Origin of the sequence: Lentzea terrae (genome assembly GCF_003265345.1) — a bacterium.
GTDB classification, from domain to species: Bacteria; Actinomycetota; Actinomycetes; order Mycobacteriales; family Pseudonocardiaceae; genus Lentzea; species Lentzea terrae.
In genome coordinates this window covers 57,451-168,794 of the sequence record NZ_QFWW01000035.1, presented here as the reverse complement: position 1 = coordinate 168,794, position 111,344 = coordinate 57,451, and the positions used below count along the sequence as shown (strand labels likewise).

Here is a 111,344-nt window from a genome sequence, read left to right as displayed (position 1 = left end):
GTCTGGAGGTGCTGACCGAGGTCGTCAGCACGCTCGATGCCGCCGACACGACCACCCGCACGGCGATCCTGGCGAGCATCGGCGAGGTCCTGGCCGCGGTGAACCGGGCCCGGGCCACTGTGGACGGTCGCAGGGCCCAGCTCGCGAACGCCGAGGGCAGAGCCGAGTTCGCCGCCGAGTTCGCGCTGCTCGGCCAGGCCATCACCGGCGCGCTGTCGGTCGCCGACACCCCGCAGCGCTGCGACGACCAGCTCGGCCGGTTGCTGCTGCAGCTCGAGAACCTGGAGTCGCGGTTCGGCGAGTTCGACGACTTCCTGGCGCAGATCGGGGCCAAGCGCACGGACGTCTACGAGGCGTTCTCCGCGCGCAAGCAGACGTTGCTCGACGAACGGGCGCGCAAAGCCGACCGGCTGGTGCAGTCGGCCGAACGCGTGCTCGGTACGATCCGCCGTCGCCTCGGGAAGCTCACCTCGACCGACGAGATCAACACGTACTTCGCCGGCGATCCCATGGTCGCCAAGGTCCGCAACGTCGCGGCCGAGCTGCGCGAGCTCGGTGACGTGCGGGCGGACGAGCTCGACGCGAGTCTGCGCGATGCCCGGCAAGAGGGAGGCCGGGCACTGCGCGACCGGGCCGATCTGTACGACGGCGCGTCGATCGTGCTCGGTCGTCACCGCTTCCCGGTGACGACCGAGCCGATGAACCTCACCCTGGTGCCGCGCGACGGCCGGTTGTTCTACGCGGTCACCGGTACCGACTACCGCAGCGAGGTCTCGGGCTTCGAGCACACACGTCAGTTCTGGGACCAGTTGCTGGTTTCCGAGACCCAGGACGTCTACCGGTCGGAGCACCTCGCCGGCTGCCTGCTCGCGGAGGGCCGCGACGACGTGGCCAACGCGGCCGCGGAACGCTACGACGAGGGCTACGAGAAGGGCGTCCACGACCACGACGCCGCGAAGATTCTCGCTGTCCTGCAACGACTTCACGCCGGTGCCGGGCTGCTGAGGTACCCGCCCGCCACGCGCGCCGCAGCCCAGATCTTCTGGTCCGAGCAGTCGGCGGACCAACGTGAGGTGTGGACGCGCAAGGCCGAGTCGCTGGCCCGCGCCCGCACGATCTTCGGTGGTACGCACGGCATTCCGGAGCTGACCGAGCAGTTCGGCATCGACGGCCTGGCTGCGGAGTACCTGTTCGAGGAACTCGCCTGCGAGCCCAAGGGATTCGTCACCAGCAAGGCCGCCCGCACGGTGATCGACAGGTTCCGCGCGGTCGTCACCGAGGAGCTGCACGACCGCGACCTGATCGAGGCGTGGCTGAACGCGTTCCTCGGCGACGAGACCTGCCCCGAGCTCCCCGAGGTGGTCGCGGTCCTGCTCACCGACCTGCCCCGGTACGACTCCAGCGCCGCGCTGACCGAGTCGGTCACCGGTCTGCTCGGCACACACCCGCGCGTCAGCAACCAGTCCATGGAGCTCCGCCTGGACGAGACCCTGACCAGGCTGCGGAACTTCCGCGCGGAGCAGGTCCCGGCGTTCCGGGCGTACCAGCGCCAGCGCGACGAGCTGCTCGCCGAGGAACGCCGGCGGCTCAGGCTCGACGACTACCGCCCCGCGGTGCTGAACACGTTCGTGCGCAACAGGTTGCTGAACGAGGTCTACCTGCCGTTGATCGGCGACAACCTCGCGAAGCAGCTCAACGACGGCACGGGCCTGCTGATGCTGATCTCCCCGCCCGGCTACGGCAAGACGACGCTGATGGAGTACGTCGCGAACCGCCTGGGCATGGTGTTCGTCAAGGTCAACGGCCCGGCGCTGGGCAGCGGCGTCACCTCGCTCGACCCGGAGGAGGCACCAAATGCCACCGCACGCCAGGAGGTCGAGCGGATCAACTTCGCGTTCGCCCTGGGCAGCAACGTTCTGCTGCACCTCGACGACATCCAGCACACATCACCTGAGCTGCTGCAGAAGTTCATCTCGCTGTGCGACGCACAACGACGCGTTGACGGCGTCTGGGACGGCGAGACACGCACGTTCGACCTGCGGGGCAAGCGGTTCGCCGTGTCGATGGCGGGCAACCCGTACACCGAGACGGGCCGTGCCTTCAGGGTTCCGGACATGCTCGCGAACCGCGCGGACGTGTGGAACCTCGGCGACGTGCTGTCCGGTCGCGACGCCCTGTTTGCGTTGAGCTACCTGGAGAACGCGTCCGGCTCCAACCCGACCCTGGGCGGCGTCGACGTGGAACCGTTGGTGCGCCTGGCGAACGGCGAGAGCATCAGGCACGAGTACGAAACCGTCGAGCTCGACCGGATGCTGTCCGTGGTCCGCAAGCTGCAACGGATCCAGGAGGTCGTGCTCAAGGTCAACCAGGAGTACATCGCGTCGGCGGCGAGCGGCGGGGAGTTCCTGTTGCAGGGCAGCTACCGCAACATGAACCGGATGGCGGCGAGGATCGTCCCGGCGATGAACGACGCCGAGGTCGAGGCGTTGATCGACGACCACTACCTCGGTGAGGCCCAGCTGCTCGGCACCAGAGCGGAGGCGAACCTGCGCCAACTGGCCGAACTCAAGGGCTAGTCGCAGTCGAAGTCGAGCTCGTCGAGCTCACGGCCGTTGCGGTCGCGCACGTCGACCAGGTCCAGTTGGTGGTCCTCCACGTACTGGCACAGCTCTTTCGGCGTGAGCGGCCACGGCAGGCAGCGTTCGATCTCGTCGCCGTCGAAGTACTTGTAGTCGCAGCGCAGGAAGTCGAGGAGGCCGCGCGGCTTGGACGCCGTCGTGGGCACCGACGACGTGGTCGGCGCCGGCGACTGACGCGGCAGGGGCCGGGCAGGTACCGGTGGCGGCGGCGGGGAGGTGGTGAGCACCACCGGACCGACAGCGGAAACGGTCGTTTCGGCGGTGGCGGTGACGGTCTCGGGTGCCGGTGGTGGCGGCGCCACCAGGCGGATGTCCACCGGTTTGTCCGGAGGGGCCGCGAAGAACGCCGCCACCAGGGCAGCACCCATCACCGCCACCGCGGCAGCCAAGTAGCCGCGGCGTCTGACACCAGTCATCGCTTTCGCTCCCCAGGTTCCGCCTGCCCGGTAGCCGCCGTCCGCGTGAAATCGTTGCTCCCGCTAACGGTGTTACGGGCGGACCCGAGAATCACCCCGTCCTGTCCGGTCCCGCCCCGGTCAGCGTGATGCGCAGCACCACCCGCTGCTCACGTTCCATCGCCGCACGGTAGTCGTTCCAGTCGGGGTGCTCGCCGGAGATCGTCCGGTAGTACTGGACCAGCAGGTCCATGGCGTCCGGCAACGGCACGACCGTCGCGGTGCCGTTGATCTGGATCCACCGCCCGAAGAAGCTGTCCGGCAGCACGCACAGCGAGACGGCCGGATCGCGCTGGACTTGCTTGGTCTTGTAGGCCGTAGCTCGCGTGGAGACGAGCACATCACCGTTGTCGTCCAACGCGACGAGCACCGGCGACATGGCCGGCGTGCCGTCCGACTTGAGTGCGCAGAACACCGCGCGGTGTTGGCTGCGGAGCACTTCCCGTGCCTGGTCCAGGTCCATGGCCATCATCTTCGCGAGACGAGACGATGTCCGCATGCTCGAACCGAACGACCCGAACTCCGTGAGCTGGCAGATGTACGCCGACCCGATGATGTGGGTCGCCGGCATCTCGAGCCTCTACCTGCAGGCCCTGCACCCGAAAGCGGTCGCGGGCGTCGTGCAGAACTCCAACTTCAAGACCGACCCGTTCGGACGGCTGCGGCGCACGGCGGACTTCGTCGGACTCGGCGTCTACGGCACCGACGAGGCGATCGAAGCGGCCGCGGCGCGGGTGCGAGCCACCCACCGCGGCCTGCGCGGGGTGGTCGACGGCAGGACGTTCCGGGTCGACGAGCCGGAGTTGCTGCTCTGGGTGCATTGCTCCGAGGTCTACAGCTTCGAGACGGTTCTCAACCGCGCCGGTTATGAGTTAACGGACCGGCAAAAGGACCGGTATTACGCAGAGCAACGGTTCGCCGCGACGCTCGTGGGCCTGCACGCGGACGAAGTGCCGGGGTCGCGCAGAGAAATGGAGGAGTACTTCGAGACCGTCCGGCCGATCCTGCGCAGGACCGCCGACTCCGAGTTGATCTACGACTTCCTGCACGGACCGGCCACTCAGGGTGTTCTGCGCCACGCCATGCCCGTCTACAAAGTGCTGGTCGGCCACCTCGCGTACTCGGTGCTGCCCGATTGGGCAATAGATCTGCACGGCCATGCGCCGTATCGGAACGCGACCCTTCGGCTGCGGATGTTGCGCCGGACGGCTCTGCTGATCCCACCTGGGCTGCGCCGACTGGTCCCACCAGGGCACATCCGCAGGGCGATCGCGCGGGAGGGCCGGAGTGTGACACCCAGTAGGGCCCGGCTGCCCTAGTTGTCATACATCACAGTTGATCATCGCGGCAGGTCCGTAGCATTGCGCACGAATCTCGAACAACCCTTCGGAAGGCCTGTTGTGATCCGTCGTGCCGCGCTCCTGACTGCCGTAGCGGTGTTCGCCACCGCCTGTGGGAGCGGTGACACCAGCACAGTCATCGGACGTGCTGACAGCGGCAAGCTGACCATCGGCATCCGCTACGACCAGCCGGGCATGAGCCAGAAGCGCCTGGACGGCCGGTACGTCGGCTTCGACGTGGACGTCGCCAAGTACGTGGCGAACGAGCTCGGGGTGAAGGAAAGCGGTATCACGTTCAAGGAGGCCCGCGGCGCGGCCCGCGAGTCGATGCTCGAGAACGGCGAGGCCGACCTGATCGTCGCCTCCTACTCGATCACCGACGCCCGCAAGCAGAAGGTCGCGTTCGCCGGCCCGTACTTCGAGACCGGCCAGGGCATGCTGGTCCGCTTCACCGAGCAGTCCGTCCAGGGTCCGGAGACCCTGAACGGCCGCAAGCTGTGCTCGGTCAAGGGATCCACGTCCGCGCAGAAGGTGAAGAGCGACTACGCCCAGGGCGTGCAGATCGTCGAGTACGGCCAGTACTCCGACTGCGTGATCGCGCTGATGGCCGGCAACGTCGACGCCGTCACCACCGACGAGGTCATCCTCGCCGGGTTCGCCGCCGAGAACCCCGAGTTGCTCAAGCTCGTCGGCAAGCCGTTCTCCAAGGAGCGCTACGGCATCGGCGTGCCGAAGGGGGACAACAAGTCGCGGGACGCCGTCAACGAGGCCATCGAGAAGATGATTTCGAGCGGTGAGTGGAAGCGGGCCCTCGAACGCAACGTCGGTCCGTCGGGTTACGAGATCCCGCAGCCACCCCAGATCACCGAGAAGGCCTAACCCTTCACGGCGGACTTGGCGGTCCAGGCCGCCCAGTCCAGTGCCCAGTCCCAGTAGTCGCGGTCTTCCGGACCGAGCGTGATCGCGGTACCCACGACCTCGACCGGGTCGCCCGCGATCGTGAGGTCGTAGAAGATCTTCGCCCTGGCCTCGGACAGGTTCGCGCAGCCGTGCGAGACGTTCTCCTTGCCCTGCTTGGGGATCGTCTTGTTGTTCTCGTGCACGAACTCGCCGTTGCCGGAGATCTGCACCGCCCACATGACCTCGACGTTGTACCCGAAGTACTGGCTCACCATCGGCCGCTTGGCCCACTTCGCCATCACCACGTGGGTTCCGGACCGGGTCGTCGACATCGCCTCGTCCGCCTTGCCGTACGACGCCGGGAAGTCGTGCAGCAGCACGCCGTCGCGGTAGATCTCGAACCGGTGCGTCTTCGTGTTGGCCTTGGCCACCAGCGCGCGATCCGCGATCTTGAACTGCACGTGCAGGTCGTTCGACCCGTAGGCGCCGCCCCCGAACGGCACCCCGTACACGTTGACGTCGACGGACACCTCGGTGTTCGGCTTCCAGTACTCGCGCGGGCGCCAGTGCGCCTCGGTGTCGGACAGCCACGCCCACGCGCCCTCGGTGGGCACGGACGTCGTGACGGTCATGGCCTTCTGCACGGAGGCCTTGTCCTGCACCGGCGCGCTGAACGTCATCTTGATCGGCATCGCGATGCCGTAGGTCTCGTGGTCACCGACGTTCGCCGACACGTTCGTGAGGCGCTGCGGCTTGAGCGTGCGGAACGAACCGCTGACGGGCACCTCCGCACCGTCCTGGCCCTTCGCCGAACCGGACCACGTGTAGACCTTGTCGTAGCCCAGGTCCTCGGTGGCGACCCACCGGTCGGCCGTCAGTTCCCCCTTGACGGCCTTGCCCTCGGCGTTGGTCAGTGCGACTGCGGTCAGTGCACCCCCTGTCACTCCGACCTCAAACGGCCCGGCCGGGCTGATCCCTTCACCCGACGCCGGCGTCACGGTGAGTGCCGCCTTGGGCTTCTCGTCAACGACCGGAGCGGTCGGCGCCGACGGTGCGTCGGGCGCGGCACTGCAAGCGGTCAAACCCAGTAGTACAGCCAAGATCAGCGGCCGAATCACGTGCTCTCCCCAAGATCCCCTCGGACAACGCACAAGAGACGCGCAGGGGTACTGACAAGTTGCATGAGAGAACGCGATCACCCACCCGGACCAGCGGGTTTCCTCCTATTGAGGCAGCCGACTGGCCGGTAATGACCTGTAGTGCTATGACGCATCACACGTTAGGCTGACGCACGCAGGCCGTGGTTTCTGTGTTCGTGCTTCACACGCTCGCGGAACGACACGCGGGCGTGCTGCGCGCTCTCACGAGCGCACTGACCGCCCCCGGGACGGCCGGGGTTGCACGGTGCAACCCCAAGCTTTCCTGCGATGGAGGCAGGTACATGGCACAGGGCACTGTCAAGTGGTTCAACTCCGAGAAGGGCTTCGGCTTCATCGCCCAGGACAACGGCGGCGCAGACGTCTTCGTCCACTACTCGGAGATCCAGGGTCAGGGCTTCCGGACCCTGGAGGAGAACCAGCGCGTGGAGTTCGAAGTCGGCCAGGGCACCAAGGGCCCGCAGGCCCAGAACGTCCGTGCGGTCTGATTCGCCGCAAATCTAGTCGCACGTGAGAAGGACCCTCGGCCGGGCTCGGCCGAGGGTCCTTCTTGGTTCACGGGTTTGCTAGTGGCCGCGCTGGCGCGCTTCCCACTCCAGTCGCTGCATGACCCACTCCGTGGCGAGCGCCTGCGGGGAGGTCTGACGCTCCGCGGCGAGCTCCTTGAGCTGCTCGTTGGCCATGAGCTGCAGCCGCAGCTGGTACACCTGCGCGTTGCCGAAGCCCGAGGCGGTCGTCTCGTTGTCCGAGTCGGGGGCCAGCGCTGCCAGGTAAGAGGTCAGCTCCTCGTCGGGCAACGTCTCCTGCGGTTCGTCCGCTGGACGGTGACGGCCGGACTTGGAGCGTCCGAGGGATCCGATAGGCACCGGCACACGATAACGGCTCGGTCACGGAAGCCAAACCCCTGTGACCTGAGTCACCCCAAGGTGTGGTGCCGGTCTACTCACCGTGGGCATGGAGAGGCCCCCGCGCCAGGGGGAGGAACGCGGGGGCCGGAGGGGATCTCCACAGGCGCTGACCGGGGGTGTGTCAGCTGTTTGGATTGTTGCACGCACACAAGCCTGTTGGGGAGAGGTGCCAGCGAGATTCTTAAGTTGCCGATGGACGGAATCCCCGTAGTCGCAAGCTGTTGGTAACAACGAACACGCTGCTGAAAGCCATCGCGGCACCCGCGATCATGGGGTTCAGCAACCCCAGCGCCGCGAGTGGAAGTCCAGCGACGTTGTAGGCGAACGCCCAGAACAGATTCCCCTTGATCGTGCCCAAAGTCTTGCGGGACAACCGAATCGCGTCCGCCGCCACGCGCAGGTCGCCGCGCACGAGCGTCAGGTCGCTCGCCTCGATCGCGACGTCCGTGCCAGTTCCCATGGCCAGCCCCAGATCTGCGGCCGCGAGCGCAGGCGCGTCGTTCACGCCGTCACCGACCATCGCCACAACTCGGCCCTGTGCCTGGAGATTCCGCACCGCGGCGACTTTCTCGGCGGGCAGCACGTCGGCGATCACGTCGTCGATGCCGACCTCCGCAGCCACCGCGGCGGCCACGTCAGCGTTGTCACCGGTGAGCAGCACAGGCCGCAAACCGAGTTCGCGCAACGAACGTATCGCTTGTGCAGACGTGGTTTTCACGACGTCCGCCACGACAACGATTCCGACAACCTTGTCATCAAAGGAAACCGCGACAACGGTTCGAGTCGCGTGTGCAACCAGAGCCTCAGTCAGCTCCATTGGCAGCGAAACGTTCCGCAGTCGCCCGACGACAACGCGTCGACCTTCGACCACTCCGCTGACGCCCACACCGTCCGTGGAAACGAAGTCCGACACCGGCAGGAGGTCGGGCACCTCGCGCACGATCGCCGCGGCGATCGGGTGTTCGGACGCGTTCTCGACGGCCGCCGCGAACCGCAGCACCTCGTCCCGCTCCACGCCGTCCGCGGGGACCACGTCGACGAGCGTCAGTCGGCCGGTGGTGACGGTGCCGGTCTTGTCCAGCACCACGGTGTCCACCCGCCGCGTCGACTCCAGCACCTCCGGACCCTTCACCAGGATCCCGAGCTGGGCGCCGCGGCCGGTGCCCACGAGCAACGCCGTCGGCGTCGCCAGTCCCAGCGCGCATGGACACGCGATCACGAGCACGGCCACCGCCGTCGTCACCGCGAACTCGACCGGCCGCCCGGCGAGCAGCCACGCGCCGAACGCCGCCAGTGCGATCACCACGACGACCGGGACGAACACGGACGACACCCGGTCGGCCAGGCGTTGCACCTCGGCCTTGCCGGTCTGCGCCTGCTCGACGAGCCGCGCCATGTGCGCCAGCTGGGTGTCCGAACCAACAGAAGTCGCGGAAACGACCAACCGGCCACCCGCGTTGACCGTCCCGCCCACGACGGAATCGCCGGCACCGACCTCGACGGGCACCGACTCGCCGGTGACCATCGAGCGGTCCACCGCGGAGCTGCCCTCGACCACTAGGCCATCCGTGGCGATCCGCTCACCCGGACGGACCACGAACCGTTCGCCGACCCGGAGCTGGCCGATGGGTACGCGGGTCTCCACGCCGTCGCGTAGCACCGAGACGTCCTTGGCGCCCAATGCGAGCAGTGACCGCAGGGCCGCACCCGCGCTGCGCTTGGACCGGGCCTCCAGCCAGCGGCCGAGCAGCAGGAACACGGTCACGCCGACCGCGACCTCCAGGTAGATGTCCCCGGAGCCCACCGGCCGCGGCAGCAGGCTGAACTCGTGCCGCATGCCGATCGTCCCGGCCGTGCCGAACACCAGCGCGTAGAGCGACCAGAGGTACGAGACCGTGACGCCCATCGAGACGAGGGTGTCCATCGTGCTGGCGCCGTGCCGTGCGTTGACGGCGGCTGCACGGTGGAACGGCCAGCCGCAGACCCACACGACCACGCTGGCGAGCGCCAGCGACACCCACTGCCAGGTGGGGAACTGCCACGCCGGGACCATCGAGAACGCGATCACCGGCACGCCGAGCACCGCCGCCAGCGCGAAGCGAAGCCCCAGGTCGCCCGAGTCCTCGGCGACCTCGGGCGTGGGCTCCTCCGCGTCGTACCCCGCCGCGCGCACGGTCGAGACCAGGTCGTCGACGCGCAGGTTGTCCGGGAACTGGACGCTGGCCTTCTCGGTCGCGTAGTTCACCGTGGCGGAGACGCCGTCGAGCTTGTTCAGCTTGCGTTCGACGCGCCGCGCACAGGAGGCGCACGTCATGCCGCTGATGCTGAGCTCGACGTGGCGGGGCTCGGTCGTGGTCATCAGGCGACCTGGTACCCGGCCTCGCTGACGGCCGCGACGACCTCGGCGCGGTCCAGCTCGCGGTCGCTGGTCACGGTCACCGCGCCGGTCTCCAGGACGACGTCGACGCCCGTGACGCCGGCGACCTCGCCCAGCTCCTCCTTCACGGAGCTGACGCAGTGACCGCAGGTCATGCCGGTGACGGTGTAGGTGGTGGAGACGGACATCGGGGTCCCTTCCTCTGGGTGCGGGACACCGATCATACCCCCCTGGGGTAAACGGTCTACTGAGGACCGTCAGGTTTCGGCTGGTCCAGGTTCTGGATGTCCGACTCGATCTTGTTGACCAGGTCGTCGAGACCCTCGAGCATCTTGTCGAGCTCGGCCATCCGCGCGCCGAACGACGACTCGATGTCGGCCTCGATCGCGTCCATGTTGATGCCGCTGATGGCCTTCAGGATCTCCTGGGGGTCGACCGCGGGCGGTATCTGTCCGGCGTTTTGGGCCTCTGCATCGGGGGAAGGCTCCGGCGTGGGATCAGTCATCGGTCCATCTTCCCTTGGCGAGATCCCCACCAGACAGGCGCCGCACCTGTACAGAAAGTAACGCTGGGTGGCGGTGGAATCACTCTGCGGGGGGCTGCGGCCGTTGTCCCAGGTCGCTTAGCCTCGCGCCAACCTCAAGTCGGGGAGGGCACTCATGAGCGGGTCGCTGGAAGTACGGAAGTTCCTGTTCACACAAGACGACGGCATGTCGCGTCAGGGCGGGCCGAACGTGCCGGCCCAGCGCAGCGGAGAACCCTCGCGGATCTCCGACGATCAGGTTCACCGGGCGAGGCTCGCCGTCGCACGGAGCGCCCTGGGCACCGAGGACTGCAGGATGCTGCTCGACATGCTGGGCCTGTCACCGGGCGAGGACGGCGGAGCGCCCCCTGTGCAGCGGTGAAGTGATGCGTACGCGAGGGCGGCCCTGACTCCAGACGCGCACCCCCCGGAGCGCGTCTGCAGGACAGGGCCGCATCTCGAAACATACCCACCGGTCTCTTTAGCGGCAACGGCTAACCTTGACCCATGCCCCAGCAGGATCGGGCGTACGCGACACGTGAGGCGATACTCCACGCCGCGGCGGAGGAGTTCGACCGGCTCGGCTACGAGCGCACGTCGCTGACCGCCGTGCTCGCACGTGCCGGGCTGACCAAGGGCGCGTTCTACTTCCACTTCGCTTCCAAGGAAGCGGTCGCCGACGCGTTGATCGAACGGCAGAGCGACCTGTGGGCCCAGGTTCGCGAGACCTGGCGCGCGCGGGGCGTCGACCCGTTGAGCGCTCTGCACGGCATGTTCGCCGAGTCGGCCGACCGGATGGCCGCGGACATCGTGCTGCGTGCGGGCGTACGGCTCGCCGCTGATCGCGAGGTCGGCTATCCGGGCGTGCCCACCACGCACATCATGTGGGAGAAGCTGATCGCGGGTTACGTGGCCGAGGCCGGCGAGCGCGGCGATCTGCGTGCCGGTGTCGATCCCGATGCCGTGGCGCGGACGTTGTGCGGGGCCGCGCTCGGTGCCCGGTTGATCTCGTCGGCGACGACGGCGTGCGCCGACTTCCCGGCTCGGATCCGCGAAGTTCTCGGGCACGTGCTGCCGTGCGTCGCAGCTTCGTCGTGGAAGTTGTCTGGATCACAAAACACCGCTGACGGGCCGGTTGGGCCGTGAGCAGGCATTTGTCGATCTGGTCGATCCTGGCTTCGAGGTGGTTTGGGCAGGTCAGGACGTAAGTGACACCCCCGTTTTGGAGGTGCGCGGACCTATGCCATATGCTTACGATGCTTCCAGAGACCAGCTAGTCCCCATCATCTAGCGGCCTAGGATCCCGCCCTTTCAAGGCGGTCGCGCGGGTTCGAATCCCGTTGGGGGCACGCAGTAACAAGTAGTAGAAGTAGTAAGGTAAGATCTGCAAGAGCAAGGCCCAGTGGCGCAGTTGGTTAGCGCGTCGCCCTGTCACGGCGAAGGTCGCGGGTTCGAGTCCCGTCTGGGTCGCTTTCTTGTTTCATGGCCAGGTAGCTCAGTTGGTACGAGCGACCGCCTGAAAAGCGGTAGGTCGGCGGTTCGACCCCGCCCCTGGCCATCCCTCTTCGAAAGAAGCCCCGCAGCACACGCTGCGGGGCTTCTTTCGTTATCCGGCCCAGTTACGTGCACAGCCTCGCGATCGCCTGGTCGTCGTGGGTTTTGTAGCGGGGCCAACGCTTGTGCTCCGAATCACCGCGCTCGGCTGCCCGGATTTGATCGAGAACTTCGCCCAGCGGCATTTCCGCGAGGTCCTCCCACGCGAAGAGCCCGTACTCGGACACTCCACATGAGACACCGTCGGTGGCGACGATCACTTTCCTGATCTCGGCACGTGGCCAGCTCGCGGTCAGAGCCTGGTGTGCCGCAACGGGTTCGGCCTCGGCGACCCAGTAGCCGCCCGGCTGGTTCTTCCACCTGAGGATGTCCGGGTCCGGTCGCAGATCTTCGAGCCGGGTGTCTTCGAGGACGTGGGTCGTCTGTCCGAACGCGACGACCGGGGTGTCGCACAGGACGAGTGCGTCGATGGTCTCGTCCGTCCACCTGATGATCGCCGCGGTCGCGGACGGGGAGTCGCCCGGCACGAGGTCGTGCTGGTCGACGAGGTTCGTGATGGCTTGAGCCAGCAGGTCCTGGAGCGGATCCGTGTCGTTGATCAGCCTGGCCAGTTCGTCGGCGAGCTGTGTGGCGTACCAGCCGCCGTTCCTGGTCGGTGGCCTGGTTCGTGAAGTGACGCCGTCGAGCACCACGACGGCGTTGGGCAGCACGCGGATCCGATCTTCGGTGACTCGTCCCGGGGCTCCCTGCTCAGCGGTCTCGATCTTCACCCGCTCACCGTACGTGTCAACTTGGGTTGACGACCTCGGCTTGTCAACGTACGTTGACAGCATGACTGAAGCGACGGATCTCGCCACGGCGGCCGGAGACCGCGACCCGAGGGTCGGGTTGCGTGCCGTCAGCGCGCTGCGGCGACTTTTGGAACATCTGGAGGCCGTCCAGGTCCGCAGTGCGCGGGCCCAGGGCTGGTCGTGGCAGGACATCGCGGCGGAGCTAGGGGTGTCGCGCCAGGCGGTGCACAAGAAGCACGGGGGGCGATGATGATCGCGGAACGGTTCACCAAGGAGGCACGCGAGGCCGTGAAGGCCGCGGTGCGTGATGCGGAACGGGTGCACGCCGGCGAGGTGGGCGTGGAGTACCTGCTGCTGGCGTTGCTGGACACGCCGGTGCTGGCGGGGTTCGACCTGCCGCGCGAGGAGCTGGAGCGGGAGTTCCGCGACTACCGGCGCAAGGGCGGGCTGACCAAGGCGGACGCGGAAGCGTTGCGGGGCTTGGGGATCGACGTCGACGCGGTGATCGACTCGGTCGAGCGGTCACTCGGGTCCGGCGTGCTGCGGCCGGGACCGCGCCGGCGGTGGTTCGGCATGCCGTTGGAGCCGGCGTTCAAGAAGGCGCTGGAGAACTCGTTGCGCGAGGCCCGCGACCTCGGCCACAACTACCTCGGCAACGAGCACATCGTGCTGGCGTTGTTGCAGGGCAAGGGAATCGTGGCCGAGGTGCTGACCGAGCGCGGGGTCACCTACGGCGAGATCAGGAAGCGGGCTGCGAGCGCTCGCGCCAGGTGAGCGCGGGCAGGAAGAGCTGGGCGAGCGGGCCGATGCTGACGGCGTAGAGGATCGTGCCGATGCCGACGGTCCCGCCGAGCAGCCAGCCGGTGCCGAGCACCACCAGTTCGATGACGGTCCGGGTGAGGCGCAGGGAAGCGCCCGTGCGGCGGCAGAACCCGGTGACCATGCCGTCGCGCGGGCCCGGTCCGAGCCGTGACCCGACGTACGCGGCGAACGCGACCGCGTTCAGCACGATGCCCAGTGTGAGCAGCACGATCCTCGGCAGAAGTCCTTGTGGTGCGGGGATGAGCGCGAGCGTCACGTCGACGCTGATCGCGATGACCACCACGTTGGCGATGGTGCCGACGCCGGGCTTCTGCTTCAGCGGGATCCACACGAGCAGCACCAGCGCGCCGGTGAGCGCGGTGATCAGGCCGAAGCTCAGGCCGGTGCGTCTGGCCAGGCCCTCGTGGAGCACGTCCCACGGATCGAGGCCGAGCGTCGAGCGGATGTGCATTCCCATGCTCGCGCCGTAGAGCCACAGACCTGCGAAGAGCTGGGAGAGACGACGGATGGGCGCGATCCTCACGGGGACCTGGTGGAGTGCGGTCAATGTGGCCATGTGGCCATACTGGGTCGTGATTGGCCTGGTAATCCATAGCCAATTCCGGATAATTGGCCTCATGCTCCCACCAGGTGGACGTATATCGGGGACTCGGCTCGCCCGGCTGCTCGGGTCGTGGCGACGGGGTGGCGCGCGGCAGGGCTCGGCTGATCTCGCCGCGGCCATGCGGTTGCTGGTCACGGACGGCCGGCTGCCCGTCGGTACCCGGCTGCCGTCCGAGCGCGAGCTCACCGAGGCTCTGCCGGTGAGCCGGACCACGATCACCGCGGCCCTCGACCAGTTGCGGGACGAGGGGGTGGTTGCGTCGCGACGCGGGGCCGGGTCGTGGATCAACGGGCCTGTCGGTGGTGGCGGCGGGATCACCGGCTTCGACGACACGTTGATCGACCTGTCCCGGGCCGCGCCGCCCGCGTTGCCGTCGTTGCGGGCGGCGATGGACGTGGCGATGGTCCAAATGCCGGAGCACCTGGCGTCGCACGGGTACGACGAGCGGGGGTTGTTGCTGCTGCGGCAACGGATCGCGGACCGGTATACCGCGCGTGGCCTGCCCACGTCGCCTGAGCAGATCGTGGTGACGTCGGGGGCGCAGCACGCGTGGGCGTTGGTGCTGCGGCTGTTCGTCGGGCCCGGTGATCGCGTCCTGGTGGAGCAACCGAGCTACCCCAACGCGTTGGAGGCGGTGCGGGCGTCGTTCGGCATCCCCGTGCCGGTGCCGATGCTGAGCTCCGGCTGGGACGTGGACGGGTTCGAGGCCGCCCTGCGGCAGGCAGGCCCCCGGTTGGCCTACCTGATCCCGGAGTTCCAGAACCCGACCGGGCTGCTGATGACGGCCGAGCAGCGGGAAGCGCTTTCCACCGTGCTGCGCAAGGCTCGTACACCGCTGGTCGTCGACGAGACCTTGGCGGAGCTGTCACTGGAGTCCGACGAGATGCCGTTGCCGGTTGCTTCATTTGGCGGGGACTCGGTGGTGACGCTGGGATCCGCGAGCAAGTCGCACTGGGGTGGACTGCGGATCGGCTGGATCAGGGCGTCGCTGGACATCGTGCACAGGTTGCTGTCGGCACGGGCGGCGATCGATCTCGGCACGCCGGTGTTCGAGCAGCTCGTGCTGGCCGCGTTGCTGGAGACGCCGGAAACCGTGCTGCGGCAACGGCGAGCGGAAGCACGGGAGCAAAGGGACGTAACGGTCGCCGCTCTGCGTTCGCACTGTCCACAGTGGAGTTTCGAGGTGCCTGCCGGTGGGCTCGGCGTGTGGTGCACGCTCGACGGCCCGGTGAGCACCCGAATCGCGGTCGTGGCGCAGAACCACGGCCTGCGGCTCGTGCCGGGGCCTCGGTTCGCGGTGCACGGCGGGTGCGAGCAGATGCTCCGAGTGCCGTACACGCAGTCGCCCGAAGTGTTGCGCGAGGCGATCGGCCGTTTGGGTGTGGTGGCTGCATCCGTTGCCGGGACAGGGTTCCCGGCGGATGCCGAACTTTTGGGGCCGGTCGCTTGAGACACGTCGACCCGGTCTCCCGCAGCGGTGGAGACCGGGCCGACGAACTTGCCACCGGGTTGACCTGCGGCGGGGAACGTCCCAGGGATTGACGTCCCCCGTCCGCAGGTTTTCCCGTGCGGTCCGAGAACTGCAGGGGCAGTGCGGCACTCGGACCAGACCCGACCTGCCAGGGCGCGGTTGGCAGGTCAGGAAGTCTGGGTTCCTTGCGTACAACGGGAAATGCGGGAAGGAGTTATGCGCGCGACGGAACGAGACGGTCACAAATCGCGCAGAGGGCAGAGATGTCCCGTCTGACTCAGTCGGGTGACGTGCTCGGCAGGCCGGGAAGGCTGCCTGGTGAACGTCCGTCGCGGCGTTCCTCCACCGACCACGTGGCGGGCGGGAACAGCGAGTTGTGCGACGTCAGAACGGCGAGCACGCCGCGCGCGCCGCCGGAGTTGTCGGAGTGGCCGGACGACGCGGAAGCCGTCGCGACCACGGGTGCCTGCTGCGGCGTGGGCAGCGGGGCGTCCGGTCCGGGGGTGGTCCAGTTGAGGTCGCTCGTTTGGACGGGCTCGGTCTTGACCGGGGCCGGCACGGGCAGATCGGGCAGCAGCGGCACGACCTTCTTGACCGGAACGACCGGCGGTGCGGGCGGCGGAGGCGGAGGTGCCTGAGCGGCGAGCCTCGCAGCCTTGGCGGCGGCACGGGCCCGCATCTTGGCCTGCATGACCTCGGGCGGCGCCTGGTTCGTCACGGTGCCGGAACGCGTGCTGCTCTGCGTGCCGCCGGTGAAATCCAGCACCGGTCCGTCGTCTTCTTCTTCGGGCTCGGGCTCCTGCGGCCGGACGGCGGGAGGCACGACCCGTTGGGCCTGGTGGCGGTCGAGCACGGAGTTCGTGAGCGCCTTGGCCCACCCGGCCGGATCGTCGAACAGCTGGGGAGCTTCGGCGGTGATCTCGACGGCCGGCGGTTCCTCGGGGCTGGCGGACGCTTGGGTCCCGCCCAGCAACCAGGCGGCGGCGGTCAGCCCGCCGAGCGCAGCGGCCCGCAGCAGCAGTGCACCAGCTCCACGGCCTGCCACAGGATCACCACCGTCCACCGTTCAGGTCACCGCCAACGCACAGCGCCGTCGGAGGTCGACGTTGAGCTATGTCTAGCACTGGTGAGTGACTTTGCGAACCAACTCGGCGCAAAACACTCGGAAGGGCGTTCCCGTGCGGCTGTCCGGGTTGCCCTGATCAGGCATGAACACCGTCTGTGTCGTCATCGGATCGAGTGACTTTGCGCCTCGCTCCCCTGTGGACCGTGTCGCGCCGGGGGATGGTGTCCGATGTGGACGCGCCAAAGCAGGTCAACAGCCTCTCTGAGCTGGTCGATCACGCCTCCCGTGCCCTCGGCCCGGTACTCGTGCACGATCCAGCTGGCCCAAACGAGTGTTTGGTCCGTTCGGGCGAACTGATCGTCCTCCCGCCAGACGCATCCACTGTGCGCAAACGCTTGCGAGGCGTCTACTCCCACGAGGAGATCGCTTCCGGCGCCATCCGCATGTACACGAAAGCCGTAGACCGCACCCGCGTGGTCGAGATCGCGCTGGCAGTCGGCGCCACCCCGAACCACGTCCACCTGGCCTGCCCGATCATGATCGGCACCTCCCGCCCGGTGGTCGGCGGCCGCCTGCCCGACCTCCTCGGCGAGGGCACCGTGGCCCTGCTCGACACCCCGCTGGACGACCCGCACGGCTCCCTGGTGGCCGGCGTCCTGCGCCACCACGGCGCCACGGTCCGCCCGTTCCCGGTGCTCACGGCCTCGGGCTTCGGCGACGACCTGACGCTCGCCGCAGCCCTGCGAGCCACCCGCTCCCTGCCGGTCGTGCTGGTCACGTCCGGCACCTATTCGTTCAACGACGAATGTCCGCCGGTGCTGGCCTCGTGCGGCCGCAACGTGGTCGCCGCGGCAGGCAACGGCGCCTCCTCGCGCCCGTGGTGGCCCGCCGCGCTGCCGTCCGTGATCGCTGTCGGCGCCGCGGCCCCGTTCTCGGGACACGGCCCGTGGGTCGACGTCGTCGTCGACGGGGTGGACGTGCCGGCCACGGTGGGTTCTCAGCAGGCGTTGTGCACGGGCACGTCGTTCGCGGCCGCACTGCACGCCGCCACCCTGGTGCCGGTGCCGTAGCAGCTGAACCCCAGGTGCGCCACGGCTCTCGCGGCCGCTGCGGGGTGGCCGATGAGTCGGTGCACCTCCACCATGGCCTCGCTGACCTGTGCGTCCGGCACCGGCAGCACGCTGGCGATCACCGCGCGGGTGCCCGCGTCGAGAAACGCCCTGGCCAGGCCTGACTCGCAGGCCGAGAGCACCACGATCTCCGGCGGGTGCTCGATGCGGGCGATGTCGTAGCCGTAGAGCGGACCGTCCTCCAGTTCGAGGTGCGAGAACAGCGGATTGTCGACGTTGACTTCGCCGTGCGCGGCGATGTGCGCGATTCCGGCGCCGTCGAGCGCTCGAAGTGCTTCTTCCACTGTGGACCCAGCTATCAGCCCTCCGTGCTTTTGGTGCAGGGTGGGCACTTCTTCCTGGCAGACACCCGGTCCACTGATCCACACCCGCTCTCGCATGTCGCGCGGCTCGCGCCAGCAGCTCAGCCTTGGGAGCACGTGCACCTTGGGTCTGAGCGCTGCCCACGGCAGGTCGTGCAGCACTCCGTCCGGAATGACGATCACCTCGTCCACCTCCGGCAGGACATCGGTGACCACCGGCCGGCCCGCTCGAAGTGCGAGCTTGGCCGTCTGGACGAGTTCGGCCGGATCGACCACCACGCGCAGGCGTGCCCGCCCGTTCAGCACGGTGACGGCCGTCATTCGTCCTCTGTGGAGGATGAAGCTGACGAGCGGTAGATCCGGCGCCGCAACGGTTTCGCGAACACCTCGCGGACGGGTGGCGAGCACAAGCCGGCGAACGTCCCGCTCCAGCGCCTCGACCGGACCGCCGAACGCACGTGCGCGACGCAGCGCCGTGAGCGTTTGTGCCAGTTCGGCGTTCGGTGGTGGGAGCGGCGACGCCATTCGGTGCTGCTCCGCCCAATGCAGCACCTCCCGTGCTGTCCGGGCGAGCCCGAGGGCGTGCGCGGTCAGCTCGCGGCGAGGCCAATCGCCGTAGTGCTCTTCCAGAACCCTGAGCCCCGCCCGGCATGCCGCGAGCGCACCACGCCGGTCGGATCTGCGCGCCTGCGCCAGCCAGCCAAGTGCCCGCGTCTGCGCCGGTCCGCGAAACCGGTGCGCCGCAACAGCATCAATCTTTCCGGCAGCGAGCATGAACTCGACGTCCTGGCCACCGAGCTTGAGCGCGGGCTCCGGATCTCCATCGCGCAAGGCGCACCGTGCGCTCAGCGCGGCCAGTTCCGGAACGTGTCGATTGCACCGGCGCAGCAGCTCCAACGCCGGCGTCAGCACCCGTCGTGCTTCCGTGGTGAGCCCGGCCGCCAGCAACGCCTCGGCTCTGTCGACGAGCGCCTCCGGTTTGCTCGTCGAATCGAGTCCGGCCTTCGCGGCTTCCTCGTACAACCGCAACGCCTTGGGCAGATCGCCCGCGAGCATTGCCACGAACCCCCGGTTGTGCAGACACATCGCCGCGCGCCCAGGCTCACCGATGGTGTTGAGCAAAGCCTGCGCCGCAGCGAAGTCCGACTCGGCCGCCGCCAGCTTCGTCGCACCACACCGGGCAATCCCACGCCCGACGAGCGCGTTGGCGAGCCACCGATCGTCCCCGTACCGCCTCAACTCCCGGATGACCGCCGTCAGCTCCGCGATCGCCAGCCGCGGCTCGGCGGACTGACAGAGGTGCAGCCCGCGCAGGCACCGCGCCCGAGCCAGCTCCCGCCCTCGAAGATGTGGCGTGGCGAGGTCCAGGTGCCGCAGGCTTTGCTTGCGGCGGCCCCGATCCAGGTCGATCCACGCCAGCGTGAGGTGGAACCGCGCCTCGCCGGTGAGCCGCAGTCCGCGCTGTGCGAACCGCGCGGCGACGTCGAGGTGGCCGAGTTCGACGTGGGCGACGCTCAGGTCGTGCAGGGCATCGGCCCGCTGCCCGCGAGTACCGCACACCCGGGTGCGGGCGATGGTGGCCTGTGGATCGGCGCTGGCGCTCATGCGACGAACCACCCCGTCGTCAGGCCCAGCTCGGGCACGGTCACGCACACCGGGCCTGGTCTGACGTCGGCGCGGAACCAGCCCTCGGCGTCCGGGCGCAGCGCCAGCACGGAGTCAGGCGTGCGGACCTCGACGGAGACGCCCTTGTCGTCCAGCACCCCGGTCAGCCGGACAGCCGGGTCGAGCTGCAGGTACATCCGACCGGCTCCGACGTGGAAGACGAGCTGCCTGGACGGGCCGCGGACGGGCTCGTCCACGGCCTCCATCGGCTGGAGGCCGGTGGGGCAGGGTGCCTGGACGGGCGGCGGCATGTCGGAAGACAACAGGTCCGCGATGTCGTCGAGCAACGGGTCCCTCATCGCTGGCCCTCCAGCTTCCGCCGCAGCTCAGCCAGGCATCGGCTGCGCGTCGACCCAACGCTCCCCACCTTTATCCCCAGGGCGTCGGCAACCTGTGCATAACTCAGCTCGGGGCTGTGGGCAGCGATGCACAGCAGCCGCTGGCACCGCTCGGTCAAGGTCATCAACGCGGTCCACAGCCGGCGCTGGCGGTCGTTGGTCACGGCGACCTCGTCAGGCGCTGGAAGCGACGACTCCGGCTCCCAGCGATCGAGCGAGACCTCGCGCCCACGAGCGCGGACAACCGCGATCGACTGACGCGTTGCGGTACGGACCAGCCACGCAGCCAGCATCTCGGGTTGTCGCAGCCGGGTGAGATGTTCGGCCAGGCAGAGCCACGTGCACTGGTAGACGTCGGCCGCGTCGGCATAGCTCAGGCGGAACGATCTGGGCACCGACCAAACGAGCCGTGAGTAGCGTTCGACGAGGGCGTCCCAGCCACACGAGCCGGTCCGCCACCCCACGAGAACCTCAGTGTTCGAGTCCATGCCATTTGGAGTCGAACTCGGGCGTCAAGGCTCCACGCCTCACCCGAAAGTGGTTGTCCACAGTTGTGGAGGAACTCATCCACACCTGTGGACAACTACAGCTTGTGGAGGCGCTCCACGGCTTCGTCGATCACCGCGTCCTGCTTGCAGAACGCGAAGCGGATCAGGTGCTGCCAGTCCGCGGGGTGGTCGGTGAACACCTGGACGGGCACCGCGGCGACCCCGATCCGAGCCGGCAGGTCGCGGCACAGCTGAAGCCCGTCCGTGTACCCGAGCGGCCGGACGTCGGCGCAGATGAAGTACGTGCCCTCGGAGGAGCGCACCTCGAAACCGGCCGCCCGCAGCCCCTCGGCCAGACGCGCGCGCTTCGAGGCCAACGAGTCGCGCAACGCCGTGACCCAGTCCAGTTCGGTGGTCAGGGCGTGCGCGACGGCGGGCTGGAACGGCGCCCCGCCGACGAAGGTCATGAACTGCTTGGCCGCACGAACAGCGGACACCAGCTCGGCCGGCCCGCACACCCAGCCGATCTTCCAGCCGGTGCAGTTGAACGTCTTGCCGGCGCCGGAGATCGACAGCGTCCGCGCAGCCATTCCGGGCAGCGAAGCCAGCGGAATGTGCGTCAGGCCGTCGAACACCAGGTGCTCGTAGACCTCGTCGGTGATCGCCAGCAGGTCGTGCTCGACGCACACCGAAGCGATAGCTTGGAGCTCCTCCAAGCGGAACACGGTGCCGGTCGGGTTGTGCGGCGAGTTGACCAGAATGGCCCGCGTCCGCGGCGTGACCGCAGCCCGCAACGCGTCCACGTCCAGAGCGAGCCGGCCCGACTCGTCCTCTCGCAGGCCGACGGAAACCCGAGTAGCCCCGGCCATGGCGACGGAAGCCGCGTACGAGTCGTAGTACGGCTCGATCAGGATCACTTCGTCGCCGGCCTCGACCAGCGCCAGCAACGAGGCCGCGATCGCCTCGGTGGCACCGACCGTCACCAGGATCTCGGTGTCCGGGTCGTACGACAGCCCGTAGCGCGAACGGTGCGCCGCGACCGCGTTCCGCAGCACCGGCATGCCGGGACCCGGCGGGTACTGGTTCACGCCGGACGCGATGGCGGACTGGGCGGCCGTGAGCATCGACGCGGGACCGTCGGTGTCCGGGAAACCCTGACCGAGGTTGACGGCGTCGTGCTGCACGGCCAGCGCCGTCATCTCCGCGAAGATGGTCGACGTGAACGGCTGCAACCGGGGGACTAGCGCTGGTACCCGCACAACGCAGGATCTTCACGGACAATGGCGGTGTGGAGCAACTGACCGCCGCTGACCAGCAGAAGCGCACAGACCTGCGCAAGATGAAGCTCGTCGCGACGAGCTTCCTCGTCGGCGCGACGATCATCTTCTTCGCCACGCACGCGTTCGAGGGCGCGTGGGTCGGTTACGTGCGAGCCGCGGCCGAAGCCGGCATGGTGGGCGCGCTGGCCGACTGGTTCGCCGTCACGGCCCTGTTCCGGCGACCGCTGGGCCTGCCGATCCCGCACACCGCGATCATCCCCACCCGCAAGAACATGTTCGGCAAGACGCTCGGCGACTTCGTGGGCGTCAACTTCCTGAGTCCGGAAGTGGTCCAGGACAAGCTGAAGCGAGCGGGCATCGCGGAACGTGCGGGTGCCTGGATCAAGCACCCGGACAACGCCGAGCGCATCACGAACGAGCTCGCGAACGTCATCAAGGGCGCCATCACGGTGCTCAAGGACGAGGAGGTGCAGGCCGTCCTCGAGCACGCCATCGTCAAGCGGGTCACCGAGAAGCCGTGGGGTCCGCCGCTCGGCAAGCTGCTCAACCAGGTGCTGACGGACGGCGCACACCACAAGCTCGTCGACCTCATGTGCGACCGCGCCTACGAGTGGGTGCGGGACAACTACGACAAGGTCAGCCTGATCGTCACGGACCGCGCGCCCACGTGGTCGCCCAAGTTCGTCGACGCGATGCTCGGCGACAAGGTCTACACCGAGCTGGTCAACTTCGCCTGGGCGGTGAAGACCGACGTCAACCACCCGATGCGGCTCGCGGTCGACCAGTTCCTGCTCGAGTTCTCCACGGACATGCAGGACGACCCGGCCACCATGCAGCGCGCCGAGCAGGTCAAGCAGCAGGTGATCAGCCACCCGGACGTGCAGAAGCTCATCAGCAGCGCGTGGGGCACGGCCAAGAAGATGCTGATCGACGCCGCCGAGGACCCGTCCAGCGAACTGCGCAGGCGCGTCACGCAGGGGCTGATCACGCTCGGCACGAACCTCACGACCGACGAAGATCTGCGCGCCAAGGTCGACGGCTGGCTGGAGCAGGCCGCCGGGTACGTCGTGAGCAACTACCGCGCGGAGATCACCACGCTGATCACGGACACCGTCGAGCGCTGGGACGCGGAGGAGACCTCGCGCAAGATCGAGCTGCAGGTCGGCAGGGACCTGCAGTTCATCCGGATCAACGGCACCGTGGTCGGCGCGCTCGCCGGCCTCGTGATCTACACGGTGGCCAACGCCGTGTTCTGAGCTCGCGTTCGTTTTCGGAACGTGCGGGCCTTCTCGCGGTTGCCGCACACCTGCATCGAGCACCAGGTGCGCGAGCGGTTGCGCGAGCGGTCGAAGAACGCGCGCAGGCAGTCGTCAGCGGGACAGATCTTGAAGCGTTCCCAGGACCCCAGCACCGCGAGCCGGGCGGACGCCGCGAGCACCGCGCCCAGGGCGTCCGAGCTGGACAGCACCGGGACGCCGTCGGTCAGCTCGATGTGGACCACGCCCGCCGTCGTCTGAGGGCCGGACGACCCCTCGATCGACGATCGCAGTGCCGCTCGCGCGGCGCGCGCCTGTGCGATTTCCCCGCTCCGCCCGAGGCCGCGTTCGGTCACCCACGCGCGCCAGGAGGCTTCACTGTCCAGTACGTGTCGAGTGTTCAGGAAGTCGAGCAGCAGCTCGACGTCGTGATCCCAGCCGACAGTCAGACCAGTCACCCCACCACTGTAGGCGCCACGGCGGTTGCCCGTCAGGGCATCTGCTGAATACACCGGGTGTATACATGGTGTGTATAGTCCCTCTCATGTCGATCGGACACGCACTGTTGGGCCTGCTAGAAGGCGGTCCACGGCACGGGTACGACCTGAAGCGCGCGTATGACGAGCGATTCGGTCAGGACCGGCCGTTGCACTACGGGCAGGTGTACTCGACCCTGTCGAGGCTGCTGAAGAACGGTCTGGTGACCGAAGCGGGCGTCGAGGCCGGTGACGGTCCGGAGCGCAAGCGGTACGCGATCACGGACGCCGGGGTCACTGATGTAGAACGCTGGCTCAGCACTCCGGAGAAGCCGGAGCCGTACCTGCAGAACACGCTCTACGCGAAGGTGGTCCTGGCCCTCCTGTCCGGCCGCAGCGCCGTGGAGGTGCTCGACACGCAACGGTCGGCGCACCTCGGCACCATGCGCGAGCTGACCAGGCGCAAGGCCGACGGCGACCTGGCCGACCAGCTCATCTGCGACTTCGCCCTGTTCCACCTCGAAGCCGACCTGCGGTGGCTCGAACTGACCGCCGCCCGTGTCGACCAGCTGGCCGTGGAGGTCAAGCGATGACCCTGTTGAGGGCCGAAGGCCTGGTCAAGTCGTTCGGCAAGACCCACGCGCTCGACGGCGCGGGGATCACGATCCGCGCGGGCGAGGTCGTGGCGGTGATGGGGCCGTCGGGCTCCGGCAAGTCCACCCTGCTGCACTGCCTCGCGGGCATCCTGCCGCCCGACAGCGGCACCGTCCATTACCGGGACCGTGAGCTGACCTCGATGAACGACGGCGACCGCAGCGAGCTGCGGCGCACCGAGTTCGGGTTCGTCTTCCAGTTCGGCCAGCTCGTGCCGGAGCTGACCTGCCTGGAGAACGTCGCGCTGCCGTTGCGGCTGAGCGGCATGAAGCGCAAGGACGCCGAACGCGCCGCGAACGAGTGGCTCGCCCGCCTCGAGGTCGACGGCGTCGCCGACCAGCGGCCCGGCGAGACCTCCGGTGGTCAGGGCCAGCGCGTCGCCGTCGCACGTGCGCTCGTCACCGGTCCGAAGGTGATCTTCGCCGACGAACCGACCGGCGCGCTCGACTCGCTCAACGGTGAACGCGTCATGCACCTGCTCACGACCGCTGCCCGCGAAACGGGTGCCGCCGTCGTGCTCGTGACGCACGAACCGCGCGTCGCCGCCTACTCCGACCGTGAGGTCGTCGTGCGCGACGGCCGTTCGCGGGATGTGGAGTTCGCCCGGTGAACCGCACCATCAGCGACCTCGCCCTGGGCGTCCGGCTGGCCGTCGGGGGCAGCCGGAAGTCCTGGGTGAGGCTCGCGCTCCAAGGTCTCGGCATCGGCATGTGCGTCGCCGTGCTCGTCCTCGCGGCCTCGATCCCCGGCGCCTTCGCGGCCAGGGACGCCAAGGGGAACCTGAGCGAGCCGCAGCCGCAAGGCACCGGCCCCGCGCCTCTGCTGGTCGAGAACGCGTACGTGGCCTACCGCTCGGACTACATCCAGGGCCGCTACCTCAAGGTGCTCAAGGCCGACGCGCCCCGTCCGCCCGGTGTCGAGAAGCTGCCCGGTGATGGCGAGATCGTGCTGTCGCCCGCACTGGCCGAGCTGCTGGCGAGCCCCAAGGGCGAGCTGCTCCGGCCCAGGTTCCCGCAGCGGGTGGTGGGCACCATCGGCCAGGCGGGTCTCACCGGGCCGAAGGACTACACGTTCTACGCGGGCGACGACAGGATCGGCGAGAGCGGCGGTACCAAGGCCTACGGGTTCGGTGTCCACTACGGCGGTGGCGGGATCGCGCCGATCCTGTGGCTGCTCAGCGTGGTCGGAATCGTGGTCCTGCTGTTCCCGGTGCTGGTGTTCGTCGGGGTCGCGGCACGGCTCGCGGCGGCCCAGCGCGACCGCCGGCTGGCGGCGTTGCGGCTGGTCGGCGCGGGGGCGAGCCGGGTGCGGCTGATCGCGTCCGGGGAGGCGCTGGTCGGTGCGCTGGTGGGGCTCGCGGTCGGGTTCGGGATCTTCTACGCGATCCGGCCGTTCGTCGACAAGATCAGCATCGCTCAGCTCGCGATCTTCCCGAGCGACCTCACCCCGTCGCTCGGACTGGTTCTCCTCGTCGTCGTCGCGGTGCCGGTGCTCGCCGTCTTCACATCGCTGTTCGCGATGCGCCGCACGATCATCGAACCGCTCGGCGTGGTGCGGCAGCAGAAGCCGGTGCGCCGCAGGCTGTGGTGGCGGCTCGTCCCCGCGATCGTCGGGGCGGCGCTGCTGGGCAGCCAGATGGGCAAGATCAACGACACGGACCGGCCCGAGCAGTGGCCGGTCGTCATCGGCGTGGTCCTGCTGATGCTCGGCATTCCGGTGTTGCTGCCGTGGCTGGTCGAGCGGGTCGTGTTCCGGATCCGCGGTGGCTCACCCGCACTGCAGCTCGCCGTGCGGAGGCTGCAGCTCGACAGCGGTACGGCTGCCCGTGTCGTCGGTGGCGTGGCCGTGGTCCTCGCGGGCACCGTGACGTTGCAGATGATCCTCGCCGGGGTCGAGCAGGAAGTCGTGTCCAAGGAGAAGAGGCAGGCGAACCTGGCCGTCCTGACCGTCAGCACGGACGAGAACGTGGCGGTTCCAGGCTTGCGTGAAGCGCTGGAGAAGGCCGCGACCGTGCGCTCGGTGCAGGAGATCTCGCGGACCGGCGCCAGCGCCGGAGAGGCGAACTACGTCGGCATCGTCATCGGGCCGTGCGACGCGTTGAAGACGCAGGCGACCATCACGAACTGCGCGGACGGCAAGGCCTACTACGCGCCGGACAGCGGTGGAGGCCGGGCAGTCGAGCCCGGTGCCGAGCTGACCCTCGGCGATCCCCGCAAGGGTGTGCGGTGGAAGGCACCTGCCCAGTGGGAGCCGGCGACCGCCAGGAACGGCGGCTTGTACCTGACGCCTGCCGCGGCGGCCGGCATCCCCGTCGACAACACCTCCCGCGAGTTCATGGCCGAGCTGGACCTCTCGGTGCCGGACGCTGCCGAACACGCGCGCAACGCCATCGCGGCCTACCCGTGGCAGACCTTCACGAGCTTCGCGGGCCAGAACGACATCCCCGAGATGGAGCGGGTGTTCGGCCTGGTGCGCCAGGGGCTCTACGCGGGTACGGCGATCACGTTGCTGCTGGCCGGCGCGTCCATGCTGCTGATGGCGCTGGAGCAGGTGCGGGAACGCCGGCGCCCGCTCGCGGTGCTGGCGGCGAGCGGGGTCCCGCGCGGCACCCTCGCGCGATCGTTGCTGTGGCAGAACGGTGTGCCGCTCGTGCTGTCCACCGCGGTGTCCGTGGCCACCGGCATCGGGCTGGGGGCGCTGTCGATGAAGGTGTCCGACGCTGAAATCGCGTTCGACTGGCCGGGCATCGCGCTCGTCACTGCCGCTTCCGCGGCGCTGGTGCTGGCGGTCACTGCTCTGACGTTGCCTTCGCTGAGAAGGGCGACCGGAGCACTTGGGTTGCGGACCGAGTAGTCACCTCGTGCTCTGCCAGGCGGTCCTGCACCAGTCCGTGCCGGAACTGGTAGCAGGCCCCCGCCCGGCAGAGCACGCCGAGCTTGCGCGCGTCCTCGAGGAAGACCATCAGCTCCCACGGCAGTTTTCCGCGCAGTGCCAGCCAGATCCGCGCGACGGTGAACCACCACCAGCGCAGGTGCAGCACGGCCAGCGCGAACCCGAGCATCAGCCCGGACGCGAGGCCCAGCCCGACCATGCCGGTCTGGCCGGGGCCGAACACCAGGGCCGCCGCCGAGCCGAACACCACGGCCAGCACGAGCGAACCGGTCCACACCGCGATCCGGTCGCGCGCCATCGTCCACTGAGGACTGGAGGCCTGCGAGAGCTCGGAGGCGCTCGACAGCGCGAACCGCAGTGCGACCGCCACGGCGAGGCCGAGCCCGACCACGAGCCCGGCGGAAAGTCCGTACAGCGCACCGAAAACCAGTCCGGCGGCGAGTCCCAGCACGCCGGGCACCAGCAGCAGGCTGCGCCAGATTCCCAGCCGTGGCTTGGCTTTGCGTTCCTGCGAGGCCGTCAACGCTGCCGCGCCGACCCCGATGCCCGCGACCAGACCGGTGATCGGGGCGAGCGACGGCGTGATCGAGTACGCCATCAGCCACGCGACGCCGAACCCGCCGATCGCGCCCAGCACCAGCGCGCCGAGCACCGCGAGCCACGTCTTGCCGACCGACCGGCGCAGCTCCCACCAGGCCAGCTCGCGGATGTCCCGGTCGCGCATCTCGTGCGCGAGGAACTCCAGCCATCTGCGGGCCCGGTCGCGCGGCCAGACCTGCGTGGCACCGGCGTGGTGCGCGAACGCCCGGTTGCCGAACGCCCTGGACACCAGCTCGTCGCAGAGGTGGTCGGAGATCGCCCGCGCGTCCGGGAAGCGGCCGCGGTCGAGCAGTTCGGTCGGCTCCGCCTCGCTGTCCGCGTAGACCATGCTGGCCAGCCACATCGTCAGCGGCGTGGACAACGCGTCGGCGAGCCGGCCGTCCGGTTCCTCGCGCAGCTGGATGAACACCGGCTCCCACCGCGCCGCGCCCACGCTGTCGGCGCTGGCCCGCAGGTAGGCGGCGACCTCGTCCAGGTCCAGCGGGGCCATCTCGACGACGTCCGCGCCGGGCAGCGGACCCGCCAGGTGCACCGCCTGGTCGTACTCGTGGGTGCGGCAGGTCAGCACCAGCGGACGGCTGGCGGGGAAGGCTCTCGCGATGCGGGCGAGAGCGTCCGCGCGTTGGTGCGCGGGGATGTCGTCCAGGCCGTCCAGCACAGGCAGCACGCGGTGCTGCTCGACCAGCAGGTCGCCGGCGTAGCTGCCGTACAGCTCGGTGTTGCGCAACGCCGGATGGTCCTCGTACAGCCTGCGCGTGAGCCACGTGCGGACGTCCTCGACCGCCGGGTTCCACGTCGACAGCGGCAGCAGCACCGGGACCATGCCGCTCTCGTAGCGGTCCAGCAGCCCGCAGGTCAGCAGCATCGCCACCGTCGTCTTGCCGGTGCCGGCCTCGCCGAGGAAGACCATCCTGCGGTTGAGCTGCCGTTCGAACGCGCCCACGACCGCGTCGCTGCGTCCGGGCGGCGCGTCCGGCTCGTCGCTCACGTCCAGCTCAGCGGCGGTCCAGTGCAGGTCGAGCAAGTCCGGGTCGATGAGGCCGCGCGAGCGCACCTCCTCGTTCCACTGCGCCTGCAGGCCGATCGCCAGCGCCCGGCACGCGGCGTCGAGGTGCTCGTCGGTGCTCAGCTCTGCGTTGTGCCTGCGGCGGACCCACGGGTCGAGTAAAGCCAGAAAGCCCAGGAACGCCAACGCGAGGATGATCAGCCACACGTGCGGGTTGATGCCGTGGTCGGTCACGAACAGACCGGCCGCGGTGAGCAACGCGGTCAGCACGCAACCGGCCAGCAGTGCCTGCTGGCGGAATCTGGACATGCGTCGCATCATGACGCACCGCATCCGCCCGGGGTCGATTCAGTGACCCGTGTCGTGACGTTTCAGTTCTGGATCACAGGTGCCACCTGCGCTCGCCCAGCGTCAGGAACTGACCGTCGGGCCCGACCGTGATCCCGAAGTGGTGCCTGCGGGGTTTGCCCAGCTCGTGCCACTCGACGACGGCCTGTTCGGCGAGCTCCCACAGGCGCCGTGGACCGCCCTGGTCGACGTGCGAGCCGTGGTGGTGCACCCAGGAACCGTCCGGATGAGCGAGCCAGTCGTGGCCCGCGACGACGCCGGGCAGAGCAAGGCCGGCGAAGAACTCGAACGGGCTGGCCGGGTCGATCACGGTGTCGAGCGGCAACGTGGTGGTGGTGCGGTCGTACGGGCCGGAGCCCGCGAGCGTCGGCGGGTGGGCGTGCGCGCGCAACGGCATGAAGCGGCCGTCCTCGACGAGCACGCGGCCGTCGCCGGTGCCGTCGCCGTTCGACACGATCCGGACGAGCCCGGCACCGATCGGGCGGTGCAACGTGGTGACCACCAGACCGCCCGGCCTGACCTGCTCCAGCCAGGCGGGCGGGATGGTCGCGACGGAGCAGGCGGCCAGCAAGCGGTCGTACGGTGCGCGCTCCGGATGGCCGAGCGCGCCGTCGCCGGTGACGCAGGTGGGGAAGAACCCGTTGCGGTGCAGGCGTTCCCTGGCTCGTTGCGAGATGTTCGGGTCGACGTCGATCGTGGTCGTGTTGTCCGCACCGACCGCATGGCACAGCAGAGCCGCGTTGTAACCGGTGCCGGTGCCCACCTCCAGCACCTTCTGTCCGGTGTGGACCTCCAGCGCCTCCAGCATGATCGCCATGATCGTGGGCATGCTCGACGAGCAGGTCGGTGTGCCACCGGTCACCGTGTCATCGCCGTCGAACTGGGTAACCCACACACGATCGGCGTAGACGAGTTTCAGCCAGTCGGGGTGCTTCGCGGTGACCCGTTCCCAGTCACCGCTGGGCAGCTGACGGTAGAAGCGCGGCAGGAACTCGTGCCGTGGGACGGCCCGGAAAGCCTTGAGCCACTTGGAATCGTGCAGCACACCATCGCCGAGCAGGTGGTCGGCCAGCTCGGCGCGCAGGGCCCCGGCGTCGTCCATGTCACCCACAACGGTATCCCTGTGGTGGAGCACACGCAGCGATTGCTAGCAGGGTGCTTGCAAGAGTTAGCACCCGTCGCTAACGTAGTTGGTGGCACGAGGAACGGGAGCGGGAACAGTGGACAAGTCCATCGACAAAGCAGTCGCGGACCTCGGCCGCAACATCGGTGAGTACATCCGCGAACAACGCAACAGCGCCAAGATCTCCCTGCGGGAGCTGGCGAAGCAGGCGGGTGTCTCCAACCCATACCTCAGCCAGATCGAGCGAGGACTGCGCAAGCCGTCTGCGGAGATCCTTCAGCAGATCGCCAAGGGGCTGCGCATCTCGGCCGAGGTGCTCTACGTCGAGGCCGGGATCCTCCAGCAGCGCGAAGGCGGTGCGTTGGCGGACGCCATCGTCGCCGCGACCGATCTGACCGAGCGGCAGAAGCAGGTGCTGCTCGATGTTTATGAATCTTTCAGGCGGGAGAACGCCGCCAAGAACAAAGAGGAGTGATCTCCATGCCGAAGCTCACCCAGGACGACGTCCGCAAGACCGCCGAGCAGGCCGCGCACGCCGCGCGTCAGGCCCTGCTCGCCGCCCTCGGCGCCGGTGACCTCGCCGCGAAGGCGGTTGTCGAGGCGCTGAACAAGGCCAAGGAGCGCGCGGAAGAGGCCCAGACCAAGGCTCAGGACCTGCCCGCCGAGCTCAAGGACCTGCGCGAGAAGCTGCAGCCGGTCGAGCTCAAGAAGCTGGTCGACGCCTACACCTCCTCCGCGGTGAACCTGTACACCTACCTCGCAGAGCAGGGCGAGCAGACGCTGGAGCAGATCAAGGCCCAGCCGCAGGTGAAGCAGGCCGTCGAGCAGGTCGAGCACGCCGTCGAGGCCGCGCAGAAGCGCGCCGAGTCCGCCGCCCACGACGCCCGTGAGCTGGCCGACGACGTCCTCGGCAAGGTGACCCGCCGCACCCGCTCGGTCGGCGAGAAGGTCGCCCACGAGGTCGAGGAAGGCGCCGAGAAGCTGGCCGAGGAGATCGTCGAGGTCGGTGGCGAGGCCGCGCACGAGGTCCGCAGCACCACCCGCAAGGCCGCGAACCGCACCGCGCCGCGCAAGCCGGCGACGACGACCCGCAGCACCGGCACCACCGCTGCGGCCAAGAAGCCGACCACGACGAACACCACCAAGTGAGTCGCTGAAATCTGCTGAAGAGGGGAGCGTGCCGACCGGCACGCTCCCCTCTTCGCACGTGTCCACGTAGTCTGGGCGGGTGTTGTTCTTCAGCCTGCCGATCGCGTGGAGCTTCTGGTACCTCGACCAGATCGCGTACCTGTTCGCCGACCTGGTGTTCACGGTCGTCGCACTGTTCGCGTTCTTCCACGCGCTGAGTCAGCGGGTGGACGCGTACACCGCGGCCGAGCGCATGACCAAGCCCGCGTGGCTCGGCATCACCGGTGGTGGGCTGGCCGCGATGCTCCTGTTCGACCCCGGCTCCGTGGGCTCGATCTTCTGGCTGGCCGGCCTCATCGCGGTGCTCGTGTACATGGTGGACGTGCGCCCGAAGCTGATCGAGGTGCAGCGCGGCCCCCGCTGGTGATCACGCACTCCTACGGCGCCGGTTCGCCGGTGACGCTGGTCGCCCACGGACTCGGCGCGACCGCAGGTGAGGCACGGATTCCTGCCTCCGGCCTGCCGGGCACCCGTGTCGTCGTGACGCTGCCGTCGCACGGTGATGCACCGGACGCGCCTGCGGGCTACTGGGACTACGGCCGGATCGCGGCCGATCTGGGCACTGTTTCCGCTGATCACGCCGTTGGTGTCTCACTCGGAGCCGGGGCGTTGGTCCGGTTGCTTTCGCTTGAGCCTGATCGTTTTCAGCGCGTGGCGTTGCTGCTGCCCGCCGTGCTGGACGAGCCGCGGCCTGCGTTCACGTTGCAGCAGCTCTCCGACCTGACGGTGGGGCCACCGGCCTATGTCGCCGAGCGGCGGGCCGCGTTGAGCCGGCTGTCGGCGGCCGCTGAGCAGCTGCCGGGCCAGGTTGCCGTCCCCGACGCCTCGGTGCTCGCGGCCGTGTCGGCCCCGGTGCTGGTCATCGGGGCTGTGGGTGATCCGCTGCACCCGGAGGACGTGGCCAAGGCGACCGCGGCAGCGTTCCCCAACGGCTCGTTGTGGCTGATCGACTCGCCCTCGCCGATGATCACGCACCGCGCCGAGGTGCGCCGCCGATTGGTCGACTTCTTCGCCGGGTAGCCGTTGGGCATGGCTGAACAGAAGAAGATCGCATTCCTGGTCGACACGGAGGGCATCGAGCAGGTCGAGCTCACCGACCCGTGGACGCATGTCGAGAAGGCCGGCGGAGTGCCGCGCCTGCTCGCGCCGAAGCTCGGTGAGGTGCGCGGCTTCAACCACCTCACGCCTGCCGACGCGTTCCCGGTCGACACCACGTACGCCGACGCCAACGCCGACGACTACGACGGCGCGATCATCCCCGGTGGTGTGGCCAACGCGGACTTCCTGCGCATGGACGCCGACGCCGTTCAGCTGGTGAAGGCACTGGTGGCGGCCGGCAAGCCGATCGCGGCGATCTGCCACGGGCCGTGGTTGCTGGTCGAGGCCGACGTGGTGCGCGGCAAGATGCTGACCTCGTTCCCCAGCCTGCAGACCGACATCCGCAACGCGGGCGGTGACTGGGCTGACCAGGAGGTCCGGGTGTGCGACATGAACGGGTGGACGCTCGTGACGTCCCGCAACCCCGATGACCTGCCTGCGTTCAACCGTGAGGCGCTGAAGGTGTTCGGTCTGGACTGACAACGGGGTCTGCAGCCCCCGTGCCAGCTTTTAGAGACGCGTCTGGGCGTAGTGGGTCATCGCGTCACGCACCCACGTGGCCATGTTGTCGCCGTTGACCTCGAAGTTGACCCGGAACTCGTCCGAGTCGACGTAGAGGTTGCCGAGACCGGTGTAGGACTCCCGGTTCGGCGTCCAGCTCAGGCAGATCCAGCGGTAGTGGCGGTCGATGACCTCCTGCGTCTGCGGAGCGTCGATCGCCTTGCCCGCGGTGAACAGCGCACCGAGATCACGGGCGATGTCCTGCCACTGCTGCATGAAGTCGTCCGCGTCGGCACGTGTCCAGTTCTTCATCTTCTGCCTGCTCTCGGCGATGTGCTCCTTGGCACCCTCGCCGTAGCGCTCGACCAGCTCGGCCTCGTAGCGCTCCTGCTTCGACGCGTCGAAGCCGTCGAACAGCTCTTCCAGTTTCACTTCGTCCCCTCCTTCCAGTTCTTTGATCGTTCGCGCGACCGTGCTCGACAGCCGGTCCAGCCGCTGTCGTTCGTCCTGCAGCCACCGGTGGTGGTTGCGCAGGACGGTCAGCTGGTCCGTGCCGTTCAGCACCTCCGCCACCACGTCGAGGCCCAGGCCCAGATCGCGCAGCAACAGGATCTGCTGCAGGCGGTGCACCTGTTCCTTCTCGTAGTAGCGGTAGCCGTTGTCACCGATCCAGGCCGGTGGCAGCAGCCCGATCGAGTCGTAGTGCCGCAGCGTCCTGGACGTCACCTTCGACATCCGGGCCACCTGGGCGATCGACCAGGCCATTCCGGCTCCCCCTTCGCGCTTGGTTCTGAAGGTAAGGGTTGACGTAACGTCAAGGTCAAACCGAGTTTGGCAGGATGGTTCAGGTGTGGACCATCGCTGGATCGCTGGAACCCTTCCCCGTGCTGTCCCGCCTCGACCTGGTGCCCGAACCGGTCGCTTTGGCGCTGAAGACGCTGGACGGCGCTGACCGCGTGGCTGTCGCTCCGATCGACGCCTCGCTGGCGGACACCGCCGAGTTCTGCGCGCACTACGGCTCACCGCTCGAAGCCTCGGCGAACTGCGTGGTCGTCGCGGGCAAGCGCGGCGGCGAGATCCGTTATGCGGCCTGCATGGTGCTGGCGACCATGCGCGCGGACGTGAACGGCGTGATCCGCAAGCGCCTCGACGCGCGCAAGGCGTCGTTCGCGCCGATGGACGAGGCCGTGGCGCTGACGGGCATGGAGTACGGCGGCATCACGCCGATCGGTGTGCCCGCGGACTGGCCGATCCTCGTCTCACCCGAGGTGGCCGCCGCCCCCGAACTGGTCGTGGGCAGCGGCATCCGGGGGAGCAAGATCCTCATCCCGGGCGACGTGCTGATGAAGCTGCCGGGTGCCGAGGTGCTGCCGGACCTGGCGCGCTAGCAGCCGGAGGCGCACAGCCGGGAGATCACCTGGTCCGGATCGAGCTCCCACCTGATCACCCGCGGGTCCGGGCCGGACGACGTGAGGTCGCCGTCGGCGTCGAACAGCACGGCGTTGACCGGACCGGTGTGCCCGGTCAGCGTCGCGACCTGAGCACCGTCGGCCACCTGCCACAAGGTGATCAGACTGTCGTTCGCGGCCGCCGCCACGGTGGTGCCGTCCCGGCTGGCGGTGACCGCCGCGACAGCACCTCGGCCAGTGACGAGTGTGCGCGCCTTGCCATTGCGGCCCCACAACGCGACTTCGCCGCCGGCATCTCCCACCACCAGCAGGTCAGAGCCCGGGACGGCGGCGATCGACTTCACCGCGGGACCGGACTCCCGGACGACCTCGACCTGCTCTCCGGACCACCGCAGCACCCGGCCGTCCGCGCCACCAGAGGCCACGAGATCGCCGAGGAACGCCACGGTGTTCACCGGACCTGAGTGGCCGGACGGCAGCGGACGACCCGGTTCGGCGGAGTTGAGGTCCCACACCACGACTGCGGCGTCCACACCACCGGTCACCGCACGGTCGCCGGACACGACCAAGCTCTTGATCGCGCCACGATGTCCTTGCCACGTGCGCACGACCTGGCCGTCGGTCCGCCACGACGAAAGCACGCCGCGCACGTCCGCGGCCAGGATCTCGTCCGCGTTCCGGAAGGCCAGCGAGGTCACGGGCGAGGGGACGTCGATGCGCCTGATCTGCCTGCCCTCGCGGTTCCACAGCAGGATCATGCGGTCGCGCCCGCCGGTGGCCAGCACCGAACCGTCCGGGGAGAGCGCGATGCCGTCCGGCGGACTGGTGTGGCCGGTCAGGGGTGGCAGCGGCAGGCTCCAGAGGCTCACGGTCTCGTCGCCGCCCGCCGCGAACCAGTTGCCGTCCGGGCTGAGCGCCGCCACGTAGAACGGGTGGGTGCGGGTGATCAACCCGGTCAGCCAGCCACCGTCGGGCACCGTCCACCAGCGGATGCTGCCGTCGTCGCTGGTCGACACGAGCTTGGTGCCGGTCGCGTCGAACTGGACCGAGCGCACGCCGCTGACGTGTCTGCGCAGTCCGGACGTCTTGCCGGTCGCCAGCACCCGCAGCACCACCTGATGGTCGTCTCCGCCAGAGGCGAGTACACGGCCGTCGGGGCTCAGTGTGACCGTGCGGACGTCTGCGTCGTGGTCGGTGAACGTGCGCGTGACGTCGTTCTCCACCACCAGCGTGCCTTTCGCTCCACCGGCGGCGAGCACGGATCCGTTCAACGACAGCGCGTGCACCTCTCCCAGCTCGTGCGCGACCGTCCTCGTGCGAGTCCAGTCATCCGTGCGCCACAAGGAGATCTGGCCGTCGGCGGTGGCGACGGCAGCGGTCGAGCCGCTCGCCCCGAGCACAAGCACCCGTATCTCGGCGTCGAGCGTGACAGTCCGCAACGGCAGGCGCGTTCTCGTGTCCCACAAGACGATTCGCCGGTCGTCGCCCGCGGACACGAGCACGGTGCCGCCGGGCATGAACGCGAGCGCGCGCACGGTGCCGTTGTGCTGCGTCAGAACTGCCGGAGAGGCAACCGACGAAGGCGACCGCAGGAGCACTGAATGGTCATCGCCCGCAGTGGCGAGCAACGAACTGTCGGCACTGAACGCGACTGCGCGAACCGGTCCGCGATGGTCCTTCAACACCGTCCGTGCGGGCTTGTAGGCGGCTGTGCTGAGCAACGCCCCGCGCGCTTCGGCGGTCGCCGACGCGCGGTAGGCGTTCACGGCGAGCTGTGCGGCGGCATCCGGCCACGACGCGCTGAGATCCTGTGCCTGCACGGCGATCTGGCGTGATTCGGCGACCTTCTGCTCCCGCAGGGCGGTGTTGCTCTGCACCACGGCCACCGAGGTCACCACCAGACACGCCACGGTCAACGCGGCCAGCGACTTCACCAGCGTGCGCAACCGGCGGGACTGCCGGTCCGCGGCCTGCCGGGAAGCGTTCTCCTCGTCCACCGCTGCCTGCAGGAACTCCCGCTCCAGCTCGTTGGACGAGGACGGCCACTCGATCCGGCCGGCCAGTTCGCGCATCGCGGCGAGCCGCGCGCCCCGGTAGAGCGCGCCGGGATCGCGGCCGGTCGACTGCCACGCCGTCGCGGCAGTGGTGAAGTCGTGGTGCAGCCGCAACGACTCCCGGTCGTCGTCGATCCACTGGCGCAACCGGGGCCACGCGCGGACAAGCGCTTCGTGCGCGACTTCCACGACGCCGTCCGCGACGACGATCAGCCGTGCGTTCGCGAGGACGTTCACGACGTGCGCGGTGTCGGCCGGTCTGCCCACTGCCAGCACCTCGTCGAGCGGGGCCCGGCGACGCAGGTCGTTCACGTCGTCGTGGGTCTGCACGAGCCTCAGCAGCACCGCGCGTGCGACGGTTCGTCCACGACCGGACAGCTCGGCGTAGGTGCTTTCCGCGGTCGCGGCGACAGCACCCGCGACCCCACCGCTTTCCTGGTAACCGTTGAGCGTGAGGCGGCCACGTTCGCGTCTTCGCCAGGTCTCCAGCAGCGCGTGCGAGAGCAACGGCAGCGCGCCCGACTGGCCGCGCACGTCGGCCATCGCGGCAGCGAGCATCTCCGGCTGCACCTTCAGCCCGGCACGCACGGCCGGTTGTTCGACGGCGGCTCGCAGCTCGTCGTCGGTCATCGGCCCGACCAGCACCTGGGCGTCGCGCAACGCCTCCACCAGCGCGGGCAGCGCGGCACAGTGTCCGAGGAAGTCCGCCCGCACGGCCAGCAGCAGCCGGTGGTCGCCGTCGAGCAGCGCGGTGACGAACGCCTCGCGGTCGACCGCGCTGTCGAAGTGGGTGAACAGCTCCTCGAACTGGTCGATCACGACGAGGTCGGCCTTGCCGCCACGCCAGGTCGTCGGTGTCGCGGTGACCACGGTCCAGTCCGTGAGCCGCGGCAGCACACCCGCGTGGATCAACGACGACTTGCCGGATCCGGACGGTCCGAACACGCCGACGACCGGCTGTCTGCGGATGCGGGCGGTGAGCTCGTCGACGAGGCCCGCGCGGCCGAAGAACCGTTCGGCGTCCCCGATTCCGAACGCCGTCAGCCCGAGGTACGGGGGTGAGTCGTCCTCGCCTTTGGCCGCCTCGCGCCAGCGTCCTTCCCACTCGGCCACGTCGCCGTCGCACGCCTGGACGTACGCGAGAGCGACGGGCAGCGAGGGCAGCTGCTCCCCGGCGGCGGCCTGCGACAGCGCGGTGGCGGAGTAGTGCGCGCGTTGGGCGAGCGTCCGGTAGTTCGGCGAACCCGCCTTCTCCCGCAGTTGCCGCAGTTCCCACGCGAACCGCTGGACAGGACCGGTCTCGGGATCGATCGGCCGCTCTCGTCTGCCCACCCGTGCACCTCGCGATTTGATCCGAGTTGATTGATCAGCACCTGCGCCACTGCCTGATCAACCGAACCCGCCCTAAACCTGTCACCGCAACGACTTGAGCGGTGAGCAGGAGCGATGATGACCAGACGCCGGCGCACAGCACTTCTAGTGGCATTGACGGGTGTGGTGGCTGCGGCGTTGCCCGTCCAGGCCCAGGAGGAGGCGGACGACCTAATCCACAGCCGCCCAACGGGTGCTTTCCCATTGACGCCCGATTGGAGTCTGCAGACCTACGCGGAGAAGCTGCAGACCGCGGTCGGCACCACGACGTCGGTCACCGCGGTGCTGCGTGACGCCAACCGCGAGCTCTCGTCGTGCAACAGCGCGCAGCAGCACTCGTTGCCGGAGAACTACGACCGATCGGACTTCCCGCTGTCGTCCGGGCAGATCCTGCACAGCAGCGACAAGTTCTGCTGGGACCCCGGCGACAGCAAGGTCGCCTACTGGATCCCGCAGGGCATCACCGGGTCGGCCGACGCGGACAAGGACGGCCTCTGGGGCGACAACCGCGTGATGCTCGTCAGCTGGTACTACGACGAGTCGGCGTCGAACAAGGGCGTGCGGATCTCCTTCGTCGACATGAAGAACCGCAAGTACCGGCACGCGCTGCTGGTCGAGCCGACGAAGACGGCGACCCCGGACTACACCGCCGTGCCGATCCACGCCGGCGGGATCGCCTGGTTGAACAACTACCTGTACGTGGCCGACACCAAGGTGGGCCTGCGGGTGTTCGACATGGAACGCATCCTCGAGGTGTCCGACGCGCAGGACAGCATCGGCAAGAGCGGCAGCACCTACTACGCCCACAACTACAAGTACGTGCTGCCTCAGGTCGCCACGTACCGGCAACCCGTGCAGTCGACGAGCAAATGCGATCCCACCGCCACGCGGCTGTGCTTCTCGTCGTTGTCGCTGGACCGCAGCACGGCCCCGGACACGCTCGTCGTCGGCGAGTACCGCGAGGACCGCGACACCAACGCCGCCGTCGACGGCGGTCGCGTGGTCAGGTACCAGGTCGACGCCTCGACCCGGCTGCCCGTGCTGACCGGCGGCAAGGCCGTCCCGTACGACGTGGTGACGATGCCGCGCAGCAACGTCCAGGGCGTCCAGACCTGGAAGGACACCTACTACCTCGGCCGCAGCTCGAGCCGCAGGCACAGCTGGATGTACTCCGGCTCGGTCGGTCGCGGCACGAAGACCAACAGCTGGGCCATCGGCGGCGAGGACCTCTACCACGAGCACGGTCCGAACGAGACCGCCGGAAGGCTCTGGACCGTCGCGGAACACGCCTGGTCCCTCGACCGCAGCACGTTCATCGACCGGCGCGCGATCTTCGCCGTCCCGCTCAGCTCGATCGGCTGAGCCCACTCACGTCCGCCTTGTTCGAGGCGGAAACCCTTACAACTGGAGGAACACGCATGCGCAAGCTGATGCTTGCTCTCTCGATGGCCGTTGTGGCCGTCATGGGTGTCTTGATGCCCGCCGCCGCCTCTGCGGAGACCACGGCGGTGCAGGCGGTGTCGGAGTTCTCCGCGGCCGCGGACGGCGTGGAGTTCGCAGTCGCCGGCACGTTGCCGCCCCGCTCGCAGCTGGAATGTCACTCCGTGCCGGCCGTCGAGATCTGCTACGAGAAGGCCGGCGACCATTGGTGGGTGCAGGACCAGGACAGTGACCACGCGTCGGCCGGTGTCCTGTGGCAGAACTTCCGCAACGGCAGCCTCTACCGCCAGGGCTGGTGCATCACCAGCCTCGGCAAGGGCAAGTGGGGCCAGTGCAACAAGAACTACTACGAGGGCAGCAAGCTGAACGGCTTCCCGTGCATCTGGGACCGCAACAGCAGCAACAGCGAGATCATCTGCGCGCGGGACGGCTGGACGTTCCAGTGAGCCGGTGCCACGCCCCTAGGCCTGGTACTTCACCAGTAGTTCCACCGCCTCGTCGATCTCGTCGGTGACGAGGATCCACTGTTCGGCATCCCGGCCCGCCGCGAGCTTCTGCACCAGCGGCGCGGCCGGGACCTCGTCGGTCCAGAACGCCTTGCCCAGGAACACCATGGGGGCGGCTGGGCCGACGCTGCCGTAGTAGTTCTGCGTGAAGTCCTGGAAGACCTCCTGGACCGTGCCCGCCTTGCCGGGCGTGTAGACGATGCCCCCGGTCGCGACGGTCAGCAGGCCCTCCTCGCGCACCGAGTTCGCGAAGTACTTGGCGTGCAGCTCGCAGGCCGGGTTGGGCGGCTCGTGGCCGTAGAACCAGGTCGGGATGCCGATCGTGCGGGGCTTCGCGAAGCTGGGGACCTCCGGGAACGCCGCGAGCCACCGGCCGATCGACTCGTCGTCGTGGCCGAAGCCCGGCGCCTGCGCGATGGCCTTGAGCACGTCGTGGTCGGCCTCACCGAGCCGGACGCCCAGCGGCACCGCCTCCATCGCACCGGGGCCGCCGCCGGTCAGCACCGTGAAGCCGGCTCTGCCCAGCGCGGCGCCGAGCTGGACGGCGTTGCGGTAGCCGTCCGAGTCGCGGGCCAGCGCGTGGCCGCCCATGACCGCGATCGGTTGCCCGGTCAGCACCTCGTCGAGCGCCTCGGTGATCGAGTGGTCGTGCAGGCGTTCGGCCAGCGCGTGCAGCGGGTCCGGGTGGTGGCCCTGCTGCTTGCTGTGCCGGTAGATCACCGCGTCCGGGGTGTCGGCGTACGACTTGGGGTCGGCCGGGTCGAAGCCCGCGAACAGCTCCTGCGGCGTGTAGAGCGACGACCGGTACACCTCGTACGGCACGTCCGGGATCACCGGGAAGATCAACGCTCCGGCGGCCTCGGCCTGGCGCTGTATCCGTTCGCTGAGTGCGCAGCCGAGCAGCAGCGCCCCGTCCAACGGCACGCGCACGTCCTCGCGCGTCAGGTCCAGCCCGATGATGACGGCTTTGCGCAGGTCAGACTCTGCCCGCAGCTGGTCGAGGTCGGTGATTTCGATCCGCACGAGAAAAAGCCTATGCCTGAGGCGAACCAACTCGCCGTGGAATCCGAATGAGTAGTGGGAACTGAGGTCCGCTCGCCATCCCGACGAGCGGCCGCGGGCCGCGCTGCCCAGGAAAGGTTCCCTGCCATGGCTACCGAACAGCTGACCGGATGCGCCGCCCGTGGCGCCCGAGTGGTGGATCCCCACCGCGTCGAGTACCTGGACTGCGGCGGCTACGGAGTTCCGCTGCTGGGCCACGCCCACCCGGCGGTGGTGCAGGCGGTGGTCGGCCAGGTGCGCCGGCCGTCGTTGCTGGACCGCCTGATGCTCGACCTGGTCACGCCGAACGGGCTCGACCACATCCACACCTTCCCGTCGGCCTCCGAGGCCGCCCAGTTCGCCGTTGCGCTGGCTCAGGCCAACGGCCGTCCGCGAGTGCTGACCACCGGCGACGTCCCGTACGGCGGCATCGACTCGTTGCGCAGCGTCCTGGTCTCCGGGCCGCCCGCCTGCGTGATGGTCGAACCGGTCCGCGGCGTCGCCCTCCCTCCCAACGGCTATCTGCGCGCGATCGCCCAGGTGTGCCGCGAGCACGACGCACTGCTGGTCGTCGACGAAACCCGCACGGGCCTGGGCCGTCTCGGCGTGTGGTGGGGCTCCGACCTCGACGAGGTCACCCCGGACATCCTGCTGGTCGGCGAGGGCCTCTCCGGCGGCGTGCTGCCGATCGCCGCCGTCGTCGCCACCAAGGACGTCGAAGTGCCGCTGTGGCGCGGCCCGGAAGAGGTGTCACCACTGGCTTCGGCCGCCGTCAACGCCTGTCTGCGCGTCACGGCCTCCGAAGGCCTGGTGGAACGGGCTGCGCTGCTGGGTGACGAACTGCTGTACGGGTTCCGAGCCGTCGTGGCGGGCAAGGCCCACGCGACCGGCCGCGGTTTGTTGCTGGGCGTGGAACTGCCGGACAAACGTGCCGCCGACGTCTTCACCGGCGAGCTCCTGCGGGCGCGGGTGCTCGCCGACTTCCGCGGCCGGACGGTGAGCTTCACGCCTCCAGCCGTCATGTCGGCCGCGGACGCCGGATGGCTGGTCGAAGCCGTGGGCAGGGCCGCGGCCAAGATCTAGCCGCTGAGTAGTTCCGTGCATCTTTCCCGGTACCGCCTGCGGGCTTCCGTTCGGTCGAGGTTTGCTCACCCGCGACTGAACGGGGGTACCGGTGTACGGCAATCCGGACGAGCTGGACCGCATCGCTGGCGAGATCGAGAAACGCGCCGAGTCGGTGCGCGCACGCGGCACGGAGATGATCGACCGCGCGCGGGCGATGCAGTGGAAGTCGGTGGCCGCCGACCGGTGCCGCGACACCGTGGAGAGCGACAAGCGCCAAGTTGTTCCAGGCGGCGGAGGGACTGGACGGGGCTGCGGCGGCACTGCGGCGCCACGCCCAGGAGGTCCGCGAGATGATAGCCGCGATCAAGCGGATCGCGGAGACCGTCACCGGCTGGTTCAAGAGCGCGATCGACACCTTCAACCGGGCTGTCGACGCGTTCAACGACGCGGTCAAGGACATCGCGAACGGCGTTGCCGACGCGCTCGGCTTCGCCGGTGGTCAGCTCGAGGAAATTGCCAGGCGTGATTACTGGCGGGGCACCTGGCAACACGTATCCGTGCACGTCGCGGTCTTCTCGGAGGCCAAACCGCAGGTAACAGGTCCGACCGGTCCCGACAACTCCATCAGCCGGAAGCGGATCGAACTCGATGATCCGACCGCGCTGGAGAAGAAGTACGGCCCCCGCCCCGCCAAGAAATGAGCAACGCGATGACGCCCGACCAGTGGCTCGCCGACTTCGAGGCCAAGACGGCCGAGCTCCAGCGCAACGCCGCCGCCTTCCGCCGCAACCTCGAATCGGCGGGCACGACCATGACGACCGAGGACAAGTCGGTCACCGTCACGGTCGCCCCGAACGGTGCGCTGCTCGACCTGAAGATCGAGGGCAACGCCGAGCTGGCCGGCAAGATCCTCGCTCTCACCAGGTCCGCTCGCGAAGGGGCGGCGACGAACGTGGTCGGCGAGTTCCGGCAGGTCGTCGGCGGCCATGCGGGCGAGCTGGACACCGACGTGTCGGTGCTGGCCCCGCCCGCGCCCGAGCAGCAGCAGAAGCCCGCCCAGCCGGAAGAGGACTTCAGCGAGAAGACCGTCTACCGCAAGGAGAGCTGGTGATCTAGAAGATCACCGTCTGGTTGCCGTGCACCAGCACCCGGTCCTCCAGGTGCCACCGCAGCCCGCGCGCCAGCACGACCTTCTCGATGTCCCGCCCCTTGCGCACCATGTCCGCGACCGAGTCGCCGTGGTCCACCCGCAGCACGTCCTGCTCGATGATCGGCCCCGCATCGAGGTCGGCCGTCACGTAGTGGCACGTGGCGCCGACCAGCTTCACGCCGCGCCGGTGCGCCTGGTGGTACGGCCGGGCGCCGATGAACGACGGCAGGAAGCTGTGGTGGATGTTGATCGTCCGGCCGGTCCAGGCCGCGCACAGCTCCGGCGGCAGGATCTGCATGAAGCGCGCCAGCACCACGGCGTGCGGGTCGTGCTTGTCCACCAGCTGACGCAGCTGCGCGAACGCGGCCTGCTTGCCTTCCGGGTCGTTCAGCGGGAACGGCACGTGGTGGAACGGGATGCCGTGGGCGCGGGTGATGTCGCCGAGCTCGGGGTGGTTGGCGATGACGGCCGACACCTCGACGTCCAGCTCGCCCGTCGCGACGCGGGCCAGCAGGTCGTAGAGGCAGTGGCCCTCCTTCGACGCCAGGATCACCACCCGCTTGCGGACGCCCGTGTCGGTCACCGTCCACGTCGACTGCGCGCCCAGACCAGCAGCCACCTCGGTGAACTGCTCGCGCAGCTCGTCCACGCCGAACGGCAGGGAGTCCGCGCGGACCTCCTGGCGCGTGAAGAACCAGCCCGTCTCCGGGTCGGTGTGGTACGCGGCCTCGACGATCCAGCCGCCGTGCTCCGCGAGGAACGACGAGATCCTCGCGATGATGCCGGTGCGGTCCGGGCAGCCGAAGGTGATCACATAGCGACGCTCAGGGGATGACACGTCGCCAAAGTATTCACGGCGTCGGCAGCCCCGCCAACAGGGCTTGGTCGCCTGACACGATCGCGTGGTTCGGACGACGGTAGACGGCGCGGTAGATGGCGTCGGCGGTGCCCGCGAGGGTGGCGTCCTCGTCGAAGGCCGCGTCCCGCACGGCGGTGACGACCAGCGGCTCGCCCGCGGTCAGCCGGACCTCCCACGTGCGGCCCGCGTCGGCGGCGTGCACCAGGAGCCGGCCGGTCGCCCCGACGAGGTTGCCGAGCTCCACCCGGCGCGGCACCAGCACGGTGAGGTACTCGTCGATCCCGTCCGCGGCGAACTCCGGGTCGAACACCAGCGACGGCAGTTCGTGGCCGGTCGCGAGCTCGGCGTCGAGGCGGTGGATCGACGTCTCGTGCGCCTGCCTGCGCGACCAGAAGCCCGCGAGCCCGGGGCCGGAGAACGTCCACGCGGGACGGTCCGGCGGCACCTCGCGCAGCCGCTCGACGAGCCCGGAAAGCCCGGTGTCCCACCAGGTGAGCGCCTCGTCGAAGTCCTCGGGAGCCTTCGGCCACTTCGGCCGGCCCTCGTCGGGTGCGGTGACGACGGCTTGCGCCGCCCACGTGTGCACCTCCGCCATGTGCCGCACGAGGCCCAGCACCGTCCACTCGGGACAGGACGGGACCGCGGCGTCCGGACCGGCCTTGAGGGCGGCCGAACGCATCAACGAAGCCTGGCTCTCGATCTGCGCGACGAAGTCCACAAACCCACATTAGGGCGCGACGGCCGCCCATTCGAGCGAGATTTCCCCGAGCCGCCAACGACGGCGGTCGTCGACCACCGGCCAGCCACGAGACGCGAGCAACCGCGCCGACTCCACCCACCGCGCCCGCGGCCCGAACGGAGCGAACGGCGCCGCAGTGGCCCAGCACGCGTCCAGCTCGGTCAGCAACGCGTGCACGCGCTCGCCGGGCACGTTCTTGTGGATCAGCGCCTTGGGCAGCCGCTCGGCGAGGTCGGAGGGCACCTCGATCCCGGACGGCTTGCAGGCCAGCGTGAACGTCTGCGGCCCGTCCGACGACAACGTCACCCACGTGCAGCGGCGGCCGATCTCGTCACACGTGCCTTCGACGACCAACCCGCCGGGCGCCATGCGCGCCAGCATCGTGTCCCACGCCTCGAACGACTGCTCCTCGGTGTACTGCCGCAGCACGTTGAACGCGCGCAACAACACCGGCCGCGCTCCGGCCAGTTCGAAGCCACCGCGCCGGAAGTCCAGGAACGGCGGATCGGCCACCGCCTTGCCGGCGTCGACCCGCTCCTGGTCGATCTCCAGCCCGAGCACGCGCACGTCAGGACGGACCGTCCGCAGCCGCAGGGCCATCTCGACGGTGGTGATCGGCGACGAGCCGTACCCGAGGTCGACCACGAGCGGGTCGGCCGCCGAAGCCAAGAACTCCGACAGCGTCCCGGTCATCCACCGGTCGACCCTGCGCAGGCGGTTCGGGTTGGTCGTGCCGCGCGTCGGCAGGCCGAGCGCACGGGCCCGGCCGGCCGCTAGCCGCGGTTTGCGAGCCATTCCGACGTGAACTCGCTCTCCTTGTCCAGCAGCACCGCGACCTGCTCGGCGATCAGCTTCTCGAGCTTGCCGCCCATGAGCGGGATGCTGACCTTGACCTCCCCAGTGAGGGTGAGCTTCGAGCCGGAACCGTTGTCCGTGATGGTGAACGCGCCGTCGAGCCGGCCGGGCACGCCGTTGAGCGTCACCTCGACCGTGCCAGCGCCGGCCGCCCAGTTCTCCATGCGCTGGATCACGAGGTCGCCGCCGAGCAGCGACTTGGCGATCGACGGCAGGTGCTCCGCGGGCACACCCTGCTTGAGCTGGTACGACGTGCGATCACCAGCGGAGGAGAACGTCACGAGCTCGGCGTCGTTGCCGCCGACCGCGGCCAGCCGGTCCCGCAGATAGGTCTCGTCGACCATCGCGCCGAAGACCTTCTCCGCCGAATGGGGTGAGGTGGTGTGGTGCTCGATGCGGCGTGCCATGTCGCGGAGGCTACCGTTGACGCCTGTGACCACCACGCAGTCCGTACCTCTGGCCGAGCGCACCACGCTCCGACTCGGTGGCCCGGCCGCGCGGTTCGTCCACGCCACGACCGCCGCTGAGCTGGTCGAAGCCGTGCGAACAGCCGACGCCGCCACCGACGAGAACGTCCTCGTGCTCGGCGGCGGATCGAACCTCGTGATCTCGGACGGCGGCTTCGACGGCACCGTGGTGCACGTCGCCACCAAGGGTTTCCGGCTCGACCCGCTGGGCGGCGGGATCGTCCAGTTCACCGTCGAGGCCGGCGAGGAGTGGGACGCGGTCGTCGCCGAGGCGGTCGCGCAGGGGCTCGGCGGCCTCGAGTGCCTGTCCGGCATCCCCGGCCTCAACGGCGCCACGCCGGTGCAGAACGTCGGCGCGTACGGCGTCGAGATCTCCCAGGTGCTGCAGTCGGTGGACCTGCTCGACCGGCGCAGCGGCAAGGTGCACCAGGTGCCCGCCGCCAAGCTCGGCCTCGACTACCGCACCAGTGTGCTGAAGGGCACGGACAACGCGGTCGTGCTGCGCACCAGGTTCTCGCTGACCGCCGGCGGCATGTCCGCACCGATCCGCTATGCCGAGCTGGCGCGCGTTCTCGGTGTGGCGCAAGGTGATCGCGTCCCGGCCGACGAGGCCCGCAAGGCGGTGCTGGAGCTGCGTCGCGGCAAGGGCATGGTGCTCGACCCCGCCGACCACGACACGTGGAGCGCGGGTTCGTTCTTCACCAACCCGATCATCGACGACTCGACGTTCACCAGCGTGCTGATCCGGATCTCCGAACGTCTCGGCGCCGACGTGAACGTCCCCGTCTACCCGGCGGGTACCGGCCAGAAGAAGCTCTCGGCCGCGTGGCTGATCGAACGCGCAGGATTCCGCAAGGGCCACCAGGGCCCCGGCGGCCGGGTGTCGCTGTCCAGCAAGCACACGCTGGCGCTGACGAACCGCGGCGGCGCGTCCACCGAGGACCTGCTCGACCTGGCGCGCGAGGTGCGCGACGGCGTGCGGGCGGCGTTCGGCGTGGAACTGCACCCGGAACCGGTCTTCGTAGGTGTTCAGCTGTAGGTCTGTTCGAGTGACTCTATGTGACGAACCGCTACCGCCCGTGTTTCATTGACATAGGGCCTGTTTCACAGGTCTCGTTCGATGAGAGTCGCGGCTGAGGTGGTCCCTGGCGGTGCGGGCGGCCGACCCGCATACCGGTTTGTATTCGGGTCGGCCGCCCGTGCCCCCCACGGGCCGCCTCAGCCCGGCTATCGCGGACACGGACCTGTGAAACAGGCCCGTGGGGCGGAACGGAGGTCGCTATGGGCTACCTCGACGACGACGCGCGCGAGGTCATCAGGCCGATCAAGCGCATGGTCGAAGAAGATTTCCTCGCCCGGCCGGGCGTGATCGGCGTCGACATCGGTGAGAAGTACACCGCCGGACGCCCGACGGGCAAGGCCGCGATCGTGGTCTACGTGTGCGCCAAGGGACCGCTGCACCCGCAGCAGATCCCGGCCGAGGTCGGCGGCGTCCCGACCGACGTCGTGGCGGAGTCGATCGTGCTGCACCGAGCGCGACTCTCACAGGCCGAACCCGTTGTCGCGGAACGACATCCGGTGCTGCGCGGCGGCATCAGCATCGGCCCCGCGCGGTCGTTCCGGGTCGTGCCACCCGAGGTCGAGAAAGCAGGCGAGTACGTGATCGCCGGCACGCTCGGCGCGTTCGTGGTGACCAAGGACACCGCGCGAAAGGTGTTGGGGCTCACGACTTTCCACGTCGGCTGCGTCGACGACTCGTGGTCGGTGGGCGATGAGTTCGTGCATCCGTCCAGAGTGGACGGCGGGTACCCCGGCGCCGATCAGGTGGCCGTGCTGGACCGGGCGGCGCTGGCGGGTGCGGTCAGTGCGGCAGGCCTGAGGATGGGCGCACGGCCGTTTCGCGCGGAGGTCCTCGACATCGGCGCGATCACTGGCGCGGCCAAGGCGACGATCGGCTCGACGGTCCGCAAGTACGGCCGGACAACAGGTCTGACCCACGGCGTGATCGCGTCGACGGACGCCACCCTGAAGCTGGACTTCGGCGACGGGCTCGGCACGAGAACGTTGCGCGACCAGATCCGCGTGCAGTCGGCCGAACGCTTCGGCGACCACGGTGACAGTGGCGCGGTGCTGGTGGACGCCGACAACCGGGTCGTGGGCCTGTACGTCGCCGGATCAGGCTCGACGGGGTTCGCGAACCCCGTCGAGCCCGTCCTGCGTCAGCTCGACGTGGAGCTGCTCACTCCCGGTGTGCCCGAGTCGCGGAGGCCTGAGCACGAGGCTTGAGCACGATCGTGTCGAGGTTCACGTGCGACGGCCGGGTGACCGCGAACGCGATCACGTCCGCCACGTCGTCGGCCGTCAGCGGCGTGAGGCCCTGGTAGACCTTGGCCGCGCGCTCGGTGTCGCCGCCGAACCGGTTGGCCGAGAAGTCGGTCTCGACCATGCCGGGCTGGATCTCGGTGACCCGCACCGGCTGACCCAGCAGCTCGCCCCGCAACGTCCGGTGCAGCGCCGACTGGGCGTGCTTGGCGCTCGTGTACCCGGACCCGTTGTCGTAGGCCTCGAACGCCGCGACGGACGTCACCGAGACGATGTGCCCGTCCCCGGACGCGATCAGCTTCGGGATGAACGCCTTGGTCATCAGCAGGGTGCCGAGGACGTTCGCCTCCCACATCCAGCGCCACTCGGCGGGATCACCCTCGGCCACGGGTGAGAGTCCACGCGCGCCACCGGCGTTGTTCACGAGCACCTGAGCCTGGGGTACCCGCTCGGCGAAGGCGGCGACGGAGGCCTCGTCGGTGACGTCCAGCTCGATGGCCGTCCCGTCGATCTCCTTCGCGATAACGTGGAGGAGGTCCAGGCGACGTGCGCCGAGCACGACGTGGAAACCCTCGGCGGCCAAGCGCCGCGCGGTGGCCTCGCCGATGCCGGCGCTGGCTCCGGTCACTACTGCGACAGGTCGATTCACGATCTCGATCGTAGGCTTTCGCGTCGGGTGTGACCGACGTCACTCGCACCGTCCCTGGTCCTGCACGTCCACCATGGTGGGAGGTCGAAACCGTGAAGAGAACACTTGTCGCGCTGGTCGCCGGGCTGACGCTGCTGACCGGTTGCTCGAGTGTCGTGGCGGGCTCACCGAACTCGGACACCTCGAAGCCGGACGCGAAGGTCACCCTGTCCCCGGCGGACGGCACCAAGGACGTGCAGGTCACGTCCCAGGTCCAGGTCACCGTGGTGGACGGGACGATCGAGTCCGTGGCGCTGAAGTCGCCTGAGGGCAAGGACGTCAAGGGCACGCTCACCGAGGACAAGTCGGGCTGGACCGTCGCCGAGCCGCTGGGCTACGGCAAGACGTACAGCTACTCCGGCAAGGCGGTCGGCGCCAACGGCAAACCGGTCGAGCTCAAGGGCTCGTTCACCACCGTCGCGCCTGGTTCGCAGACCCGCGCGACGCTGTGGCCGGGTGACGGTCAGACGGTCGGCGTCGCGGCGCCGATCATGGTCAAGTTCGAGGCGCCGGTCCAGGACAAGGCGACCGTCGAGAAGGCCCTCAAGGTCACCAACTCGGCGAACATCACCGGCACGTGGGCCTGGCTCAGCGCCCAGGAAGTGCACTACCGGCCGGAGAAGTACTGGCCGGCGAACACCACGATCAAGGTCGAGGCCAAGCTCTACGGCGTGAACTACGGCGGTGGCGCGTTCGGCAAGGCCGACGTGACCAGCGACTTCCAGATCGGCCGCAACCAGGTTGTGCAGATCAACAACCCGACGCACCAGCTCGTGGTGCTGCGCGACGGCCAGCAGGTCGCCTCGTACCCGGCGTCGTTCGGCAAGGACGCCGACCCCGAGCTGACCACGCCGAACGGCACGTTCGTGGTCATGTCGAAGCACGACACGTGGTCGTTCGACAACCCGCGCTACGGCTACACCAACGTCGTCAAGAAGTGGGCCGTCCGGTTCTCCAACCACGGCGAGTTCATCCACGAGAACAACGACAACGCGGGCAACATCGGCAAGAACAACACCTCGCACGGCTGCGCGAACCTGCTGGAAGCCGACGCCAAGGCGTACTTCGACTCGGCACTGGTCGGCGACCCGGTCGAGGTGACCGGCTCCATCACGACGCTGCCGGCGCAGTTCGACTGGTACGACTGGCAGATCCCCTGGGACCAGTGGAAGAGCAAGTCGGCGATCAAGTAGGACCGGTTCGTAGTACGCGGGGACCTTTCGTGCTCCAGGAGAGTGCGAAAGGTCCCCGCGTGTCGTTCGGGCCAGCGGGAATGCGGGCTCCGACGTGGTCGTTTGTGCATGTGTGCAGCTGACACACGTGACGGCGGCCGGCGGGGGACGACTGGCCGTCCGTGCGGCAGGACCGCTCGACGCGCCGCCGGTGGTGCTCGTCCACGGCTGGGCGCAGACGGGCGCGGTCTGGGATCTCCCCGACTTCCGGACGTACGCCGTTGACCTGCGCGGACACGGCGAGTCCGACGACTTCGGCGACTACCGCGACTCCGCGCAGTGGGCCGCCGACCTCGACGCCGTGCTGGCTCACACCGGGTCCGCGACCGTCGTCGGCTGGTCCTACGGCGGGCTGGTCATCGCCGACTACCTGCGCTTTCACGGCACCGCGCGGATCACCGCGCTGGTGCTGGTGAGCGCGATCACCGAGATCGGCCGCGGTCGCCCAGGAGGCGAGACCGGGCCCGTGATGCGCGCCGCACTGCCGGGTGCCATCACCGACGACGAGGTGATGGCGAAGTTCTGCCAGGCCATGGCACCCGCGCTACCTGCTGAGACGGTCGCCGAACTCACAGCCGCCGCCACCTCGGTGAGCCCTAAAGTGCGAGGTGAGCTGTTCCGCAGAGATGTGGGCAGCGCTGACGTGTTGACCGCCGTCGACGTGCCGACCCTCGTGGTGCACGGAACTCAAGACGAGGTGGTGGCCCCTGCCGCCGCCGAGTACTCCGCCGCCCTGATCCCCGGAGCCGAGTTGAGCCTGTACCCCGACACCGCGCACGCGCCCTTCCTGGAGCGGCCCGTGCGGTTCGCTCAAGACCTCGAGCGGGTGGCCTCATGAAGCGCGTGGCAGTGCTCTCGGTCCACACGTCGCCGCTGGAGCAGCCGGGCACGGGTGACGCGGGCGGGATGAACGTCTACATCGTGCAGACGGCCACGCGGATGGCTCAGCGCGGCGTCGAGGTGGAGATCTTCACCCGTGCCACGTCGTCGGAGCTGCCGCCGGTCGCCGAACTCGCGCCAGGCGTGCACGTCCGGCACATCGCGGCCGGGCCGTTCGAGGGCCTGGGCAAGGAGGAGCTGCCCGGTCAGCTCTGCGCGTTCACCGCCGGTGTGCTGCGTGCCGAGGCACGGCACGAGCCCGGCTACTACGACGCGATCCACTCGCACTACTGGCTGTCCGGCCAGGTCGGCTGGCTCGCGCGGGAACGCTGGGGCGTGCCGCTCGTGCACACCGCGCACACGCTGGCCAAGGTCAAGAACCTGGCGCTGGCCGAGGGCGACGCGCCGGAGCCGCGGATGCGCGTGATCGGCGAGGAGCAGGTGGTCGGCGAATCGGACCGGCTCGTGGCCAACACCGACATCGAGGCCAGCGAGCTGATCAAGCTCTACGACGCCGACGCCTCGAAGGTCGCCGTCGTGCCGCCGGGGGTCGACCTCGACCGGTTCACGCCGGGTGACCGCGCCAAGGCCCGGCACTGGTTCGGGCTCCCGCAGGACGCGATCGTGCTGGCGTTCGTCGGCCGGATCCAGCCGTTGAAGGCACCTGACGTGCTGTTGCGCGCGGCCGCCGAGATGCTGGTCCGCGATCCGGGGCTGCGGTCGCGGCTGGTCGTGCTGATCGTCGGCGGACCGTCCGGTAGCGGCACCGAGCGTCCGAAGGCGCTGGAAGAGCTGGCCGCGGAGCTCGGGATCACCGACGTGGTCCGGTTCCTGCCGCCGCAGCCGGGGCCGACGCTGGCCGAGGTCTACCGGGCCGCCGACCTGGTGGCGGTGCCGAGCTACAACGAGTCGTTCGGGCTGGTGGCGCTGGAGGCCCAGGCGTGCGGGACGCCGGTGGTCGCGGCGGCCGTCGGCGGGCTGCCGGTGGCGGTCAACGACGGGATGTCCGGGGTGCTCGTGCACGGGCACGAGGCGGGCGCGTGGGCCGCGGCGATCAGCGAGGTCGCGTTGCCGCAGCGGGAGCACCTGGCGAGCAACGCCGTGGGGCATGCGCGACGCTTCTCGTGGGACCGCACGACTGACGCCCTGCTGGCGGGGTATCAAGAGGCGGCAGAGGTGTTCCGCCGGGAGGTTTTCATTTGAGCGTCGACAGCGTGATCAAGTCGTTTCTCGACGAACGCGAGCTGAAGTACGACCGCCGCGAAGAGGGCAAGTTCTTCGTGACGCTGCCGGGGACCAAGAAGCTGCAGACCAACGTGTGGCTGGTCGAGACGACGCACGCGCTGCTGGTCGAGGCGTTCGTGTGCCGGCGCCCCGACCAGTCGTTCGAGGACGTCTACCGGTTCCTGCTGCGCCGCAACGCCCGGCTCTACGGCGTGCACTACACGATCGACGCCGAGGGTGACATCTACCTGGTCGGCCGGGTCGGCAAGCACGCCGTGACCGCGGACGAGCTCGACCGCGTGCTCGGGCAGGTGCTGGAGGCCGCCGACGGCGACTTCAACCCGTTGCTCGAGATCGGGTTCGCCGACGCGATCCGGCGGGAGTGGGCGTGGCGGGTGTCCCGCGGCGAGTCGCTCGCGAACCTGCAGGCCTTCCAACATCTCGTTTCGGACTAGTTCGGATCTCGACGGCAACCCCTGGTCCGCTCTGACTCGTCCGATGGGCATGGGTAGACCAGTGGTTTGGGTGGGACTCGCGTTGCTGGCCCTGGTTTCCGCGGGGTGTGGCAGCTCGAAGAATTCGGGCGGATCGGCGGCGTACGACGCCGCCACGCCGCAGGTGGCGAAGGAGAACGTCGCGCCACAACAGAAGCCGGGGCAGGAGAACGCCCCGGCGCCGGCCGCCGTGCAGCCGGTGCAGCAGCAGGAACGGCAGTTGGTGCGCACGGCCACCGTTGATCTCGTCAGCGACAACGTGCTGAACGCCATCAACGAGGTGAAGAACCGGGCTCAGGGCGCCGGCGGGTTCGCGGGACAGGAGAACTCGACCGAGCAACGCGGGTCGGTGACCGTGCGCGTGCCGTCAGCTGAGCTGGACAAGATCGTGGGGGACCTCAAGAGCGTGGGAAAGGTGACGCGCAGCGAGGTGCGCAGCGAGGACGTCACCGACCAGCTGGTCGACACCGAGGCCCGCATCGCGACGCAGAAGGCCAGCGTCGAGCGGCTGCGGGTGCTGTTCGAGCGGGCCGGGACGACGTCCGAGATCGCGCAGATCGAGGGTGAGCTGACCAAGCGGCAGAGCGAGCTCGAGTCGGTGCAGCGGCGCGCGGAGTCGTTGAAGGGCAAGGTGGCCCTGGCGACCCTGACCGTGCAGGTCAGCACCACTCCGATCGCGCCGCCGGAGCCGGAGAAGGCCGGGTTCGTCGGTGCGTTCCTCGGCGGGTGGGACGCGGTGGTCGAGCTCCTGCGGTGGATCACCGTGGCGGTCGGCGCGCTGCTGCCGTTCGTGCTGGTGCTCTCGGTGCCGGCGGCGGCGGTGATCTACGTGCTGCGACGCCGGAAGCGGGTCACTCGAACGAACGAAGCCGCCTGATCATTTTCTACTGAGAGTGGCCTTTGTTGATGCGCGGAACGGCTCGGAAGAGAGGGGGAGTCGCATCGAGCCGTCCCGCGTCAAAGGTCCCCGCTGCAGTGGATCCGTGGACGGGGGGAGTCTGCGGATCCCAAGCGGGCCACGCGATCCGACGGGGGATGACGAACCGCGCAAGGTGCCTCGCGCTCGTCGAGTAAGCGTGGGAGCCGACTCGCGGAGGCGGTATCAACTTCTCAGATACATCATTGCGTTCACAAGTGCTTGTATTACTCCATTCGAGTGTAATTAGGCGCGCTAAGTAACGCCTCTGTAGCGATCGAGCAGTCCTTGACCTGTCCAGTGGCCTGGCTCACGATGTGCCCACAGGCTGGGTGTACAGCGAGTGAATGAGGTCGCCGCATGGTCTTTCGCAGTCCGTTCCCCGATGTCGAGATCCCTGACGTGTCGCTGCACCAGCTGCTGTTCGGCGACATCGCCGACCGGGTGGACCGGGTTGCGCTGATCGACGGCATGTCCGGTGCCTCGCTCACGTACGGGCAGCTCGCGGGCGCCATCGACCGGATGGCCGCGGCACTGGCCGCGCGGGGCATCGGCAAGGGTGACGTGGTCGGCATCCTCAGCCCGAACACGCCGTACTACGCCGTCGTCTTCCACGGCATCCTGCGCGCGGGCGCCACGGCGACCACGATCAACGCGCTCTACACGCCGGACGAGGTCGCGCACCAGTTGCACGACGCCGGCGCGAAGATGCTGTTCACGGTGTCGGTGCTGCTGCCGAACGCCGCTCCGGGCGCCGCGAAGGCGGGCGTGACCGACGTCGTCGTGCTGGACGGCGCCGAGGGCTACCCGTCGTTGCCGGAACTGCTGGCGAACGACCACCCGGTGCCCGAGGTCGAGATCGACCCGGCCGAGGACATCGCGGTGCTGCCGTACTCGTCCGGCACGACCGCGCTGCCCAAGGGCGTGATGCTGACGCACCGCAATCTGGTCGCGAACCTCGTGCAGTGCGGCCCGATTCTTTCGGATGTCGGCCCGAACACGCGAATTCTTGCGGTGCTGCCGTTCTTCCACATCTACGGCATGCAGGTGTTGATGAACAACGGCCTCTACATCGGCGGCGTGGTCGTGACGCTGCCGAAGTTCGAGCTGCCCGAGTTCCTGCGCGTGATCGCCGAGCACAAGACCGACCGCGTTTACATCGCGCCGCCGGTCGCCGTCGCCCTGGCCAAGCACCCGATCATCGACAACTACGACCTGTCCCCGATGAAGATGCTCTTCTCCGGTGCCGCGCCGCTGGACGAGGACCTCGCCGACGCGGTGAAGAAGCGCATCGGCTGCAGGGTCGCGCAGGGCTACGGCATGACCGAGATGTCACCGGTCAGCCACGCGATCCCGGACAGCCGCGAGGACATCTCGATCGGCACGGTCGGCGTGATCATCCCGAACCTGGAGTGCCGCCTGGTCGACCCGGCCACCGGCGCGGACGTCGGCGTGGGCGAGCGCGGCGAGCTGTGGTGCAAGGGCCCGAACATCATGAAGGGCTACCTGAACAACCCGGACGCCACCGCCGCCACCATCGACGACGAGGGCTGGCTGCACACCGGCGACGTGGCGGTCATCGACGCCGACGGCATCGTCTCGATCGTCGACCGGGTCAAGGAACTGATCAAGTACAAGGGCTACCAGGTCCCGCCGGCCGAGCTCGAAGCCGTGCTGCTGACCCACGACGAGATCGCCGACGCGGCGGTCATCGGCGTGCGCGACGCGGACGGCGAGGAGGTCCCGAAGGCCTTCGTGGTGCGGCAGGCCGAGTCGTCCCTGGACGCCGACGCGGTGATGGCGTTCGTGGCCGCGCACGTGGCGCCGCACAAGAAGGTCCGCGTGGTCGAGTTCATCGAGGCGATCCCGAAGTCGGCCTCCGGCAAGATCCTGCGCAAGGACCTGCGGGCCCGCGAACAGGCCTGATCGTGCGTTGAGCGCCCCGGCACGCCTGTGCCGGGGCGCTTCGTCATTTCCGCACCCGGAAGCGCAGCACGGTGATGGCACCCGACTGCGTGTTGGCGAACGGTTCCAGGTCGATCCTGCCGAGATCCGAAGTCGAGAAGCGCACGCCGTCACCGAGCAGCATCGGCAGGACGTACACCAGAACCTCGTCGACGAGCCCTTGCCGCAGGCACTGGCTGGCCAGGTCGGCGCCGAGGATCTCCATGTTCAGCCCGCCCGCCGCTGCCCGTGCCGTGGCGACGGCCTCCGTCAGATCGCAGCTGAGGAAGGTGACGCCGGGCTCCGGTTCGTCCGGTGGCCGGTGCGTCAGGACGAACACCGGTCCTCCGTCGTAGTCGCGGTCGTGCTTGGCCATCCGGTTGGCGACCTCGTGCGTGCCCCTGCCGACGAGCATGGCGCCGCACTCCGCCTCGACCTCGGGGAACGGGTTGTCCTTCAGGTGCTCGACGAGGCAGCCCATGTCGTGGCCGGGGCCCGCGATGAAGCCGTCCAGCGACATCGCCCTGTTCACCACGACCTTGCCCAGGCCGTTGTTCGCATCGCTCATACCGGTACTGACGCCGGGTGAGCCGAGAACTCATCGGTCGAGCAGCAACGAGGCCTGCAACGTGTGGGCGAGCCACGCCTGATAGCGATCGGCCCGCCAGCCGAGGACGTGGTGGACGTGCGGCGACAGCATGGTCGTCAGCACGTCCGCGACCCCGTCCGCGTCCAGTTCCGCCCGCACCTCACCGGTTCCGATGAGTGCTTCGGCGAGCGCCAGGCAGTTCGCCCGCATCGCGTGCTCGCACTCGTAGGAGATCCGCCGCATGTCCGCGTCGGCACCGGACGACTCGATGCCCGCCATGATCAACGCGCCCGCGCGCTCCAGGATCGAGCCGTTGCGCCGCACCGCTTCCGCGATCATCTCCCGCGCCGTGGGAGTGGCGAGCACCTCCGCGAACTCCGGGCGGTCGCGCATCGCCACGGGCTCTTCGTCGCCCGCGATGGCCACGTTCAGCGCGTCCTGGAAGATCTCGACCTTGTTCCGGTAGTGCGCGTACACGGTCCGCTCGGACACGCTCGCCTCGTACGCGATCTTGCGCATCGTCGTCGCCACGAACCCGTCGCGCGCGAACAGCCGGTGGCCCGCGTCGCGCACCAGCAGGCGCGTGCGGGCCATGTCGGCAACGGGGCGGCCGGCCTAGGTCTCCGCCTCAACCCGGAGAAGGCGCGGGCCATCGCGGGGTTCGACCCGGTCAACTGGGCCGTCGCGACCCGCGAGGACCTCCACGAGTGGATCGAGCACCTCGACGCGCTCGGGATCCCGCACTCCCCGGAGATCGAGGCCGGCATCGGCTGGCTGCTCGTCTTCACCGACCCGGACGGCCTGGAGATCCACATGGACACCGACGAGGAACATGGCGTGGATCACGGCGACCGGCCGGGGTACGGCAGGAGGGTCGGCATGGCAGGCTAGCTGCCATGTCTGTCGGAACCTTGGTGCTGCTCCGCCACGGCGAGAGCACGTGGAACGCGGAGAACCTGTTCACCGGCTGGGTGGACGTTCCCCTGTCGGAGAAGGGCGAGCGGGAGGCCCGCCGCGGCGGCCAGCTGCTGCGCGAAGCCGGTGTCCTGCCGGAGATCCTGCACACCAGCCTGATGCGCCGGGCGATCATGACCGCGAACCTGGCGCTCGACGCCGCCGACCGGCACTGGATCCCGGTCCGCCGCGACTGGCGCCTCAACGAACGCCACTACGGCGCGTTGCAGGGCAAGAACAAGAAGCAGACGCTGGAGGAGTTCGGCGAGGAGCAGTTCATGCTCTGGCGCCGGTCCTACGACACCCCGCCGCCGCCCATCGCGCCCGGCAGCGAGTATTCGCAGGACGCCGACCCGCGCTACGCGGACCTCGGCCCCGACCTGCCGCTGACCGAGTGCCTGCTGGACGTCGTGAAGCGCATGATCCCGTACTGGGAGTCGTCGATCGTCCCCGACCTGCGCACCGGCAAGACGGTCCTGGTGGCCGCGCACGGCAACTCGCTGCGCGCGCTCGTGAAGCACCTCGACGGCATCTCGGACGAGGCCATCGCGGGGCTGAACATCCCGACCGGCATCCCGCTGCGTTACGACCTCGACGAGGACCTGAAGCCGCTCAAGCCGGGTGGCGAGTACCTCGACCCCGACGCCGCGAAGGACGCCATTGCGGCGGTCGCGAACCAGGGTCGCTGACCACGTCGTGAGAAAGGCGCACCCGCAGTTCGGGTGCGCCTTTCGCGTCTTTGGACACGGTTGGGTGAACGGGGCCTGACCAGGGCGGGAACAACCGTCCACTGAGGTGTCGCAGGTATCACGGTTCACGCTCTCGTACTAGGCCAAGACACCTCTGAGCTGCTTACCATTCGCTTCGTGACCACAACGGGTTACCTCGCTGTGTCGATCGGCCTCGCGCTCATCGGCGCGATGGCCGCTTTCCTCATCGGCCGGTTCACCGCTCCACGGCACCCGAGAAAGCCGGACGGCCTGACCGTCGGCGACCTGATCCAGCAGATCATCCAGGACTCCCACGACGGCATCGTGGTGCTCAACCACTTCGGCGACGTCGTGCTGCACAACCCTCGCGCCGAAGAGCTGGGCGTCGTTCGCAACAACCGCGTCGACGACCGCGCGCGCAAGGCCGCGGAAGCCGTCCGGAACAGCAACGAGGTCGTCTACGTCGACCTCTCCCCGCTGGACGGTCAGCGCGGTGGCAGGCAGCCAGAGGCCGTGCACGCCGAGGTCCGGCAGCTCATCGAGACGTTCATCGTGGTCGACGCCACGGACGAGTCCGAGGCCGTGCGGCTGGAGAAGACGCGCCGCGACTTCGTGGCCAACGTGAGCCACGAGCTCAAGACCCCCGTCGGCGCGTTGGCGCTGCTCGCGGAGGCCGTGCTGGACGCGAGCGACGACCAGGAAGAGGTCCGCCGGTTCAGCGCGAAGATCATGCAGGAGGCGACCCGCCTCGGCACGCTCGTCACCGAGCTGATCGCGCTGTCCCGCCTGCAGGGCGCGGAGAAGCTGCCGGAGCTGTCCGACACCGAGATCGACGTCGTGATCAACGAGGCGCTGTCGCGGTCCAAGCTCGCCGCCGAGTCGGTCAACATCTCGATCACCACCGACGAGCCGAGCGGGTTCGTCGTGCCGGGTGACCGGTCGTTGCTGGTCACGGCGTTGACGAACCTGCTGGACAACGCTGTCGCGTACTCGCCGCCCGGAAGTCCGGTGAGTGTCAGCCGCCGACTGGTGGACGGGCACGTCGAGATCGCCGTGACCGACCGCGGCATCGGCATCGCCGAAGACCAGCAGACCAGGGTTTTCGAGCGGTTCTACCGCGTGGACAAGGCTCGCTCGCGGGCGACCGGAGGCACCGGACTCGGGCTCGCGATCGTCAAGCACGTCGCCGCCAACCACGGCGGTGAGGTGAAGCTGTGGAGCCTGCCAGGAACGGGGTCCACCTTCACGCTGCGGCTGCCGGCCGCGGCGACCGAACCCAACCCGACCCTCGTCCCCACCGGCGCGGGTGACACTGGAGGAGAGCTGTGACCAGGGTGCTCATCGTGGAGGACGAGGAGTCCTTCGCCGATCCGCTCGCCTTCCTGCTGCGCAAGGAAGGGTTCACCGCGGCGCTCGCGGCCACCGGCCAGGAGGCGCTAGAGGAGTTCGACCGCAACGGTGCCGACATCGTGCTGCTCGACCTCATGCTCCCCGGCATGAGCGGCACCGACGTCTGCAAGCAGCTCCGGCAGCGCTCGGCCGTGCCGGTGATCATGGTGACCGCGCGCGACAGCGAGATCGACAAGGTGGTCGGCCTGGAACTCGGCGCCGACGACTACGTCACCAAGCCGTACTCGGCCCGCGAGCTCATCGCCCGCATCCGCGCGGTGCTGCGCCGCGGCGGTGAGTCCGAGGACCTGCTGCCGCAGATCCTCGAGGCCGGCCCGGTGCGGATGGACGTGGAGCGCCACGTCGTCACCGTCGGCGGTCAGGACATCAGCCTGCCGCTCAAGGAGTTCGACCTCCTCGAGTACCTGCTGCGCAACGTCGGTCGCGTGCTCACGCGTGGTCAGCTGATCGATCGCGTGTGGGGTGCGGACTACGTCGGCGACACGAAGACGCTGGACGTGCACGTCAAGCGGCTGCGGTCGAAGATCGAACCGGACCCGTCGGCACCGCGGCACCTGGTGACCGTGAGGGGTCTCGGTTACAAGTTCGAGTCCTGACGGACACGACCAGGTACCGTTTCCGGCGTGCGCCTGGGCGTTCTCGACGTGGGTTCCAACACCGTCCACCTACTCGTGGTGGACGCGCATCGTGGTGCCCACCCCATCCCGATGACGTCCGAGAAGACGATCCTGCGGCTCGCCGAGCAGCTCGACCCCAAGGGGCTGCTCACCAAGGCGGGCGCTGACCAGCTGGTTCGCGCGGTGGCCGGCGCGAAGGAGTCGGCCAAGCGGTCCGGCTGCGAGGATCTGATGGCGTTCGCGACCTCGGCGGTGCGCGAGGCGGGCAACTCCGCGGAGGTGCTCGACCGGGTGCGCACCGAGACCGGCGTCGATCTCCAGGTGCTGTCCGGCGAGGACGAGGCGAAGTACACCTTCCTCGCGGTCCGCCGCTGGTACGGCTGGTCCGCCGGCAGGCTGCTGTGCCTCGACATCGGCGGCGGCTCGCTGGAGCTCGCGGTCGGCCGCGACGAGAACCCCGACATGGCCTTCTCCGTGCCGCTGGGCGCGGGCCGGTTGACGAGGACCCGGTTCAAGAAGGACCCGCCCCGGCGCTCCGAGGTCCGCGAGACCACCGACTGGCTGGCCGAGCAGCTCGCGCCCGTGGCGCGGAAGCTGAAACGCGCGGGTGAACCCGATCGGGTGGTTGCAACCTCAAAAACTTTCCGAACGCTGGCGCGGCTCACCGGGGCCGCGCCATCGTCTGCCGGGCCCAGGGCACGTCGCGTGCTCACCGACGCGGGCCTGCGGCAGCTGATCGCGTTCATCTCCCGGATGTCGGCCAGTGACCTCGCCGAGCTGGAAGGCGTGAGCACGTCGCGCGCGCACCAGCTCGTGGCGGGGGCGCTGGTCGCGGAGGCAACGATGCGAGCCCTGTCACTCACGCAGCTGGAGATTTGCCCCTGGGCCCTCCGGGAGGGTGTCATCCTCCGACGGCTGGACCACACTGATGGGACGGACCAGAGCGATACTGGACGGACTGGCCAGACCGGGGCACGGTGGAGTTGATGAGTCGAGAGAGCGGATCGGACCAGACGCAGCGCACAGTCGCTGAGCTGCTCGCCCAGTACGGGGGCAGCTCGGAGAGTGCGCCACGTCGGCGACGCCGCCGGGCGGCTGATGACGAAGACGACGTCCAGCAGCCGGAGACCGCGCCCCAGACGATCATCGAGCGGGTGCTGTCCGACAGCGGCAGGCTGATGGCGATCCGCGACGAGGACGCCCCGTCCGGCCGTCGCGCGGCCCCCGAACCTCCCGCGCCGCCGGTCGCGAAGCCCGTCGCGCCGCCCCCGGTCGCCGAGCGCACCGCCTACCAGCCGAAACCGCCGGTGGCGCCGCCCGCGCAACCGCCGCAGGTCCGCAGACCCGGCCCTCCCGCGACGCCGCCGCCCGCCGCCGCCGAGCAGACCCGCCAGGTGCCGCCGGTGCGCGACCAGCCGTCGCGGTCCGACCTGCCTCGCCCGGAGGCGGCACGGCCAGAGGCGCCCTCGCGTCCGGAGATGCCGCGGCCCGACGTCGGCGCGCGGCTGGACAGCTCGCGCCTGGACGGCGGTGCCCCGCCCGCCCCGTCGCGCACCAACATCACCCGGCCGCCCAAGCCGGTGCCGCCGTCGGTGCAGCTGCCCACCCCGCCCAAGCCCGGTATGCCTCCGCGCGAGGCCATGACCGAGCAGCTCCCGCGCATCCCGGCCAAGGCGCCGGTCGACCAGATCGCCGCGCTCGAGACCGAGTCCGTGCTGATCGTGCCGCCCGCTCCGCCGAAGCTGCCGGAGCCGCTGCCGAACAACCAGCCCGACGCCTGGTTCTCCGACGAGGAGATGGCCGCCCAGACCGACCTGGCCATGCCGCCGATGGAGTCGACCGCGGCCCACCCCGGCCCGTACGTGGACGACGACTCGCAGGAGTACGCCGCTTACCGCGCGGAGGACGACTACCTCCAGGACAACGAGCAGGACGAGGACGAGGACGAGGGTCCGGCCGGTCTCGACGACGCCGACGAGGCGAAGGAAGAGCCGGAGGAGGAGCCGGCCCGGTCGCCGGGCAAGGAATGGCTGATCATGATCGGCCAGCTCGCCGTCGGCGTGCTCGGCGGCGCGGCCCTGTGGCTGGCCTTCAACTTCCTGTGGCGCTCCGCACCCGCCGCCGCACTCGTCGTGGCGCTTGCGGTTACCGTGGGTCTGGTGTTGCTGGTTCGCAAGATCCGCCGAGCGGACGACCTCCAAACCACTGTCCTGGCCGTGCTCGTGGGCCTAATCGTGACCGTCTCACCAGCGGCGATGCTGCTGGTGAAGAGTTGACCGCCCGCATCCCGGTCGGGCTTTCCACGGCGTCGGTCTACCCGCAGCCCGCCGGAGCGGCGTTCGAGATCGCCTCCGAACTGGGCTACGACGGCGTCGAGCTGATGGTGTGGGCCGACCCGGTGTCACAGGACATCCGCGCGGTCGACCGCCTGTCGTCCCGATCGGGCCAGCCGGTGCTGGCAGTGCACGCGCCCTGCCTGCTGATCTCGCAGCGGGTGTGGTCGCCGGACCCGGCCGAGCGCCTGCGCAAGTCCGTCCAGGCCGCTGCTGATCTCGGCGCGCCCACCGTGGTGCTGCACCCGCCGTTCCGGTGGCAGCGCAAGTACGCGGACGGGTTCGCCGACCTCGTGTCCTCGCTGGAGGACGAAAGCGGCATCGCGATCGCGGTCGAGAACATGTTCCCGGTGCGGCGACCGCTGGGCCGCGGGCGTTCGGTGCAGATGACGGCCTTCAAGCCGTCCATCGACCCGACCGACGTGGGCCACGCCAACTACACGCTGGACCTGTCGCACTCGGCCGCCGCGCACATGGACGCGTTGGAACTCGCCAAGCGGATGGGCGACGGTCTGCGGCACATCCACCTCGCCGACGGGTCCGGCGCGCCCAAGGACGAGCACATGGTGCCGGGCCGCGGCACGCAGCCGTGCGCGGAGCTGTGCGAGATGCTGGCGCGCAACGGGTTCGACGGCCAGGTCGTGCTGGAAGTCAACACGCGGCGGGCCGGATCGCCGGCTGCGCGGCGGGAGATGCTGGCAGAGGCGCTGCTGTTCGCGCGGCTGCACCTGGACTGGCCGGCCGAGGGCAGCGCGGGGAAGGCCCGGCCGGGTCTGTCGCACTGACGGTCGCGCCGGCCATGTGCCGTCCGCGTCGCGTGGTGGCTCGCCGTTCGTGTCGTGCACCTGCCACGGCCGTTTGGCCTCGCCCGCCGGCCACCCGTCGCTCGCTTCGCCCGCCGGCCACGCCCCGCTTGCCAACTGCCGGGCACGCGCTGCTCGCTTCGCCCACCGGCCACGCTGCTCGCTTCGCCCACCGGCCACGTGAGCGCCTCGTGCCGCCGCCCACCCGTCGCGAGTCCCGCCACCGGCACGTCGAGCGGCGAGTTAGGGTTCGTGGTGTGAACCCGCTGCGAGCGTTGATCATGGCCGCGTCTCGCAACGAGACGGTCCGCCACCTCGTCGCCAGCGCGCCGATCAGCCGTGATGTCGTGAAGCGCTTCGTCGCGGGCGAGACCACTGCGGACGCCGTCGAGGTCGTGCGGAACCTCGGGCTGCCGGTGACGCTGGACTACCTCGGCGAGGACACCACCGACAAGGCGCAGGCCGAGAAGACCGTCCAGGCCTACCTCGAGCTGCTCGACGCGCTGCACGCGGCCGGACTGGCCCAAAACGCAGAAGTGAGCGTCAAGTTGTCCGCAGTTGGACAGGCGCTGGACGAGTCGCTCGCCCTGACGAATGCCAGCCGGATCTGTGCCGCGGCCGAGCAGTGCGGGACGACTGTGACGCTCGACATGGAGGACCACACCACGACGGACTCGACGTTGCGAGTCCTGCACGAGCTGCGGCGCAGCTGGCCGTGGGTGGGCGCGGTGCTGCAGACGTGCCTGCACCGGACGCTGGACGACTGCAAGCAGCTCGCAGGGCCTGGCAGCAGGGTTCGGCTGGTCAAGGGGGCGTACGCGGAGCCGCCGGAGGTGGCGATCCAGGACCCCCACGAAGTTGATCTGAACTACGTGCGGTGCCTCAACGTTCTCCTCGCAGGAGAGGGGTACCCGATGTTCGCCACGCACGACCCGCGCTTGATCGAAATCATTGGCGAGCGAGCGCGCTGGTATGACAAAACCGACTTCGAGTACCAGATGCTCTACGGCGTCCGGCCCGACGAGCAGAGGCGCCTGGGCGCTCGCGTTTATGTTCCCTACGGCGAGCAGTGGTACGGATATCTCATGCGGCGACTAGCAGAACGGCCTGCCAACGTGACTTTCTTCTTGCGGTCGCTGGCCAGCCGCTCATGACCTTCACCAAGTCCAGCGCGGTCCGGTCACTCGGTGACGGAACCTTCACCGCGTCCCTGCCGGCCGAGTGGACCGTGGGTCCGAAACCCCACGGCGGCTTCCTGCTCGCGGTGATGACGCGCGCGGCCGCCCAAGCCGCGGACGGCGATCCTCTCGCGGTCTCCGCGCAGTTCCTCCGCGCGCCGGAGGTCGGACCGGTGCTGATCCGGACCGACGTGCGCAAAGCGGGCCGCACGGCCACGGTCATCGCGGTGTCGTTGGAGCAGCGCGGTCAGGTCTGCGTCGAGGCGTCGGTCACCACGGGACGCCTCCCCGAGCACCGCGCCGACTACGCGAACCTGCCGTCGATCCCCGCCGCGCCGCCGCCCGGTTCGGTGGAGCTGGCGACGTTCCCGACCGGCGGCGTCTACAAGGTCGGCGGCCTCTGCGACCTGCGGGTGGACCGGGAGTCGGCAACGTTCCTGGACCGGCGCACGGACGGTCCGTTGACGTTGAAGCTGTGGGCGCGGCCGATCGACGAGCAGCCCGACCCGTACTTCGCGTTGCTCGCAGGCGACCTGTCGATGCCGGTGACGTTCAACCTCGGCCGCTTCGGGTGGTCGCCGACGGTGCAGCTGACCGCGTTGCTGCGGGCCAGGCCGGCGCCTGGGTGGCTGCGCATCCACGTCACCTGCCAGGCGGTGCACGGGCAGTGGTTCGACGAGGACGCCACCGTGATCGACGCGGCTGGCCGGCTGGTGTGTCAGGCACGTCAGTTGGCGTTGACACCTGCTGTGTGAGACTTGACCGATGACGAAGATCGCGGTGCTCGGCGCGGGCAAGATCGGTGAGGCGCTGCTGTCCGGGCTTCTGCAGGGCGGCCGCGCGGCCACCGATCTGATGTTCACCGAGAAGCACGAGGCCCGGGCTCACGCCTTGACGGAGCAGTACGGCATCGAGGGCACCACGATCGCCGGTGCCGCGGCCAAGGCGGACGTGCTGATCGTCGCGGTCAAGCCGCAGGACATCGAGCCGTTGCTGACCGAGCTGAAGCCGGTGTTGAAGCCCGGAACGCTCATCGTGTCGCTGTGCGCGGGCCTGCCGACGTCCCTGTACGAGCGCAGGCTGCCGTCCGGTACCCCGGTCGTGCGGGTCATGCCGAACACGCCGATGGTGGTCGGCGAGGCCATGAGCGCGGTCTCCGGCGGCTCCAACGCCACGCCGGAGCACCTCAAGGTCGTGGAGGAGCTCCTCTCGACCGTGGGCAAGGTCGCGATCGTGCCGGAGTCGCAGCAGGACGCGGTGACGGCGTTGTCCGGCTCGGGTCCCGCCTACTTCTTCTTCCTGGTCGAGGCGATGATCGACGCGGGCATCCTGCTCGGCATCCCGCGCGACCTGGCGTCCCAACTGATCATCCAGTCGGCCGTGGGTGCGGCGACGATGCTGGCAGAGGGCTCGTCCCACCCGGTCATCCTGCGTGAGGCGGTCACCTCGCCCGCCGGCACGACGATCATGGCCATTCGGGAGCTGGAGAAGCACGGCGTCCGTGCGGCCCTCCTCGCTGCGATCGAATCGGCGCGTGATCGGTCCATCGAACTCGGCCGGCAGCACGAAGACTGACCCCGCCTGGACGTCGCAGGAGTCACACCAGTCCCGCTACTCTCAAGAGAGCACGTGCGTGTCGAACCGTCGGTGGGGAAGACCGACGGCACGACACGTGTCGAAGGATGCGGTGATGTATGCCTGCGAAGGAGAACGAACGAACAGGTCTCGCTCAGGTCCAGTTCCTGACCGTGGCCGAAGTGGCCTCGATGATGCGGGTCTCGAAGATGACCGTGTACCGCCTGGTGCACTCCGGTGAGCTGCCCGCAGTGCGGGTCGGCAAGTCGTTCCGGGTGCCCGAGAAGGCTGTGCACGCCTACCTCGAGAACGCGTACTTCGACGCCGGCTGAAGGCTGCTGAAGACTGGCGAACCCCAGCGGGTAGACTGGTAGGCCGATCGTGCTTACCGGCGCGCCGTGCTTGACACGGCCAAGGCTGGGGCGCGCCAGTCAAAGCAACGTCTAGAGCTAAGGATCCCGCATGGGCTCGGTCATCAAGAAGCGCCGCAAGCGCATGTCGAAGAAGAAGCACCGCAAGCTGCTGCGCAAGACCAGGGTTCAGCGTAGGAAGCGCGGCAAGTAAGCCCGCTTGCGCTCTCACCGCCGCTGGTTCCCTCACGGGGACCGGCGGCGGTTGCGTTTGCGAGGTGGTGCGTCGGCACGGAATATCACCCAGTGGGACGAGCCCCCGGAAACACGGGAACGGTCGCCGCCGATCGGGTGATTAGCCGGTAAAGCCTTCGTGACCTGCGTCAAGACGGCGTTCCGGCCCCCTCCGGTTTCCGATTGGGCTTGTAGCATCGACCAATCGCAACGCCCTTCAGCTTGGAGTCGCATGACGCCCAAGGTCGTCCTCGTCACCGGAGTCAGCCGCTTCCTCGGCGGCCACCTCGCCGCGCGGTTCGCCGCCAACCCGGACATCGAGCGCGTGCTCGGTGTGGACACCGAGCCGCCGCCACGTGACCTCCTGCGTCGGATGGGCAGGGCCGAGTTCGTGCGGGCCGACATCCGCAACCCGCTGATCAGCAAGGTCATCTCCACGGCGAACGTGGACACGGTCGTCCACGCGTCCGTCACCGCCAACCCGGCCGGGCCCACCGGCCGGACGGTGATGAAGGAGATGAACGTCATCGGCACCATGCAGCTGCTGGCCGCGTGTCAGAAGTCGCCGAAGGTGCAGAAGCTCGTGGTGAAGTCCACCAGCGCCGTCTACGGGTCCAGCAGTCGTGACCCCGCGGTGTTCACCGAGGACATGGGCCCGAAGGACCTGCCGTCGTCCGGCTACGCCAAGGACGCCGTCGAGGTCGAGGGGTACGTGCGCGGGTTCGGCCGCCGCAGGCCGGACGTGAACGTCACCACGCTGCGCTTCACGAACTTCATCGGCCCGCGCATCGACACGGTGCTGACGCGCTACTTCGCCCTACCGGTCGTGCCCACCGTGCTGGGCTACGACGCTCGCGTGCAGCTGCTGCACTCCGAGGACGCCCTCGCTGTCCTCGAACGCGCGACGCTGCACGACCTGCCCGGTGTGTTCAACGTGGGCGGCGACGGCGTGCTGCTGCTGTCGCAGGCCATTCGCCGGGCGGGCAGGCTGAACCTGCCGGTGCCCAGCATGGCCGTGCCCACCGTCGGCGGCTTCTTCCGAAGCGCCCGGCTCGTCGACTTCTCGCCAGACCAGATGAGGTTCCTCAACTGGGGGCGCGTGGTCGACACCACCCTGCTGAAGAAGGACTTCGGGTTCACGCCGCGGTGGACCACCCAGCAGGCGTTCGACGACTACGTGAGCGGCCGAGGCCTGAAGCCGTTCATCGACCCGGAGACGGTTGAGGCTGCGGAACGGGGAATCCTCGATGCAGCCGCTCGTTTCCGCTGATCTTTGCCTGAGGAGATGAACGCAGTGGCAGGAGCACGCGTTATCCCGCTGCACGACCCGGAACGCGACGCCGCGCGCAGATCGCGGCACGTCGAGGTGGTTCCAGAACCCGCGCAGCAGCAGCCCGAGACATCGGACTGGGAACGCAGGCTGGCCGACCTGCTGTCGTTCGCGCGCAGGCGGATCGCGGGCGACTACCAGATCGACGAGTTCGGTTTCGACCGCGACCTCACCGAGAACGTGCTGATGCCGCCGCTGAAGCCGTTGTACGAGAAGTGGTTCCGGGTCGAGACGATCGGGCTGTCCAACATCCCGACGGCCGGTGGCGCGCTGATCGTGGCGAACCACTCCGGCACGTTGCCGCTCGACGCACTGATGACCTCGTACGGCATCGCGTCCGAGCACCCGGCTCAGCGCCACATGCGCATGCTCGGCGCCGATCTGGTGTTCCGGACGCCGGTGCTGGGCGCGCTGGCCCGCAAGTCCGGCCAGACGCTGGCCTGCAACCCGGACGCCGAGCGGCTGTTGTCGTCCGGTGAGCTGGTCGGCGTGTGGCCGGAGGGCTTCAAGGGCATCGGCAAGCCGTTCAAGGACCGCTACAAGCTGCAGCGCTTCGGCCGTGGCGGCTTCGTGGCCGCTGCGCTGAAGACCGGCACGCCGATCATCCCGTGCTCGATCGTCGGGGCCGAGGAGATCTACCCGATGATCGGCGACATCAAGGCGCTGGCACGGCTGTTCGGCTTCCCGTACTTCCCGGTGACGCCGTTCTTCCCGTTGTTCGGGCCGCTGGGCGCCATCCCGTTGCCGTCGAAGTGGTACATCGAGTTCGGCGAGCCGATCCGCACCGACGTCTTCGGCGAGAACGCGGCCGACGACCCGATGCTGGTCTTCAACCTCACCGACCAGGTCCGCGAGACGATCCAGCAGACCCTGTACCGGCTGCTCACCCAGCGTCGGAACGTGTTCCTCGGCTGATCAGGTCCTGCACCTCCGCGTAGCTGAACGCTGCTGCGGTTCCACCGTCGCGCACTGCCTGCGCGGTCGCGACGGTGTGCTGCAGTGCGGCCCGGAACAGCAACGAGCCGGTGCTGATCCTCTTGACGCCCAGGCCGGCGAGTTCGCTCGGCGTGCCGTGCTGGGCCAGCAGGTTCAACGGCGCCAGCCCCGCCAGCGCCTCGATGTCGCGCGGCTCGGTCACCCCTGGCACGAAGATCCCGTCCGCACCCGCGTCCACGTACCTCTTCGCGCGGTCCACGGTCTCGGCGAGCGCGAGGCCTCGCCAGTGGGTGTCGATGCGGGCGTTGAGGAACACACCGGGCGCCCGCTCCTTCACGGTGCTGATGAGGTTCGCCTGCTCGTCCGGCGTCACCAGGCCGTGCGGGCGGCCGTCCTCCAGGTTGATCCCCGCCACGCCGAGACCTGCCACCAGTTCGGCCACCTCTGCCGGTGCGGTGCGGAAACCGGACTCCAGGTCGACGGTCACCGGGCAGGGCAGGTCCGACAGCTTCCGCGCCAGCGCCACCGCCTCCCGGTCGGCGAGTCCTGAGCCGTCGACGATCCCGTGGGCGGCGCAGACGCCGAGGCTGGTCGTGCCGATCGCGCGGAAGCCCGCGGCGTGCAGGGCGGCTGCCGAGGCGTAGTCCCAGGCGTTGGGGAGGATCAGCGGCTCGTCCTGGTGGTGCATCGCGCGGAACGCCATGTTCTTGGCGATCCGGGTGGCCAGTTCCCGGCCGGGGCAGGCGTGCGGCCCGTGCCCGAACGGGTGCGCGTCGAGGCCGACCTCGATCACGCCGCCCTCAGCGGCCCTGCGGGTGATCGGGACGGGCGGGGTGGGGTCACCGGTGCGGAGGTGCTCCGCGAGGGCGTGCGTGGCGGCCCAGGCCTGCACGAGCAGCCCGATCCTGGCCGCGGTCTCCTCGTCGTGGCTGCGGGCGAGGCGTTCGACGGCGGCGTCGGCGGCCGCGGTGACCGGCTCGTGCGGCTGGTAGCTGGGCGCGATCTCGGCGATGTCGCCGAGTGAGCCGGGCAGGTCCAGTGCCGTCGCGAACTCGTCGAGCGTGGTGGCGTGGACGTTCTCGATGAGCTTGGTCGTGAGCGCGCGCCTGCGGGCGTGCTCGGCGCCGTTGCTGAAACGGACGACGTTCGCGCGCAGCCACGCCACGCCGTGATCGCCGGCGGGGACGTGCGGGACGGGCAGGTTCAGCAGCTCTTCGGTCATGCCCCGACGCTAGGGCGCGGACGTTTCGGCGCGGGCCGAAGTGTTCCGGTCGGAGAATGGCAGGCATGGAAGCACTGGCCCAGGTCGCCGCGCTGCTGGCGGACAAGACGCGAGCGGCGTTCTGCGGGGCCCTGCTCGACGGCAGGGCGTGGACGGCGAACGAACTGGCCGCGCACGCCCGCGTGGCCCCTTCGACGGCCAGTGAACATCTCACCCGGCTGATCGAGGGCGGCCTGCTCGTGGAGCACCGCCAGGGCCGGCACCGGTACGTGTCCCTGGCCGGTCCGCACGTCGCCGAGTTGCTGGAGGCCATGACGTCGTTCGCGGGACCGGGGCCGCGGCCGCGTGGCCTGCGGGCCTCGTCCGCCTCGGAGGCGATGGCGCGCGGCCGCACCTGCTACGACCACCTGGCCGGGAAGCTGGGTGTCGCGCTCAAGTCCGGCCTGCTGGAGCTGGGGGTGGTGAACGGCGATCTCGCGATCACCGAGCCCGGTCTGGTGTGGCTGAAGGAACTGGGCTTCGAACCCTCGAAACGCCCGGTCGTCAGGGCCTGCGTGGACTGGACCGAACGCGTCCCGCACCTGGCGGGAGCCGCTGGAGCGCACCTGTGCGAGGTGTTCTTCGAGCGCGGGTGGATCCAGCGCATCGGCACCACCCGCGCCGTGGTGCTCACGCCCGCCGGTGAAGTGGGCTGGCGTGAGCTCGGCCTGACCTGAACTACTTCGCGAGGGCCGCCCGCAGGCGGTCCTCCTCCACCTGCCAGTACCCGTGCTCGACGCCGTCGACCAGGAACACCGGCACGCGGTCCCCGTACTCGGCCCGCAGCTCCGGATCGGCGTCCACGTCCTCGACCGACCAGGTGGCGCCCATCTCGCCGCAGATTCGCTCGATCTCGGCCTCCGCGACGTGGCACGAGTGGCACGTCTCGCGGCTCATCACCGTCACGTGGTGCACGTCAGGCTCCCAACGGCTTGCGCAGGATGCGGCGGGCCAGCTTGCCGGTCGGGGAGTGCGGCAGGGCCGGGGCGAATTCGACGGCCGTCGGCACCTTGAACTTCGCCAGCCTGCCCGCGCAGTGCGTCACGACGTCCTCGGCCGACACCGAGGCGCCGTCGCGCAGCACGACGACGACCTTCACCGACTCGCCGGTCTTCTCGTCCGGCACGCCCACGGCCGCGGCTTCCACCACGTCCGCCATCTCGCCGATGACCTGCTCCACCTCGTGCGGGTAGACGTTGAAGCCGTTCACGATGATCAGGTCGCCCGCACGGTCCACCAGGTGCAGGTCGCCGTCCGCGTCGATGAAGCCGACGTCGCCGGTGCGGAACCAGCCGGAACTGTCGGGCCCGTGCGCGCCGTCCGGCCAGTAGCCGCTGAACAGGTTGTCGCCCTTGGCGGACACCAGGCCGGTGCCGGGCTCGTCCTCGTCGATGTCGAGCACCGATCCGTCGGTGTCGACCAGGCGGATCTCGACGCCGGGCAGGGCCTGGCCCACCGAGCCCGGTTTCGGCACGCCGCCGACCAGCGTGGACGTGAGCACCGGGCCGGTTTCGGTCAGGCCGTAGCCCTCGAAGACCGGGATGCCGATGGCGGTGCGCATCTCGTTGATGACCGCCGCCGGGAGCGGGGCGGCGCCGGAGGTGAAGAGGCGGACCGTGGCCAGCTTCTCGCGCAGCACCTCGATCGGGTTCGCCAGCAGCGCCCGGTACATGGGCGGTACGCCGACCATCGTGGTGACGCGGTGCTCCTCGATCACGTCCAACGCCGAAACGGCGTCGAAGCGCTCCAACAGCACCGCGGTGGCGCCGGCGCCCGCGACCTGCAGCAGACCGGGGCCGAGGCCGTAGACGTGGAACAACGGCAGCGCGAGCAGCACCCGGTCGCCCGCGGTCACGGGTGCTGGGCGCAGCGAGGCGCACTGGGAGACGTTCGCGAGCAGCGCGCGGTGGGACAGCATCGCGCCGCGCGGCACGCCGGACGTGCCGGAGGTGTAGCCGAGCACCGCGAGGTCCTCGCCGCCGCGGACGGCTTCGAAGGGCTCAGCGGTCGCGTTGACATCCGGACCGTCCAGCACCTGGGCGTCCGAGCCCTCGCCGTCGCCCACCAGGAGCGTGGCGCCGGAGTCGGCCAGGATGCGCTGCAGCTCACGCGGCGGGTTGCCGGGTCCGGTGGGCACCACGACGCCGCCCGCGCGGAGAATTCCGAACACGGTGACCACGAACTCGGGCGAGGTGGGCAGCCGTACCGCCACTCGGTCGCCCGGTTCGAGACCGGAATCGACCAAACGGCGGGCGAAAGCATCGATCGCACCGTCGATGGTTTCCCAGGTGAGGCTCACACCGCTCGCGACGTCGACGACTGCGACGTGGCTTGGTCCCCGCTGTGCCGAAGCACGGACCAGATCTGCGACATTGCGAGCGGAAGTCAACATGGCCTCCTCATGAACAACTGGACGCTTCGAGCAGTCTTCCACGCGTGACGAGCGTCATGAAGCCGTGGTTCGCACGTCTCCACTTCGCAACCCCACCAGCTACCTACTACGGAGTAACAAGACGTATGCTGCCGCCACGGCGACTCTGTGGAGGTGCCGCCAGCCGATGACCGCGCGGGCACGACCGAACACGATCAGGACCACCCGGACCATGACGGGAGGTCAGCACGACGACACCGCCGACGAGCCGTGGCAGCTCGTCAAGGCCGCCCAAGAGGGTGACACCGAGGCGTTCGGCGTGCTGTACGACAAGTACGTCGACATGGTCTTTCGCTATGTCCTCTTCCGGGTGGGCGGCGATCGCGCGTTCGCCGAGGACGTGACCAGCGAGACGTTCCTGCGCGCGCTGCGCAGCATCGGTTCGGTCAGCTACATGGGCCGGGACGTGGGCGCGTGGTTCGTCACGATCGCCCGCAACATCGTGTTCGACCACGTGAAGTCGAGTCGCTACCGGCTCGAGGTCACGACGGCGGAGCTCCAGGACAACCGGGAGGAGACCGGCGGTCCCGAGCAGGAAGTGATGACCGAGGCGACCAACGCGGAGCTGCTCCGCTGCGTTTCCCAGTTGGGAGACGACCAGCAGGAGTGCATCAGGTTGCGGTTCATCGAGGGCAAGTCGGTGTCCGAGGTCGCGGAACTGATGGACCGCAACGAGGGCGCCGTGAAAGCGCTGCAACACCGGGCCGTCCGGCGGCTCGCACAGATCCTCCCGTCGTGGTTGCGGTGATCACGGCGACAGGCGCGTAACCCAAAGCAGATCAACTTCGTTACTCGGGCTGAGATGGACGGTAAGGGAAGCACACCGCGGTGGCGGCACACGGAGCACGAGCGATTCGCCCGTGCCGTTGAAGGCGGTCCGCAGCCGGTCGGCGACGACTTCGCTGAGGACCTCGCGATCGTCGAGCTGCTCCGGAACATGGACGTGGGTCCGGACGCCGAGACCCGCGCGCGCATGAAACAGCGCATCCTCACCGCGCCACCGCCGGAGAAGCCGTTGGTGCTCCCGTCGGTAAGACGCGTGGGAGCGCGCGCACGCTTGGCAGTCGCGGCAGCCGCCGTCCTCTGCCTGCTGATGTCGCTCGCCGGCATGAGCGTGCTGCTCAGCCGTGACGCGCTCCCGGGAGACCCGCTCTACGGCGTCAAGCGCACTGCGGAAGGCGCCTCGCTGGGACTGACGTTCGACGACGAGTCGCGCGCGCTCAAGCACCTGGAGTTCGCCGCTTCCCGCGTCACCGAGATGGAAACCCTGGCCGAACGCGCGTCCGGCGAGTCGGCGCAGCTCACCGCCCTGGGCGATCTGAACTCCGACGCCGTCGAGGGCTCCCGCCAGCTCACGGCGTACGCCATCGCGTCCGACGAGAAGGCGCTGCCGGCGCTGCGCGACTGGGCGCTGGCCCAGTACGTGAAGCTGGGCACGCTGCGCCCCCGCCTGCCAGGCGACGCCGGCGCCCACGCCGACACCACGATGTGGCTGCTCGCGAGCATCGCCCAACGAGCCCACGACCTGGCCGCCCGCGCCGGCTGCTCCGCGATCGTCAGCGGCTCCTCCGACACGCTCGGCCCGCTGCCGTCGAAGGACGAGTGCGCTTCGGTGGTCACCGACCCGAACTCGTCGCCGGGGCGCGACCCGTCCTCGGTCCAGCCGACCCCGTCCGGCCTGCCGGTGCCGCAGGGTTCGACGGAGCCTTCGGTGCCGCCCTCGCAGTCGGTGCTGCCCGGCACCTCGACGCCGGCGGCGCCCAACACGTCGACTTCGCCGTCGTCCGGCAAGCCGGAAATCACGATCCCGCTGCCCTTGCCGCTGCCCAGCATCTCGCTGCCGCTGCTTCCGGGGATCAGCTTCGGCTGAGTCGAGGGCTTGCCGTCGAACCTGATCGCTAGGCTTGTGACATGGCGGGTAAGCGTGAGTTGGAGAGCGACCGGCTGGCCGAGCTAGCCGGCGAGGCATCGGCCGAGGCGGCGATCCGGGTTGCCGCGGCAGCGCCAGAGCTCGAAGCCTCCCTCGCCGTGCCCACAGACCTGACCGCCGCGGCCTTCTTCGACGTGGACAACACGATGATGATGGGCGCGTCGATCTTCCACTTCGCCCGCGGCCTGGCCGCGCGCAAGTACTTCTCCTCCTCCGACCTCGCGGGCTTCGTCTGGCAGCAGCTGAAGTTCCGCGTGGGCGGCCGCGAAGACCCGCAGTCCGTCAAGGCCTCCCGCGAACAGGCGCTTTCCTTCGTGGCCGGTCGCAGCGTCGCCGAACTGGTCTCGCTGGGCGAGGAGATCTACGACGAACTGATGGCCGACCGCATCTGGAAGGGCACCCAGGCCCTGGCCCAGATGCACCTCGACGCAGGTCAGCGCGTCTGGCTGGTCACCGCCACCCCGGTCGAGCTCGCCTCGATCATCGCCCGCCGCCTGGGCCTGACCGGCGCACTGGGCACGGTCTCCGAGTCGTCCGACGGCGTCTACACGGGCCGCCTGGTGGGCGACCTGCTGCACGGCAAGGCCAAGGCCCAGGCCGTCCGGTCGCTGGCCGCCAAGGAGGGCCTGGACCTGCGCCGTTGCACGGCCTACTCGGACTCGTCCAACGACGTGCCGATGCTCTCGGTCGTGGGCACGGCCGTGGCGGTGAACCCGGACTCGCAGCTGCGGGAGATCTCGCGGCGCAAGGGCTGGGAGATCCGCGACTTCCGAACGGGCCGGAAGGCGGCCAAGATCGGCGTGCCGTCGGTGCTGGGCGCAGGTGCGCTGGCAGGGGCGGTGGCCGCGACGCTGGCGTACCGGCGCCGCGTGAAGTAGCCAACGATGAAGCACCGCGAGTGATTACCGGGGGCTTACGGCTCAGGCGAACCAAGGCCTCAGCGGTGTCGAATTAGAAGCATGAAGCCCGCCAAGGCCGCGCTCACCGGACTGCTCGCGCTCCTCGCCGCACTCGCGGCCGGGCACCTGGTCGCAGCCTTCGTCGGCCTGAGCGCCTCGCCGTACCTGGCCGTGGGCAACGCCGCGATCGACCTCACACCGTCCTGGCTGAAGGACTTCGCGGTCAGCACGTTCGGCACCAACGACAAGCTCGTCCTGCTCACCGGCATGGCCGTGGTCCTGGCGGGCATCGGCGTCGCAGCCGGCCTGGCCAGCCGCACCAGCCCCACACCGGGCACCGTGGTCGCGGTGCTCCTCGGCGTCGTGGGCGTGGCAGCCGTGCTGACCAGGCCGGACGTGGGCCAGCTCAGCCTCCTCGCACCCCTCGCGAGCCTCGCCGCGGGCGTGTACGTCTTCCGGTTCCTGCACCGGGACACCGAGCCGGACGAGACCAGGCGCGACTTCCTCATCACCGCCGGTCTGGCCGCCGCCGCGGGCATCGCGGGCCAGGTCTTCGGCAGTCGGACGGACGTGGAGGGCTCGAGAAGGGCCGTCGGCGACCTCACACCGAAGACGAAGGCGCCCGAGATCCCGATCAACGCCGACTTCGTCAAGGACGGCACCCCGAGCTTCATCACCAGCAACAAGGACTTCTACCGGATCGACACGGCCCTGAGCGTGCCGCGCATCCGGGCCGAGGAGTGGACGCTCCGGGTCCACGGCATGGTCGAGCGGCCGACCGTGCTGACGTTCGACGAGATCCGGCGAAAAGACCTGATCGAGGAGACGGTCACCCTGACCTGCGTCTCCAACGAAGTCGGTGGTCCCTACATCAGCACCGCCAAGTTCACCGGCATCAAGATCGGTGACGTCCTGCGGGAAGCCGGCGTGAAAGCAGGCGCCGACCAGCTCTTCAGCACCAGCGACGACGGCTTCACCGCGGGCAGCCCGCTCGACTACGTCCTGGAGCGCGGCCTGATCGCCATCGGCATGAACGGCGAGCCCCTGCCGGCCGAGCACGGATTCCCGGCCAGACTCGTGGTCCCAGGTCTGTACGGCTACGTCTCCGCCACCAAATGGGTGACCGATCTCAACGTCACCACGTTCGCAAAAGACCAGGGCTACTGGATTCCACGGGGCTGGGCCACCAGAGCCCCGATCAAAACGATGTCGCGAATCGACCGCCCGAAAGGCCTGGCGAAAATCCAGGGCAGGACCGTCGTCGCCGGCACGGCCTGGGCCCAGCCGAAGGGCGTGGCCAAGGTGGAGGTCAGGGCGGACGGCGGCCCGTGGCAGGAAGCCGAGCTGGGCGCGGACGTCAGCGACAGCACGTGGCGGATGTGGCGCCTCGAACTGGACCTGAAGCCGGGACATCACACGGTCGAGTGCAGAGCGACCGACAAAAGCGGCTACACCCAGGATCAGGCGCGGTTGGAGCCGGTTCCCGATGGCGCGACCGGGTGGCATTCGATTTCCTTCACCGTTCAGTAGAACCGAGAGCAAATCCGCTCCGAATGTTCAGGCAGACAGGTCCGGAACATTCAGGGAGTGATCGAAAGTGCGAAAGACCCTCGCAGGTGTGTTTGCGATCGCAATTGCGGGTCTGACCGCGTGCAGCGGCATGGACCAGGCCAGCACGAGCACGAACACCCCGACCAGCACGCCCACGACCACGAGCAGCAGCGCCATGGGCATGACCAGGACGAGCGACGTCTTCGGCCCCGGCTGCGCAGGTGTCCCGCAGGGCGGCAAGGGTTCGCTGACCGGCATGGCCGAGGACCCGGTGGCCACCGCCGCGAGCAACAACCCGCTGCTCACCAAGCTGGTCGCCGCCGTCAAGGCGGCCAACCTCGTGGACACGCTGAACTCGCAGGAGGCGATCACCGTGTTCGCGCCCGCCGACCCAGCCTTCGCCGAGCTGGGCGACGCGAAGTTCCAGGAGCTGGCCGGCAACCCGGCGGCACTGACGCCGATCCTGCAGTACCACGTCGCGCCGATGCGTTACGACGCGAAGGGCCTGCAAACGGCCAAGACGGTCAAGACCCTGAACGGCACCGACGTCACCATCGCGGGATCCGGTGACAGCCTGACGGTGAACGGTGCGCCGGTGCTGTGCGGCAACATCCCCACCAAGAACGCCACCGTGTTCGTGATCGGCAAGGTGCTCACCCCGTAGTGAGCAGGAACCGATCCAGCGCTGGTCACGCCCTGTGACCAGCGCTGTCACATTCTCCGGACCTCTCGGCACCGACTTTGTGCATGCGTTCACAAGCGGTACGGTGTGGGTATCACCAACGCCGCGGGGTCCCTGCGGTGAAGCACACCCGGAGGTCGGAGAGCGTGGCTGCACAGCGGGGCGAAGGTGAGACGACCACCACCCCTCTGGAGCCTGCCGACAGGGAGCGCGCCCGCGCGATTCCCGAGGCGGCGGTGGCGAGGCTCGCCGTGTACCTCCGCGTCCTGTCCGGCATGGCCGACCAGGGCGTGACGGCCGTCTCCAGCGAGGAGCTCAGCCAGGCCGCCGGCGTCAACGCGGCCAAGCTCCGCAAGGACCTGAGCTACATCGGCTCGTACGGCACGAGGGGCGTCGGTTACGACGTCGAGGTCCTCGTCAGCCACATCGAGCGCATCCTCGGCCTCACCCGCAACCACTCCGTCGCGGTCGTCGGCATCGGTAACCTTGGTCACGCTCTGGCCAACTACGGCGGCTTCCCCGGCCGCGGGTTTCCGGTCACCGCTCTCTTCGACGTCGACGCCGATCTCATCGGAGTGCCTGTTGGGGGCATTCCCGTCAGCCACATCGACGACATCACCGCGGTCTGCCTGGAACGCGAGGTCTCGATCGGCGTGATCGCGACGCCGCCGCCCGCCGCTCAGTCGGTTTGCGACCGTTTGGTATCTGCGGGCGTCCAGTGCATTCTGAACTTTGCACCAGTTGTCCTTCAGGTTCCAGACAACGTCGAGGTGCGCAAGGTTGACTTGGCGGTCGAGATGCAGATCCTGTCGTTCCACGTCGCTCGACGTGCGGACGAGGCTGCCAGCGTCTCGGTCGGCAACAACGGACTCGGTGTGGACGGGATGGTGATTCGCCCGTGAGCGTGAGCCAGACGGCTCCGGCAGACGTGGTGAGTGCATGAGCGTGCTCGTAGTCGGTCTGTCGCACCGCACCGCCCCGGTCCCGGTCCTCGAACGCGTCACCGTGGCCGAACCGGACCTGCCCAAGGTCCTCGGTCAGCTGCTGGCCGCCCCCAGCGTCTCCGAGGCGATGGTCCTGTCGACCTGCAACCGGGTCGAGGTCTACGCCGTCGTCGAGTCGTTCCACGGCGGCATGTCCGAGGTCGTCGGCGTGCTGGCAGAGCACGCCCAGGTCGACCCGCAGTCGCTCTACGAGCACTTTTACGTGCATTACGCCGCCGCTGCCGTGGAGCACCTGTTCTCCGTCGCGGCGGGCCTCGACTCGATGGTCGTCGGCGAGTCCCAGATCCTCGGCCAGCTGCGCGGTGCGTACGCGGCGGCGGACGAGGCGGGCACCGTCGGCAAGACCGCCCACGAGCTCACCCAGAACGCGCTGCGCGTCGGCAAGCGCGTGCACGCCGAGACCGGCATCGACCACGCGGGCGCGTCGGTCGTGTCCGAGGCACTCGGCGACGCCGAGGCCGAGCTGGGCACCCTCGTCGGCAAGCGCGCGCTGCTCGTCGGCGCCGGCGCGATGGGCGGCCTGGCCGCCGCGCACCTGCGCAGGGCGGGCATCGGCGAGGTCGTCATCGCCAACCGGACGCAGGCCAACGGTGTGCGTTTGGCCACGTCGCTGCAGGCGGACGGGGTGCCGGCGAGTGCCGTCGACCTGTCCGCGCTCGCCGTCGAGATCGACCTCGCGGACATCGTCTTCGCGTGCACCGGATCGGTCGACACGGTCGTCCGCGCCGACCTGATCGGCACGCGCTCGCGCCCGCTCGTCGTGTGCGACCTCGGCCTGCCCAAGGACGTCGACCCGGCCGCGGCCGAACTGCCGAACGTTCGTGTGGTGGACCTGGAAACGCTGCAGCGGCGCCTCTCGGACGCCCCTGCCGGCCAGGACGCCCGTCTCGCGGCTCAGCTGGTCGCCGACGAGGTGAAGGCGTACCTCGCGGGCCAGCGCTCCGCCGAGGTCACCCCGACCGTCACGGCGCTGCGCAAGCGGGCCGCCGAGGTGGTCGACGCCGAGCTGCTCCGTCTCGATTCGCGACTCCCCGAACTGGACGCCGCGACACGCGGTGAATTGGCCAAGACGGTGCGCCGCGTTGTAGACAAGCTCCTGCACACGCCGACCGTCCGGGTGAAGGAGCTCGCGTCCTCACCCGGTGGTACCGGCTACGCGGAGGCTCTCCGCGAACTGTTCGGGCTCGACCCCCAGGCTCCTGGGGTCGTCAGTCAGACCAAGAAGTCTTCTGTGGATGGTGAAACGCGGTGACCCGCACCCTACGGATCGGTACCCGAGGCAGCGCACTGGCGCTCGCTCAGACGGGCACCGTAGCCGAGGCGCTCAAGGCTGCCGGCGCACAGGTCGAGATCGTCGTCATCAAGACGCCGGGTGACCTGTCCGACGCGCCCATCGCCCAGATCGGCATCGGCGTGTTCACGTCCGCTCTGCGCGACGCGCTCGCCAACAACGAGATCGACATCGCCGTCCACTCCTACAAGGACCTCCCGACCGCGCCGGACCCGCGTCTGGTGCTCGCGGCGGTGCCCCAGCGCGAGGACCCGCGCGACGCCCTCGTGGCGCGCGACGGCCTCACGCTCGGCGAGCTGCCGCCGGGGTCCACTGTGGGCACCGGGTCCCCGCGCCGCGCGGCCCAGCTGGAGGCTCTCGGCCTCGGGCTGAACATCGTTCCGTTGCGCGGCAACGTGGACACCCGCATCGGCAAGGTCCGCAACGGCGAGCTCGACGCCGTGGTGCTGGCTCGCGCCGGCATCGCGCGCCTCGGTCGCACGAGCGAGATCACCGAGAACCTGGAGCCCATCCAGATGCTTCCCGCACCCGCGCAGGGTGCGTTGGCAGTCGAGTGCCGGGTCGACGACGTCGACGCCGAGCACCTGATCCAGTCCACTTTGGACGATTCGGCCAGCCGGGCCGCTGTGACCGCTGAGCGCGCCATGCTGGCTGCGCTCGAGGCGGGCTGCAGCGCGCCGGTCGGCGCGCTGGCCGATGTGGTGGAAGACCTCGACGACGAGGGCAAGGTCGTGTACCGGCTTTCCCTGCGCGGGGTCGCTGCGACGCCGGAGAACGATCTCCTCCGCGCGTCCGCCACCGGTGACTTGACCGAAGCTGAGGGACTCGGCCGGGCGCTGGCCGCCGAGTTGCTCGACCTCGGGGCCGCCGTGCTCAGCGGCCCAGAGGCGTAATCGATGGGGAGTGCCCTGATGACCCGCGCACGCAAGACCCCCGGACGCATCGCCTTCGTGGGCTCCGGCCCAGGCGACACCGGGCTGCTCACGGTCCGGGCCCACGACTTGCTCACCCGTGCGGAGCTCGTGGTCACCGACCCGGACGTCCCTTCGGACGTCCTCGCGACCGTGGCCGAGGGAGTCGAGGTCCGCCCCGCTGTCGGCGAGGCCACCGACGTGGCCAAGGACCTGGTGACAGAGGCGAAGAACGGTGCGACCGTCGTTCGGCTCGTCGCCGGCGACCCGCTGACGCTCGACTCGGTCGTGAAGGAAGCGCAGGCCGTCGCGAAGTCGACGATCCCGTTCGACGTCGTGCCCGGTGTGCCTGCCGGCACGGCGGTTCCGGCCTACGCGGGTGTCGCGCTCGGTGGCGTGCACACCGAGGTCGACGTGCGCACTGTCTCGGACTGGGCGGGTCTCGCCGCCTCGCCCGGCACGCTCGTGCTGCACGCGACCGGCTCGCACCTGGCCGAGGCCGCGTCGAACCTCGTCGAGAACGGTCTGGCGCCGCAGACGCCGGTCGCCGTGACCGCCGAGGGCACCGGCTTCCAGCAGCGCACCATCGACACCACGCTGGCCTCCGTCGCCGCCGACGCCGGTGAGCTGAACGGCCCGCTGGTCGTCACGGTCGGTGCCGCCGCCGCTGCCCGCTCGAAGCTCTCCTGGTGGGAGTCGCGGGCGCTGTACGGCTGGCGCGTGCTGGTCCCGCGGACCAAGGAGCAGGCCGGCGCGATGAGCGAGCGGCTGCACTCCCACGGCGCGATCGCCGTCGAGGTGCCGACCATCTCGGTCGAGCCGCCGCGCAGCCCCGCGCAGATGGAGCGCTCGGTCAAGGGCCTGGTCGACGGCCGCTACCAGTGGGTCGTCTTCACCTCGACCAACGCCGTCCGCGCGGTGTGGGAGAAGTTCCGCGAGTTCGGCCTGGACGCCCGTGCTTTCTCCGGCGTGAAGATCGCCTGCGTCGGCGAGGCCACGGCCGCGAAGGTCCGCTCGTTCGGCATCATCCCCGAGCTCGTGCCGTCCGGTGAGCAGTCGTCCGAGGGTCTCCTCAACGACTTCCCGCCCTACGACGACATCCTGGACCCGGTCGACCGCGTGCTGCTGCCGCGGGCCGACATCGCCACCGAGACGCTGGCCGCCGGCCTGCGCGAGCGTGGCTGGGAGATCGACGACGTGACGGCGTACCGCACCGTGCGTGCGGCCCCGCCGCCCGCCGACACCCGCGAGATGATCAAGTCCGGTGGCTTCGACGCGGTGTGCTTCACCTCGTCGTCGACCGTGCGGAACCTGGTCGGCATCGCGGGCAAGCCGCACGCCCGCACGCTCGTCGCGTGCATCGGCCCGCAGACCGCCGAGACGGCGCGGGAGTTCGGCCTCCGGGTCGACGTGCAGCCCGAGGAGGCGAACGTGCCCGCGCTGGTCGACGCGCTGGCCGCACACGCCGCCCGGTTGCGCGCCGAGGGAGCGCTGCCTCCTCCGCGCAAGACCAAGCGTCTGCGCCGCAGCTAGTAAAAACTGAAGCCGTTGGGGCCACTCAAGAATTCTTTGGGTGGCCCCTTCGACTCTCTCCACAGGGAGTCCCGCCGTGTACCCACTTCACCGGCCCCGGCGTCTGCGCACGACGCCCGCCATGCGCCGCCTGGTCTCCGAGACCGAGGTGCGCCCGAGGCAGCTCGTGCTGCCGATGTTCGTCAAGGAAGGCCTGAGCGCGCCCGCCGAGATCGGCAGCATGCCCGGCGTCCTGCAGCACACCCGTGACTCGCTGCGCAAAGCCGCGGTCGAGGCCGTGCAGGCCGGTGTCGGCGGCATCATGCTGTTCGGCGTGCCTGCCGAACGCGACGCCGTCGGTTCCGCCGGCACCGACCCGGACGGCGTCCTCAACGTCTCGCTGGCCGACCTGCGCGCGGAACTCGGCGACAGCACGGTCCTCATGTCGGACTGCTGCCTCGACGAGTTCACCGACCACGGCCACTGCGGCGTGCTCGCCGCGGACGGCACCGTGGACAACGACGCGACCCTCGCGGCGTACGGCGAGCTCGCCGTGGCCCAGGCGCGCGCCGGAGCCCAGGTGGTCGGCCCCAGCGGCATGATGGACGGTCAGATCGCCTTCATCCGCAACGCTCTGGACGCCGCGGGCTTCACCGACACCGGCATCCTCGCCTACGCGGTCAAGTACGCCTCGGCGTTCTACGGGCCGTTCCGCGACGCTGTCGAGTCGCAGCTCGCGGGCGACCGCAAGACCTACCAGCAGGACCCCGCGAACGCCCGCGAGGCCATTCGCGAGGTGCAGCTGGACCTCGCCGAGGGCGCGGACATGGTCATGGTCAAGCCGGCGCTGCTGTACCTGGACGTGCTGCGGTCCGTCGCCGAGATCTCGGACGTTCCCGTTGCGGCGTACCAGATCTCCGGCGAGTACGCGATGATCGAGGCTGCCGCGGCCAACGGCTGGATCGACCGCGAGCGTTCGATTCTCGAGTCGCTCACGTCGATCCGTCGTGCCGGTGCGGACATCGTGCTGACGTACTGGGCCGTGGAAGCGGCGCGGTGGCTGGACCGGTAAGCACCCCGCCACCCCCGAAGCTGGTCAACATCTCGCGCTGGCTGTGGATCGCCAGCGCGAGCATCGGGATGATCCGGTTCGTCGCCGAGCTGTTCGACCGCGAGCTGCTGATCGCTCAGGCACGCCGGCAGAACCCGGCGCTCAGCCAGGACCAGATCGACGCGACCGTCAACAGCGGGATCATGTTCGGACTGCTGATCGCGGTCCTGCTGGTCGTGGCGTACACGCGGTTGGCGAACGCGATGGCGCGCGGACGGAACTGGGCTCGGATCGTGCTCACGGTCCTCGGCGCCGCGTCTGTCGCGTTCGGACTGTTCCGCTTGGTCGCCTGGGGCAGCGGGATGGCCGCGGACCTCGGCGTGGCGATGCGGCCGCTCGACCTGGTCGTCGTGTTCGTCACGGCGGTCCTGGACGCCACGGCGATCGTGCTGATGTACCGGGCGTCGGCGCATTTCAGGACGCGCGTCACGGTGGACAGCAACTTCCTGCGGTCCTAAGTTCCGACCGTGACGTCTCCGAAGGAATCGGGCGCTCCCGGCACGATCACCGCGGGCTACTGGCTCGTCGTGACAGGTGCGGTGTTGAGCGTCCTGGCCGCGTTGTACGTGCTGGCGATCAGGCAAGCGGTGATCGACGCCAACGTGCAGGTGAACAAGGACCCGGCCAGGACAGTGGAAAAGATCGCCAGGGACGTCGACATCACCTGGATCTCGGCACTCGTCGGCGGTCTGGTGCTGGGCGGCCTCGCGGTGTGGTTCGCCGGCAAGGCCAGGGCGGGCGCGAAGAGGAGCCGCACCTCGCTCATGATCACCGTGCTGATCGGGTTGTTCTTCCAGCTGACCGTGAGCCCGCTGGGCGTCTTCGGTGCCCTGGTGGCGATGGTGGGTCTCGCGTTGTTCTACCTCCGCCAGTCGACCGAGTACCTGACCGAGCCCGAGCAGACGTCGTGAACGACGCGCCGCGGCAGGTTCGGATCGTGGTCGGCCTGTGGCTCGCGACCGCGGTGTTCGTGCTGTTCACCGCCGCCGGGCTGTGGTTCCAGCGCGGTGAGATCGAGCGGCTGAGCGGGAAGCCACCCGGCGAGGTGACGAACTTCCTGCTCGCGCTGACCGTCGGCGCGGTGCTCTTCGCCGGCCTCTACGCCTGGTTGACCAGGATGCTCCTCAAGCGCAGGAACTGGTCGCGGATCGCGCTGTCGTTCGTCGCGATCCTGCACGCGCTGTGGCTGCTGATGGTCGGCGCGAGCCCGGCGAGCCTGGTCACGCTGCTGCTCATCTGCGTCGCAATCGTCTTCACGTGGCAGTCGCGTACGGCACAGTGGTTCACGGAGGTGCGTGAACCGTGACCGATCCGCAGAACCCGAACCCGTGGGCGAAGCCCGAGGGCACCTACGAGGTGACCGCGGTGAGCAACATGGGTCTGCCGATGCCGCCCCCGCCAGAGCCGGCACCGCCGCTCGGCCACGCGCAGTGGCAGAACCCGTACAGCGCACCCGCGCACGGCACCTACCAGGTGCAGGCGATGAACCAGGGCTTCCCGATGCAGCCGCTTCCGTCGGTGCTGCCGCAGGAGCTCGCACCGGCGCGGCCGGCGACGATCACGGCGGCGATGTGGATCTGGATCGCGGGTGCCGTGCTCTCGGTCGCGGTGTTCCCGGTCCTGTTCCTCACCAACACCGAGTTCTTCCTGGCGGAGACCAGCTCGACGGACCGTGCGGCCGGCGAGGTCGGCGTGCAGGCCATGGCGCTGATCTTCGGCTTCCTGATGCTCATCGCCGCAGCGCCGTACGTGGCGTTCGCGATCGTGCTGCGCAACGGGCAGAACTGGGCGCGCATCCTGCTGACGGTGCTCGGGGCGCTCGGGTTCCTGTCCACGCTCGCGATCATGTTCTTCGCGCTGGCCGCGGACGTGTGGCAACCGGGCACGGTGATCACCATCGTGACCCTGGGGCTGACCGTCGCGGCCGTCGTGCTGCAGTTCCTGCCGCCGTCGAACAGGTTCGTGCGGTAGTGCTCTACCGCGAGTCCGGCAGCAGCTGGTGGCCGCTGCTGTGGGGACCGGCGTTCGCCGTCGCCGGCTACCTCGTCGAGCTCATCACCGGGCCCGCGTCCGTCGGCCTGTGGACGATCGTGGGGCTCGGGCTGACGCTCGGCGCGGTCCTGTGGGTGTACGGGAGGATCAAGACCGGCAGCATCGAGCTGACGGCCGAGGAGGCCCAGTTCGGCAGGGAGAAGCTGCCGGTCGCGATGATCGAGGCCTGCCGGGACGTCGGTGCGCCGACGGGCGCGCGGGTGCTCGGCGGCGGCTGGTCGGTGCCGAAGGGGACGACGGCGGTGCCATTGCGCCTGCTCGACGGCAGCGTGGTGCTGGGCTGGGCACGCGATCCGGACGCCTTGCTCGCAGCCCTGCGCCGGGTCGTGAGAGGGTGAGCAACGTGACAGAGGCCGTGACCGAGCCGGAGTCGGAGACCGTGATGGAGGAGCCGGAAGCGGCCCCGCCCGCCGGCCCGAGCCTGCACCAGCCCAAGCGGTGGCTCATCGCAGCCGGCGAGGTCGTCGCGATCGGCCTGCTCGCGTGGCTCGCCGTGTGGTGCTGGAACCGCGGCATCGTCAAGCTCGCCTACCCGATCGACGGCCGCGAGCCGTTGATCTCCACGCGCTACCGCGGCAACTGGCTCGGCACCGCCGCCGGTGCGCTCACGCTGGCCGTGATCCTCGGGTTGGACGCGGTGCGGCAGGTCGTGCTGGCCGTGCGCACCCGGCCGCAGAAAGCCGCTGAAGCCGACGTGTGAGACTGGGGTACGTGACTGCGAGTCGATCCCAGGCCCTGTTCGAGCGCGCCTCCACGCTGACCCCCGGCGGCGTCAACTCCCCGGTGCGGGCGTTCCACTCCGTCGGCGGCACCCCGCGCTTCATGGTGCGCGGCGAGGGGCCGCACCTGTGGGACGCGGACGGCAACCGGTACGTCGACCTGGTGGCCTCGTGGGGCCCGATGATCCTCGGGCACGCCCACCCGTCCGTGGTCTCCGCCGTGCAGAAGGCGGCTGCCGACGGGCTCTCGTTCGGCACGCCGACCGAGGGTGAGATCGAGCTCGCGGCCGAGATCGTCGACCGGGTCGAGCCGGTCCGCCAGGTTCGCCTGGTCAACTCGGGCACCGAGGCCACGATGAGCGCGATCCGGCTGGCGCGCGGCTTCACCGAGCGGCGCAAGGTCATCAAGTTCGCCGGCTGCTACCACGGTCACGTCGACGCGCTGCTGGCCCAGGCGGGCTCCGGCGTCGCGACGCTGGGGCTGCCGACCTCGCCCGGCGTCACGGGCGCGCAGGCCGCGGACACGATCGTGCTGCCGTACAACGACATCGAGGCCGTGCGGGCGGCGTTCGCCGAGAACCCCGGCGAGATCGCCTGCGTGATCACCGAGGCCGCGGCGGGCAACATGGGCGCGGTGGCGCCGTTGCCTGAGTTCAATGCGGGGCTGCGCGAGATCTGCGACGCCTCCGGGGCGTTGCTGATCATGGACGAGGTCATGACCGGCTTCCGCGTCTCGCGTGCGGGCTGGTTCGGCCTGGAGCGCGTGCGCGGCGACCTCTACACGTTCGGCAAGGTCATGTCCGGCGGTCTGCCCGCGGCGGCGTTCGGCGGCCGCGCGGACGTGATGGCCAGGCTGGCCCCGTCCGGCCCGGTCTACCAGGCAGGCACCCTGTCCGGTAACCCCGTCGCGGTGGCGGCCGGTCTCGCGACCCTGCGCGCGGCCGACGACGAGGTCTACGCGGCCCTGAACCGCAACGCCACGCGCCTGGGTGCGCTGTTCACCGCGGCTTTGACCGACGCCGGCGTCGAGCACCGCGTGCAGTTCGCCGGGAACCTGGTGAGCGTGTTCTTCGGTTCTGCCGAGGTGACGGACTACGCGGGCGCGCAGGCATCCGAGACGTGGCGCTTCCCGCCGTTCTTCCACGCCCTGCTGGACCGAGGCGTTTACGCGCCGCCGTCGGCGTACGAGGCCTGGTTCGTCAACGCCGCCATGGGTGAAGAGGAGTTCGCCGTGATCGCCGACGCGCTGCCGCACGCGGCCCGCGCCGCCAAGGAGGCCCGCCAGTGACCCGCACCGTCGTCCACCTGCTCCGCCACGGCGAGGTGCACAACCCGACCGGCATCCTGTACGGCCGCATTCCCGGTTTCCGCCTGTCCGAGCGCGGGCAGAAGCAGGCTTTGACCGTGGCCGAGCACCTGGCCGACCACGACATCGCGCACGTTGTCGCTTCGCCGCTGGAGAGAGCTCAGCAGACCGCTGCGCCGATCGCCGACTCGCATCGGCTGGAGTTGGCGACCGATGAACGGTTGATCGAGGCTGACAACCAGTTCGAGGGGTTGAAGGTCGCGGTCGGCGATGGGGCGTTGCGGTCGCCGCAGCACTGGTCGAAGTTGGTCAACCCCTTCAAGCCGTCCTGGGGGGAGCCTTACATCGAGATCGCTCACCGGATGTTGGGAGCGGTGCAGAAGGCTCGGGCTGCTGCTGAGGGGCACGAGGCTGTTTGCGTTTCGCATCAGCTTCCTATTTGGACCGTGCGGCGGTTCCTGGAGGGGAAGCGGATGTGGCACGACCCTCGTCGTCGGGAGTGCTCGCTTGCGTCGCTCACGTCGTTGATCTTTGAGGGTGAGCAGTTGGTGCGGATCGCCTACACGGAGCCGGTCGGCGCCACCAACCCGCGGGTGACCGGGGCATGAAAAGGCTTCTCGTTCTGCTGTTGCTGGTCTCCGGGTGCACGGTCGGCAAGGACGCGGCCCAGATCGGGGCAGGGGACTTCTACCTCGTGGCGCCCGGTGGGCAGGTCAAGATCCGATACCCGGCCGCGGAGCGCAAGGAGCTGAAGGGACTCGAAGGCGAGTCCCTGATGGAGGACGGCAAGACCGTTCGGCTGTCGGACTACTCGGGCAAGCCCGTTGTGATCAACATCTGGGGTGCCTGGTGTGGGCCCTGCCGGACCGAGGCGCCGGAGATGCAGAAGCTCTTCGACGCCGGGACCCAGGTCATCGGGGTTGATGTCAAGGAGACCGCCAAGTCGCACCCTCAGGACTTCATGAGGGACCGGTCGCTGACCTATCCGTCCATTTACGACGGTTCGTCGCGGTCGTTCATCAACGTCTTCAAGGGACTTCCGGCCAACACCGTGCCGTCCACGTTCGTGGTGGACAAGAACCACAAGGTGGCCGCGGTGTTCCTGGTGCCGGTGCTGGCCTCGGACGTGCAACCCGTGCTGGACGAGCTGGCCAAGGAGTGACCGCTCACCGCCCCGCTGGGGCGGCGGCGTCGTTCAGGGACGGGATCTTGGCCTTGAACGCCTTGACCATGGCGTCCCTGCCGATCAGGTTGAACTCCTTGCCCAGGGTTCGCATGATCGAGTTGGCCGTGGGGCGGTAGAGGCCGGTCTTGTAGTAGCGGGCGCCCTCCACCGGGGCGATCACGCCGCCGTCCGGCGAGGGCTGGCCCAGGTACTCGCCCCACTTCGCGCCGGTCGGGTCCTTGGTCACGTTGATCTCGCGCGGTTCCAGGCCCGTGTAGTTGGCGTACGGGTAGTCGTACTCGTCGGCCAGGCCGCCGATGGAGTGGCCCAGTTCGTGGATCGCGATCTGGCCCGCCTGGGCGTTGGAGCCGGAGGCGGTGGCCACCGAGCCGCCCGCGCCGCCGTACTTCGTGGTGTTGCCCAGTGCGATCACCTGGTCGGCCTGCGGGGCCAGGGCGGCGTACTCCTTGGCCTTGGTCTCGTTCACGCAGAGCAGGCGTTCGGTGTTGGCGTCCCGGCCCTGGCACCAGAAGCCCATGTCCAGAGCGGTGTCCTTCAACAAGCCCTTGGTCGGGTCGTGGTCCACACCGGACTCGGTGGAGATCACGTTGACCTGCCAGACGTTGAAGTACGGCTTGAAGTCGGCGAAGGGCTGGACGGCGGAGAGCTCGTCCCACTTGCTCTTCACGTTGGCGGAGTAGGTCGCCAGGTCGTCCGACGTGTAGCCGTCGCCCACGAAGACGAGGTCGAAGGCGTCCGCCGAGTCGCGGTCGCCCCAGATCTTGACGACCTCGGCGGCGGCCGTGGTTCTGAAGCCCGTTGTTTTCTCGGCTGGGGGCTTTGGCGTGAGGGTTTGGGTGATGGAGCCGTCTTCGTTGAAGACCTCGCGCCATTCCATCGCCGGGGCAGCGCCGCCGGCCGGTACCTGGGCGAACAGGGCCAGCGCGGTGACGGTCAGCGCTGGGAGCAGCAGCCGGGAACGTTGCATGCGCTGACGCTAAGCAACCGTGTTGTCACTCACAAGGCGGCGATCGTCGGTACTTGGAGCAGGTGTGGTGGCTGCAAAAGGTGACACCGGTGGGTGGGTGATCTGGGCAACTACCTACCCTGAGTTGTGTGAACCCCACCGATCTGGCGATCTCCGGGCCGTTGCTGCTGGCCACCGGGGTTGCTTTGCTCGCCGGGTTCATCTCGTTCGCTTCGCCGTGTGTGGTGCCGCTGGTGCCTGGTTATTTGGCGTATCTCGCCGGGCTCGTTGGTGCTGAGGCGCCTCGGGTCGAGGCCGATGAGCCGGCCAAGGCCGGGCGGTGGCGGGTGGCTGGGGCCTCGCTGCTGTTCGTGCTCGGGTTCACCGTGGTGTTCGCGTTGGCCTCGATGGCGATTCTCGGGGCTTCGGACGCGTTGTTCTTGAACGCCGATCTGTTCCAACGGATCGGTGGCGTGGTCACGATCGTGATGGGGCTGGTCTTCTTAGGACTGGTGCCGGCGTTGCAGAAGGACGTGCGGTTCCACGCCAAGCCGCAGGCCGGGCTGTTCGGGGCGCCGTTGCTCGGGGCCGTGTTCGCGCTCGGGTGGACGCCGTGCCTCGGGCCTACGTTGGCCGGGGTGCTGGCGGTGGCGCGGAGCACCGAGGTCGGGTCGTCGACGGTGCGCGGCGCGGTGCTCGTGTTGGCGTACTGCTTGGGGCTCGGGTTGCCGTTCGTGGTGCTGGCGCTCGGGGCGCGGTGGGCGTTGGGCGTGACCAAGTGGTTGCGGACGCACGCTCGGCAGGTGCAGATCTTCGGTGGCGTGTTGCTGATCCTCGTGGGGATCGCGCTGGTCACCGGGCTCTGGGGTGAGTTCGTCGGGTGGCTGCGCTACTCGTTCGTCGACGTCGTGAGGCTGCCGCTCTAGTGATCGCCTTCCTCCGCAACACCTGGCGCGGGCTCACCTCGATGAGGACCGCGCTGACCCTGCTGTTCCTGCTCGCGCTCGCGGCCATGCCGGGGGCGTTGCTGCCGCAGCTGTCGCTGAACGCGTCGAAGGTCGACGAGTACGTCGCCCAGCACGGCTGGTGGGGGCGGTTCCTGCTCAAGCTCGGGTTCTTCGAGGTGTACGCGACGCCGTGGTTCGCGGCGATCTATCTGTTGTTGTTCACGTCGCTCGTCGGGTGTCTGCTGCCGCGCACGTGGGAGTACTTCAAGCAGATGCGCGCGCGGCCGGTGCTGACGCCGCGCAACCTCTCGCGGATGCCGCACCACGCGCAGGCTGTGCTCGACGTGACGCCGGAAGAGGTCGTCGAAAAAGCGAAGAAGTCCATGCGCGGCTGGCGGATGGACGCCGGTGACGGCACGGTCAGCGCCGAGCGGGGATATCTGCGCGAGACCGGCAACCTGGTCTTCCACTTCGCGCTGCTCGGGCTGCTGGTGTCGTTCGCGCTGGGCAAGATGTTCAGCTACGAGGGCCAGGTCATCGTCCAGGCCAACGGCGGCCAGTTCTGCAACGGCGGCATCTTCAACTACGACCAGTTCCGGCCGGGGCTGCGCGTCGACGGCACGGACCTCACGCCGTTCTGCGTGGAGGTCGGCAAGTTCTCCGCCGAGTACCTCGACAACGGCCAGCCCGTCGGTTACCAGGCCGACATCCGCTACCAGTCGGGCGCCGACCTCGCGGCGAACACGTGGCAGCCGTACAACCTGCAGGTCAACCACCCGCTGCGGACCGACGGCGACCGGCTCTACCTGCTCGGCCACGGGTACACGCCTACGTTCACGGTGACGTTCCCCAACGGCGAGAAGCGGACGCAGGGCATCCAGTGGCTGCCGACCGATCAGTTGACGCTGGCCTCTGAGGGCGCGACCAAGTTCGATCCGCCCGGCGTGACGGACTCCGAGCAGCGTCGCAAGAGCCAGATCGCGGTGACCGGCCTGCTCGCGCCGACGCCGTTGCTGCACGGCAACATCCTGAACTCGAAGTTCCCCGCGCTGAACAACCCGATGGTCGCGGTCGACGTGTACCGCGGCGACCTCGGCGTGGACGACGGCCGCGGCCAGTCGATCTTCTCGATCGACCAGAAGATGGTCGAGCAGGGCCGGTTGCAGAAGGTCGCGCGCAAGAACCTCGCGCTGGGCGAGGAGATCGCACTCGACGACGGCACCAAGGTGCGGTTCGACTCCGTGAACGACTGGGTGTCGTTGCAGGTCTCGCACGACCCGACGCAGGGGTACGTGCTGTTGTTCGCCATCCTGATCATCCTCGGCCTGGGGGTTTCGCTGACCGTCAAGCGCCGCAGGGTGTGGGTGCGTGCGACCCCTCAGGACGACGGGCGTACGTTGGTCGAGGTCGGTGGGCTCGCCCGCACTGACCAGGCAGGATACGGCGAGGAGTTCACGCGGCTCGCCCGCGCGGTCTTGAACGAGGAGAAGTCCTGATGCCGGTCAACGAGACCCTCGCGACCTACAGCGACTGGCTGTACCGCAGCGCGCTGGGCGTCTACCTCTTCGCGATCCTGCTCTACGCGGTGGAGCAGGCGTTCGCCCGTGCCCCGCGCAAGAAGGCGGAAGCGTTGGTGGGGGCCGGTGCGCCGGTGCCGGGCATCCTCGCCGACGAGCCGAAGAGCGAGCTGTCGAAGCCGGAGCGGATCGGCCGCATGGGTGCCGCGCTGACGGTGCTCGGCGCGGTGCTGCACCTGGCTTCGCTGGTGATGCGCGGTCTCTCGGCCGGGCGGGCGCCCTGGGGCAACATGTACGAGTACATGTCGCTGCTGTGCCTCGCCGCGGTGGTGACGTGGCTCGTGCTGATGGCCAAGTTCCCGATCCGCCGCCTCGGCGCGTTCGTGCTGACGCCGATCCTGATCCTGCTGTTCCTCGGCGGCACCGTGCTCTACGCCGAGTCCGCGCCGGTCCAGCCCGCGCTGCGGTCGTACTGGCTGGTGATCCACGTCTCGGTGATCTCGATCTCGTCCGGCGTGCTGCTGATCCCCGGTGTGACGTCGATCCTCTACCTGCTCAAGGACGGCAAGGCCGACCGCTTCCCGAAGCTGCCGTCCGCCGACGTGCTGGACCGGATGTCGTACCGGACCACCGTGCTGGCGTTCCCGCTGTTCACCGCGGGCATCATCTGCGGAGCGATCTGGGCGGAGGCCGCCTGGGGCCGGTTCTGGGGCTGGGACCCCAAGGAGACCGTGGCGTTCGTCTCGTGGGTGGTCTACGCGGCGTATCTGCACGCGCGTGCGACCGCCGGTTGGCGTGGTCGTGGGGCCGCTTGGATCAACGTCGCCGGCTTCGCGCTGAACGTGTTCAACCTGTTCTTCATCAACTTGGTCACCAGCGGGTTGCATTCGTACGCGGGTCTCTAACGACTTGGCCCCCAGGTCGATGGAACCGGCGTTGGTTGCGTACCGTCGCAACCTGGGGGTCGGGGAAGTCCTGGTCCCTCTTGCTCAGGGAGGGCCACAGCGGTGAATTGGCAACCACCGGGTGAGGAACAGGGCTCCGGCCCACAGCACGTCGACCCGCAGACGGCCTACCTCGACCCGCAGCAGTCCGGTCCGCAGCACGTCAGCGGCGGCCAATCAGGCCCGTACCACGTGGGTGGCGGCCCCCAGGCCGACATGTACCAGGTGCCCGGCAACGCCTCCGGCCCCTACCAGGTGCCCGGCAACGCCAGTGGCCCGTACGCGGTGCCCGGTTCGCAGTCCGGCGCGTACTCGGTGGACGGCTCCGGCCCGTACCAGGTGGGCGGCGGCCAATCGGGTGCTTACTCGGTCGGCGGTGGCCAGTCCGGACCGCACAACATGCCGCAGCACACGGCCCAGTACGGCCAGTTCGCCGGCGCGCAGTACCCGAACAACTTCCCGCAGCAGCAGTACCGCTCGCAGGCGCAGGAAGTCTCGTCGCAGCAGCTGATCAAGAAGGAGAAGCGGCCACCGGCATCGGGCTGGCGCAAGTCGCTGCACAACATGACCGGCGGCGCGGTCAACCTCGGTGAGAGCGCCGCCGACGTGCGCAGGCGTGAGCTGATCGCGCGGATCAACCAGCCGCTGCGCGGGTGCTACAAGATCGCGATGTTGTCCCTGAAGGGCGGCGTCGGCAAGACCACGACGACGACCACGCTGGGCTCGACGTTCTCGTCGCTGCGGGGCGACCGGGTGATCGCGGTCGACGCGAACCCCGACCGCGGCACGCTGGCGTTGAAGATCCCGCGGGAGACCACGGCGACGGTGCGGCACCTGCTGCGCGATGCCCCGCGGATCACCCGGTACAGCGACGTGCGTGCGTACACCTCGCAGTCGCCCGCGCGCCTCGAGGTGCTGGCGTCCGAGCAGGACCCGGCCGTGTCGGAGGCGTTCAGCGAGGACGACTACCGGCGCACCGTGGCGTTGCTCGAGCACTTCTACAACATCGTGCTCACCGACTGCGGCACCGGACTGATGCACTCCGCGATGAAGGGCGTGCTGGACGAGGCCGACCAGCTGGTGCTGGTGTCGTCCGGCTCGGTCGACGGCGCGCAGACGTCGGCGGCGACGCTGGACTGGCTGGAGGCGCACGGCTACCGCGACCTGGTCGCGAAGTCCGTCTGCGTGATCAACTCGGTGCGCCCGAAGTCGGGCAAGGTCGACCTCGACAAGCTCGCCGCGCACTTCCAGCAGCGGTGCCGCGCGGTGGTCCGCCTGCCGTTCGACGAGCACCTCGAAGAAGGCGCGGAGATCGCGCTGGACCGGCTCGCGCCGGAGACCCGCCTGGCGTTGCTGGAGCTCGGTGCCGTCGTGGCCGACGACTTCCCGAACGCCTAGTCAGGCGGTTTCACGCGCTGCACGACCTGGCGAAAGGGGCCCTGGGGACAGGGCCCCTTTTCCGGTCACTCGTCGCGTTTGCGCTGCTCGTCGAGCTTGCGCAGGAACTCCGGGTCGTCGTCAGGTGCGATCACCTTGCGGCCCGGCGTGTACTCCGAATGCTGTGGGGCGAAGGCTCGCCACACCAGCACAGCCACGGTGAGCGCACCGATCACCGCCAGCAGGTAGATCATCTGGTCGCCACCTCCCTTTGCCACGAGATTACCCGCGGCACAGGGATTACTACGGTTTCAGTGGCGGACGGGTTCAGATGCCTCGGTCGTCAGCTCCGACAGCAGAGCCTTCACCTCGGTCTCACGGAACCTGCGGTGTCCTCCAGGCGTGCGGATCGAGCCGATGCGACCTGCGGTGGCCCATCGGGTCACGGTCTTCGGGTCGACCCGGAACAGATTGGCGACTTCCCCAGGCGTCAAAAGCCGCTCGGTGGCTGCAGTCACTCGTCCTCCTCAGATCAGACGTTCCGGTCTGATCGTGGCATCTGACCCATCAGGTACTCGAACGCTTGTTTTTTGGTAAAGAGGTAGTAAGGGACGACCGGGGCGAACCGGACATCCGACCGGGACGACGTGTGGACGGTGTGTGGGCATAGGGTGTTCCGGGTGGACGCTCTTGATCGACAGATCATCGCCGCACTGCGCGCCAACGGCCGGGCCACGTACGCCGATCTCGGCAGGCAGGTCGGCCTCTCCGCCTCCGCCGTGCACGAGCGGGTGGGCAAGCTCGAGTCCAGCGGCGTGATCGTCGGGTATCACGCCGTCGTCGACCCGAGCGCGGTCGGCCTGGGCGTCACCGCGTTGATCGGCATCCACCCCACCGACATCGCGGACGACAACGAGGTCGCGGACGCGTTGAGCGAGCTCATCGAGGTCGAGTCCTGCTACCGGGTGGCCGGCGACGAGTCGTTCATCGTCAAGGTCCGGGTGGCGACGGTGGACGACCTGGAGCGCTCGCTCGGACGGCTGCGGCGCATCCACGGCGTTGCCCGCACGCGCACGACCGTGGTGTTGTCGACGCGTTTCGAGGGACGGCCGAACACCGGTGACGAAGCGGGCGACGTAACCTGAACAGGTGCTCGCTCGAGATGTGACGCTTTACGTCCTCGCCCGCCTCGGTCTCGTCGCGGTGGTGACGGGCGCGCTCATGTTGTTCAAGGTTCCTTTGCTTCCCGCGCTGGCCGTTGGCGTGGTCGTTGCGCTGCCCGCGTCGTTGTTCCTGTTCAAGGGGCTGCGGCAGCGCGTGGCGGCCGGGTTGAACGAGCGGCAGGAGCAGCGCAGGGCCGAGCGCGACAAGCTGCGGTCCGAGCTTCGTGGTGACGAAGGTCCTCTCACCCAGGCATAGGGCGTCTGCGCGGTTATCGTGCCGCTGTGAGTACCTCCGTTGACCGTTGTTGCAGCAGGACCAGGCACTGGGTGTGCGAAGCCGTCGGGATCATCGAGGCGGACGCGAACCGCAGCGCGGACACCCACCTGCTGCGCTATCCGCTGCCGCTCGACTGGGGCATCGACCTCTACCTGAAGGACGAGTCGACGCACCCCACCGGCTCGTTGAAGCACCGGCTGGCGCGGTCGCTGTTCCTCTACGCGATCTGCAACGGCTGGATCACCGGTGGCACGCCCGTGATCGAGGCGTCGTCCGGGTCGACGGCGGTCTCCGAGGCGTACTTCGCCCGGCTGCTCGGGCTGCCGTTCATCGCCGTGATGCCCCGCTCGACCTCGGCCGAGAAGGTCGCGCTGATCGAGCGGCAGGGCGGGAAGTGCCACTTCGTCGACGAGCCGTCGGCGATCTACGACGAGTCGCGGCGGCTGGCCTCCGAGCTCGGCGGCCACTTCATGGACCAGTTCACGCACGCCGAGCGCGCGACGGACTGGCGTGGCAACAACAACATCGCCGAGTCGATCTTCGACCAGATGAAGCTGGAGCCCTCGCCCCGGCCCGAGTGGATCGTCGTGGGCGCGGGCACGGGCGGCACGTCGGCCACGATCGGCCGGTACATCCACTACCAGAAGCTCAACACCCGGCTCGCCGTGGTGGACCCCGAGTTCTCGGTGTTCTTCGACGCGTGGCGGGACAGCGAGCCCGAGCTGGTGGGCACGCGCGGCTCGCGGATCGAGGGCATCGGCCGGCCGCGGGTGGAGCCGTCGTTCATCGGCGAGGTGATCGACCGGATGATCAAGGTGCCGGACGCGGCGTCCGTGGCGACCATCCGGTACGTGGAGGACCTGCTCGGGCGGCGGATCGGCGGGTCGACCGGAACAAATCTCTGGGGAGCGTTCCAGATCGTGGCCGAGATGCGGCAGTCTCGCACGCGCGGGAGCGTGGTGACTCTGTTGTGTGACGGTGGCGAGCGTTACGCGAACACCTACTACGACGACTCATGGGTATCCGCACAAGACATGGACCTCGACCCGTGTCTTGACCGCCTGAACAACTTCCACCGCACGGGGAACTGGTGACGGGAGTCCTGCGTCACAGCGTGACCTGAGCACTTGAGTCCGCAGGGGGGACCCGTGTCGTCGCTGTTCACCGACGCCGCCGAGCTGCGCGCGTACGCCGAGTATCTGCGCACCGAAGCGCAGGAGTTCGAGACGATCCGCAAGTACGTCCACGCCACGGCGTGCGACAAGTCGGGCTTCACCGGCCTGCTCACGTTGCTGCAGCCGGGCGTGGACATCGTGCGCGCGCTGTTCGACGAGACGCTCGACTTCGGCAAGGCCAAGCTGGAGGGCACGGCGTCCGCGGTCGACTCGACGGCCGCCGTGTACGAAGCCGTCGACCGGGCTCAGGTCGCGATCTTCAACGGGATCCTGAAGTGACCACCGCCTACCGGGACCCGCGCCCGGTCTCCGCGTCCTTGCAGCAGCCAGAGATCGACCGGGCCTCCCTGAACGACGTCCTCGCCGACCAGGGCTGGGGTGTGCAGGCGGTCAACTGGGTCTTCGAGGCCGTGACCGGCGAGTCGCTGGTCGAAACGATCATCACGCCGATCACCGGCGACTGGTCGAAGATCCGCGCCGACGGCGACGCGTGGCGCATGGTCGGCAACGCGATGAACGACATGTCGTACAACCTCACCGACGCGGTCGGCAAGGCGCGCGAGCACTGGGACGGCGACGCCGCCCGCGCCCACGAGCGGTACGTCGCGCTGGGCTGGAAGGCGGCCCTGTTCGCCGAGATGGGCGTCACCCAGCTCATCGCGAAGGGCTTCGACACCGTCGCGTCCGGTGCCGAAGCCCTCGGCAAGCAGGCCGCGCGCCTGCTGGACTACCTGGTCAACAAGCTGCTCGAGGCCGCCGCCACCGTCTGGGTCCCCGTGGCGGGCTGGATCAAGGCCGCCGAGATGGTCTGGAACGCCTACCAGATCTACCGCCGCGTCATGGACATCATCGACACGGTTCGCAAGCTCATCTCCGACGTGAAGGCCTTGTTCGACGCCGTCGGCCGCGTCTTCTCGGCCATCGGCAAGCTGAAGGACGCCGACTCCCTGGCCGAGGCCATGAACGCCACCCAGGAGGTGGCGGAGGCGGGCCGCGACGTCCGCAACGCGGTTAACGACATCCACGACGACATGACCTCGATCAAGGACTCGGCCACCGAGATCGCGGACCGCGGCAACGACATCGGCTCGAAGGTCCGCGAGGTCTACACCCCGCCCGGCACCTCGGACGACATGAAGCCGGCCGCCGTCTCCTCGGTCGCTCCCGGCGGTGCTCCCGTCTCCGCCCCGCCCGTGATCCCCGGCGGCCCGGATGCGCCCGCCACCCACACCGCAACGGCCGGCGGCCCTTCAGTGTCCGCGCCGCCGTCGCTGGGCGCCGGCGGCTCCGGCGGTGGTCCTGGTGGCGGTTCTGCTGGCATGCCGACCGGCGGCCCAGGAGCCCCGTCCGGTGGCCCTGCCGCGCCTCCGCGCCCTGACACCACGCACACGGCCGGTGCAGCCCCTGCAGCCGCTCCACCGGCGCACCACGCCACCCCGGTCGGCGGCGCGATGCCGATGGGCGTGCCCCCGATGGCAGGCGGCGGCGGTGACTCCACGCGCAGCTCGGGTTCGCGCCCGGGCTCGTCCGCAGGCTCCGCGTGGCCCTCCTCTTCCGGCGCCCCGTCCGGCCAGGCGAAGCCTCCGGCCACGGGCCTCCCGACGCCTCCTGGCCAGGGCCTGCCAACGCCGCCCGGCCAGTCGAACTCCGGGCCTGGCTCCGGCGGCGCCCGTCCCGGTGGGGCGGGCCTGCCCACGGCGCCGTCCGGCTCGCACGCGACTCCGGGTTCCGCCGGCTCGCACTCGGCTCCAGGTTCCGCTGGCTCGCACCCGGCCCCAGGCTCTGGCGGCTCGCACCCGACGCCAGGCTCTGCGGGTTCGGCTCCAGGTTCCGCTGGGTCGCACCCCACGCCAGGTGCTGGAGGCTCGCACCCGACCCCAGGTTCCGCTGGGTCGCACCCGACGCCGGGGTCCGCTGGGTCGCAGCCGGGTTCTGGCGGTGGCTTGCCCACGCCCCCGAACTCCGGAAGCCACCAGCCCGGCACAGGCGGCAGCCACCCGACCCCGGCTGGTTCCGGTGGCGGCCTGCCCACGCCTCCCGGCCACCCGAGCGCCAGCTCAGGCACGGCAACGGCGCCGGCCCCGTCAGGCGGCGGCCTCCCATCGCCTCCCGGCCACCCAACGCCGAGCAGCGGCGGCGGCCTGCCGTCCCCGCCCGGACACGACAGCCCGAGCACAGGTGGTGGACTGCCGTCCCCGCCCGGACACCAGTCGCCGAGTGCGGGTGGCGGTCTGCCGTCGCCTCCCGGACACCCGACGCCGAGTTCCGGTGGCGGGCTGCCGTCGCCTCCGGGACACGACGGCCCCAGCGCGGGTGGCGGCTTGCCGTCGCCTCCCGGACACCCGACGCCGAGTTCCGGTGGTGGACTCCCGACGCCTCCCGGACACGACGGCCCGACCGCAGGCGGCCACCCGAGCCCGAGCACGGATCACCCGACGCACAACGGCTCCGGCGGCACGCCGCCGTCCAGCACGCCGCACGACACGTCCAGCCCTCGCCCGCACGACAGCACGCCCAGCGGGTCGACGGACACCAAGCCCCACGACACACCGGACGGCTCCAAGCCGCACGACACGACTCCGCACGACCCCGGCACCAAGCCCCACGACCCCGGCACCAAGCCCCACGACACCGACGGCAAGCCCCACGACGGTGATCCCAAGCCCCACGACACAGGCACCAAGCCTGACGCGGACGCCAAGCCCGACAGCGACACCAAGCCGGACGCCGACGCCAAGCCCGACGCGGACACCAAGCCCGACACAGACACCAAGCCCCACGACGACAAGCCAGAGGACACCAAGCACGACACCGACACCAGCGCCACCGACGGCCCCAAGCCGGCCCCCGACACCACCCCGGCCACGGACCACGACGCCGACCCCAAGCCGCACACCGACGACGCCTCCACCGGAGCCCACGAATCGGCAGGCGGCAGCGGAGCGGACGGTGGCGACCACGGCACCGGGAAGACGCACGACATGGCTCCCCAGTTCGGCGAGGACGCCATCCGGGCTCAGGGTGACGGCTACCAGCGCCAGCTCGAGAACCTCCTGCACACCGAGGAGGAGCGCGAGCGGTACGTCGAGCTGAGCAAGAAGCCCGCCACCGAGCTGAGCCAGGCCGAGGCGGCGCACGTTGCCGACATCCGCAACAAGATCGACGTCGGCGGCGACCAGATCGTCACGAAGGTGCTCGGGCAGGGGGCCGTCGACGGGTACCTCGACAAGGGCTGGCAGGGGGTGCAGGGGTCGATCGCCCGCGGTGTGGACGTCGTGGACATCAACAACCCCAAGGGCCTGCGGGACGGGCTGGCGCTGGACGACGGTCTCGGCAACGCCGGGTGGTCGCCGATCAAGGAAGGCCAGCAGCAGGCCTACCAGATGCGGTGGAAGCCGGGCGACACGGCGGACGACATGTTCGTGCCCTTCGGCGGGCCGCAGAAGGCCGACTACGACAGCCCGGCCGAGAAGGCGCACTACGACCAGAGCGCCCAGCAGATGGCCGACCAGGGCGGCGCGAGTTCGCCCACGCGGATGGATCATCCGTTCACCGGCAGCGGGTCCACGGGTGGTGGCGTGCCGGAGTGGCAGGCGCCGCGCGGGACTTCGCTCGGGCAGCGGGCGGAGATCTGGACGGTGAACGCCGACGGGGCGCCTGAGAAGCTGTACGCCGTGTACGAGAGCGGCCTCGGCTGGAAGAAGGCGTGACGACCATGGTCGAGGTGACCAGGTACCCGAACGAGCTGCTGGCGGAGTACCGCGGCGAGCTCTACTTCGTGAGCACCGTCGACGTGCCGGACGGGTTCGTGCGCCTGCGTGAGATCCCAACAGAGCGGTACGAGCACGCAAAGCACGCGGACCAAGAGGTGCCCGTCAACGACCTCGATGCCGCTTACCGCGACAAGACGCGGGCGACGTGGCGGGGTCAGCCGTTCGTCCTCGACAAGATCGAGGGCGACAAAGCACTCGCCGGGTACGACGGGCGCGACGCGGGGTGGGCCAAGGCCAACGGGCTCGACGGCAACCAGTACGACTGGTTCCAGGGCTGGCTCGCCGTCAGCGAACTGGAGGACGTGCACGTCGACCGCACCGACCTGCTCGCGCGGTGGAAGAGGGAGAAATGACGCAGATCGTGCAGAAGGCGGCCGGCATCGGGCCGGAGACCATCCTGCAGAAGATCGTGCACCCGGCGATCGCGCAGCTCTACCTGGGCAACGTCGTGGTGCCCGGCAAGTTCGAGCCGCACCGGGCCGCCGGGTTCGTCACGCGTGGCCAGGACTTCCCGAAGGGCACCGCGGACGAGTTCGCCGAGGCGTTCGGCGTCGACAAGGTGAAAGACTGGCCCAGTGGAACCCAGTACCTGCTGCGGTTCTACGCGCACACCACCGAGCTGTTCGACACGAGCTTCGGCGGTCCCACGCTCGAAGGCGCGCAGAAGATGGGCACCACCCGCGTGTACCCGGCGCCGTTCACCGGCACCGGCTACACCCCGAGCGACCAGCCGATTCCCGAGTACGTCATGGAGCTCACCGAGCTCGCGGCCGGCACCGAGCTGTGGCGCTTCGAGCCGAACGGCGACGCGCGCGGCGTCGGCCGGTACGTCAACCGGCAGACCGGCTGGATCCCGATCGGCGACGTCGGCTTCGGGCCGGGCCGGTTCTGGCAGTATCCGGTGCCGTTGCGCCCGACCGTCCGACGTGGACTGACGGGGAAGTACAACGGCGTCCAGTACGACATCGACTTCGCCCCGCAGCCCGGCCGGCTCCTGCTGCACCCGCTGGCCGGTCAGCCCGCGCCGGAGGACTTCGTCGAACGCGACGGCGCGCGGTTCCTCGAGGTGCTGGACGTGCAGGTCGAGGACCTCGCGTACCTGCGCAAGCTCTGCACGTACCGCGGTGCGGAGTTCGAGATCCTCGGCATCATGGGGGACCAGGCCGTCCTGCACTTCCTCGGCGAGAACTACGAAACGGCCCAGCAGCTCGGTCTGTCCGAAGTAGACTTCCGGCAGTGGCGCACCCTCGCGGCGCGCAGCGAGCTGGCCGATGTCCGCGACGAGATCAGGCCGATCCAGCAGGGCATTTTCGCGAGGGAGAACTGAACCGATGACCACGCCCAACGACAGCTGGAAGACGCCGGAGCTGCGGGCGGCCGAGGCGCAGGTCGACGCGCGCTTCAAGGAGGCGCAGGACCTCGCCAACCGGCTGAAGGACACGCCGCTGCCGCCGGTTCCGCCGGTCGACTTCAAGGCGATCGCCCAGCAGGTCGAGCGCGCGGCGCAGGAGCGTGACGCGCCGGAGCAGCTGAAAGCCTTGAAGCGCAAGGTCGACGCGGGCGAGTTCACGTGGGAGGACGTCGTCTCCGGCAAGGCGGCGGCCGACCCGGACGTGCAGGCCATGCAGCAGGAGAACGTCAACAAGATGAAGCAGGCGTTCCAGATGCTGCAGGAGGGCATGACCGCCGACGAGATCATGAACGCGCAGAACCCGCGCAGAGGCCGGGGTGACGACGGCGACGAGAACGACCCCGACATCTTCGCGGAGGACAAGTGGTGATGACGGCCTGGCGGACACCGGACATCCTTGCGGCAGAGGGCTTTCTCACCAGCGCCGTCGCGGACGTGGACCGCGCGATGCGGGCTGCCCAGCAGAGTCTGAAAACCAAGGAACCATCCACTGAGGACGTGCGCAGGGTGATGCAGTTCGCCAAGTCGAGCGAGGCCTCACCGGCGATGCGGCAGCTGGCCGACCGCATCGCCCGCGGTGTCGGGCTGAGCTGGCGTCAGGTCCTCACCGGCGAGGCGAGCCACGATCCCCTGGTGCGCCAGGCGCTCGAGGCCGACCGGGCGAGGCTCAACGAGTTGATCAAGGGCGAGACGGCACCACCGCCGGCCCCGCGCAGGCCCGTCCGGCGGGACGAGGACGAGCCCACCCAGTTCACCGAGGACGCCTGGTAGGAACTCAGTCGAGGAACAACCCGACGCTGACCAACAGTGCCCAGGCCAGCATCGCGAACCCGGTGAACTGCAGCACCGGGATCAGGTCACGGCCACCACGTCCGGACGCCACCCTGCGCACCGCCGGCAACAACACCGGCGCCGCAAGGAACCCGAGCAACGCGTACGGCACCCGCACGGTCATCCCGAGCGCGATCAGGAACGGCACCGCCACCAGCGCGAGGTAGAGCCTGCGGGTGTCCTTGTCGCCCAGCACCACGGCCAGGGTTCGCTTGCCCGACACCGCATCCGTCGGGATGTCGCGCAGGTTGTTGGCCACCAGCACGGCCGCCGAGATCGACCCCATCGCGATGGAGGCACCGATGCCGATCCCGGTGATCTCGCCGCTCTGCACGTACAGCGTGCCCAGCACCGCGGCCGGCCCGAAGAACAGGAACACCGCGATCTCGCCGAGCCCCGCGTAGCCGTACGGCCGCTTGCCGCCCGTGTAGAACCACGCCCCGGCGATGCACACCGCGCCGAACGCGATCATCCACCAGTACCCGGACAACGCCACCAGCGCGATGCCGGCCAGCGCGCCGACCCCGAGCGAGATGAACGCGGCGAGCCGGACGGCAGAGGGCTCCGCGGCACCGGAACCGGTCAGGCGGAACGGCCCCACCCGGTTGTCGTCGGTGCCGCGAATGCCGTCGGAGTAGTCGTTGGCGTAGTTCACGCCGACCTGCAGCGCGATCGAGACCACCAGCGCCAGCACCGTGTAGAGCACGTTGAACTCGTCGATGTGGTGCGCCGCCGCCGCGCCCACGATCACGGGCGCGATCGAGTTCGGCAGGGTGCGCGGGCGGGTCCCCTGGATCCACTGGACGACTGAGGCCATGCCTCCATCCTCCGCTATGACCACTGAGGACCCGCCAACGGGTGTATCAGCAGCTAGTCGCTCCGCTGACCCCAGCCACGTACGCCTTGGCGACGTGCTTGCCGGGCGCGATGCGGTACCAGATGTTCGACGTGCCCTGGGTACCCGAAACCGACTCGCCCGTCAGCTGACAGGTCACCCTGACCTGGGCGTGGTTCGCGGCCAGACCCACCTGCGAGGTCGAGGAGTTGGCGCCGCTACGCACGTTCACGGTGCCGTTCGCCGCGGCGGTGCGGACCGTCCCGACCGGACCGGAGCCGGTCCACAGGTAGGTCACCGTCACCCACGAGTTCGTGGTCAGCTTGAGGCCGTCCCAGAACGTGCCGTCGGCCAGGTCGATGCCGGCCGGGTTGGCGACCTCGCGGCCGAACTGGTCTTTGCCGCCGTTGTAGTTGTCCTGGTAGGCGGCCTGCGCCTCGGGCTTGCCCTGCGGCAGGTTCTTCCACATCTCCCGCGTGGCAGAGGGGTTCCAGTAGTCGTCCTTGGTGTTCCACGGGCCGACGTCCCACACCGGCGCCCACTCGCAGCGCCCGTTCGACGCGCAGATCTGCACGCTGTAGCTGCCGGAGTTGTTGGGCGCCAAGCCACGGCGCGAGGGCAGCGCGGCGAAGTGGTCGCGCGAACGGATCGTGTGGCCGTTCGCCGTCGTGCCGCCGACCAGGCCCTCACGCGTCGCGTACACGCGGTACGAACGTCCAGCAGCAGCAACGGAAACGTCTTCCGAAGCGGCGGGCGCGACCGAAGCTGTCAGCTTCACGCGCTCTGCCTTGCCGCTGCTGAGAACCACGCGCGTCTGCACGGTCGAGGTGGTCACCGGCAACGTCGCCGGCGCCTCCAGCCACTCGGTCCACTGGCCGTCCGGACGCAGACCGCGCACGTCGACGACACCATCGCCGGTCACCGCCGCCGTGACCGCGTTGGCGGGCTGGGCGAGTCTGTGCGGTTCGAGCTCGATCAGGCCCATCCGCGGGGAACCGCCCCACGAAACGGCCTTGTAGGTGAGATCGGCGGACCACTCGTTGCCGGCTGCCTGGGCAGGGGACGCCAGCCCGACCGCCAATGCGGCTCCGGCGACCAGCGATAACAGGTAGCGCATGAGAAACCCCCATCGCTAACGCACGCGGCGAGGTCCGCGCGCTTCGCGGGAGAGTTGTCCTCAGCGGTAAAGGTTCACCTAAAAGAGTCAGCCACTGTCGCTCGGTCGACTTTGCCAGGTCCGCGCAACGGCAGCTCCGACACGAACCGCACCAGCTTCGGCACCGCAGCCCTGCCCACGGCCTCCGCAACCGCACCCTTCAGCTCATCCGGCGAAGGCGCCGCGCCGCGCACGACGACAGCCGCCGCGACGACCTGACCCCACTCGTCGTCCGGCACCCCGACGACACACGCCTCCAGCACGCCCTCAACGGTCGCCAGAGCCCGTTCCACCACCACCGGCGGCACCTTCTCGCCGCCCGTGACGATCACGTCGTCCGCGCGCCCCAGCACCTCCAGCCGCCCGTCTCGCAGCCGCCCGAGGTCGCCGGTGCGGAACCACTCGCCGAACGGTTCCGCACTGCCCCGGTAGCCCAGCGCCAGCACCGGCCCGCTGATCTCGATCACGTCGTCGGTGCGCAGCCGGACGTCCCGCAGCGGTTCGCCGTCGTACACACACCCGCCGGCCGTCTCGCTCATCCCGTACGTCGTGACGACCTGCACGCCGAGCGCGCGCGCCTGCTGCAGCAGCTTCGGCGGGGTGGCGGCCCCGCCGATCAGCACGCCGTCGAACTGCCGCAGCGCCGCGAGCCCCGGCCCTTCGCCGACGACGAGCCGGGACAGCTGCGTCGGCACCAGCGCGGTGTAGTGGCGGCCGGGCTGGGCCAGCACCGGCCGGGCGGCCTGCGCGAACCCCATGGCCCGGAAGCCCTTCGACATGTCGAGCACGCCGGGCGTGGTGCCCGCGACGATCGACCGCACCAGCACCTGGACGCCGGCGATGTGGCCGGTGGGCAACGCCAGCAGCCACGTGCCGGGCCCGCCGAGCCGCTCGTGCGTGGCCTCCGCCGACGTCGTCAGCGCGGAGGCGTCGAGCAGCACGGTCTTGGGCTCGCCCGTCGACCCGGAGGTGGGCACGCCGAGCACGGCCCGCTTCTCCCAGCCGTCGAGCGGGCCGTCGACCAGCGGTTCTCCGCCGCTCAGGGCCAAGCGCAGTTCGTCGAGCATGATCAGAAGTAGTACGGGTAGTTCGACCAGTCGGGGTCGCGCTTCTCCAGGAACGCGTCGCGGCCCTCGACGGCCTCGTCGGTCATGTACGCGAGCCGGGTCGTCTCGCCGGCGAAGAGCTGCTGTCCCACCAGACCGTCGTCGATCAGGTTGAACGCGTACTTGAGCATCCGCTGGGCGGTCGGCGACTTGCCGTTGATCTCGCGGGCCCACTCCAGCGCCGTGGTCTCCAGCTCGGCGTGCGGCACGACGGCGTTGACCGCGCCCATCTTGTGCATCTCCTCGGCGGAGTACGTGCGGCCGAGGAAGAAGATCTCGCGCGCGAACTTCTGCCCGACCTGACGCGCCAGGTACGCGGAGCCGTAGCCGCCGTCGAACGAGCCGACGTCCGCGTCGGTCTGCTTGAACTTCGCGTGCTCCGCGCTCGCGAGCGTGAGATCGCACACCACGTGCAGGCTGTGGCCGCCGCCGGCCGCCCAGCCGGGCACGACCGCGATGACGACCTTCGGCATGAACCTGATCAGCCGCTGGCACTCCAGGATGTGCAACCGGCCCGCGCGCGCCGGGTCGACCGTGTCGGCCGTCTCACCGGAGGCGTACTGGTAGCCGCTGCGCCCGCGAATCCGCTGGTCACCGCCACTGCAGAAGGCCCAGCCGCCGTCACGCGGGCTGGGGCCGTTGCCGGTGATCAGCACGCACCCGACGTCGGACGACATCCGCGCGTGGTCGAGCGCCCGGTACAGCTCGTCCACGGTGTGCGGCCGGAACGCGTTGCGGACCTCGGGCCGGTTGAACGCGATGCGGACCGTGCCCTGGTCAAGCGCCCGGTGGTACGTGATGTCGGTGAAGTCGAAGCCCTCAATCGGCTTCCACAGCGACGGGTCGAAGAGCTCCTGATCTGCCACTCGCAAGACTCTAAGCGCCCGGAGCTGAGACCAGCGGGCGACCTCTCAGGTGTCCCGGTGACAATTGCAGGATGAACCCGTCCACGACGCAGGCGAGGGTGATCGTCGACGAACTGGTGCGCAACGGCGTCCGCCACGTCGTTCTGTGCCCCGGTTCGCGCAACGCCCCGCTGTCGTTCGCGCTGCACCAGGCCGAGCAAAAAGGCCTGCTCACGGTGCACGTGCGGATCGACGAGCGCAGCGGCGGATTCCTCGCGCTGGGCCTCGCGAAGACGGGCGAGCCCGCCGTCGTGACGTGCACCAGCGGCACGGCGGTCGCAAACCTGCACCCGGCCGTCGTCGAGGCGCAGCTGACGAATGTGCCGTTGATCGCGCTGACCGCCGACCGCCCGGTCGACCTCTACCGCACCGGCTCCAGCCAGACGATCAACCAGCACGACCTGCTCGGCATCCCGACGCTGCACATGCCGGAGGCCGCCGACGAGCCCACCACGCGGTCGCTGATCTGCCGTGCCATCGCGACGGACGGTCCGACGCACGTCAACGTGCCGTTCCGCCCGCCGCTCACGCCGGACGACACCGACTGGCCGTCGTCCGACCGCGGACCGTGGACTCTCACCGACCGGACGTTCAGCGTCGAGACCCGGCCGTCCGACCTGCCCGCCCGCACGCTGGTGCTGCTCGGCGACGACCGGCCGGAGCGGCTCCGCAAGGCCGCGCTGCTCGGCTGGCCGGTGATCGCCGAGCCGACTGCTCCCGGTGGGCTGCGGCACGGCTCGTTGCTGCTCAACGCGGGCCTGCCCGCGTACCTCCAGCCGGACGCCGTGCTCGTCGTGGGACGCGTGACGTTGTCGCGAGGACAGCAGGCGTTGCTGCGCGATGCGCGGTTCGTGCACGCCGTCGGCGACCAGGCGCAGTGGCCGGACACGCAGTTCACCGCGTCCCGAGCGTCGACCTGGCTGCCAGAACCAGCCGAGCACGACGGGGAGTGGCTGCAGGCCTGGCAGAGCGCGGTGAAGAACGTCGGTGTGGCCGTCGACGACCTGCTCGACACGGTCGCCTGGCCGACCGGTCTGCACGTCGCACGCGACCTCACTCAGGCGATGCCGTCGGGGGCCATGCTGTTCGTCGGCTCGTCCAACCCGATCCGCGACGTGGACTACGTGGGCGAGCGCCGCCCGGACGTCACCGTGCACGCGAACCGGGGTGCCGCGGGCATCGACGGCAGCGTGTCCACGGCCATCGGTCTCGCCCTGAACCATCAGGGTTCCGCATACGCGCTGATGGGCGACCTGACTTTCCTGCACGACAGCAATGGTTTGCTGGCCGATCGACAGCCGGATCTCACGATCGTCGTCCTCAACGACGACGGCGGCGGGATCTTTTCGTTGCTGGAACAAGGTGCACCGGAGCACGACCAAAGTTTCGAAAGGATATTCGGCACCCCGCACGGCACAGATATGGCCGCTTTGTGCGCGGGCTACCGAATTCCGCACTCCAAAGTGGACGACCAGGACCAGCTCCGTAGCGCACTTGCGCGTCCGCACGGCCTCCGAGTGGTGGAGGTGCAGGCAAAACGAGGAGAACTGCGCACGCTGCACCAACGTCTCAAGGCGACTGTGTCAAACATTTTGAGCAGGTAGGAAAACCTACGTAAGTCGGTGGCTCATATCGCACCGTGTGGATAGCGTCCCGCGCATGTCGATCAGATCGAAGGCGACGACCGCGGTGGCGTCCGCGGCCGCGATGACGCTCTTCGCGGGGACGGCCCTGGCGGCGTCTCCCGGAGCACCCGGCGCCGGTGACTCGTACTTCCCGAAGTACGGCAACGGCGGATACGACGTCTCCCACTACGACATCCGGCTCAACTACAACCCGACCGGCGACCAGCTGTCGGGCACCACGACGATCCTCGCCAAGGCCACCCAGGACCTCACGCAGTTCAACCTGGACTTCCTGCTCAAGGTGAAGTCGGTCCGGGTCAACAACGCGCCGGCGTCCTTCGTGTCCGACGGCGGCGAACTGGTCCTCACGCCCAAGGGCGGCGTGCGCAAGGGCCAGGACCTGACCATCGTCGTCAGCTACGCAGACACGCCGTCCGCGGTGAAGGACAGCAACGGCATCACGCCGTGGACGAAGACTCCCGACGGCGCCCTCGCCATCGGTGAGCCGGAGATCGCCTCCTGGTGGTACCCGTCCAACGACCACCCGACCGACAAGGCCACCTTCGACGTCAACGTCGCCGTCCCGAACGGCGTCGAGGCGATCTCGAACGGCGTCTTCCTCGGCCAGACCCGGCAGATCAACGGCTGGACCCGCTGGCACTGGCGCAGCACCAAGCCGCAGGCGACGTACCTGACGTTCCTGACGATCGGCCAGTTCGAGATCCGCCAGTCGACCACGCCCTCCGGCCAGCCGTCCGTCAACGCGTACTCCGAGCGCCTCGGCGAGAACGCCGACGCCGCGAAGGCCAGCATCGAGCGCACGGCCGAGATCACCGAGTTCCTCGAGCAGAACGTCGGCCCGTACCCGTTCGAGGCGCAGGGCGGCGTCGCCACCCCGAACCTCGGCTACGCGCTGGAGAACCAGACCCGCTCGGTCTACGACACGGCCTTCTTCCGCCGCGGCGCCAACACCTACGTCGTCGCGCACGAGGTCGGCCACCAGTGGTTCGGCGACTCGGTGTCGGTGCACGGCTGGCGCGACATCTGGCTGAACGAGGGCTTCGCCTCCTACATGGAGTTCCTCTGGTCCGAGCACATCGGTGAGGGCACGGCCCAGGAGAACGCCGACTACACCTACGACCTCTACCCGGCGGACAGCCCGTTCTGGCAGATCCTGCCCGGCGACCCCGGTCCTGCCAACGTCTTCGACGGCGCTGTCTACGACCGCGGCGCGCTGGCGGTGCACGCCCTGCGCGTGGCCGTGGGTGACGAGAAGTTCTTCGAGATCCTGAAGACGTGGACCGCGGAGAAGAAGTTCTCGAACGCCACGGTCGAGGAGTTCATCGCGGTGGCGGAGAGGGTGTCGGGACAGCAGCTCGACCAGCTGTTCCAGACGTGGCTCTTCACGAAGGGCAAGCCCGCCGAGGCTCCCGGTCGTGCCGGGGAGGTGGCGGCGTCGCTGGCCGCGGGCCCGGCTGTCACCAAGGCGGCTGAGCCCAAGTCGCGCGCCAAGATCCAGCTGACGCACGAGCTGCTGGACGCGCACAAGTAGAGCCGGACTGTCAGACCGGCTGAGTACGTTGTGACGCAGGGGTTCCCAGCTCAGGGGGACCCCTGCGTCAGCGTTTTCACCGGCCGTGTCCAACCGCGTCCGCCCGGCCGATCTCGCCCACTATTCTGCGGCGGTGACGGTGACCGCTGACGACCTCGACGCGGCGGTCTCCTGCCTGGCCGACACCCTCGGCCCCGCGGCCGGCCAGGACTGGCTGAGCCAGCCCGGCACCGGAGAGTGGAACTGCTGGCACACCGCCGAACACATCGGCGACTGCCTCCTGTCCTACGCGGCACAACTCGTCGCCCGGCCCGACGCCCGCTACGTGCGCTTCATGGCTGTGGCGGACAAGGACGCGAGCCCGGCTGAAGTGCTGGAGTTCGCGGTGACCGGTGGCAGGATCCTCGCCTCGGTCGTGCGGACGACGCCGCCGTCCGCGCGCGCCTATCACCCCACCGGCATGGCCGACCCGGCCCACTTCGCAGGCATGGGCTGCGTCGAAGCGCTGGTGCACGGCGAGGACATCGCCCGCGGCCTCGGCCTGAGGCTCGACCCGCCACGCGACGTTTGTGCTCGCGTGCTCGCGAGGATGTTCTCCCACGACGATCTCGACGGGGATCCCTGGGCCGGCCTGCTCTGGGCCACCAACCGCATCAGTCTGCCCGGCCGGGAACCGCAGACCGGCTGGCGCTGGCAGAGTTCGCCATGAGTGACGAAGCACCGGCCTGGGCCTACGAGCGAGCGGAAGTCCGGCCGCACGACCCGAGCTGGACGGTCCGCGCAGAGTCGGAGCGCGACCACCTCGAGCAACTCCTCGCCCCTTGGCTGGTCGACGGCATCGAGCACGTCGGCTCAACAGCAATCCCCGGCCTCGCCGCGAAACCGATCGTGGACCTCCAAGCCTCGGTGTCGGACCTGGACAACGTCGAGACGGCCGAACGCCTGACCGCCAACGGCTGGGTCTACGTGCCGCCGGAACTGGATCAACGCCCCTGGCGCCGCTTCTTCGTCAAGCCGGACCCGTCCGGACAACACCGCGAAGCCCACCTGCACCTCATCCAAGCGGGCCACCAGCGGTGGACCGACCAGATCCGCTTTCGCGACGCGCTCCGCGACGACCCCGATCTCGCCCAGGCCTACGCAGACCTGAAACACCGCCTGGCGAACGAAAACGGCCACGACCGCGAGGCCTACACAAAAGGCAAAGCCGCCTTCGTCGCTAAAGCCCTTCGAGGGCCTCACGCATAGGCCGCATCTTGGCGTGCGCCTCCTGCACCTCGATGTCCGGGTCCGAGTCGGCAACCAGCCCGCACCCGGCGAACAACCGAGCGG

122 protein-coding genes and 3 tRNA genes (2 of these 125 only partly in view) are annotated in these 111,344 nt (G+C 69.3%); 87 read left to right on the top strand and 38 right to left on the bottom strand.

Translation table 11 applies throughout. The annotated features are described in order from the left end of the window. On the top strand, positions 1–2,576 hold the 3' portion of the coding sequence (locus DI276_RS43770; protein ID WP_112275194.1) for a DNA repair ATPase. The gene continues 1,831 nt to the left of window position 1, outside the view; 2,576 of the gene's 4,407 nt are visible here — the last part of the coding sequence; its start codon lies off the left edge, out of view; it ends in the stop codon at positions 2,574–2,576. On the opposite strand, the gene DI276_RS43765 is transcribed toward DI276_RS43770, so the two are convergent. Together DI276_RS43765 and DI276_RS43760 are read right to left on the bottom strand one after the other, a co-directional pair. After that, positions 2,573–3,055, bottom strand: coding sequence for a hypothetical protein (locus DI276_RS43765; protein ID WP_157985327.1), 483 nt, complete (start codon positions 3,053–3,055; stop codon positions 2,573–2,575). The genes DI276_RS43770 and DI276_RS43765 overlap by 4 nt on opposite strands. A 91-nt stretch (positions 3,056–3,146) precedes the next feature. Further along, positions 3,147–3,593, bottom strand: a complete 447-nt coding sequence (locus DI276_RS43760) for a PPOX class F420-dependent oxidoreductase (RefSeq protein ID WP_232837325.1) — start codon at positions 3,591–3,593, stop codon at positions 3,147–3,149. Here DI276_RS43760 and DI276_RS43755 point away from each other — a divergent pair. Continuing rightward, positions 3,592–4,413, top strand: a complete 822-nt coding sequence (locus tag DI276_RS43755) for an oxygenase MpaB family protein (RefSeq protein WP_112275188.1) — start codon at positions 3,592–3,594, stop codon at positions 4,411–4,413. The genes DI276_RS43760 and DI276_RS43755 overlap by 2 nt on opposite strands. A gap of 84 nt (positions 4,414–4,497) precedes the next feature. Beyond that, positions 4,498–5,313, top strand: a complete 816-nt coding sequence (locus DI276_RS43750) for a glutamate ABC transporter substrate-binding protein (RefSeq protein WP_112275340.1) — start codon at positions 4,498–4,500, stop codon at positions 5,311–5,313. Here DI276_RS43750 and DI276_RS43745 read toward each other — a convergent pair. After that, a complete protein-coding gene (locus DI276_RS43745) occupies positions 5,310–6,416 on the bottom strand; it encodes a L,D-transpeptidase (protein WP_232837324.1) in 1,107 nt (368 codons plus the stop codon). The genes DI276_RS43750 and DI276_RS43745 overlap by 4 nt on opposite strands. A gap of 359 nt (positions 6,417–6,775) precedes the next feature. On the opposite strand from DI276_RS43745, the gene DI276_RS43740 reads away from it, so the two are divergent. Next, positions 6,776–6,979: a cold-shock protein gene (locus DI276_RS43740; protein WP_030477903.1), complete on the top strand. Its 204-nt coding sequence runs from the start codon at positions 6,776–6,778 to the stop codon at positions 6,977–6,979. A 78-nt stretch (positions 6,980–7,057) separates the two neighbouring features. Here the strand turns inward: DI276_RS43740 and DI276_RS43735 are convergent, their stop codons facing one another. The 4 genes from DI276_RS43735 to DI276_RS43720 all read right to left on the bottom strand — a co-directional run bounded on the left by DI276_RS43735 (position 7,058) and on the right by DI276_RS43720 (position 10,281). Continuing rightward, positions 7,058–7,357, bottom strand: a complete 300-nt coding sequence (locus tag DI276_RS43735; protein ID WP_109629158.1) for a hypothetical protein — start codon at positions 7,355–7,357, stop codon at positions 7,058–7,060. A 223-nt stretch (positions 7,358–7,580) separates the two neighbouring features. Beyond that, positions 7,581–9,758: a heavy metal translocating P-type ATPase gene (locus DI276_RS43730; RefSeq protein ID WP_112275186.1), complete on the bottom strand. Its 2,178-nt coding sequence runs from the start codon at positions 9,756–9,758 to the stop codon at positions 7,581–7,583. Further along, positions 9,758–9,964 carry a heavy-metal-associated domain-containing protein gene (locus DI276_RS43725; RefSeq protein ID WP_112275184.1) on the bottom strand — a complete coding sequence of 69 codons (207 nt, stop codon included), beginning with the start codon at positions 9,962–9,964 and terminating at the stop codon, positions 9,758–9,760. The genes DI276_RS43730 and DI276_RS43725 overlap by 1 nt, the downstream gene beginning before the upstream one ends. A gap of 56 nt (positions 9,965–10,020) precedes the next feature. After that, positions 10,021–10,281 (bottom strand): hypothetical protein, encoded by a 261-nt coding sequence (locus DI276_RS43720; protein WP_112275182.1) that lies wholly within the window; start codon positions 10,279–10,281, stop codon positions 10,021–10,023. 154 nt (positions 10,282–10,435) lie between these two features. Here DI276_RS43720 and DI276_RS43715 point away from each other — a divergent pair, with 154 nt between their 5' ends. From DI276_RS43715 to DI276_RS43695, 5 genes are all read left to right on the top strand, one after another. Next, positions 10,436–10,681: a hypothetical protein gene (locus DI276_RS43715; protein WP_109629149.1), complete on the top strand. Its 246-nt coding sequence runs from the start codon at positions 10,436–10,438 to the stop codon at positions 10,679–10,681. Positions 10,682–10,806: 125 nt separating this feature from the next. Further along, on the top strand, positions 10,807–11,445 hold the full coding sequence (locus tag DI276_RS43710) for a ScbR family autoregulator-binding transcription factor (RefSeq protein WP_112275180.1): 639 nt from the start codon (positions 10,807–10,809) through the stop codon (positions 11,443–11,445). Positions 11,446–11,575: 130 nt separating this feature from the next. Further along, positions 11,576–11,648 (top strand) — tRNA-Glu (locus DI276_RS43705). Between the two features lie 47 nt (positions 11,649–11,695). Next, a tRNA-Asp gene (locus DI276_RS43700) sits at positions 11,696–11,769 on the top strand. A 14-nt stretch (positions 11,770–11,783) separates the two neighbouring features. Continuing rightward, positions 11,784–11,857: transfer RNA gene (locus DI276_RS43695), tRNA-Phe, on the top strand. A gap of 61 nt (positions 11,858–11,918) precedes the next feature. On the opposite strand, the gene DI276_RS43690 is transcribed toward DI276_RS43695, so the two are convergent. Next, on the bottom strand, positions 11,919–12,623 hold the full coding sequence (locus DI276_RS43690) for a protein phosphatase 2C domain-containing protein (RefSeq protein WP_232837323.1): 705 nt from the start codon (positions 12,621–12,623) through the stop codon (positions 11,919–11,921). Positions 12,624–12,684: 61 nt separating this feature from the next. Between DI276_RS43690 and DI276_RS43685 the strand changes: the two genes are divergently transcribed. After that, the gene (locus tag DI276_RS43685) at positions 12,685–12,894 is read left to right on the top strand and encodes a helix-turn-helix domain-containing protein (protein WP_112275176.1); all 210 of its coding nucleotides are present in this window, start codon (positions 12,685–12,687) and stop codon (positions 12,892–12,894) included. After that, positions 12,891–13,418, top strand: a complete 528-nt coding sequence (locus tag DI276_RS43680; RefSeq protein WP_232837322.1) for a Clp protease N-terminal domain-containing protein — start codon at positions 12,891–12,893, stop codon at positions 13,416–13,418. Before DI276_RS43685 ends, DI276_RS43680 begins: the two co-directional genes overlap by 4 nt. On the opposite strand, the gene yczE is transcribed toward DI276_RS43680, so the two are convergent. Continuing rightward, positions 13,384–14,022: a membrane protein YczE gene (gene yczE / locus DI276_RS50555; RefSeq protein WP_157985326.1), complete on the bottom strand. Its 639-nt coding sequence runs from the start codon at positions 14,020–14,022 to the stop codon at positions 13,384–13,386. The two genes, DI276_RS43680 and yczE, sit on opposite strands and share 35 nt — an antisense overlap. 61 nt (positions 14,023–14,083) lie before the next feature. On the opposite strand from yczE, the gene yczR reads away from it, so the two are divergent. After that, positions 14,084–15,520 carry a MocR-like transcription factor YczR gene (gene yczR, locus DI276_RS43670; RefSeq protein ID WP_112275172.1) on the top strand — a complete coding sequence of 479 codons (1,437 nt, stop codon included), beginning with the start codon at positions 14,084–14,086 and terminating at the stop codon, positions 15,518–15,520. 298 nt (positions 15,521–15,818) lie between these two features. Here yczR and DI276_RS43665 read toward each other — a convergent pair whose 3' ends face one another. Further along, a complete protein-coding gene (locus DI276_RS43665) occupies positions 15,819–16,586 on the bottom strand; it encodes a hypothetical protein (RefSeq protein WP_112275170.1) in 768 nt (255 codons plus the stop codon). Positions 16,587–16,990: 404 nt separating this feature from the next. On the opposite strand from DI276_RS43665, the gene DI276_RS43660 reads away from it, so the two are divergent. Beyond that, positions 16,991–17,677: a S8/S53 family peptidase gene (locus DI276_RS43660; protein WP_157985325.1), complete on the top strand. Its 687-nt coding sequence runs from the start codon at positions 16,991–16,993 to the stop codon at positions 17,675–17,677. Here DI276_RS43660 and DI276_RS43655 read toward each other — a convergent pair. The 4 genes from DI276_RS43655 to DI276_RS43640 form a co-directional block, all read right to left on the bottom strand. Beyond that, positions 17,605–19,644 (bottom strand): CHAT domain-containing protein, encoded by a 2,040-nt coding sequence (locus tag DI276_RS43655; RefSeq protein WP_112275166.1) that lies wholly within the window; start codon positions 19,642–19,644, stop codon positions 17,605–17,607. The two genes, DI276_RS43660 and DI276_RS43655, sit on opposite strands and share 73 nt — an antisense overlap. Next, complete coding sequence (locus DI276_RS43650; protein ID WP_112275164.1) at positions 19,641–20,003, bottom strand: hypothetical protein; 363 nt, start codon at positions 20,001–20,003, stop codon at positions 19,641–19,643. Before DI276_RS43650 ends, DI276_RS43655 begins: the two co-directional genes overlap by 4 nt. Beyond that, positions 20,000–20,530 carry an RNA polymerase sigma factor gene (locus DI276_RS43645; protein ID WP_112275162.1) on the bottom strand — a complete coding sequence of 177 codons (531 nt, stop codon included), beginning with the start codon at positions 20,528–20,530 and terminating at the stop codon, positions 20,000–20,002. Before DI276_RS43645 ends, DI276_RS43650 begins: the two co-directional genes overlap by 4 nt. A 95-nt stretch (positions 20,531–20,625) precedes the next feature. After that, a complete protein-coding gene (locus DI276_RS43640) occupies positions 20,626–21,789 on the bottom strand; it encodes a pyridoxal phosphate-dependent aminotransferase (RefSeq protein ID WP_112275160.1) in 1,164 nt (387 codons plus the stop codon). A 29-nt stretch (positions 21,790–21,818) separates the two neighbouring features. Here DI276_RS43640 and DI276_RS43635 point away from each other — a divergent pair, with 29 nt between their 5' ends. Next, the gene (locus tag DI276_RS43635; RefSeq protein ID WP_408610632.1) at positions 21,819–23,066 is read left to right on the top strand and encodes a DUF445 domain-containing protein; all 1,248 of its coding nucleotides are present in this window, start codon (positions 21,819–21,821) and stop codon (positions 23,064–23,066) included. Here the strand turns inward: DI276_RS43635 and DI276_RS43630 are convergent. Continuing rightward, entirely contained in the window at positions 23,039–23,524 is a 486-nt protein-coding gene (locus DI276_RS43630) for a CGNR zinc finger domain-containing protein (protein WP_232837320.1), read from the bottom strand. The genes DI276_RS43635 and DI276_RS43630 overlap by 28 nt on opposite strands. Before the next feature lie 86 nt (positions 23,525–23,610). Between DI276_RS43630 and DI276_RS43625 the strand changes: the two genes are divergently transcribed. The 3 genes from DI276_RS43625 to DI276_RS43615 are packed head-to-tail and all read left to right on the top strand — an operon-like array spanning position 23,611 to position 27,049. Next, entirely contained in the window at positions 23,611–24,135 is a 525-nt protein-coding gene (locus tag DI276_RS43625; protein ID WP_112275158.1) for a PadR family transcriptional regulator, read from the top strand. After that, positions 24,132–24,806, top strand: coding sequence for an ABC transporter ATP-binding protein (locus DI276_RS43620; protein ID WP_112275156.1), 675 nt, complete (start codon positions 24,132–24,134; stop codon positions 24,804–24,806). Before DI276_RS43625 ends, DI276_RS43620 begins: the two co-directional genes overlap by 4 nt. Beyond that, on the top strand, positions 24,803–27,049 hold the full coding sequence (locus DI276_RS43615) for an FtsX-like permease family protein (RefSeq protein ID WP_157985324.1): 2,247 nt from the start codon (positions 24,803–24,805) through the stop codon (positions 27,047–27,049). The genes DI276_RS43620 and DI276_RS43615 overlap by 4 nt, the downstream gene beginning before the upstream one ends. Here DI276_RS43615 and DI276_RS43610 read toward each other — a convergent pair. Together DI276_RS43610 and DI276_RS43605 are read right to left on the bottom strand one after the other, a co-directional pair. Beyond that, complete coding sequence (locus DI276_RS43610) at positions 26,985–29,003, bottom strand: NACHT domain-containing protein (protein WP_232837319.1); 2,019 nt, start codon at positions 29,001–29,003, stop codon at positions 26,985–26,987. The genes DI276_RS43615 and DI276_RS43610 overlap by 65 nt on opposite strands. 73 nt (positions 29,004–29,076) lie before the next feature. Next, positions 29,077–30,144: a methyltransferase domain-containing protein gene (locus tag DI276_RS43605; RefSeq protein ID WP_112275145.1), complete on the bottom strand. Its 1,068-nt coding sequence runs from the start codon at positions 30,142–30,144 to the stop codon at positions 29,077–29,079. Between the two features lie 118 nt (positions 30,145–30,262). On the opposite strand from DI276_RS43605, the gene DI276_RS43600 reads away from it, so the two are divergent. The 5 genes from DI276_RS43600 (at position 30,263) to DI276_RS43580 (ending at position 32,931) form a co-directional block, all read left to right on the top strand. Further along, positions 30,263–30,640, top strand: a complete 378-nt coding sequence (locus DI276_RS43600) for a helix-turn-helix domain-containing protein (RefSeq protein WP_112275143.1) — start codon at positions 30,263–30,265, stop codon at positions 30,638–30,640. A gap of 5 nt (positions 30,641–30,645) precedes the next feature. Then, complete coding sequence (locus tag DI276_RS43595) at positions 30,646–31,314, top strand: hypothetical protein (protein WP_112275141.1); 669 nt, start codon at positions 30,646–30,648, stop codon at positions 31,312–31,314. Between the two features lie 130 nt (positions 31,315–31,444). After that, a complete protein-coding gene (locus DI276_RS43590; RefSeq protein ID WP_112275326.1) occupies positions 31,445–31,720 on the top strand; it encodes a DUF2516 family protein in 276 nt (91 codons plus the stop codon). After that, positions 31,717–32,373 (top strand): alpha/beta fold hydrolase, encoded by a 657-nt coding sequence (locus tag DI276_RS43585; protein ID WP_198681269.1) that lies wholly within the window; start codon positions 31,717–31,719, stop codon positions 32,371–32,373. The genes DI276_RS43590 and DI276_RS43585 overlap by 4 nt, the downstream gene beginning before the upstream one ends. Positions 32,374–32,382: 9 nt before the next feature. Continuing rightward, on the top strand, positions 32,383–32,931 hold the full coding sequence (locus DI276_RS43580) for a type 1 glutamine amidotransferase domain-containing protein (RefSeq protein WP_112275139.1): 549 nt from the start codon (positions 32,383–32,385) through the stop codon (positions 32,929–32,931). Positions 32,932–32,961: 30 nt separating this feature from the next. On the opposite strand, the gene DI276_RS43575 is transcribed toward DI276_RS43580, so the two are convergent. After that, the gene (locus tag DI276_RS43575; RefSeq protein ID WP_112275137.1) at positions 32,962–33,717 is read right to left on the bottom strand and encodes a MerR family transcriptional regulator; all 756 of its coding nucleotides are present in this window, start codon (positions 33,715–33,717) and stop codon (positions 32,962–32,964) included. A gap of 74 nt (positions 33,718–33,791) precedes the next feature. On the opposite strand from DI276_RS43575, the gene DI276_RS43570 reads away from it, so the two are divergent. After that, positions 33,792–34,340 carry a YbaK/EbsC family protein gene (locus DI276_RS43570; RefSeq protein ID WP_112275135.1) on the top strand — a complete coding sequence of 183 codons (549 nt, stop codon included), beginning with the start codon at positions 33,792–33,794 and terminating at the stop codon, positions 34,338–34,340. Here DI276_RS43570 and DI276_RS43565 read toward each other — a convergent pair. Beyond that, positions 34,337–37,747, bottom strand: coding sequence for an nSTAND1 domain-containing NTPase (locus tag DI276_RS43565; RefSeq protein WP_112275133.1), 3,411 nt, complete (start codon positions 37,745–37,747; stop codon positions 34,337–34,339). The two genes, DI276_RS43570 and DI276_RS43565, sit on opposite strands and share 4 nt — an antisense overlap. 243 nt (positions 37,748–37,990) lie before the next feature. Between DI276_RS43565 and DI276_RS43560 the strand changes: the two genes are divergently transcribed. Together DI276_RS43560 and DI276_RS43555 are read left to right on the top strand one after the other, a co-directional pair. Beyond that, on the top strand, positions 37,991–39,148 hold the full coding sequence (locus DI276_RS43560; RefSeq protein ID WP_112275131.1) for a hypothetical protein: 1,158 nt from the start codon (positions 37,991–37,993) through the stop codon (positions 39,146–39,148). A 56-nt stretch (positions 39,149–39,204) separates the two neighbouring features. Next, on the top strand, positions 39,205–39,672 hold the full coding sequence (locus DI276_RS43555) for a hypothetical protein (protein WP_112275129.1): 468 nt from the start codon (positions 39,205–39,207) through the stop codon (positions 39,670–39,672). 15 nt (positions 39,673–39,687) lie between these two features. On the opposite strand, the gene DI276_RS43550 is transcribed toward DI276_RS43555, so the two are convergent. Beyond that, the gene (locus DI276_RS43550) at positions 39,688–40,755 is read right to left on the bottom strand and encodes an LOG family protein (RefSeq protein ID WP_112275127.1); all 1,068 of its coding nucleotides are present in this window, start codon (positions 40,753–40,755) and stop codon (positions 39,688–39,690) included. A 126-nt stretch (positions 40,756–40,881) separates the two neighbouring features. Here DI276_RS43550 and DI276_RS43545 point away from each other — a divergent pair, with 126 nt between their 5' ends. The 3 genes from DI276_RS43545 to DI276_RS43535 all read left to right on the top strand — a co-directional run bounded on the left by DI276_RS43545 (position 40,882) and on the right by DI276_RS43535 (position 42,949). Beyond that, positions 40,882–41,856 (top strand): aminotransferase class III-fold pyridoxal phosphate-dependent enzyme, encoded by a 975-nt coding sequence (locus DI276_RS43545; RefSeq protein WP_112275125.1) that lies wholly within the window; start codon positions 40,882–40,884, stop codon positions 41,854–41,856. Between the two features lie 260 nt (positions 41,857–42,116). Next, a complete protein-coding gene (locus DI276_RS43540) occupies positions 42,117–42,539 on the top strand; it encodes a WXG100 family type VII secretion target (RefSeq protein WP_112275123.1) in 423 nt (140 codons plus the stop codon). An 8-nt stretch (positions 42,540–42,547) separates the two neighbouring features. After that, complete coding sequence (locus tag DI276_RS43535; protein WP_157985323.1) at positions 42,548–42,949, top strand: YbaB/EbfC family nucleoid-associated protein; 402 nt, start codon at positions 42,548–42,550, stop codon at positions 42,947–42,949. 1 nt (position 42,950) lies between these two features. Here the strand turns inward: DI276_RS43535 and purU are convergent, their stop codons facing one another. The 4 genes from purU to DI276_RS43515 are packed head-to-tail and all read right to left on the bottom strand — an operon-like array spanning position 42,951 to position 45,848. Next, on the bottom strand, positions 42,951–43,826 hold the full coding sequence (gene purU, locus DI276_RS43530; protein WP_112275119.1) for a formyltetrahydrofolate deformylase: 876 nt from the start codon (positions 43,824–43,826) through the stop codon (positions 42,951–42,953). Between the two features lie 13 nt (positions 43,827–43,839). Continuing rightward, positions 43,840–44,565, bottom strand: a complete 726-nt coding sequence (locus DI276_RS43525) for a maleylpyruvate isomerase N-terminal domain-containing protein (RefSeq protein ID WP_232837318.1) — start codon at positions 44,563–44,565, stop codon at positions 43,840–43,842. Between the two features lie 9 nt (positions 44,566–44,574). Then, a complete protein-coding gene (locus DI276_RS43520) occupies positions 44,575–45,381 on the bottom strand; it encodes a class I SAM-dependent methyltransferase (RefSeq protein WP_112275117.1) in 807 nt (268 codons plus the stop codon). After that, positions 45,360–45,848 carry a DUF2505 domain-containing protein gene (locus tag DI276_RS43515; protein WP_198681268.1) on the bottom strand — a complete coding sequence of 163 codons (489 nt, stop codon included), beginning with the start codon at positions 45,846–45,848 and terminating at the stop codon, positions 45,360–45,362. The genes DI276_RS43520 and DI276_RS43515 overlap by 22 nt, the downstream gene beginning before the upstream one ends. Here DI276_RS43515 and DI276_RS43510 point away from each other — a divergent pair. Both DI276_RS43510 and DI276_RS43505 read left to right on the top strand, forming a co-directional pair. After that, positions 45,847–46,947, top strand: coding sequence for a UDP-N-acetylmuramate dehydrogenase (locus tag DI276_RS43510; protein WP_232837317.1), 1,101 nt, complete (start codon positions 45,847–45,849; stop codon positions 46,945–46,947). The two genes, DI276_RS43515 and DI276_RS43510, sit on opposite strands and share 2 nt — an antisense overlap. 242 nt (positions 46,948–47,189) lie before the next feature. Further along, positions 47,190–48,194 (top strand): chymotrypsin family serine protease, encoded by a 1,005-nt coding sequence (locus DI276_RS43505; RefSeq protein ID WP_112275113.1) that lies wholly within the window; start codon positions 47,190–47,192, stop codon positions 48,192–48,194. Here DI276_RS43505 and DI276_RS43500 read toward each other — a convergent pair. Next, entirely contained in the window at positions 48,148–48,879 is a 732-nt protein-coding gene (locus DI276_RS43500; protein ID WP_112275111.1) for an SDR family oxidoreductase, read from the bottom strand. The genes DI276_RS43505 and DI276_RS43500 overlap by 47 nt on opposite strands. A 92-nt stretch (positions 48,880–48,971) precedes the next feature. Between DI276_RS43500 and DI276_RS43495 the strand changes: the two genes are divergently transcribed. The 6 genes from DI276_RS43495 to DI276_RS43470 all read left to right on the top strand — a co-directional run bounded on the left by DI276_RS43495 (position 48,972) and on the right by DI276_RS43470 (position 55,589). Then, positions 48,972–50,111, top strand: a complete 1,140-nt coding sequence (locus DI276_RS43495; protein ID WP_112275109.1) for a L,D-transpeptidase — start codon at positions 48,972–48,974, stop codon at positions 50,109–50,111. 112 nt (positions 50,112–50,223) lie between these two features. Further along, the gene (locus DI276_RS43490; protein ID WP_112275107.1) at positions 50,224–50,988 is read left to right on the top strand and encodes an alpha/beta fold hydrolase; all 765 of its coding nucleotides are present in this window, start codon (positions 50,224–50,226) and stop codon (positions 50,986–50,988) included. Next, the gene (mshA, locus tag DI276_RS43485; protein WP_112275095.1) at positions 50,985–52,232 is read left to right on the top strand and encodes a D-inositol-3-phosphate glycosyltransferase; all 1,248 of its coding nucleotides are present in this window, start codon (positions 50,985–50,987) and stop codon (positions 52,230–52,232) included. Before DI276_RS43490 ends, mshA begins: the two co-directional genes overlap by 4 nt. Continuing rightward, positions 52,229–52,708, top strand: coding sequence for a type III secretion system chaperone family protein (locus DI276_RS43480; RefSeq protein ID WP_112275093.1), 480 nt, complete (start codon positions 52,229–52,231; stop codon positions 52,706–52,708). The genes mshA and DI276_RS43480 overlap by 4 nt, the downstream gene beginning before the upstream one ends. Positions 52,709–52,769: 61 nt before the next feature. Continuing rightward, a complete protein-coding gene (locus DI276_RS43475) occupies positions 52,770–53,624 on the top strand; it encodes a DUF4349 domain-containing protein (RefSeq protein WP_157985322.1) in 855 nt (284 codons plus the stop codon). Between the two features lie 399 nt (positions 53,625–54,023). Continuing rightward, on the top strand, positions 54,024–55,589 hold the full coding sequence (locus DI276_RS43470; protein ID WP_112275088.1) for an AMP-binding protein: 1,566 nt from the start codon (positions 54,024–54,026) through the stop codon (positions 55,587–55,589). Positions 55,590–55,632: 43 nt separating this feature from the next. On the opposite strand, the gene DI276_RS43465 is transcribed toward DI276_RS43470, so the two are convergent. Beyond that, on the bottom strand, positions 55,633–56,175 hold the full coding sequence (locus DI276_RS43465; RefSeq protein ID WP_112275086.1) for a dihydrofolate reductase family protein: 543 nt from the start codon (positions 56,173–56,175) through the stop codon (positions 55,633–55,635). Between the two features lie 30 nt (positions 56,176–56,205). Next, complete coding sequence (locus DI276_RS43460; RefSeq protein ID WP_112275084.1) at positions 56,206–56,790, bottom strand: TetR/AcrR family transcriptional regulator; 585 nt, start codon at positions 56,788–56,790, stop codon at positions 56,206–56,208. Here DI276_RS43460 and DI276_RS43455 point away from each other — a divergent pair. From DI276_RS43455 to DI276_RS43390, 14 genes are all read left to right on the top strand, one after another. Continuing rightward, positions 56,752–57,087 (top strand): VOC family protein, encoded by a 336-nt coding sequence (locus tag DI276_RS43455; RefSeq protein WP_198681267.1) that lies wholly within the window; start codon positions 56,752–56,754, stop codon positions 57,085–57,087. The two genes, DI276_RS43460 and DI276_RS43455, sit on opposite strands and share 39 nt — an antisense overlap. Positions 57,088–57,092: 5 nt before the next feature. Continuing rightward, positions 57,093–57,839: a phosphoglyceromutase gene (locus DI276_RS43450; RefSeq protein ID WP_112275082.1), complete on the top strand. Its 747-nt coding sequence runs from the start codon at positions 57,093–57,095 to the stop codon at positions 57,837–57,839. A 177-nt stretch (positions 57,840–58,016) separates the two neighbouring features. Then, positions 58,017–59,189, top strand: coding sequence for a sensor histidine kinase (locus DI276_RS43445; protein ID WP_198681266.1), 1,173 nt, complete (start codon positions 58,017–58,019; stop codon positions 59,187–59,189). Continuing rightward, the gene (locus DI276_RS43440) at positions 59,186–59,866 is read left to right on the top strand and encodes a response regulator transcription factor (protein ID WP_053737067.1); all 681 of its coding nucleotides are present in this window, start codon (positions 59,186–59,188) and stop codon (positions 59,864–59,866) included. The genes DI276_RS43445 and DI276_RS43440 overlap by 4 nt, the downstream gene beginning before the upstream one ends. Positions 59,867–59,893: 27 nt before the next feature. Then, positions 59,894–60,874 (top strand): Ppx/GppA phosphatase family protein, encoded by a 981-nt coding sequence (locus DI276_RS43435; RefSeq protein ID WP_112275080.1) that lies wholly within the window; start codon positions 59,894–59,896, stop codon positions 60,872–60,874. After that, on the top strand, positions 60,874–62,163 hold the full coding sequence (locus DI276_RS43430; RefSeq protein WP_112275078.1) for a hypothetical protein: 1,290 nt from the start codon (positions 60,874–60,876) through the stop codon (positions 62,161–62,163). The genes DI276_RS43435 and DI276_RS43430 overlap by 1 nt, the downstream gene beginning before the upstream one ends. Then, positions 62,160–63,005 (top strand): sugar phosphate isomerase/epimerase family protein, encoded by an 846-nt coding sequence (locus DI276_RS43425; protein ID WP_112275076.1) that lies wholly within the window; start codon positions 62,160–62,162, stop codon positions 63,003–63,005. Before DI276_RS43430 ends, DI276_RS43425 begins: the two co-directional genes overlap by 4 nt. Before the next feature lie 275 nt (positions 63,006–63,280). Beyond that, positions 63,281–64,177, top strand: a complete 897-nt coding sequence (locus DI276_RS43420) for a proline dehydrogenase family protein (RefSeq protein WP_112275074.1) — start codon at positions 63,281–63,283, stop codon at positions 64,175–64,177. Further along, a complete protein-coding gene (locus DI276_RS43415; protein WP_112275072.1) occupies positions 64,174–64,956 on the top strand; it encodes a thioesterase family protein in 783 nt (260 codons plus the stop codon). The genes DI276_RS43420 and DI276_RS43415 overlap by 4 nt, the downstream gene beginning before the upstream one ends. 10 nt (positions 64,957–64,966) lie before the next feature. Beyond that, entirely contained in the window at positions 64,967–65,776 is an 810-nt protein-coding gene (proC, locus tag DI276_RS43410; RefSeq protein WP_112275070.1) for a pyrroline-5-carboxylate reductase, read from the top strand. 119 nt (positions 65,777–65,895) lie between these two features. Continuing rightward, positions 65,896–66,108, top strand: a complete 213-nt coding sequence (locus DI276_RS43405; RefSeq protein WP_030477960.1) for a helix-turn-helix domain-containing protein — start codon at positions 65,896–65,898, stop codon at positions 66,106–66,108. 130 nt (positions 66,109–66,238) lie between these two features. Then, the gene (locus tag DI276_RS43400) at positions 66,239–66,340 is read left to right on the top strand and encodes a 30S ribosomal protein bS22 (protein ID WP_015105422.1); all 102 of its coding nucleotides are present in this window, start codon (positions 66,239–66,241) and stop codon (positions 66,338–66,340) included. Between the two features lie 252 nt (positions 66,341–66,592). Beyond that, the gene (locus tag DI276_RS43395) at positions 66,593–67,630 is read left to right on the top strand and encodes an NAD-dependent epimerase/dehydratase family protein (RefSeq protein ID WP_112275068.1); all 1,038 of its coding nucleotides are present in this window, start codon (positions 66,593–66,595) and stop codon (positions 67,628–67,630) included. A gap of 15 nt (positions 67,631–67,645) precedes the next feature. Then, on the top strand, positions 67,646–68,605 hold the full coding sequence (locus DI276_RS43390; RefSeq protein ID WP_112275066.1) for a lysophospholipid acyltransferase family protein: 960 nt from the start codon (positions 67,646–67,648) through the stop codon (positions 68,603–68,605). On the opposite strand, the gene DI276_RS43385 is transcribed toward DI276_RS43390, so the two are convergent. After that, positions 68,574–69,848, bottom strand: coding sequence for an isocitrate lyase/PEP mutase family protein (locus tag DI276_RS43385; RefSeq protein ID WP_112275064.1), 1,275 nt, complete (start codon positions 69,846–69,848; stop codon positions 68,574–68,576). The two genes, DI276_RS43390 and DI276_RS43385, sit on opposite strands and share 32 nt — an antisense overlap. 65 nt (positions 69,849–69,913) lie before the next feature. On the opposite strand from DI276_RS43385, the gene DI276_RS43380 reads away from it, so the two are divergent. Continuing rightward, positions 69,914–70,564, top strand: coding sequence for an ArsR/SmtB family transcription factor (locus DI276_RS43380; RefSeq protein WP_112275315.1), 651 nt, complete (start codon positions 69,914–69,916; stop codon positions 70,562–70,564). A 1-nt stretch (position 70,565) separates the two neighbouring features. On the opposite strand, the gene DI276_RS43375 is transcribed toward DI276_RS43380, so the two are convergent. Both DI276_RS43375 and DI276_RS43370 read right to left on the bottom strand, forming a co-directional pair. After that, the gene (locus tag DI276_RS43375) at positions 70,566–70,784 is read right to left on the bottom strand and encodes a glutaredoxin family protein (protein WP_112275313.1); all 219 of its coding nucleotides are present in this window, start codon (positions 70,782–70,784) and stop codon (positions 70,566–70,568) included. A 19-nt stretch (positions 70,785–70,803) separates the two neighbouring features. Continuing rightward, positions 70,804–72,279 (bottom strand): AMP-binding protein, encoded by a 1,476-nt coding sequence (locus DI276_RS43370; RefSeq protein WP_112275062.1) that lies wholly within the window; start codon positions 72,277–72,279, stop codon positions 70,804–70,806. Between the two features lie 211 nt (positions 72,280–72,490). On the opposite strand from DI276_RS43370, the gene DI276_RS43365 reads away from it, so the two are divergent. The 19 genes from DI276_RS43365 to DI276_RS43275 all read left to right on the top strand — a co-directional run bounded on the left by DI276_RS43365 (position 72,491) and on the right by DI276_RS43275 (position 88,448). Then, positions 72,491–73,066: a sigma-70 family RNA polymerase sigma factor gene (locus DI276_RS43365; RefSeq protein WP_232837316.1), complete on the top strand. Its 576-nt coding sequence runs from the start codon at positions 72,491–72,493 to the stop codon at positions 73,064–73,066. A gap of 54 nt (positions 73,067–73,120) precedes the next feature. Further along, positions 73,121–74,188: a DUF5667 domain-containing protein gene (locus tag DI276_RS43360; protein WP_112275058.1), complete on the top strand. Its 1,068-nt coding sequence runs from the start codon at positions 73,121–73,123 to the stop codon at positions 74,186–74,188. Positions 74,189–74,229: 41 nt separating this feature from the next. Further along, on the top strand, positions 74,230–75,126 hold the full coding sequence (locus tag DI276_RS43355; RefSeq protein WP_112275048.1) for an HAD family hydrolase: 897 nt from the start codon (positions 74,230–74,232) through the stop codon (positions 75,124–75,126). Positions 75,127–75,207: 81 nt separating this feature from the next. Continuing rightward, the gene (locus DI276_RS43350) at positions 75,208–76,677 is read left to right on the top strand and encodes a molybdopterin-dependent oxidoreductase (RefSeq protein ID WP_112275046.1); all 1,470 of its coding nucleotides are present in this window, start codon (positions 75,208–75,210) and stop codon (positions 76,675–76,677) included. A gap of 88 nt (positions 76,678–76,765) precedes the next feature. Then, positions 76,766–77,362, top strand: coding sequence for a fasciclin domain-containing protein (locus DI276_RS43345; RefSeq protein WP_408610631.1), 597 nt, complete (start codon positions 76,766–76,768; stop codon positions 77,360–77,362). A gap of 164 nt (positions 77,363–77,526) precedes the next feature. Then, a complete protein-coding gene (locus DI276_RS43340) occupies positions 77,527–78,282 on the top strand; it encodes a redox-sensing transcriptional repressor Rex (RefSeq protein ID WP_232837315.1) in 756 nt (251 codons plus the stop codon). Positions 78,283–78,319: 37 nt separating this feature from the next. Beyond that, positions 78,320–79,636, top strand: a complete 1,317-nt coding sequence (locus tag DI276_RS43335) for a glutamyl-tRNA reductase (RefSeq protein WP_112275042.1) — start codon at positions 78,320–78,322, stop codon at positions 79,634–79,636. After that, positions 79,633–80,568, top strand: coding sequence for a hydroxymethylbilane synthase (gene hemC, locus DI276_RS43330; protein WP_112275040.1), 936 nt, complete (start codon positions 79,633–79,635; stop codon positions 80,566–80,568). Before DI276_RS43335 ends, hemC begins: the two co-directional genes overlap by 4 nt. 18 nt (positions 80,569–80,586) lie before the next feature. After that, on the top strand, positions 80,587–82,119 hold the full coding sequence (locus DI276_RS43325) for a bifunctional uroporphyrinogen-III C-methyltransferase/uroporphyrinogen-III synthase (protein ID WP_112275038.1): 1,533 nt from the start codon (positions 80,587–80,589) through the stop codon (positions 82,117–82,119). Between the two features lie 76 nt (positions 82,120–82,195). Next, positions 82,196–83,170 (top strand): porphobilinogen synthase, encoded by a 975-nt coding sequence (gene hemB, locus DI276_RS43320; RefSeq protein WP_112275036.1) that lies wholly within the window; start codon positions 82,196–82,198, stop codon positions 83,168–83,170. Next, positions 83,155–83,667 carry a hypothetical protein gene (locus DI276_RS43315; protein WP_112275034.1) on the top strand — a complete coding sequence of 171 codons (513 nt, stop codon included), beginning with the start codon at positions 83,155–83,157 and terminating at the stop codon, positions 83,665–83,667. The genes hemB and DI276_RS43315 overlap by 16 nt, the downstream gene beginning before the upstream one ends. Before the next feature lie 9 nt (positions 83,668–83,676). After that, positions 83,677–84,120, top strand: coding sequence for a hypothetical protein (locus DI276_RS43310; protein WP_112275032.1), 444 nt, complete (start codon positions 83,677–83,679; stop codon positions 84,118–84,120). Next, entirely contained in the window at positions 84,117–84,515 is a 399-nt protein-coding gene (locus DI276_RS43305; RefSeq protein ID WP_112275030.1) for a hypothetical protein, read from the top strand. Before DI276_RS43310 ends, DI276_RS43305 begins: the two co-directional genes overlap by 4 nt. Beyond that, positions 84,512–85,180, top strand: a complete 669-nt coding sequence (locus DI276_RS43300; protein WP_112275028.1) for a hypothetical protein — start codon at positions 84,512–84,514, stop codon at positions 85,178–85,180. Before DI276_RS43305 ends, DI276_RS43300 begins: the two co-directional genes overlap by 4 nt. Continuing rightward, positions 85,180–85,599, top strand: a complete 420-nt coding sequence (locus DI276_RS43295; protein ID WP_112275026.1) for a DUF3093 family protein — start codon at positions 85,180–85,182, stop codon at positions 85,597–85,599. The genes DI276_RS43300 and DI276_RS43295 overlap by 1 nt, the downstream gene beginning before the upstream one ends. 5 nt (positions 85,600–85,604) lie before the next feature. After that, complete coding sequence (locus DI276_RS43290) at positions 85,605–85,961, top strand: hypothetical protein (RefSeq protein ID WP_157985320.1); 357 nt, start codon at positions 85,605–85,607, stop codon at positions 85,959–85,961. 11 nt (positions 85,962–85,972) lie between these two features. Continuing rightward, a complete protein-coding gene (gene hemL, locus DI276_RS43285; RefSeq protein ID WP_112275022.1) occupies positions 85,973–87,268 on the top strand; it encodes a glutamate-1-semialdehyde 2,1-aminomutase in 1,296 nt (431 codons plus the stop codon). Next, the gene (locus DI276_RS43280; protein WP_112275019.1) at positions 87,265–87,894 is read left to right on the top strand and encodes a histidine phosphatase family protein; all 630 of its coding nucleotides are present in this window, start codon (positions 87,265–87,267) and stop codon (positions 87,892–87,894) included. The genes hemL and DI276_RS43280 overlap by 4 nt, the downstream gene beginning before the upstream one ends. Next, positions 87,891–88,448 (top strand): TlpA family protein disulfide reductase, encoded by a 558-nt coding sequence (locus DI276_RS43275; RefSeq protein WP_112275017.1) that lies wholly within the window; start codon positions 87,891–87,893, stop codon positions 88,446–88,448. The genes DI276_RS43280 and DI276_RS43275 overlap by 4 nt, the downstream gene beginning before the upstream one ends. A 4-nt stretch (positions 88,449–88,452) precedes the next feature. Here the strand turns inward: DI276_RS43275 and DI276_RS43270 are convergent, their stop codons facing one another. Further along, positions 88,453–89,439 carry a M64 family metallopeptidase gene (locus tag DI276_RS43270; protein WP_112275015.1) on the bottom strand — a complete coding sequence of 329 codons (987 nt, stop codon included), beginning with the start codon at positions 89,437–89,439 and terminating at the stop codon, positions 88,453–88,455. A gap of 128 nt (positions 89,440–89,567) precedes the next feature. Between DI276_RS43270 and DI276_RS43265 the strand changes: the two genes are divergently transcribed. The 4 genes from DI276_RS43265 (at position 89,568) to DI276_RS43250 (ending at position 94,224) form a co-directional block, all read left to right on the top strand. After that, positions 89,568–90,344 carry a cytochrome c biogenesis CcdA family protein gene (locus tag DI276_RS43265; protein WP_112275013.1) on the top strand — a complete coding sequence of 259 codons (777 nt, stop codon included), beginning with the start codon at positions 89,568–89,570 and terminating at the stop codon, positions 90,342–90,344. Positions 90,345–90,385: 41 nt separating this feature from the next. After that, positions 90,386–91,861: a cytochrome c biogenesis protein ResB gene (gene resB, locus DI276_RS43260; protein ID WP_112275309.1), complete on the top strand. Its 1,476-nt coding sequence runs from the start codon at positions 90,386–90,388 to the stop codon at positions 91,859–91,861. Further along, the gene (gene ccsB / locus DI276_RS43255; protein ID WP_112275011.1) at positions 91,861–92,787 is read left to right on the top strand and encodes a c-type cytochrome biogenesis protein CcsB; all 927 of its coding nucleotides are present in this window, start codon (positions 91,861–91,863) and stop codon (positions 92,785–92,787) included. The genes resB and ccsB overlap by 1 nt, the downstream gene beginning before the upstream one ends. 255 nt (positions 92,788–93,042) lie before the next feature. Then, positions 93,043–94,224: a MinD/ParA family ATP-binding protein gene (locus tag DI276_RS43250; protein ID WP_112275307.1), complete on the top strand. Its 1,182-nt coding sequence runs from the start codon at positions 93,043–93,045 to the stop codon at positions 94,222–94,224. A gap of 65 nt (positions 94,225–94,289) precedes the next feature. Here DI276_RS43250 and DI276_RS51640 read toward each other — a convergent pair whose 3' ends face one another. After that, positions 94,290–94,457: a hypothetical protein gene (locus DI276_RS51640; RefSeq protein ID WP_086667950.1), complete on the bottom strand. Its 168-nt coding sequence runs from the start codon at positions 94,455–94,457 to the stop codon at positions 94,290–94,292. Between the two features lie 57 nt (positions 94,458–94,514). Then, positions 94,515–94,721 (bottom strand): BldC family transcriptional regulator, encoded by a 207-nt coding sequence (locus tag DI276_RS43245; protein WP_112275009.1) that lies wholly within the window; start codon positions 94,719–94,721, stop codon positions 94,515–94,517. A 162-nt stretch (positions 94,722–94,883) separates the two neighbouring features. Here DI276_RS43245 and DI276_RS43240 point away from each other — a divergent pair, with 162 nt between their 5' ends. From DI276_RS43240 to DI276_RS43200, 9 genes are read left to right on the top strand one after another with little or no spacing between them, the layout of a single operon-like run. Continuing rightward, positions 94,884–95,348 (top strand): Lrp/AsnC family transcriptional regulator, encoded by a 465-nt coding sequence (locus tag DI276_RS43240; protein ID WP_112275305.1) that lies wholly within the window; start codon positions 94,884–94,886, stop codon positions 95,346–95,348. 4 nt (positions 95,349–95,352) lie between these two features. Continuing rightward, on the top strand, positions 95,353–95,622 hold the full coding sequence (locus tag DI276_RS43235) for a DUF4229 domain-containing protein (RefSeq protein WP_232837313.1): 270 nt from the start codon (positions 95,353–95,355) through the stop codon (positions 95,620–95,622). 26 nt (positions 95,623–95,648) lie between these two features. Then, positions 95,649–96,737 carry an L-cysteine desulfhydrase Cds1 gene (cds1, locus tag DI276_RS43230; RefSeq protein WP_112275005.1) on the top strand — a complete coding sequence of 363 codons (1,089 nt, stop codon included), beginning with the start codon at positions 95,649–95,651 and terminating at the stop codon, positions 96,735–96,737. Positions 96,738–96,791: 54 nt separating this feature from the next. Further along, positions 96,792–97,097, top strand: a complete 306-nt coding sequence (locus DI276_RS43225) for a hypothetical protein (RefSeq protein ID WP_112275003.1) — start codon at positions 96,792–96,794, stop codon at positions 97,095–97,097. After that, a complete protein-coding gene (locus DI276_RS43220) occupies positions 97,094–100,528 on the top strand; it encodes a methyl-accepting chemotaxis protein (protein ID WP_112275001.1) in 3,435 nt (1,144 codons plus the stop codon). Before DI276_RS43225 ends, DI276_RS43220 begins: the two co-directional genes overlap by 4 nt. Continuing rightward, on the top strand, positions 100,525–100,944 hold the full coding sequence (locus tag DI276_RS43215; RefSeq protein WP_112274999.1) for a hypothetical protein: 420 nt from the start codon (positions 100,525–100,527) through the stop codon (positions 100,942–100,944). Before DI276_RS43220 ends, DI276_RS43215 begins: the two co-directional genes overlap by 4 nt. After that, positions 100,941–101,918 (top strand): hypothetical protein, encoded by a 978-nt coding sequence (locus tag DI276_RS43210; RefSeq protein WP_112274997.1) that lies wholly within the window; start codon positions 100,941–100,943, stop codon positions 101,916–101,918. The genes DI276_RS43215 and DI276_RS43210 overlap by 4 nt, the downstream gene beginning before the upstream one ends. Before the next feature lie 4 nt (positions 101,919–101,922). Further along, positions 101,923–102,372 carry a hypothetical protein gene (locus tag DI276_RS43205; RefSeq protein WP_112274995.1) on the top strand — a complete coding sequence of 150 codons (450 nt, stop codon included), beginning with the start codon at positions 101,923–101,925 and terminating at the stop codon, positions 102,370–102,372. Beyond that, positions 102,372–102,773 carry a hypothetical protein gene (locus DI276_RS43200; RefSeq protein WP_112275304.1) on the top strand — a complete coding sequence of 134 codons (402 nt, stop codon included), beginning with the start codon at positions 102,372–102,374 and terminating at the stop codon, positions 102,771–102,773. Before DI276_RS43205 ends, DI276_RS43200 begins: the two co-directional genes overlap by 1 nt. A gap of 4 nt (positions 102,774–102,777) precedes the next feature. On the opposite strand, the gene DI276_RS43195 is transcribed toward DI276_RS43200, so the two are convergent. From DI276_RS43195 to DI276_RS43180, 4 genes are all read right to left on the bottom strand, one after another. Further along, on the bottom strand, positions 102,778–103,650 hold the full coding sequence (locus tag DI276_RS43195; protein ID WP_112274993.1) for a 1,4-dihydroxy-2-naphthoate polyprenyltransferase: 873 nt from the start codon (positions 103,648–103,650) through the stop codon (positions 102,778–102,780). Positions 103,651–103,696: 46 nt separating this feature from the next. Next, entirely contained in the window at positions 103,697–104,785 is a 1,089-nt protein-coding gene (locus DI276_RS43190) for a hypothetical protein (protein ID WP_112274991.1), read from the bottom strand. Positions 104,786–104,859: 74 nt separating this feature from the next. Continuing rightward, on the bottom strand, positions 104,860–105,891 hold the full coding sequence (gene menE, locus DI276_RS43185) for an o-succinylbenzoate--CoA ligase (RefSeq protein WP_112274989.1): 1,032 nt from the start codon (positions 105,889–105,891) through the stop codon (positions 104,860–104,862). 2 nt (positions 105,892–105,893) lie between these two features. Then, a complete protein-coding gene (locus tag DI276_RS43180; RefSeq protein WP_198681264.1) occupies positions 105,894–106,796 on the bottom strand; it encodes a 1,4-dihydroxy-2-naphthoyl-CoA synthase in 903 nt (300 codons plus the stop codon). A 71-nt stretch (positions 106,797–106,867) separates the two neighbouring features. Between DI276_RS43180 and menD the strand changes: the two genes are divergently transcribed. The 4 genes from menD to DI276_RS43160 all read left to right on the top strand — a co-directional run bounded on the left by menD (position 106,868) and on the right by DI276_RS43160 (position 111,260). After that, positions 106,868–108,439 (top strand): 2-succinyl-5-enolpyruvyl-6-hydroxy-3-cyclohexene-1-carboxylic-acid synthase, encoded by a 1,572-nt coding sequence (gene menD, locus DI276_RS43175; RefSeq protein WP_112274985.1) that lies wholly within the window; start codon positions 106,868–106,870, stop codon positions 108,437–108,439. 55 nt (positions 108,440–108,494) lie between these two features. Next, a complete protein-coding gene (locus tag DI276_RS43170; RefSeq protein WP_112274983.1) occupies positions 108,495–110,012 on the top strand; it encodes a M1 family metallopeptidase in 1,518 nt (505 codons plus the stop codon). A 133-nt stretch (positions 110,013–110,145) separates the two neighbouring features. Then, a complete protein-coding gene (locus tag DI276_RS43165) occupies positions 110,146–110,721 on the top strand; it encodes a maleylpyruvate isomerase mycothiol-dependent enzyme family protein (protein WP_112275301.1) in 576 nt (191 codons plus the stop codon). Further along, on the top strand, positions 110,718–111,260 hold the full coding sequence (locus DI276_RS43160) for a GrpB family protein (RefSeq protein WP_112274981.1): 543 nt from the start codon (positions 110,718–110,720) through the stop codon (positions 111,258–111,260). The genes DI276_RS43165 and DI276_RS43160 overlap by 4 nt, the downstream gene beginning before the upstream one ends. Here DI276_RS43160 and DI276_RS43155 read toward each other — a convergent pair. Next, positions 111,232–111,344: the final stretch of an isochorismate synthase gene (locus tag DI276_RS43155; protein WP_112274979.1), read on the bottom strand. It continues 1,120 nt past the right edge of the window; the window shows 113 of its 1,233 coding nt (coding positions 1,121–1,233); the start codon falls outside the window, past its right edge; it ends in the stop codon at positions 111,232–111,234. The genes DI276_RS43160 and DI276_RS43155 overlap by 29 nt on opposite strands.

Coding starts and splice junctions, on each gene's coding strand:
- DI276_RS43765 (WP_157985327.1), bottom strand. CDS start 3,055: ATGACTGGTGTCAGACGCCGCGGCTACTTGGCTGCCGCGGTGGCGGTG.
- DI276_RS43755 (WP_112275188.1), top strand. CDS start 3,592: ATGCTCGAACCGAACGACCCGAACTCCGTGAGCTGGCAGATGTACGCC.
- DI276_RS43760 (WP_232837325.1), bottom strand. CDS start 3,593: ATGCGGACATCGTCTCGTCTCGCGAAGATGATGGCCATGGACCTGGAC.
- DI276_RS43740 (WP_030477903.1), top strand. CDS start 6,776: ATGGCACAGGGCACTGTCAAGTGGTTCAACTCCGAGAAGGGCTTCGGC.
- DI276_RS43730 (WP_112275186.1), bottom strand. CDS start 9,758: ATGACCACGACCGAGCCCCGCCACGTCGAGCTCAGCATCAGCGGCATG.
- DI276_RS43725 (WP_112275184.1), bottom strand. CDS start 9,964: ATGTCCGTCTCCACCACCTACACCGTCACCGGCATGACCTGCGGTCAC.
- DI276_RS43720 (WP_112275182.1), bottom strand. CDS start 10,281: ATGACTGATCCCACGCCGGAGCCTTCCCCCGATGCAGAGGCCCAAAAC.
- DI276_RS43715 (WP_109629149.1), top strand. CDS start 10,436: ATGAGCGGGTCGCTGGAAGTACGGAAGTTCCTGTTCACACAAGACGAC.
- DI276_RS43710 (WP_112275180.1), top strand. CDS start 10,807: ATGCCCCAGCAGGATCGGGCGTACGCGACACGTGAGGCGATACTCCAC.
- DI276_RS43685 (WP_112275176.1), top strand. CDS start 12,685: ATGACTGAAGCGACGGATCTCGCCACGGCGGCCGGAGACCGCGACCCG.
- DI276_RS43680 (WP_232837322.1), top strand. CDS start 12,891: ATGATGATCGCGGAACGGTTCACCAAGGAGGCACGCGAGGCCGTGAAG.
- yczE (WP_157985326.1), bottom strand. CDS start 14,022: ATGGCCACATTGACCGCACTCCACCAGGTCCCCGTGAGGATCGCGCCC.
- yczR (WP_112275172.1), top strand. CDS start 14,084: ATGCTCCCACCAGGTGGACGTATATCGGGGACTCGGCTCGCCCGGCTG.
- DI276_RS43655 (WP_112275166.1), bottom strand. CDS start 19,644: ATGAGCGCCAGCGCCGATCCACAGGCCACCATCGCCCGCACCCGGGTG.
- DI276_RS43650 (WP_112275164.1), bottom strand. CDS start 20,003: ATGAGGGACCCGTTGCTCGACGACATCGCGGACCTGTTGTCTTCCGAC.
- DI276_RS43645 (WP_112275162.1), bottom strand. CDS start 20,530: ATGGACTCGAACACTGAGGTTCTCGTGGGGTGGCGGACCGGCTCGTGT.
- DI276_RS43625 (WP_112275158.1), top strand. CDS start 23,611: ATGTCGATCGGACACGCACTGTTGGGCCTGCTAGAAGGCGGTCCACGG.
- DI276_RS43620 (WP_112275156.1), top strand. CDS start 24,132: ATGACCCTGTTGAGGGCCGAAGGCCTGGTCAAGTCGTTCGGCAAGACC.
- DI276_RS43610 (WP_232837319.1), bottom strand. CDS start 29,003: ATGTCCAGATTCCGCCAGCAGGCACTGCTGGCCGGTTGCGTGCTGACC.
- DI276_RS43605 (WP_112275145.1), bottom strand. CDS start 30,144: ATGGACGACGCCGGGGCCCTGCGCGCCGAGCTGGCCGACCACCTGCTC.
- DI276_RS43595 (WP_112275141.1), top strand. CDS start 30,646: ATGCCGAAGCTCACCCAGGACGACGTCCGCAAGACCGCCGAGCAGGCC.
- DI276_RS43580 (WP_112275139.1), top strand. CDS start 32,383: ATGGCTGAACAGAAGAAGATCGCATTCCTGGTCGACACGGAGGGCATC.
- DI276_RS43575 (WP_112275137.1), bottom strand. CDS start 33,717: ATGGCCTGGTCGATCGCCCAGGTGGCCCGGATGTCGAAGGTGACGTCC.
- DI276_RS43570 (WP_112275135.1), top strand. CDS start 33,792: ATGGTTCAGGTGTGGACCATCGCTGGATCGCTGGAACCCTTCCCCGTG.
- DI276_RS43555 (WP_112275129.1), top strand. CDS start 39,205: ATGCGCAAGCTGATGCTTGCTCTCTCGATGGCCGTTGTGGCCGTCATG.
- DI276_RS43545 (WP_112275125.1), top strand. CDS start 40,882: ATGGCTACCGAACAGCTGACCGGATGCGCCGCCCGTGGCGCCCGAGTG.
- DI276_RS43535 (WP_157985323.1), top strand. CDS start 42,548: ATGACGCCCGACCAGTGGCTCGCCGACTTCGAGGCCAAGACGGCCGAG.
- DI276_RS43520 (WP_112275117.1), bottom strand. CDS start 45,381: ATGGCTCGCAAACCGCGGCTAGCGGCCGGCCGGGCCCGTGCGCTCGGC.
- DI276_RS43510 (WP_232837317.1), top strand. CDS start 45,847: ATGTCGCGGAGGCTACCGTTGACGCCTGTGACCACCACGCAGTCCGTA.
- DI276_RS43515 (WP_198681268.1), bottom strand. CDS start 45,848: ATGGCACGCCGCATCGAGCACCACACCACCTCACCCCATTCGGCGGAG.
- DI276_RS43505 (WP_112275113.1), top strand. CDS start 47,190: ATGGGCTACCTCGACGACGACGCGCGCGAGGTCATCAGGCCGATCAAG.
- mshA (WP_112275095.1), top strand. CDS start 50,985: ATGAAGCGCGTGGCAGTGCTCTCGGTCCACACGTCGCCGCTGGAGCAG.
- DI276_RS43470 (WP_112275088.1), top strand. CDS start 54,024: ATGGTCTTTCGCAGTCCGTTCCCCGATGTCGAGATCCCTGACGTGTCG.
- DI276_RS43465 (WP_112275086.1), bottom strand. CDS start 56,175: ATGAGCGATGCGAACAACGGCCTGGGCAAGGTCGTGGTGAACAGGGCG.
- DI276_RS43460 (WP_112275084.1), bottom strand. CDS start 56,790: ATGGCCCGCACGCGCCTGCTGGTGCGCGACGCGGGCCACCGGCTGTTC.
- DI276_RS43450 (WP_112275082.1), top strand. CDS start 57,093: ATGTCTGTCGGAACCTTGGTGCTGCTCCGCCACGGCGAGAGCACGTGG.
- DI276_RS43430 (WP_112275078.1), top strand. CDS start 60,874: ATGAGTCGAGAGAGCGGATCGGACCAGACGCAGCGCACAGTCGCTGAG.
- DI276_RS43415 (WP_112275072.1), top strand. CDS start 64,174: ATGACCTTCACCAAGTCCAGCGCGGTCCGGTCACTCGGTGACGGAACC.
- proC (WP_112275070.1), top strand. CDS start 64,967: ATGACGAAGATCGCGGTGCTCGGCGCGGGCAAGATCGGTGAGGCGCTG.
- DI276_RS43405 (WP_030477960.1), top strand. CDS start 65,896: ATGCCTGCGAAGGAGAACGAACGAACAGGTCTCGCTCAGGTCCAGTTC.
- DI276_RS43400 (WP_015105422.1), top strand. CDS start 66,239: ATGGGCTCGGTCATCAAGAAGCGCCGCAAGCGCATGTCGAAGAAGAAG.
- DI276_RS43395 (WP_112275068.1), top strand. CDS start 66,593: ATGACGCCCAAGGTCGTCCTCGTCACCGGAGTCAGCCGCTTCCTCGGC.
- DI276_RS43390 (WP_112275066.1), top strand. CDS start 67,646: ATGAACGCAGTGGCAGGAGCACGCGTTATCCCGCTGCACGACCCGGAA.
- DI276_RS43385 (WP_112275064.1), bottom strand. CDS start 69,848: ATGACCGAAGAGCTGCTGAACCTGCCCGTCCCGCACGTCCCCGCCGGC.
- DI276_RS43380 (WP_112275315.1), top strand. CDS start 69,914: ATGGAAGCACTGGCCCAGGTCGCCGCGCTGCTGGCGGACAAGACGCGA.
- DI276_RS43375 (WP_112275313.1), bottom strand. CDS start 70,784: ATGAGCCGCGAGACGTGCCACTCGTGCCACGTCGCGGAGGCCGAGATC.
- DI276_RS43370 (WP_112275062.1), bottom strand. CDS start 72,279: ATGTTGACTTCCGCTCGCAATGTCGCAGATCTGGTCCGTGCTTCGGCA.
- DI276_RS43365 (WP_232837316.1), top strand. CDS start 72,491: ATGACGGGAGGTCAGCACGACGACACCGCCGACGAGCCGTGGCAGCTC.
- DI276_RS43360 (WP_112275058.1), top strand. CDS start 73,121: ATGGACGGTAAGGGAAGCACACCGCGGTGGCGGCACACGGAGCACGAG.
- DI276_RS43355 (WP_112275048.1), top strand. CDS start 74,230: ATGGCGGGTAAGCGTGAGTTGGAGAGCGACCGGCTGGCCGAGCTAGCC.
- DI276_RS43350 (WP_112275046.1), top strand. CDS start 75,208: ATGAAGCCCGCCAAGGCCGCGCTCACCGGACTGCTCGCGCTCCTCGCC.
- DI276_RS43335 (WP_112275042.1), top strand. CDS start 78,320: ATGAGCGTGCTCGTAGTCGGTCTGTCGCACCGCACCGCCCCGGTCCCG.
- DI276_RS43325 (WP_112275038.1), top strand. CDS start 80,587: ATGACCCGCGCACGCAAGACCCCCGGACGCATCGCCTTCGTGGGCTCC.
- DI276_RS43275 (WP_112275017.1), top strand. CDS start 87,891: ATGAAAAGGCTTCTCGTTCTGCTGTTGCTGGTCTCCGGGTGCACGGTC.
- DI276_RS43270 (WP_112275015.1), bottom strand. CDS start 89,439: ATGCAACGTTCCCGGCTGCTGCTCCCAGCGCTGACCGTCACCGCGCTG.
- resB (WP_112275309.1), top strand. CDS start 90,386: ATGAGGACCGCGCTGACCCTGCTGTTCCTGCTCGCGCTCGCGGCCATG.
- ccsB (WP_112275011.1), top strand. CDS start 91,861: ATGCCGGTCAACGAGACCCTCGCGACCTACAGCGACTGGCTGTACCGC.
- DI276_RS43250 (WP_112275307.1), top strand. CDS start 93,043: ATGTACCAGGTGCCCGGCAACGCCTCCGGCCCCTACCAGGTGCCCGGC.
- DI276_RS51640 (WP_086667950.1), bottom strand. CDS start 94,457: ATGATCTACCTGCTGGCGGTGATCGGTGCGCTCACCGTGGCTGTGCTG.
- DI276_RS43210 (WP_112274997.1), top strand. CDS start 100,941: ATGACGCAGATCGTGCAGAAGGCGGCCGGCATCGGGCCGGAGACCATC.
- DI276_RS43205 (WP_112274995.1), top strand. CDS start 101,923: ATGACCACGCCCAACGACAGCTGGAAGACGCCGGAGCTGCGGGCGGCC.
- DI276_RS43200 (WP_112275304.1), top strand. CDS start 102,372: ATGACGGCCTGGCGGACACCGGACATCCTTGCGGCAGAGGGCTTTCTC.
- DI276_RS43195 (WP_112274993.1), bottom strand. CDS start 103,650: ATGGCCTCAGTCGTCCAGTGGATCCAGGGGACCCGCCCGCGCACCCTG.
- DI276_RS43190 (WP_112274991.1), bottom strand. CDS start 104,785: ATGCGCTACCTGTTATCGCTGGTCGCCGGAGCCGCATTGGCGGTCGGG.
- menE (WP_112274989.1), bottom strand. CDS start 105,891: ATGCTCGACGAACTGCGCTTGGCCCTGAGCGGCGGAGAACCGCTGGTC.
- menD (WP_112274985.1), top strand. CDS start 106,868: ATGAACCCGTCCACGACGCAGGCGAGGGTGATCGTCGACGAACTGGTG.
- DI276_RS43170 (WP_112274983.1), top strand. CDS start 108,495: ATGTCGATCAGATCGAAGGCGACGACCGCGGTGGCGTCCGCGGCCGCG.
- DI276_RS43160 (WP_112274981.1), top strand. CDS start 110,718: ATGAGTGACGAAGCACCGGCCTGGGCCTACGAGCGAGCGGAAGTCCGG.